The following is a 115,343-nucleotide window of genomic DNA, read 5'->3' as shown; positions in this document are numbered from 1 at the left end:
GCAGGTCATTTACTCGCTTCGCGCCCTTGCGTTCATCCTTCTGTTGGCCCTGTAAGCGGGTCACTTCGGCTTCTTGTTTGATAATTTCGACCTCTGCCTCGGTAAATGCAGTGTTGGCAGTGTCAGCATCTGTTTTGAGACGGGCAACACGGGTCAACTCAGTATCGTAGGTAATGTCTCCGATAAAGGAAGCCACATCGGTAAGTCGAAGAGATTCGCGAGCAGTATTTTTATCTTTTTCTAGTGAACTTGTACGGCTGTTGTTTCTACTGATCAGATTATTGATGTCGCCTACGCATCGCTGAATTGCATTTGAATCGTGAATGTAGACAGGTATGGCAACCTGCTGAAAAATGGTATTCTTTCTCTTATCCAATGCAGCCTTCAGAGTTTTGATATCCTGCATGTAGCTTTTCAGGTATTCAGCAAGTTCTCTCTTGCTGGCTTCAAATAAGATTTTTTCTTCTGCATAGAACTTATCACTAGTCAAAGTCAAGAAGTTAGGAATGGCTTGGATTTCGCTGGCGATGGAAGTCAGGCATGAATCGATACACGACTCCAGATCCGAGGATTCCTTACTGAAGTGAGAGTCTAATACCTGCCAGATGTCATGAGGAAGGTTCTGACGACAGAAGGCGCAAGTGTCCCGCTTATCTTTATGTAGAGGTATGCCTTGCTTCACCCACGTTTGAAGAGCCGCCTCATTCAACAGTTCCTGAATCGCCGTAGTTGGCTTGATCGATCTTGAAAGGAGTTCTTCAGCCACCTCTTTTATTGACTCAATGTTGAGGCTTATCGATACGGTATCAGCAATATCAGGTAAGGCTTCTTGCTTCAATAGGTTGACCTTGGATGCTTGTTCTTCGGTTGTCAGCGGTATGAAGCTAGGTTTTTTGACTGAGTCAATGTCTCTTTTGATGCTGTCTATATTGTAAACAGCAGGGCCGTAGATACGGTTCTGCTTAATCTTACTGTTGGCATGAGAACGAAGTTTGCCTTCCAGAGCATCAGACGCAGTTTTATGATTGCCTTTCGTTCGATCTCGTTCTTTCTTTTTAGCTTCAAGTTCATGTCGGAGGCCTGCCTTCGACTCAACACTGCCTAGCTTAGTTTGGATTGCGATAATGGCATCTTCGATCTCTTTATTCTTTTCACCAACGATAGCAAACGTCTTGATCTCTCCGTCGGTTTGATTGACCAAAAAGCTTAAGTTATCGCTCACAAAGTCCCGATTGTAGACCCGAACATCATAGCCATGACCGGCAAGGCCTACCTGTGTCACATCACCTTTGTCACCACGAATAGTGAAATTTGGATCCACGTAGTTATGTGGAATGCGCCCCGTTTCCAAAGCGCGGAAAATCCGCGAGAGTGTAGTTTTACCAGAGTAGTTCCGTCCGTAGAGGATGTTGAGCCTCTTGAAATTCTGTACGTTGTTACCTGCATCCTTAAGGCTCTTTCTCCAACTGAGGCCCGCAAAACTACCGAAACTATCGATGTCAACCTGACTGAACATGAACACTCCCTTAGCGCTGGCTATTGGCTGCCGATTTGCAAGTGAAACAGATCGTTAGCTAGTTTACTCTGTGCTTAAGGAAGGAGTGAATAGGTTATTGATATAAGAAAGGAATTCTTATATATGAAGCGGAATTCAACACCCATCTAAAGATCCCTTTCAAACGTTCATCGACAGAGTTAGGGTATAAAGCCGCTAAATAGCGGCTGCAAGATAAACTTGATGTAGCCAATAGAACTCAGCTGTACTGGCCCCAATCCCTATCAATTACCCATGCTGGACGCCATGAAACAAAGGAGCTAGGTTCAAAATGATCGCCTGTATCAATCATGTACTCGATACGTTCTTCCCTTAAAGGGAGGGTATGATTAGTTTTATCGCTCTCAAAATCCCAAACCCAATATCGTGGGATCCCATCTTTGATTCTAGTTCCAGCAGCGTGATCCATTGGTGCACATACTCTTTCAATGTAACGCCCATCGTCTTCAGAGTAGAATCGTATTCTTAGTTTCTTTTTGGTATGTATAGCGTCTATGAACACATCATGCTGGTTGTGCATAACCCTTTCCTTACGTAGTCAATTAAAGATAAAACTCCTTAAAATACGATACCTATCTTAGGGTTATCACAATGGTAGAACTGTGGCCAAACGCTCGAAAATGACACGATTCCTTATTTCCATCTCGATAAATTTGTTGGTACAGTATGGCAATCTGGTCGCGCATCAACGTGATGGGTTGTGGTATAGGTAATGATTTACATTATTGACAGTGTCAACATTACTTACTGCACTCCTTTCAGAGCTATAGACCTAACCTCTTGGTATAACTTCTATTCACCCATCCGAACATTTTTTCACCATGAAATATGACTTGAATATACAACCATTGTCTATTCGTAGAGTCAATTACTGCAATTGCTGTATTTTTATTTAAAGTCTCAATCACATCGGCGCTCATCGATGGTTTAGTCCTTATATTTACGTTGTCAGCGGTGATTAGTCGAAACTTATTTAGTTCTTTCCAGTTAATATCTGGGTTGGATGATATTATCTCTTTTTGGGTGATAGGATGCTCATTTAAAAGAGAGGACACATAGCTTTCTGTTTTATTAATTGCAATTAAGATATATTCCTTGCCAGCATCAGCTACGATACTTAATAAAACTTCACAAAGAATCCATGTGATTATTTGTTGAATAAATGGAGGGAGCGCATGGAATTGTTCAAAGATAGTTTTTTTATTACTTATTCTCGAAGAATGGGAGGTAACAACTTCGCTTAATTCTAACGCATCACCAATTACAGAATCATCCACATTCTGAATATTAATAATGCTCGCCATTTCCTTGCCAACAGGTGAATTACTCCAAGCTAATGCGGCTGTTAGGAAAGAATTATCTATAAGCGTCTTGTTTGGTGGGTTATAGCTTGAGAAAGTTACTACTTTTCTAGCCATTTCTTCCATGGTAGAGTTAAGTTTCCAACTTAACAAACTATGGTTGTTTGACGAATTTGATGTGTCAGCAATGGCTTTAGCCATTTTTCCAAGACCAGAATCGACGATAGTGCTGAATAAGTTACCATCTAAAAATGATGTACTTTTCCTTATTTTTAACACATCAGTTATATTCACATTCTGTGATTCTAATGCTGAACTTAGCATGGTACTGATGCTTGGTATAGCAACAGCACTCATTGCATCTGCAATCGTATTTCGTTGTAACTCAAGTGCATAACGAAGGGATTCGTTGATACTGGGCATAGCAACCGCTTTCATGGCCTCAGTTATCGCACTGTGTTGTGCCATATTAGCGCGTAGTGATTCACTTATACTCGGAATAGCAATAGCCTTCATAGCTTCGGTTATCGCACTATGTGATGTTAGAGCAGAACTCAGAGATTCGCTGATACTGGGCATAGCGACAGCCTTCATGGCTTCGGTTATCGCACTATACGATGTCAGACTAGAACGCAATGATTCGCTGATGTTGGGCATAGCAACAGCTTTCATAGCCTCGGTCATTGCACTATGCGATGTCAGACTAGAACGCAATGATTCGCTGATGTTGGGCATAGCAACAGCCTTCATAGCCTCGGTTATTGCACTATGCGATGTCAGACTAGAACGCAATGATTCGCTGATGTTGGGCATAGCAACGGCCTTCATAGTCTCAGTCATCACACGTTGCTTTTTTTCCGTTAGTTCGCGAATTCTGATATTAGATTTATTTTTCATATTATTTTTCATATTATTTTTCCCGTCTTTTTACCCTCCTAATATGCCATATTTTGAACTTAGTCTTCATTCCCTATGTGGGGGTTATCACTGCAATCCTTACAGCCCTTTTGCAACTACCATTTTAATCGTCCCGCAGGCATACATCTCCCTGCTTTATATAGTGCGTTAATAAGTACAGGTTGAGTCCAATTTTAAATTTCATGATAAGCAATTGTTTTGCAATGTATTTTGTTTCTATGCGCATTTGTTATACACGGACTCATCCTGTCCGCTCCTCTGTTGATAATCCATTCCTGCTTCAGCAACCCGGATGCCGGAATGGACCGACACGATAAACTTGAATACCGACTTGGACTGATACTGACACGCCTCAACAATGGTGAGTCACTTACCGTGAGAGGGCTTGCTGACGAATTTAACGTCTGCGAAAAAACAATACGGCGTGATCTGACTGAGCGCCTTGCTTATCTGAATCTGCATCGACAGGGAAAGCAGTACCGCCTGCCTAAAGGGATTCTGGGACAACGCAGCAACACGGATTTGTGCCGTTTTACCCGCATTCTCGGTATCGAAGGGCTGTTCCCACGCTGGGAAGATCGGCTACTGAACGTACTGCTGGGGGGTACAGAAAACAATCCCTTCCTGATCAAGCAACGCCCCTATGAGAATTGCGGTGCTTTCATGTCCACCCTGAATGCTATTTCCGGGGCGATTCAGGCATCCCAGAAGATTGCGTTTACCTATAACAGCGATGACTGAACGCCCCGCCGGAAGAGTCCCGTGCCTCAGTGTGTTATGTGCGTTGGGCAAAAAAGGCATCATTACTATGATTTGGCAATGACGGTTATTGATGGAGTGAATGTTAGCGCCAGAATTCTCCGGTCTGTCTCTGGTCTTCCCGCAACTTACCCGGTGGAATTTCTGAAAACGGGAGGTGAAAAAGCGTTGTGTCATAACGGCCTGGCAAAGTATTTCCCGTTTCCCCGTTATAATGCACTGGGGCGGGCACTGAATAAAATGCAATGGTGGACTGTTTACTATTGATTCTTCAGTGAAGAGGGTAAACTTATTAGATAATAAACAACCCATATGAATAATATATAAATGAATCTGTATGTGGTTTCATTTTGTCAATGGGCATTAATGTTTGAGCGATGCGAGTATGATTTAGTTATGAGCTGTGATTTTTTATGATCAATTAAATTTCTTTAAGATGATTTAATCAATGATGAATTTCCACATTTACCTGCTTCAATAATACTAATCACAGTTAATAAACTATCAAGTTTAGTCATGGTGCAATATGAAAAGGATGCTCTCTCAGTATAGTCTGTTATTAACAATTAGCTTATGGTGTTTATTTAGGACGGATTTACTTTCACTTTTTGAAAGCAACCAGATGATAGGGTAAAGATAAGTGCTGTGTTCGGCGGTAAATTCTCAGTACCACCCATTGAAAATCGAACGGGAAAACGGGGGAGGGGCAGTGAAAGTGTTGGTGCATAAGGAAAGCTAGGTGATTTTGGGCGGGTAAAAGACGGGGGGTATGCGGGGAGATGACGGGGTGAATATCTGTATTAGTATTGGGTAATTTACATCACTTTATTTTCTAAGAACATTACTCCAGTTTCATTATGGGAGTGAGAAACTGAGAGTGGCGACTATGAAAACCTCCCTGGTTTCTCGCGGAGTAATATGCTCTGGAATGTGCAATGCATGCTTCTGGTATGGGCTGACTGAAGGCCAGCTGGGCCAGCTAAGTGTGAACAGCTGGCGTCAATTTCTGTGGTGTTTGGTCAGATCCAAAATTGTGCTTATTGTCGCTGCAATGCGTCTATCACAGTTTCTGTCACTTCTCTGGATATTCGATACAATGATTCATCGGCTATGATGTTATCGCGTAGCTGTTTGTTTGGATGAACAAGGTTGCGAGTATCACGTAGTTCATGGATGTGCTTTTCTATGCTGGAAGGGATTAGCTTTAGCTCGATGGCAACTTTTATGTAGTCTTGTAGTGTCCATGTATCAATAGATTTAACATTACCACTATTTCTGTTTTTAGGGGCTGATGTTGCATTCAGAGCTTTCTTTCCGGAGGCTTCTAACACTGCGAGTAGCACACCTTCTAATAGACTGCCGAGCATTATCACACTTGCAAGCCAGGCCTCAGAAAGGGCGCATTTCTCTGTTTCTGACCATCGACTATTAAGGTTTTCTTTTATGTGGTCGTTTAAGTTAGGCAGATTCATGATCTTATCATTGGTATATTTTTCAGCTACAGGGGTGAGTATCCCTGTATTGGAATCTAAGCCTAATATTTGTCTTACAGTGGAAAGGTAATGTTGTAAACCTAACGCAGTAATTCTGAAACGGTCATTACGAAAAGGTGCTTCAGTTGCCATGAGGTTTTTACTTGACAATATGGTTATGGCGTCGTTAATGCTTTCGGTTGTATGCTGATGTAGGTAGATACCTATTCCTGTGGCAGTAAAGCTTGACTGGCTCCATTCATCAATTTTAATACTTGCGAGTAAAGCAAGGATTAGATCCTCTGGATTGTGGTTGTATTGTTCTTTAAGGGCTGGTTGAAGCTTTTTCTTTTCTGCCAGATGAATTATTCGAGCTATTTTCCCTTTTCTCGTAACGCTGTAGCTATTTCCATCTGCACTTTTTATGATAAATTCATTCATTATGAATTCTTTCAGGCAAGATGAAATATCTTCGAAAGGTAATTCCGCTAGCTCATTGTAGTTTAAAATAAGATATTCAATGCCAAAGCCACTTATCCCGCCACCTTCTGGTTCGAACGGCTCAGTTTCAAGTAATAGTGTATTGACGTTCTTAGTCATCTTACAACTCATTTCAATTTCACTGTTTTGATTGATAGAAACTCTTGTGGTGAAGTCACATAGAGCAAGAGGCCATACTTTACTGGAAAAATTAGTCAAGTGTGAAAAATAGCTATCGCTAATGTTTGCGAGAAATTTCCGATTTTGTGCAAAATGCCACCAGTGTCTTTGCATTTAGTGGCTGACAGAAAGAACATTTCAGGTTACTAATTATACTCAAGATTGAGCTGATGGAACCAGTCTCACTCTAGCCCGACGTTCTCCGGGCGTGATGGTGGATTCGTTGGGATTCCTTGATGGAACTAACTCAACTGAAGGTGTAAAAGGAGCTTGTTGGTATACTATTCTGGGCAATCCGTGGCTGGAAAAACTGGGCGGTGTTGAGAAAAAGGCTCATGGCCTGAAGACGACACCGGAAATCGAGCTATTGCCTCATAGCAGCGGTCTTATCTTCAGACTAAACAAGGGCAGGTGCTACTGGAAATCGAAGACAGACACGGCAAGAAATTCCGCACCTGTTGATCACTACTAGAGAGTGACGATAAGGGTAGTGTGTTCTTTATTCCCGATTAATTCGATGAGGACAGCTGCACATTGCTTGTCTGGGCCATGGTGCAATTTTCTTGAAAATTTAAAGGGTAGATAATGAGAGATTTTAATTCTGGCGACATAGTTGGTGATGTGAACATCATTGATAACTCAAATAATAATCAGTTCAAACTATTGATCCACTGTGATAATGAAGAATTGCTCCAAGAGGAAGTACATCGATGGAATCTGGTTAAAAAAGAAAGAAATCAACGATTTACTGGAGTTTTGTGGGTTTTTGCTTTTTGCGCTGTGCTGTTACTCATTGCTGCTGGTTGGTATTTCATCACGGGCAAAATGGAGTTAATAAACTCACTGATTGGTGGAGCAGGTGTTGTAGTTGGGCTGATGAATCTAGCAAATGCTGATAAACCTACTGAATTTGAAGTGAGGCAGTTGAATACACTGAAGGAAATAAATACGTTGCTCCGGGAGAGAGGGGTACGGTAATGATTCCAGATGAGGCTGTTTGCATATTAGAAGAGAAAATGATCCTTCTCTGGACCGGACAAAGACCGGATGTAGCCTTGCAGTAATGAACCCGTTAGCCAGGTACTGTGTGGAAATGGTGTCTATTGGGAATTTGAATTCTGACAGATAGGGCTACAGCGACCAGAGGGGTTGGTAGCTACTTAAGAGAAAAGTTCATGCTGGATCGCAGAAGCAGGGGGGTAACATCTGCGGCCAGTGCGACCAGAAATCTACCGGAACCCCAGAAAGCAAAAAACCAGCTATTAAGCTGGTTTCTTTAAAAGTGGTGCCCGGACTCGGAATCGAACCAAGGACACGGGGATTTTCAATCCCCTGCTCTACCGACTGAGCTATCCGGGCAACGGGGCGCATTAAACCGTATTGGCCGCTGATCGTCAACGAATTTATCGCCTAAAACCACTAAAACTGTGCTGATCGCTCTCTTTTCAGACAAGATAGGGCGCAATTTACCGACTTCACTCTCGAAATCAGCTTATCAGGACTAACTGAGTGCACCATTTTTCCGGCACTGCGCAACATCCAAAACATCTTCTGCTAGCCGTTTAGCCACTTCAACATCCTGCAATTGGCGCTTAACCAGCAGCTTACTCAAGCAACCTTCCAGAATCAGCTCCATCTGCTGTGCCACCATACTGGCATCATCAGCATCCATCTCACGCAACAGCGCTTGCGTATAGTGCAATGATGCTTGCTTTTGCTGTTCCGCTAATTGATGAATGGGGTGCTCATCATCAGGGTAAAAACTGCACGCGGCGATAAACAAACAACCGGGGAAACGCTGATTTTGAACTTGCTCACTGAGCGTTTGGTAACGAGCCAAAAGCTTTTGTTTGGGTGATAACGTCTCATCTAACTGCAATTGCCGCCGCCAAGTATCAATCTGCTGACCATGATAGCGCAGGCAGTCATACAATAAGGCCTCGCGATCTGGCCAAAAACGAGTCAAGTCACTGACGGTGACTGAAACCTCTTTTGCTAGCATCTCTAGCGTGGTATTTGCCAGCCCTTGTTGCTCTAACAGATTGAGCGCACTGCTTAATACTTGTTCACGTTGCACGTTGCTCTCCTCCAGCTTCATCTCTGGCAAGTGTGGTTGACCGCCACTGATAATACAAACCGCTCAACAAGGTAGAGCGTTCAACACAGATTAGCCTATCTATCAGGTGGCGTACTTCCCCAGTCGATGCTTTACCTTATCATTACTGTGGCGTGATTGGGCGAACTCTTTAGCTTGCTTATTGTGAGCCTCCGTATTTGCACCTTACCCTAGTCTGTGAAGCAGTACGCATTATATTGTGCATCTGCCTATAACCATTCGTTAATAAATCATTATTCCTGTTCTTTTGCCTGATGGCTTATTGGAACGCGGTTTCTATAATGGCTATCGTGAAGTCAAGCGATATCCAATCGTACAGAAACAGGCGCAAGATTAAGCGACAGAATGCTTGCCGTATGCGCTGGCAACCTGAATTGCATAACGTCCTGCATCGAGCCTTCGTTCAGACCGGGCGTTCTATCATAAGGATCGAAAATGAGTCTCCAAAATTATCCAAATCAGTTCCGCCGCAACCTACTGCAAGGGCAAACCCTGATCGGCTGCTGGAGCGCGTTGGCAAATCATATTTCAGCAGAAGTCTTGGGTCTGGCGGGTTTTGATTGGTTGGTATTGGACGGTGAACATGCCCCGAACGATGTCACAACATTCATTCCACAGTTAATGGCGCTGAAAGGCAGCAACAGCGCGCCAGTGGTGCGAGCGCCGTGTAATGAACCCATTATTATCAAACGTTTATTGGATATCGGCTTCTACAACTTCTTGATTCCTTTTGTAGAAAGCGAAGAAGAAGCGATCCGTGCCGTTGCCTCAACCCGCTATCCGCCAGCCGGTATACGCGGCGTCTCGGTCTCTCATCGTGGCAACAATTACGGCACCGTGCCGGATTACTTCGCCACCATTAACGACAACATTACCGTGTTAGTCCAAATCGAAAGCCAGCAAGGGGTCGATAACATTGATGCGATTGCTGCGGTGGATGGCGTGGATGGCATTTTTGTCGGGCCTGGAGATCTCTCGGCAGCGCTGGGTTATTTGGGGCAACCGAATCACCCAGAAGTACAAAAAGTCATTCGCCACATTTTTGAGCGTGCGAAAGCCCATGGTAAGCCAAGCGGCATTCTGGCACCGGTTGACGCTGATGCCCGCCGCTATCTGGAATGGGGAGCTACCTTCGTTGCCGTCGGCAGTGATTTGGGTGTGTTTCGCAGTGCAACGCAGGCGTTGTGCGACAAATTTAAGAAATAATCATCATTCAATTTCAAACATTTAGCGCTACCGTGTTGACGGTTGGGCGAGTTAATTGAGGAGTTACAAATGAAAATCGGCTTTATTGGTTTAGGGATAATGGGAAAGCCAATGAGTAAAAATCTGCTGAAAGCAGGCTACTCATTAATCGTCCTTGATCGGAACACGGCGGCACTGGATGAATTGCTCAGTGCCGGTGCCACCGCGGCGGCAACGCCAAAAGCGTTGGCAGCAGAATGCGATATTATTATCACCATGCTCCCGAACTCCCCTCACGTCAAAGAGGTGGTATTAGGTGAGAATGGCGTGATTGAAGGCGCTAAAGCGGGCACGGTCGTGATTGATATGAGTTCGATTGCACCGCTGGTCAGCCGTGAAATCAGCGAAGCGTTGGCATTAAAACAGGTCGACATGCTAGATGCACCCGTCAGTGGTGGCGAACCGAAAGCCATTGATGGCACGTTGTCAGTGATGGTAGGCGGGGATAAAGCCGTATTCGACAAGTGCTACGACATCATGAAAGCGATGGGCGGCTCGGTTGTCCACACGGGTGATATCGGTGCGGGTAATGTGACCAAACTGGCTAATCAGGTCGTTGTTGCGCTGAATATTGCCGCGATGTCTGAAGCGCTGGTGCTGGCGACCAAAGCGGGCGTGAACCCTGATTTAGTTTTCCAAGCCATTCGCGGCGGATTGGCGGGCAGTACTGTATTAGAAGCTAAAGCGCCGATGGTGATGGATCGCAACTTCAAACCGGGCTTCCGCATTGATTTACACATCAAAGACTTGGCTAACGCTTTGGACACCTCCCACGGTGTCGGCGCACAATTGCCATTGACGGCTGCCGTCATGGAAATGATGCAAGCATTGAAAGCCGATGGATTGGGGACTGCCGACCACAGCGCATTGGCCTGCTATTACGAGAAATTGGCCAAAGTTGAAGTGACACGTTAATCCGTGGTGCCGGCACTTGCGAGTGCCGGTCATTGGGTCGCATAGCGATACGGATAAGCATTCCGAGCGGCGGTGGATCAAGTCGGCGCTTGCGTGACGTCGGATAGCTCATGAGATTGAATCATTTATGAAAATTGTCATCGCCCCGGACTCTTATAAAGAAAGTTTATCCGCGCTAGACGTTGCGGTGCAGATTGAAGCGGGTTTTCGTACTCAGTTTCCTGATGCGCAATATATCAAGTTGCCCGTTGCTGATGGTGGCGAAGGCACGGTAGAAGCCATGGTTGCAGCGACTGCCGGTAAAATTATCAAGGTGGATGTGACCGGCCCGTTAGGTGATAACGTGGATGCCTTTTACGGGATATCCGGTGATGAGAAGTGCGCTTTTATTGAGATGGCCGCCGCCAGCGGGCTAGAACTGGTGCCATTGGCACAGCGCAACCCATTGAAAACCACCTCCTACGGCACCGGCGAACTGATTTTACATGCGCTGAATAAAGGCGTGAAACACATCATCATTGGGATCGGTGGCAGTGCCACCAATGATGGTGGGGCCGGTATGGTACAGGCGCTGGGGGTCAAACTGCTGGATAAGCAAGGCCAACAAATTGGGTTCGGTGGCGCTAAGCTGACTGAACTGGCGACCATTGATATCACCGCGCTCGACCCACGGATTGAGCAGTGCCAAATTGATGTGGCCTGTGACGTCACCAATCCGCTGACGGGCAGTGAAGGGGCTTCGGCTATTTTCGGCCCGCAAAAAGGCGCGACGCCTGACATGATCACACAACTGGATGAAGGGCTGTTGCACTACGCCAGTGTCATCAACCGTTATTTGGATATTGACGTTGATCAGGTCGAAGGAGCAGGGGCTGCTGGTGGATTGGGCGCGGCGCTACTGGCGTTCTGTGGGGCGACGTTGAGCCCTGGCATCGATATTGTGACGGATGCGCTCGGTCTAGACGCCTTGGTTCGTGATGCCACTTTTGTGATTACCGGCGAAGGGCGTATCGACAGCCAAACCATTCATGGCAAAGTGCCGATTGGCGTCGCGAGAGTCGCCAAACGTTATAACAAACCGGTGATTGGCATTGCGGGTAGCCTGACAGATGATGTCGATGTGGTTTATGAGCATGGTTTGGATGCCGTATTTAGCGTGATTTACACCATTTGCACCTTAGAGCAGGCCTTAGATAACGCTGCGGATAATGTGTTTAAAACAGCCCGTAACATCGCGGCCACGCTAGCGATTGGCATGGCGGCAGGCAAAGCATAACGATTCCTCAATCAGGGCTAACTCAGATTGGCCCTGACTGACGCCCAATATTTTCTCGCAACACGTCCTCGTATTCGTCATTTTTGTGACCCTCACCGCAACTCTCTCTTTTTGTGATGTAAGTTGGGCATCTGTCCAATGTAATCCCCTGTCTGACCACCTATGCTGGTGCATCAGCCCAGATTGAGGCCCATTCATGAGTGTATATAATCTTGACCCACGCTTAGCCCAAGATATCGTCACCCGAACCATGAAAATCATTGATACCAATATCAATGTGATGGATGGAAAAGGGCGGATTATTGGTAGTGGCGATGAAGAACGCCTCGGCGAATTGCATGAGGGGGCGCTATTGTCGCTCTCTCATGGCCGGATCGTTGATATAGACGAAGCTGTCGCTCGCCAACTACACGGTGTGCGGCCGGGGATCAACTTACCTTTGCGCCTTGAGGGGGAGATCGTCGGGGTGATTGGCTTAACCGGTAATCCGGGCCAATTGCGCCAATACGGCGAGCTGGTGTGCATGGCCGCTGAAATGATGATGGAGCAAGCGCGATTAGTGCATTTGCTGGCGCAAGATAGCCGCTTGCGTGAAGAGCTGGTGCTGAACTTAATTCGTACGGAAGAGATCTCTCCTGCGCTCATTGAATGGGCGCAACGCCTGGGGGTTGATATCAACGAGCCGCGTGTCGTCGCGGTAGTGGATGTCGACAGCGGTCAACTGAGTGTCGATAGCGCGATGTCTGAATTGCAGGAACTCCAAACCTTGCTGACGACACCGGAGCGCAACAACCTGATTGCGATTGTTTCTCTGACAGAAATGGTGGTGCTCAAACCGGCACTAAACAGCCATGGTCGTTGGGATGCTATCGACCATCGGCGGCGGATGGAGTCACTGCTTTCCCGTATGACCGAGCGGGGCCGCCTTCGGGTACGGCTTTCATTGGGGAATTTCTTCACCGGCCCTGGCAGCATTGCTCGTTCCTATCGTACTGCCCGCACCACGATGGCGGTGGGGAAGCAGCGGATGCCAGAGCAACGCAGCTACTATTATCAGGATTTGGTGCTGCCCGTGCTGCTGGACAGTTTGCGTGGCGGCTGGCAAGCCAATGAGTTAGCACTGCCATTAGCCAAGTTACGGGCGATGGACAGCAATGGCCTGCTACGCAGGACGCTGGCTTGTTGGTTCCGTAATAACGTGCAACCGACGGCCACTGCCAAAGCACTGTTTATTCACCGTAACACCTTGGAATATCGCCTAAATCGTATTTCCGAACTGACGGGGCTGGATTTGGCCAACTTTGACGACCGTCTCTTGCTGTATGTGGCCTTGCAATTGGGTGAGCAGGAATAATTCGTTAAGCGAGAAAGGTGGGCAGAAAAGGTGAACGAATAGGGGGGATAAAAAAATGGCCGGGTGAATGACCCGGCCTGAGCGCGATAGAGAAGGTCCTAGGTCACTGGCGCAGGGTTAAACACCGCCAAGGCGTTACGTAGCCCCCATTGATCTGACCAAGTGCGTTTACGGTCACTGGCAATATCTAGAATGAATTCAAATAATTGCTGGCCGACTTCTTCGATTGTCGCATCACCGGTAGCAATGGTGCCGGCATCAATATCCATCAAATCATGCCAACGGTTCGCCAAATCAGTGCGAGTGGCCATTTTGATCACTGGAACAGCGGCCAGCCCATAGGGAGTGCCACGGCCAGTGGTAAAGACCTGTACGGTAATACCTGAAGCCAGTTGTTGCGTGCCGCAGACGAAATCACTCGCAGGTGTGGCGGCAAAAATCAGGCCGCGTTTCGTCGGGCGCTGGCCGGGCGAGAGCACTTCAGAAATGGCGCTACGACCCGATTTCGCAATCGATCCCAGTGCTTTTTCAACCACGTTAGCCAGCCCACCTTTCTTGTTACCGGGGGAAGGGTTAGCGCTACGGTCAGTTTTGCCGGTTTCGAGGTAATCGTCGTACCATTTCATCTCTTCAAGCAATCTTCTGCCGACATCCTCGTTAATGGCCCGTGGCGTTAACAAATGGATGGCATCACGGACTTCGGTCACTTCGGAGAACATGACGGTTGCACCGCAACGTACCAGTAAGTCAGAGGCATAACCGACCGCAGGGTTCGCTGTCACACCTGAGAAGGCATCGCTGCCGCCACACTGCATACCCACTACTAACTCAGAGGCAGGGCAGGTTTCCCGTTGGCGCATATTCAGGCGTTGCAGGTGCTTTTCAGCCACTTGCAGAATATCTTCAACCATGGAACGAAAACCAACGTGTTTTTCATCCTGTAAACGCACGATGTTGCTTTCATCCAGTGAGATGACCTGCACATCAGGTGTCCCTTCCAGTAGGCGCTCGGGTTGCAGTTTTTCACATCCCAAACCGACCACCATGACTTCGCCACCAAAATTCGGATTCAGCGCTAGATTGTGAATGGTGCGGATGGGCACCACTGCTGCCGGCGCATTGATGGCGACACCACAACCGTAGAGGTGATTTAGCGCGACCACGCCATCAACATTGGGGTATTTCGGCAATAGTGTGCGTTCAATGATATTGACCACATAATCCACCACGCCCGCTACACAATGGACGCTGGTGGTGATGGCGAGCAGATTCTTGGTGCCGACACTGCCGTCTGCATTGCGATAGCCCTCAAAGGTGTAACCCTCCAGTGGCGGCAATGGCGCGGGTACGGCGGTTGCCAGAGGTAGGGTGTCCAGTGCAGGTGCAGCAGGTAACTCGACCAGTGATTCGTCTATCCAGCCGCCGCGAGCAATATCGCGCACCGCTAAACCGATGACTTCGGCATAGCGAATAATTTCTCCGCCTTTAGGGATATCCACCAAGGCGACTTTATGGCCCTGTGGGACATGCTCAATCAGTTCAAGACCACATTTAAACCGGGTGCCAGCACAAAGCCCATTGTTATTAACGACAATGGCAACATTATCCGCGTCCTGTACTTTAATATAAAGCGGGTTGCTTACAGGACTATTACAAATGCTCATAATATTATCCTTATAATATTTATATCGATAACATAACTGTTATTTTTTTAATTGCAGTCGTTATTTATCTAAAACATAACGGTCATCAACTTGTAAATCAGTATACGCCGGTATAAAGCCTAAGGCATTGTGCGGATGACCGAGATACTAACGGCTTTAGTCCCTATTTTTGTTCGCCAGCCCAAAAGTAGGTGAGCATTATCACGAAAAGAGTATTTATCCTTAAACGTGTTTAATCGCCATAAATCGTCATAAAAAAAGCCCTTCGACAAAGGGCTATGTTAAAAGTAAAACACTGCTTTTTTTATTATGTTGAGGCGTTAATCTCTAATGAATAAATGCCCATATTAATCACAGAAGCAATATTCCGAGAGGCAGACCTAATATTATCAGCGGCTTGTGTCAGCGCATCTTCAAGGGTACAAATGCGGTCAATAATACTGAAAATAGCATCAACACCGTGCTGATGAACAAGATTGGCATCGGGGGTCAGGCTGCCCGCAATACCGATCACCGGCTTATTATACTTTTTAGCCAGTCGCGCAACGCCCACCGGCACTTTGCCATGAATACTTTGGCTGTCTATTCGGCCCTCGCCCGTTAGGACGAAATGGCAGTCTTTGATATAGGTTTCAAGGCCGAGAGCCTCGGTGACAATTTCTATCCCTTTACCCAGTTCGGCCCCACAAAAGGCCAGTAATGCAGCCCCCATTCCCCCTGCGGCACCCGCACCGGGTATGTTATCGACCTCAATCCCCATCTGCTGCTTAATCACCTGCGCGTAATGGGCCAAGTTGTTATCCAAGGTGGTGACCATCGACGCCGTTGCCCCTTTTTGCGGTCCAAAAATGGCCGAAGCACCTTGTGGACCGGTTAAGGGATTGGTGACATCGCACGCCACTTCAATGCGGCATTCTTTCAGGCGTGGGTCCAGATGACGAATATCAATGGTGGCAATCTCATGTAAACAACCGCCGCCAAAACCAATTTCCTCGCCAGATGACTGACGTAATTTTGCCCCCAGCGCCTGCATCATGCCGGCACCGCCATCATTGGTGGCACTGCCACCGATGCCGATAATCATATGGCGTACGCCTTTTTCCAGCGCTGAGCGGATTAACTCGCCGGTGCCATAGGAGGTGGTTTTTAGTGGGTTGCGTTGCGCCAATGGCACCAGCTCTAATCCACTGGCGGCGGCCATTTCGATGAACGCAGATTTTCCATCGCCCGATAATCCCCAGAATGCCTGAACACTCTCTCCCAATGGGCCCGTGACTTCCGTTATGACTCTTTGGCCGCCTGTGGCACTGATCATCGCTTCCACAGTACCTTCACCGCCATCGGCGACAGGGATTTTGATATATTCAGCATAGGGGAAGACTTCGCGGAAACCCTGTTCAATTGCCTGGGCCACTTCTATCGCAGATAAACTTTCTTTATAGGAGTCCGGTGCGATGACTATTTTCATGAGATATCCTGTCGCTGAATGCTCAATAACAAGTGCCTCCGAAGAGGCACCTGATTTTTATTCCATTAAGATGTTTTCAATTCCAGTCGTTTGATATCACCGACAACAAATAAGTAGCAGAACATCGCCATAATGGCAGAGCAACCCACAAAGATTAATGCGGCATTAAAGGAATGTAATTCTTTCACCAAATAACCGATAACCAACGGGGTGACGATTGAAGCGACGTTACCAAATACGTTAAACAAGCCACCACACAGACCGACAATTTCTTTTGGTGCAGTATCGGCAATCACTGGCCAGCCCAGCGCACCGAAGCCTTTGCCGAAGAAGGCTAATGCCATCAATGCGACAACCACGAAATCACTATCAACGTAGTTACACATAATAATACTCGATGCCAATAACATCCCGACGACGATAGGGAGTTTACGGGCAAAGGTTAGCGAATGGCCGCGCTTAATTAATGAATCTGAGAATACGCCGCCTAATACCCCGCCAGCAAAACCACATAATGCTGGAATTGAGGCTACCATCCCGACTTTTAGAATTGACATCCCTTTATCTTGGACCAGATAAATAGGGAACCACGTTAAGAAGAACCAAGTGATGGTGTTAATAAAGTATTGGCCAAAAAATACGCCCAGCATCATGCGACTGGATAACAACTGCTTAATATAATGTAATTTAGGACCGCTTTTATGGCCGTCTGATTTCTTGTGATCCATATCAACAACCGCACCGCCTTGTTTTATGTACTCAAGCTCAGATGCAGACATACCAGGGTGATCTGTTGGGTTATGAATAAATTTAACCCAGACGATAGTTAATACAAATCCTAACCCGCCCATGACGGTAAATACGTGCTGCCAGCCCCAAGCAAAGGTTAAATAACCTAACAGTGGGGAGAAGATAGCCAGTGAGAAATATTGTGCCGAGTTAAAGATGGCTGAGGCGGTCCCTCTTTCTTTGGTGGGGAACCAAGCGGCGACAATTCTGGCGTTAGCAGGGAAGGACGGCGCTTCGGAGAAACCTAACATAAAGCGCATGATAAACATGGAGATAGCGGCATAGGCTATCGGGAACATGTCGACAAAACCTTGCGTAAAGGTAAAGAGCGACCAGAAGAACAAACTGTAGGTGTAGACACGTTTGGAGCCGTAGCGGTCAAGCAGCCAGCCGCCCGGTATTTGCATCAGCAGGTAAGCCCAGCCAAAAGCCGAGAAAATATACCCCATGGCAACCGCATCTAATTGCAGCTCTTTGGCAACTTCGGTACCGGCAATAGATAATGTGGCTCGGTCAGCATAGTTAATTGCCGTCACAATAAAGATAATGAATAATATTATATATCGGACGTGGGTCCGTTTTTCAGGTACAGCGGCTTCCAGACTCATTTTTATACCCTCTATCAATCATTTTTCAGGTTGCCGCATTTAAATTCACGATGAACAAGATGCAATAACCTATTTTTTATTTGGTGTTATATAAATACAAAGTTTAATTATCAAAGTGTCTTTGTTAGCGCTGTCAACATTATAAGGAGGCCGATATTAAATCGCATTGTGCATCGGCCCAAAGATATGTGGGTAAATGATTTAATTGTTGTGTGGCTGTACAGCTCAATGGGGCTAACATCACAATTCATCAGGGTTTCTATAGGCTGAGTTCACTATCTGGTATTAGAGTGATCTAGATCACTATTTCCCCGAATAAATATTGAGATTAATTAAGTCACCAATCTGTGCTTAACAAATGAATACGCTTAATAAAAATGATTATTCGACCTAATGCCCTATTTTGATGCTTGTTTACCCGACTTTAATACTTTTTTACTTTGTGCATCTGCCAATTTAATTCGTCAAAAATAGCGACAACAGCACGATTCTTTTGCATCAAAAATTAATTGTAATAATACCAAATCATAGCCACTATGTTTGTAAGGTTAATGAATTGATAGAGTTGTAACGAGTTGTTGAAAATAATAATTATTTATCCGGCAATGGCATGACTTCTGGGAAGAAATAAGATGAATCCATTTATTGTTGCTGACGCCGAAAGCTGTATTGGTTGTCGGAGCTGTGAAGTTGCTTGTGTCGTGGCACATCATGAGGGCAAATTCCCTGATAAGCCTGAATATTTCACGCCACGAGTCAAAGTCTTTAAAGGTTTCCAAGACGCAACTGATCGCCAAGGTGCGACGGCGGTTTTTTGCCATCATTGCGAAGATGCCCCTTGCGCCAGCACTTGCCCTAATGGGGCCATTGTTGAAATGAATAACAGTGTTCAGGTGATTCAGGAAAAATGCATCGGCTGTAAAACCTGCATGATTGCTTGCCCGTTCGGCATGATGACGGTGGTGACGGAGACGGTTCAACCTGCGAGTCATCGCCTTGCCGATGCTTATCAACGTACTGAAGCACAAAAATGCGACCTTTGTATCGACCAGCCCGATGGCCCTGCTTGCATCAAAACTTGCCCTACTCAGGCACTTACCTTAGTCGACCAACATTATTTGCTGAATCAACAACGGCTCAAACGCCAACGCACGGCACTGAATGAGCATAATGGCCGCCTATTTAGCAGTGCCACTTCTGCGGGTGCGACTCACTCTTTCAGCCCATTAAGCAAAAATATCCGTGATGCTGCGCCAGTCAATTTGTTGCAACGCCCACGAACACCACGCTTGGAGCCGAAAAAGATCCCGCTGGCTGAGCGTAAGAGTAGTTTTGCTGAAATCTATCTGCCGTTTACCGAGAGGCAGATTAATGAACAAGCTGAGCGTTGCCTCAATTGTGGCGATAAAACCATTTGCCAATGGACTTGCCCACTGCATAACGCTATCCCTAAATGGATTGCATTGGCTCATCAGGGCCGCATTCATGAAGCAGCCGAATTATCTCATCAAACCAGTAGCTTGCCGGAAATATGTGGGCGCGTATGTCCACAAGATCGCCTTTGCGAACAGGCTTGTACGCTAAACGATCATGACGGTGCGGTTACCATCGGTCAAATTGAGCGGCATATCACCGAAACCGCATTGGCAACCGGCTGGCGGCCGGATATGACGCAGGTTAAACCCACCGGCAAACGCGTCGCGATTATCGGCGCAGGGCCAGCGGGCTTAGGTTGCGCAGATATTTTAGTGCGCAATGGCATCACGCCAGTGGTGTTCGATCGCTACCCTGAAATCGGCGGCTTACTGACCTTTGGTATTCCCGCGTTCAAATTGGAAAAAGGGGTCATGACGCGCCGGCGCGAGATCTTTAGTGAGATGGGCGTCGAATTTTGCCTGAACACTGAAATTGGCCGCGATATCACCATGGAGAGTTTGCTCACTGATTTTGATGCGCTCTTCCTCGGGGTGGGAACCTACCGTTCCATGCGTTCAGGCTTGGAAAACGAAGATGCCTTAGGGGTTTACGATGCTTTGCCTTTCCTGATTGGTAACACTCAGCATTTGATGGGCTATACCGCCAGCAGTGCTCACCCTTATGTCAGCATGGAAAATCAACGAGTAGTGGTTCTCGGGGGTGGGGATACCGCGATGGATTGCGTGCGTACCTCATTGCGTCATGGTGCGGCTAACGTCATTTGTGCTTATCGTCGTGATGAAAAGAACATGCCTGGCTCCAAACGCGAGGTTAAAAATGCGCGCGAGGAAGGGGCTGAGTTTATGTTCAATCTCCAGCCGCAACGCATTGAAGTGGATGAGCAGGGACAGGTGACGGGCATCAAAATGGTACGAACCGAAATGGGCCAGGCGGATGCGAAAGGGCGGCGGCAAGCACGGCCTATCGCTGGCTCGGAACATATTATCCCTGCGGATGCGGTCATTATGGCCTTTGGTTTCAGCCCACACCGGATGTCTTGGTTGGCGGAGCACAATGTGGTGCTGGATAAACAAGGGCGCGTGGTTGCACCGACCATTTCGGGTTATCCGTATCAAACCAGTAATCCCAAAATATTTGCGGGTGGTGACATTGTGCGCGGCGCAGACCTGATTGTGACGGCCATTGCCGAAGGGCGCAAAGCCGCCGAAAGCATTTCTTACTATCTGAATGTGTTGTAGTAGGTAGCTGCGTTGTGGCGGGTAACTGCTTGTAGCAGAAAACTATTTTGTAGCAAACAGCTATTTTGTTGCGGTGGGCTGGAGAAAAGATGAACCGATTTGTGATTGCTGATATGACCCAATGCATTGGCTGCCGTACTTGTGAAATTGCCTGCGTGGTGGCTCACAGCACGGAAAATAAGGCCAGTAGCATTACGCCTGAACAGTTCCACCCTCGTTTGAGCGTGATGAAAAGTTTTGCCGTCAGTACGCCCATTCTTTGCCATCAATGTGAAGATGCACCATGTGAAAACTCTTGTCCGAACGGGGCAATTCTCACCGGTGAACATGGCGTACAAGTGTTGGCATCACGCTGTATTGGCTGCAAAACCTGCATGTTGGTCTGCCCTTTTGGGGCCATGAATATTATCGAACAGGCGAGTCAAAATACCGCCGTGCGGGCGCAGGCGCACAAATGTGATTTGTGCCACACGCGAGAAACCGGCCCAGCCTGTATTGAGGTTTGCCCCACCAACGCGCTGAAGCTGGTGACGCCGATGGCGCTGGAAACGCTACAGCGGGACCGACAATTGCGGGCCGCGCGTGGCACGACATCGGGTATCACTCGCTAATCTCTGTGGTCATAAGGATAAGAAAATGGACAAGATCCTCACGGTCTGCCCCTATTGTGGCTCCGGATGTAAATTGAATTTATTGGTTGAAGACGGCGAAATTGTCGGCGCGCAACCGGCCAATGGCGTCACAAATCAGGGCGAGTTGTGCCTTAAAGGGTATTACGGTTGGGATTTTCTCAACGATACCCGCTTGTTGACGCCACGGTTAACCGCGCCTTTATTGCGCCGCCAACGGAATGAGGCGTTTCAGCGCGTGAGCTGGCAAGAAGCCATTACCTTCATTACCGACAAACTCAGTGCCATTAAAAAAGCCCATGGGCCTGATGCCATCATGATGACGGGTTCTTCCCGTGGGCCGGGCAATGAAGCTAATTATGTGATGCAAAAGTTTGCCCGTGCCGTCATTGGTACTAACAATATTGATTGCTGCGCACGCCTGTGCCACGGCCCTTCTGTGGCGGGGTTGCAGCAAACATTGGGCAATGGCGCGATGAGTAACTCCATCGGTGAAATTGAAAATACCGATTGTATATTGGTCTTTGGTTATAACGCCGCAGACTCTCACCCGATCGTGGCTCGTCGGATCCTCAAGGCCAAAAGCAAGGGTGCGAAGCTGATCGTTTGCGATCCACGGCACATTGAAACCGCGCGCATTGCGGATCAATGGTTACCACTGAAGAATGGCGCGAATATGGCGTTAGTAAACGCATTCATATATGTGCTGATTGAAGAAAAGCTATACGACGAAAATTATGTTCGCGCCCATACCCGAGGTTTTGATGAGCTGAAAGTCGGCGTCGCTGATTATCGCCCCGAGGACGTAGAACAGATCACGGGCTTACCTGCGCAAGTGGTTCGTTTAGCGATGCGCACCTATGCTGCGGCCCCTGCCGCCACCATTTTATGGGGCATGGGCGTGACTCAATGGGGGCAGGCGGTAGATGTGGTGAAAGGGCTGTCCTCGCTAGCATTACTCACCGGTAACCTTGGGCGGCCCAATGTGGGTGTCGGGCCAGTGCGCGGACAGAATAATGTGCAAGGCGCCTGCGACATGGGGGTTTTGCCTAATACCTTCCCCGGCTATGAAAAGGTTACTGACGAAGCGGCTAGAGGCCGTTTTGCTGCGGCTTGGGGTGTGCCAGAACTGCCCGCTCATATCGGTTATTCAATCACTGACGTCCCCCATAAAGTGGCGGAAGGCAAGCTGAAAGCCTATTACGTTTTTGGCGAAGATCCGATCCAAACAGAGCCAGATTTAGCCGCCATGCGTGCCGCATTTGCCGCTCTGGATCTGGTGGTCGTGCAGGACATTTTCATGACCAAAACCGCCGAACTGGCGGATGTCGTTCTGCCTGCTACCTCTTGGGGAGAGCATGAAGGGGTGTATACCAGCGCAGATCGCGGCTTCCAGCATTTCAATAAAGCCATTGAGCCGAAAGGGGATGTGAAACCGGATTGGGAGATCATTAGCCTGATCGCCACGGCCATGGGCTATCCGATGGCCTACCAGAATACCCAGCAAATCTGGGATGAAATGCGCGCGTTATGCCCGCCGTTTTATGGTGCGACTTACGAAAAAATGGCCGGTCTAGGCTATGTACAGTGGCCTTGTCCGAGTGAAGACCATGCAGGTACGCCTTATCTCTATACTGATAGCCAGTTCGCTACGGCTGATGGCAAAGGTTTATTGAGCTGCGCACCTTGGCAGCCCCCACATGAGCAGACGAATAGCGATTATCCGCTGGCGTTATGTACCGTGCGTGAAGTGGGGCATTACAGTTGCCGTTCAATGACCGGTAACTGTGCCACGTTGAAAATCTTGGCGGATGAACCCGGTTACATACAGATTCATCCTGATGATGCTAGCGAGCTAGGGGTGGTTGATCAGGCGCTGATGTGGATCGCGTCACGACGTGGCAAAGTGATTGCGCGTGCCAGTGTGACTGACCGAGCCAATCGCGGTGCGGTGTATATGACTTATCAATGGTGGATTGGTGCTTGTAATGAGCTGACGGTGGATCATGTCGATCCGGTGTCAAAAACACCGGAATTTAAGCACTGCGCGGTTAAGGTGGAAGCCATTAGCGATCAGAATGCGGCAGAACAATATGTTGAGCAGCAATACCATCTGCTGAAAAAACGGTTGTTAGAGGCAGCGACAGTACAGTAGTGGCATATGCACTGTCGCGGCTAAACGTATTCCCATCAATATGTTGAACGAGATTACTGCTGCTGGTTTTGCAAATGCTGCAAAAACTCTGTGGCGTTCATAAAACCGGTCACTCTGGCGGCGGTTATCTCGTTTCCTTGAGCATCGAAAAACAAGATTGTCGGCAAGCCCAACACGTTCAGTTTTTTCAACATCGCTGCATGTTCGGCACTGTTGGTGGTCACATCAGCTTGAATGAGTACGGTATCGGCTAATTCACGCTGCACCTGAGCATCGCTAAAGGTGTATTTCTCAAACTCTTTACAAGCGACGCACCAATCGGCGTACAGATCCAGCATCACCGGCTTACCATGCGCTTGGGCTAATGCCGCTTGGAGCTGAGGTAAATCGTTGACCGGTTTAAACGCCAAATGGTTGATCTGATTTTGCGTGGTATTACCGTTAAATGCCCAATCTTGCAGCGGGCGGGCGGCGACTAATAAGGCCGCCAGCAGCAATAGCTGGCAAGCACGCGCCCAGCCAGAGTGCGCTTTTAGGCTCAGAACAAAGGCCCAGCCAAAGAAGGCGACAGCCAGTAGGCTCCAGAGGCGTAAGCCCCAAACATCGCCCAGCACCCTTTCTAATAAGAAGACGGGTAGCGCCAAAATCACGAAACCGAACGCCTCTTTGACATACTGCATCCATGGGCCACTGCGCGGGATGAGTTTGTTGCCGAACAGCGTCACAATCACCAGCGGAATACCCATCCCTAATGCATACAGATATAGCGTGCCGCCACCGGCCAGCATATTACCGCTTTGCGCGATATACAGCAGGATGGCGCTGAGTGGTGCCGTGGTACAAGGTGAGCAAATCAGGCCCGCTAATGCCCCCATGGCAAATACACCCGCCAGCGAGCCACCGCGCTGGCTGCTGCTCCACTGCACCAGTCGGGTTTGCAGTGAAGAGGGCAATTGCAGTGAATAAAGGCCAAACATCGATAACGCCAGCAACACGAACAGTGCCGATAACCCGATCAGCACATAAGGGTGCTGTAGTGCGGCTTGGAACTGTAAACCTGCCGCGGCAACCACTAAACCGAGCAAGGTGTAAGTCAATGCCATCCCTTGCACATACACCACCGCCAGTAGCAAGATCCGCCGTTGGCTATGAGGCTTCTCACGACCCAGAATGATAGCGGAAATCAGCGGATACATCGGTAATACGCAGGGCGTAAAGGCAATGCCAATACCGATCAGCAGCGCCCATAATGGCGAGAAGGGCAGTTCAGCGGGCGCTGGTGTTGCATCATTGTTGACTGGCGTTGCGGCATCACTGGTTGGCGCCGCAGTGGCATTCTTGATGACGGCTGCGAGGGGCACCACTCGCGTTTCTGGCGGATAGCAGAATCCGGCTTCGGCGCAACCTTGGTAGGTCACACTGACACTCGCACCATCACCCGCCTGTGTAATGGGGATTTTCAGCGTGAGTTGCTGCTTGAAAATCGCCACTTCACCGTAGAATTCATCATGATGTGCTTTACCTTCCGGCAGGGTAAACGCGCCGAGTGTCGCATTCTGCGGCACAATTTTGATTTGCTCACGATACAAGTAGTATTCGGGATTAATCTGCCAACTCAGCGTGAGTTGGTCGCCTTGTTGGCGAAAATCAAAGGCAAACGCTTGATCGACCGGTATAAACCGATTCTGGCTGCTTTTTTGGCCAAAAGATCCATTTTCACCAAATAGCGAAGCTTGTGCGCTGTACGGCGTGAGTAAAACGCTGCACAGCAGCAGAATCAGAGTAAGGAAGCGTTGAGCCATGACAGGTAATCTTTATCTCCGTCCCGTACCGGTAACACCAGCAATTCTGGTGTTTCGTAGGGGTGATGCTGTTTGATATAACTCAGCAGGGCGTGCTGATGGACAGTATTGCTCTTGAACAAGAGTTGGACTTCATACTCTTGCTGGAGTTTCCCTTCCCAGTAATAAATCGAGGTCGCACCTGGCAATAAGGTGGCGCAGGCGGCCAGTTTTTCACCCAATACCTGCGCGGCTAAATCCTGCGCACTGGCTTCATCAGGGGCGGTGCACAATACCACAATTGCATCACAGATTGTCGTATTGCCATTCATCGTTTCACTAGCAGACATGTTCGCCTCGTAAGTTGCACAACGTGCTTGAACTATAACGCGAAGCTATGGAAGGGCAGAAGATGATTTATGTAACAGTGGGATATGAGAGGGAAAGCGGGGCGCGAAATGCGCCCCATCAAGCAGATTACAGGACCAAACCGCCCATCACGAAGCCGAAACAAACGGCCAGTGCCACCCCGATAGTGCCTGGGATGAAGAACGGATGGTTAAACACGAAGCGACCAATACGAGTGGTGCCGGTGTCATCCATTTGTACTGCCGCAACCAGTGTTGGGTAGGTCGGCAGAATGAACAGGCCAGAAACAGCGGCGAAAGAAGCAATGGCCGCCAGTGGAGAAACGTTCAGGGCCATCGCCATTGGCATCAATGCCTTGGCAGTGGCTGCTTGAGAGTAAAGCAGTGCTGAGCAGAAGAAGAAGATAACGGCCAGCAACCATGAGTGAGTCTGAATCAGACTACCTGCCGTTTCTTTAATCCATTCCAAGTTATGCTGTACGAAGGTATCGCCCAACCAAGCTACACCCAGAATACAGATACAAGCACTCATACCGGCTTTGAAGGTACTGGAGTTCAGGATTGAATCCGTATCAACCGAGCACACGATGGTGGTGATAGTGGCCACACTCAGCATGATGATCAGGATAGCATTGGTGGTGTTCATCAGTGGTGTTGCTACCAGACCGACGCTTGGGCTGTTGATGATGGCATAAGCCACAACACACAGTACGCCCGCTAAGAACAGCAACACAGAGGTCTTAGCCCGTGGTTTGATGACTTTAACGGTATCGCCACGTAAGGTGACTAACCCTTCTTCCAAACGTTTCAGATAGATAGGGTCATCTGACAGTTTGGAGTTAAAGCACCAAGAAACGATTAACGACATCACAAACACGGCAAGCAGCGTAGAAGGGATAACGATCATCAGCAGATGTAAGTAACTGACGCCGTGACCTTCCATGACAGAAGACATGTAAACCACTGCCGCAGAAATAGGAGATGCGGTGATGGCGATTTGCGCGGAAACCACAGCGGTAGAAAGCGGACGGCAAGGTTTGATGCCTTGTTCTTTTGCCACTTCTGCAATGACCGGCAATGCGGAAAGTGAAATGTTACCTGTCCCAGCAAAAATGGTCAGAAAATAGGTGACCAGTGGTGCGAGGATAGTGATGTGTTTTGGGTTCTTGCGCAGTAACTTTTCAGTTTGTTGCACCAGATAGTCCATACCGCCAGCAACCTGCATCGCAGAGATAGCAGCAATAACGGCCATGATAATTGAAATAACGTCAAAGGGAATGCTGCCAGGTTTGACGCCAATGATCGCCAATACCAAAACACCAATCCCACCCGCAAAGCCGATACCGATACCGCCTAACCTGGCCCCTAAAAAAATGGCCAGCAGAACGATGACTAATTCTACGGCTATCATAGTGTTTACTCCTTGATCCAAATGAAAAATAAAAGTTAAAAGAATGTATTCGTCAGAAAGTAAAAAGGCACGCTGTCCAGAGGAGCATGCGTGCCTTACAGGGCTACCGGATGATTATTTTATTGTTCATTTTCATCGGTATAGCGTTTCGCTTTATAAGCGGGGTGCATCAGGTTCTCAACAGAGAAAATGTCGTCTAGCTCAGCTTCCGTTAATAGGCCGCGTTCCAGAACCACTTCCCGCACATTTTTACCAGTTTCCGCACAGATTTTACCCACGATGTCACCGTTATGGTGGCCAATGAATGGGTTCAGATAAGTGACGATACCGATAGAGTTAAAGACGTAACGCTCGCAAACTTCTTTGTTGGCAGTAATACCGTTAATGCATTTTTCCAACAGGTTGTAACAAGCATTTGTCAGGATGTGGATAGACTCAAACATCGCTTGGCCAATCACTGGCTCCATGACGTTCAACTGGAGCTGACCTGCTTCGGCCGCCATAGTAATGCAAGTGTCGTTACCAATCACCTTAAAACAAACCTGGTTAACAACTTCTGGGATCACCGGATTCACTTTCGCTGGCATGATAGAAGACCCTGCTTGCAACTCTGGCAGGTTAATTTCATTCAGACCAGTACGTGGACCTGATGACAGCAGACGCAAGTCATTACAGATTTTTGACATCTTAACGGCCAGACGTTTCAGGGCACTATGTACCATCACGTAAGCACCGCAGTCAGAGGTTGCTTCAATCAAATCTTCCGCCGGAACACATGCCAAGCCGCTGATTTCAGCCAGTTTTTGTACCGCCAGTTGTTGGTAACCTTCTGGTGTGTTCAAGGCTGTACCGATAGCCGTTGCACCCAAGTTAACTTCCAGCAGCAGCTCTGCGGTACGTTGCAGGTTTTTTGTTTCTTCGTTCAATAACACTTGGAAAGCACGGAATTCCTGACCCAGTGTCATAGGTACTGCATCCTGTAATTGGGTACGCCCCATTTTCAGAATTTTCTCGAATTCTTTCGATTTTCTACCGAAACCTTCGCCTAATTCATTGATAGCATCGATCAACTTCATAATAGAGGCGTAGACCGCAATGCGGAAACCGGTTGGGTAGGCATCGTTGGTGGACTGACATTTGTTCAGATGGTCGTTAGGGTTAAGGTATTGATACTCCCCTTTTTGGTGACCCATCAGTTCCAGACCGATATTGGCCAGAACTTCGTTGGTATTCATGTTGAGAGACGTACCCGCGCCGCCTTGGAACACGTCGACTGGGAACTGATCCATGCACTTGCCTTTATCCAGAACTTCATCACAAGCCTGGATAATGATGTCAGCAATTTTGCGAGGGATAGTGTGCAGCTCTTTGTTCGCCATTGCCGCTGCTTTTTTTACCATCACCATGCCGCGGACAAATTCCGGAACATCACTGATTTTACTGTTACTGATATAGAAGTTTTCAATCGCACGCAGGGTATGAACACCGTAGTAAGCCTCTGCGGGGACTTCTCGTGTACCTAACAGGTCTTCTTCAATACGAATGTTATTTGACATGAGAACCTTCTCTAATGTGCTGTCTTGTTTTGTATTTGTTAACTAAATTATGCCGCCGTGGACGCAATTTGATGCCGTGATGAACCTTTCGTGCGGAAAGATTAACCATTCATCCAATTGCTAACAGGATCATATGCTGCTTAACAATAAAAAGCCTTGAACTAGGATCACTATATTGCCGTTATTAATCGACATGATCTGATATCTGTGATTTCACTCACAGATAGACTAATTAGTAATAAAAGTATCTCGCCAACTTGAAAAACCTGTCAATAACCTCCATTTAATGGGGGTCGACTCAGGTTGAAGGTGGTGCTGACGGCCAAATCCGCGCATTTGGGGGATAAGAGCAGAGCGAGCACCGATTGGGTCAAGGTTTTCATGGTATCTGTCAGGCAGGTTTACCTGATGAGGGGTGCTGAATGATTGGAATAAGGAGAATGCGGTGCGTTGGTTACCGTTAGCGCTGATATTTTTATTGGCATACATCGAAATCTCGATATTTATCAAGGTCGCCGCTGTACTCGGTGTCTTTGTTACCCTACTGCTGGTGATCCTGAGCTCCTGCGTGGGGATTTCTCTGGTGCGTAACCAAGGGATAAAAACCTTTATCCAGATGCAACAAAAACTGGCGGCAGGAGAAAGCCCTGCGGCTGAAATGGTGAAGAGTGTTTCACTGATATTAGCCGGCTTCTTACTGTTGATCCCTGGCTTCTTTACTGACTTCCTGGGGTTATTGTTGCTTTTACCACCGATTCAAAAATCACTGACGCTAAAGTTGATGCCGCATTTGAACATTTATCGTGGCGGTCATTTTGGTGGTGGTAGCGGCCCAATGGGCGGTGGAAATACCTTTGATGGCGAGTTTCAGCGTAAAGCAGATGATCGCTATACCGTAGAGCATCATCCGGATGAGGATGATAAACCTACAGATAATCGTTTTAAAGATGATAAATAAGCGGCGATATTAAATTAATAGCTTGTTTATTAACCAAAAAATAATTATGTAAATGACCGGTTTTTTCTTTGGGTAGGGCGGAGAAAAGGGGGGAATCACCTCACTTTCAGGCGAGAAAAAAATGAAATTTTTTTTGTCACCTCCCTTGAAGCGATACGACATCGTCCCCATTAAGAAAGCCACGGTATCGGTTATGAAGGCAGACCGATATTAATCCTAAATCTGATACGGACCTTCTCATAGGAGAGCTATCAATGAAAATTCGTCCATTGCATGACCGCGTTATCGTCAAGCGCAAAGAAGTTGAATCCAAATCTGCTGGCGGCATCGTTCTGACTGGCACTGCAGCGGGTAAATCTACCCGTGGTGAAGTACTGGCAGTCGGCAATGGTCGCATCCTAGATAACGGTGAGATTAAGCCGCTGGATGTGAAAGTAGGCGACATCGTTATTTTCAACGATGGTTATGGCGTGAAGTCAGAGAAGATCGACCACGAAGAAGTGTTGATCATGTCCGAAAGCGACATCCTGGCAATTGTTGAAGCGTAATCACGCTCTCTAATCTTCTGAACTGAACGAGTTAAGGGAAATACCAATGGCAGCTAAAGACGTAAAATTCGGTAACGACGCACGCATCAAAATGCTACGCGGCGTAAACATCCTTGCTGATGCAGTGAAAGTGACCCTGGGCCCGAAAGGCCGTAACGTAGTTCTGGACAAGTCTTTCGGCTCTCCAACAATCACCAAAGACGGTGTATCTGTTGCACGTGAGATCGAACTGGAAGACAAGTTTGAGAACATGGGTGCACAGATGGTTAAAGAAGTTGCCTCTAAAGCGAATGACGCGGCAGGTGACGGTACTACTACTGCAACTGTTCTGGCTCAATCAATCATCACTGAAGGTCTGAAAGCCGTTGCGGCGGGCATGAACCCAATGGATCTGAAGCGCGGTATCGACAAAGCGGTTGTTGCTGCGGTTGAAGAGCTGAAGAAACTGTCTGTACCTTGCTCTGATTCTAAAGCTATCGCACAGGTTGGTACTATTTCTGCGAACTCCGATTCAACTGTGGGTGAGCTGATCGCGCAAGCGATGGCAAAAGTAGGCAAAGAAGGCGTTATCACCGTTGAAGAAGGCTCTGGCCTGCAAGACGAGCTGGACGTAGTAGAAGGTATGCAGTTCGACCGTGGCTACCTGTCTCCTTACTTCATCAATAAACCAGAAACAGGTTCTATTGAGCTTGAAAGCCCGTTCATCCTGCTGGCTGACAAGAAAATCTCTAACATCCGTGAAATGCTGCCAGTGCTGGAAGCCGTTGCGAAAGCCGGTAAGCCACTGCTGATCATTGCAGAAGATGTTGAAGGTGAAGCCTTGGCAACATTGGTGGTTAACACCATGCGCGGCATTGTGAAAGTGGCTGCTGTTAAAGCACCTGGTTTCGGTGACCGTCGTAAAGCTATGTTGCAAGACATCGCTACCCTGACTGGTGGTACTGTTATCTCTGAAGAGATCGGTCTGGAACTGGAAAAAACCACTCTGGAAGATCTGGGTCAGGCTAAACGTGTTGTTATCAACAAAGACACTACTATCATCATCGATGGCGTAGGTAACGAACCGGCGATTCAAGGCCGTGTGACTCAGATCCGTCAGCAAATTGAAGACGCGACTTCTGACTACGACAAAGAAAAACTGCAAGAGCGTGTTGCTAAACTGGCTGGCGGCGTTGCCGTTATCAAAGTGGGCGCCGCAACTGAAGTTGAAATGAAAGAGAAGAAAGCTCGCGTTGAAGATGCGTTGCACGCTACCCGCGCTGCGGTAGAAGAAGGCGTGGTTGCTGGTGGTGGTGTTGCACTGATTCGTGCTGCATCTGCTATCACAGCTTCTGGCCTGAAAGGCGACAACGAAGACCAGAACGTGGGTATCAAAGTAGCTCTGCGTGCAATGGAATCGCCACTGCGTCAGATCGTGGTTAACGCCGGTGAAGAAGCCTCTGTTATCGCGAACAACGTTAAAGCGGGTTCAGGTAGCTACGGTTACAACGCTTACAGCGAAGAATACGGTGACATGATCGCGATGGGTATCTTGGATCCAACTAAAGTGACTCGTTCTGCTCTGCAGTACGCAGCCTCTATTGCTGGCCTGATGATCACCACCGAGTGCATGATCACTGACCTGCCACGTGATGACAAAGGTGCTGATATGGGCGCTGGCGGCATGGGTGGTATGGGCGGCATGGGCGGCATGATGTAATGCCCCTTATCTTTCTGCTGCCATTTAGATAAAGGCAGCGAAGGGTAAATTGTCGAAGAAAGCGAGTAGGGAGACCTGCTCGCTTTTTTTATTTCATTCAGTGTGATGATTGCAGGACTTTTTTTAGCTGCTTTGCTGATTTAATGTGTAAACTAACATTTCCTGCATACTTGACATTGCATTGGACAATTTCGGCAACGGATGCCTAAGCGGCGGCGGTGCTTTCTGGTAATCTTTAGCGTGATTCTCAACTTCGAATGGGGAAAAAAATGCGGATTAAAGTGTTACTCGGTCTTTCAGCCGCAGTATTGCTGGCTGGCTGTAGCTCCACTAACCAACTGAGTTCAGCAGGCGAGCAAGTGAAGTTTGCTGATACCAAACCGGGGAGTGAATGTCAGTTAGTCGGTCAGGTGACTGGGGTTCAGAGCAACTGGTTCTCAGGTGGCGGCGGTGAAAGCAGTTCTATGCGCGGTGCGGCAAATGACTTGCGTAATAAAGCTGCGGCAATGGGTGGCAACGTGATCTATGGTGCAACTAGCCCGAGCGAAACCTTCCTATCAAGCTTTGCACCACTAGACAGCAAAATGATTGGCGAAGTCTATAAGTGCCCTTGATAGCGGCTGTAGTGTGAATCTTGATCAATCAGGGGACGCATAGCATCCCCTGATTTTTAACTATGTCATTATTTAACTCTGTCACTATTTAAAACTGTCATTATTTAAAACGGTGGCTCGACTGGCCGTTATCATTCGCTTTGCATTAAGCGCAAATCCAGCGGCGTTTTACTTGGCTGCCCACCGATCTCTCTCGCCAAACGTGGAACCAGATAACCGGACACGCGGCTGAGCAAGCCTTTCATTAATTGTCTCGCTTCATCATCATCAACCATAAAGTGAGCGGCACCTTGCACTTTATCTAATACGTGGATGTAGTAAGGCAAAATCCCTGCATCAAACAAAGCATTGCTTAATGCTGCTAGTACGTCGGCATCATTATTGATCCCACGTAGCAGCACACTCTGGTTTAACAGCGTCACTCCCGCCTGTTTTAGCTGTGCCATACTGTCTCGCAAGGACTGGTCGATTTCATTGGCATGGTTGATGTGTGTGACCATTAATACCTGCAACCGTGAATCAGCTAACCGCTGGCAGAGTGTTGGTGTAATACGATCAGGAATCACCACCGGCAACCGTGTATGAATACGCAGCCGTTTGATGTGGCTAATACTTTCTAGCTCATCTAATAGCCAACTGAGTTCGCTATCTTTTGCCATCAACGGGTCACCTCCCGAAAAGATGATTTCATCCAATTCGGGATGTTGGCGGATATAGGTTAATGCCTGACGCCAATTAGCCTTATTACCTTGGTTGTCTTGATAAGGAAAATGGCGGCGGAAACAATAGCGGCAATTGACAGCACAACCGCCTTTAACCAGTAATAGTGCGCGGTTGCGGTATTTGTGCAACAGACCGGGTACCACGCTACGTTGTTCATCAAGCGGATCGTTGGTAAAACCGGGCGCAGCGATAAACTCTTCACGTGCAGTCAGCACCTGAAGCAGTAAAGGGTCAGAAGGATCGCCTGGTTGCATGCGCGCAACAAACGCACGCGGCACCCTGAGCGGGAATAAACGCCGCGCCGCAGTGCCTTGTTGCAGGTTAGGGTGTTCATTTAAGAACAGAATTCTTAGCAATTCGTCCGGATCAGTAATTACATCGGCGAGTTGTTGCAACCAATCTTCTCTAATTGGCATGTTTCGGGTTACAATACTTGCCATTTTTTAGGCTTACTACCAGTTTCTTGAGGACCATTATGGCCACTTATTATAGCAACGATTTTCGTCCCGGTCTTAAAATCATGTTTGAGGGCGAGCCTTATGCAGTTGAGGCCAGCGAGTTCGTAAAACCAGGCAAAGGACAAGCTTTTGCTCGCGTTAAAATGCGTCGCCTGCTGACTGGCGGTCGCGTTGAGAAAACCTTCAAATCTACTGACTCAGCCGAAGGCGCAGACGTTAACGATCTGAACCTGACTTACCTGTACAACGACGGTGAGTTCTGGCACTTCATGAATAACGAGACTTACGAACAGTTGCAAGCTGATGCTAAAGCGATTGGCGACAATGCTAAGTGGCTGATTGACCAAGCCGAATGTATCGTAACTCTGTGGAATGGTCAGCCAATTGCTGTCACTCCGCCAAACTTTATTGAGCTTGAAATTACTGATACAGACCCAGGTCTGAAAGGTGATACAGCAGGTACAGGTGGTAAACCTGCAACGCTGAGCACCGGTGCAGTCGTTAAGGTGCCATTATTCGTACAGGTTGGCGAAATCATCAAAGTTGATACTCGCTCTGGCGAATACGTTTCTCGCGTTAAGTAAGCTTAAGAGAAGACTAAGCTCAGCCAATAACGAGTCTGGTCAATAAGCTGCGTTGAGAATAAAAGAAAACCGCCCAAAGGCGGTTTTCTGCTTTCTAGGCCAGATTCATCTCAGTCGAACAGAATTGCCAATGAAGTGCGAAAAAGCGTAATACAGTTTTTATGACTATCCTTATAAAGCGATTATGCCAAAGCCCTATAAGGAATTTTGATCATGTTGAAGAAAAGCATCGCTATTATTTTCTCACTGTTGGTTATCTCTTCATTGAGCGCCTGTAACACAACGAAAGGTGTGGGCAAAGATGTACAAAGTGCCGGCAGCGCGATTGAACGAAGCGCTGAATAAACCTCGATTATGTTGCTATCGGCGGCAACTTCCGCCGAGTTTCCGTTCTTACCTTGAAGATATTGCTGCTTATTATTAGGCGTGATAACTTATCCCTCTGATCTTTTGGCTGTTCGGGACGACCTGAACACGCATCTATTTTCTGGGGACGACCCCGCCTAAGCGAGGTAGTTACCATGGCTTGGATTATTCTGGTTATTGCGGGTTTATTAGAAGTCATTTGGGCGATTGGCCTGAAATATTCCCACGGTTTTACGCGTCTGAATCCCAGTATTATTACCATCGTGGCGATGGCGGCGAGTGTTTTCTTGCTGGCCTATGCCATGAAAACATTACCTGCGGGTACGGCGTATGCTGTTTGGACCGGTATTGGTGCAGTAGGGACGGCGATTTTAGGTATCGCGTTGCTAGGGGAGTCAGCGAGTTTGGCACGGGTGTTGAGTTTGGGGTTGATTTTGGCCGGGATTATTGGGTTGAAGTTGGCGTCATAGGGGGGCTCACCTTGCTTCTGATGTTTTAACTGCTGACCGGATCTGGTTTCGGTTGGTGTTCGGTGAATGGTTCGGTTGTTATTGCTTCAGTGCTCATTCTGGCTCTAATGCCTCAACCGCCAAAGGGGCCATGAGCGTGGCCCCTTTGGATACCCGCGCTTGCGCACGCATCGGCTGTCTGCTTCGCAGGTGGATCCGGTTGCTTGGTTTGGTTTGGTTTGGTGATCGGTTCGGTTGACATGAGATCGGCGATCACCTTGGCTCCGATGCCTCAACCGCCAAATGGGCCATGAGCGTGGCCCCTTTGGATACCCGCGCTTGCGCACGCATCGCTTGCCTGCTTCACAGGTTCCCTCACTCATCGTTTCGGCTGACGGACCGGGCCGATTCACTCCTGTTCAAGCGGCCCTCGCTCGGCATCCATGCCTCGCGTCCTACCTTCACTCTTCATTCGGCAGCTCAAATGTGCTTTCAAACTTCAAGGTCAACACCATGATTTTTAGGTCTTGGGTCTTGGGTCTTGGGTCTTGGGTCTTGGGTCTTGGGTCTTGACGTTGAGCGCAATCAGAAAAATTGCCGACAAAGATTGCAGGCCGAATGAGCCGCATGGACGCGGCGAAAGGGGCTGTCGAGCTGGGAGCGAGTCAGCGCCGGTTCGATAAGCCTGCGAGCTGCCGGAGGGGATGGCGAAGCCACAATATTTCGCGCAAAGGCGCGGGTGTTGGGCCGCCGCCCTGCGGCCCGACTCGGTTGAGGCGGCGGAGTCAAAGTGAGCACCGATCTCATTTCAACCGAAACCAGATCCGGTCATCTGTTGGGGTATAGGAGATGAGGTGATCACCGATCTCATATCAACCGAAACCAGATCCAGTCCTCAACCGAACCGCTCATCTGAACGAATATCAACCGAAACCAGATCCGGTCAGCTATCAAGCCATCACTGATAAAGTAAGAGCTGATCTTACCTCTCCCCCTGCTCAACCCAAATCAACTCCTCCACCGGAAAACCATACTGCTTCGCGACCGCGACCAAACGATCACGAGTCTGGTTATCAATGGTTGGCGTGCGGGATAAAATCCACAGGTAATCTCGGTTAGGACCGGCAATCAAGGCATGCTGATACTCATCATCTAAATCAATCACGTTATAGCCGCCATAGAATGGCCCGAAGAATGACACCTTCAGTGAGGCTTGTTGTGGGGAGCCAATAAAATAGGCTTTCCCAATACTCTCCTGCCACTGCTGTTTCTTGGCGTTATAACCCCGATTAGTCACTTTTACGCCGCCATCATCGCGGAGTGTGTAATTTGCGGTGACATGATCGAGCCCGCGCTCAAACGAATGATCCAGACGCGCAATCTCATACCATGTCCCAAGATAACGGGGTAATTGGAAGTTATCGACGACCTTCACGTCTTTTGGCGGCGTGACACTACAGGCGACAGAGAGCAGAGTCGCCGCTAACACAGAGAGTTTTGACCACAAACGCATTAGCATTCTTTCCTATTTCAGCCAGTGAACTGTTACTGAGAATAGCTATCATCTATCGGGGGTGCAAATGGATGAATCTGAGTTATAAGCGATAGGGATAAAAAAACGGCCCAGCAGAAGTGCGGGCCGTTGATAAGTATTGATTAGGTTTAGGCGATTACAGTGTTAAAACACCAATAATAGCGACGACACTCAGAATTGCAGCTAAACCATAGAAGACCCATTTCCCTGCGGGGACGTGGATTTTCAAATCATGCATGGCGTGATGGATGCGGTGCAAACCACACCACAGTGGCAGAATAATCATCAGCAGCAAGAATACGCGGCCAATAAAACTCTGACAAAACGCCAAAATGCGCTCATAGCTCAATGCATCACCAGGGAAAGCACCCAATGGCAGCAAAATCGCCACCAACAAGATAACTGCAGGTGCGATAATGGCACTCCACATGCCGCCCGCACCAAACAGACCCCAGAAGATAGGTTCATCGGAGCGCTTAGGAACTTGATTCATCTTATTTTCCTCCGAATTAGAGTAATGCAACGGCTAAAATAATCGCGGTAGCCACGACCGTTACCACCCACAGCGCTTTGATAATTGGCCCTGGACCCATTTTTTCGCTATCTACGATAACAATTGCCGCTTTAGGCGCCAGTTCAAACCATGTTTTGGTATGTAACACGGCCGCAAATAACGTGATGATATTGATCAGGAGCACCAGCGGATTTTGTAGGAAGCCAACGAAGCTTTCCCATCCTGCAGGGCCACTTTTCAACGCGAATACGCCGTAAATCATCAGGATACTGAACCACACAGTGGGAACTGATGTCCCTTCACGCAACATGTAAAAACGGTAGAAACCAAGGCTTTGCCACCAGTTAGGGGCCATGGTGCGGACATAAGCTTTACGTTTAGTCGTCATTTTTGTCTCCCCTCCCTTATTGTGGTTTCAGCATGGCGATCATGAAGTCTTTGGCACTCTCAACCTTGCCCTGCTGGATCGCAGCGGCCGGATCAACGTGTTTCGGACACACTTCAGAGCAGTAACCGACGAAGGTACAGCTCCAGACACCATTTTTACCGTTAAGCTGAGGCATACGCTCTTTCTTGCCGTGGTCACGGTTATCCAGATTGTAACGGTGCGCTAACGTAATCGCGGCTGGGCCAATAAATTCTGGATTTAAGCCAAACTGCGGGCAAGCGGCATAGCACAAACCACAGTTAATACAGCCGGAGAACTGATGGTATTTCGCCATCTGTGCTGGGGTCTGCTTATTCGGGCCATCTTGAGGTTTGCGGTCATTACCAATGATGTAGGGCTTGATGGCTTCCAGACTTTCGATAAAGTGAGTCATATCAACCACTAAATCACGCTCAATCGGGAAGTTACCCAGCGCCTCTACTTTCATCCCTGCGGTATATTCACGTAGGAAGGTTTTACACGCGAGTTTCGGCACTTTGTTGACCATCATGCCGCACGAACCGCAAATCGCCATCCGGCAAGACCAGCGATAAGACAAGTCTGGCGCAAGGTTATCTTTGATATAGCCCAACGCATCTAGCAGCGAGGTTTGCTCATCGTAAGGGACTTCAAAGGTTTCGAAGTGAGGTTCGCTATCACGTTCTGGGTTATAGCGCATGACCTCCATTTTCAGGAGTTTCATATCAGTCATTCGCCTGCTCCTTATCCTTCAAATCTTTTGCATCTTGAGCGGTGGCTTCACCACCATAAACACGTTTAGCCGGTGCCAGCTTGGTAATTTTCACGTCACTGTATTCAAGACGTGGCGCGCCACCTGGAGTATGGAAGGCCAAAGTATGCTTCAGGAAGTTAACGTCATCACGTTCAGTACAGCCTTCATCCAGACGTTGATGGGCACCACGAGATTCACGACGATTCAGTGCTGAGTGAGCCATACATTCAGCGACATCCAAGCCATAGCCTAGCTCAATGGTGTACAACAGGTCGGTGTTGAAAACGCTGGAGTTATCGGTAATTTTCACGCGTTTAAAGCGCTCTTTCAACTCAGCCAGCTTATCGACGGTTTTTTGCATCAATTCAGGCGTACGGTAAATACCGCAACCTTCTTCCATCGACAGACCCATTTCATCGCGGATTTTGGACCAATTCTCGGTCCCTTCCTGCTTCATCAAATCACTCAGACGGGTTTCAACATCGCGGGTTTGGGCATCTAATGCACTGCCGTTTGCAGGGCCAGTTTCCATGGCGCGCAGGGCAGCTTGTTCACCCGCCACACGGCCAAAGACCACTAATTCTGCCAGTGAGTTGGAACCCAAACGGTTTGCGCCATGCAGACCAACAGAAGAACATTCGCCGACGGCAAATAGCCCTTTGATGCGGGTTTCACACTGTTGGTTAGTTTCGATACCGCCCATAGTGTAATGCGCGGTCGGGCGTACTGGGATCGGTTCTTTGACCGGATCAACACCCACATAAGCTTTTGCTAATTCACAGATGAACGGCAAGCGTTCAAGCAGTTTTTTCTCGCCCAAATGGCGCAGATCCAGATACACCACATCACCACGCGGTGTCGGGATAGTGCGACCAGCTCGCCATTCATGCCAGAAGGCTTGCGAAACTTTATCGCGCGGGCCTAACTCCATGTATTTGTTTTTAGGTTCGCCAAGTGGTGTTTCTGGCCCCATACCGTAATCTTGCAAATAACGGTAACCGTCTTTATTGACCAGAATACCGCCTTCGCCACGACAACCTTCGGTCATCAGGATGCCAGAACCAGGTAGGCCGGTGGGGTGATATTGCACAAATTCCATATCCCGCAGCGGAACGCCGTGGTGGAACGCCATCCCCATACCATCACCGGTAACAATACCGCCGTTGGTATTATAGCGATAAACGCGACCTGCACCGCCTGTCGCCATTACCACGGCATTCGCGCGGATTTGGACTCGGGTGCCTTCCATCATATTCATGGCGACAACGCCACGTGCTTGACCTTCATCAACCAGAATATCGAGGACGAAATGCTCATCAAAACGCTGAATTTGCGGGTATTTCAATGAGGTTTGGAACAGGGTGTGCAACATGTGGAAGCCGGTTTTATCAGCGGCGAACCACGTACGTTCAATTTTCATCCCACCAAAGCGACGCACGTTAACTGAGCCATCTGGTTTGCGGCTCCACGGGCAGCCCCAGATTTCCAACTGTGCCATCTCTTCTGGGCAACTGTGAACAAAATGGTCAACAACATCTTGTTCGCATAACCAGTCACCACCGGCGACAGTGTCATGGAAATGATAGTCAAAGGTATCGTGGTCCTGCGTGACGGCGGCTGATCCCCCTTCTGCGGCCACGGTATGGCTACGCATCGGGTATACTTTCGAGATCAGAGCAATCTTCAGTTGAGGGTTGGCTTCCGCTGCGGCTATTGCTGCACGTAAACCAGCGCCTCCGGCCCCGATAATGGCAAGATCGGCGTTAAAGGTTTGCACTGCGCTTCTCCATTGTTCAAGTGAAAAACTTATATCCTTCGCTCTTGGTATTGCTGCGGTGTGAGCCTGCTACCCTGCTGCTACACCAATGACGTTGGGTATATAAAGTGAATCTCTATTCTTAATCGGTTTTTTAATATTATTATCTGACTAACTTATTAGCCGGTAACGAGAATACTGGTATTAAGGATAGCTATTTCTTACTTTTTGTATGGGCATAATTATACCCAATGCTAAGTAGTAGAAATTTGATGTGATCGATTGTTTTGTTTTATTTGAACCGCCTCAAAGGCATTACTGACAAAAACGTGATCCCAAACAGGATCTACTAGGCTTAACTCTTTTTCACAGAGTGAAATGCTGAATTCGGCATAAAAAGCGCCCTGAGGGGAGGGAGATTTGTCTGAATGAGGAGATGCGAGTAGACTGCATCCCCTGTTTGATTTCGGAGTTAACCACCATGAGCGAAACGGCAAGCTGGCAGCCGAGTGCACCCATCGCCAATTTGTTGAAGCGCGCAGCAATAATGGCAGAGATCCGGCGCTTTTTTGCCGATCGTGGCGTATTAGAAGTTGAAACGCCTACCATGAGCCAAGCGACAGTGACGGACATTCATTTAGTCCCATTCGAAACCCGGTTTGTTGGCCCGGGCGCTGCCGATGGTTTGACGCTGTACATGATGACCAGTCCGGAATACCACATGAAGCGGCTGTTGGCGGCAGGCAGTGGCTCTATCTATCAGTTGGGGCGCAGTTTCCGCAATGAAGAAGCGGGGCGTCATCACAATCCTGAATTCACCATGCTTGAATGGTATCGCCCACATTATGATATGTATCGCTTAATGAATGAGGTTGATGACCTGTTGCAGCAAATTTTGGACTGCAATAGCGCTGAGACACTCTCTTATCAGCAAGCGTTTCAGCGTCATTTGGGTATCGATCCATTATCGGCAGATAAAGCGCAACTACGTGAAGTTGCAGCAAAACTGGATTTAAGCAATATCGCTGATACCGAAGAGGATCGCGACACGCTACTGCAACTGCTGTTTACCGTGGGCGTTGAGCCACACATTGGCCGTGATAAGCCTGCTTTTGTTTATCATTTCCCTGCATCACAGGCGTCACTTGCCGTGATCAGCACCGAAGATCACCGTGTCGCTGAGCGTTTTGAGGTTTACTTCAAAGGCATTGAGTTGGCGAATGGCTTCCATGAGCTGACAGACGGCGATGAGCAGCTGCAACGTTTTGAACAAGACAATCGCAGTCGGGCTAAACGCGGCTTACCGCAGAATCCCATCGACATGAATCTGATCGCGGCACTAAAGCACGGTTTGCCGGATTGTTCTGGTGTGGCGCTCGGTGTTGATCGTTTAGTGATGTTAGCGCTGAATGCGGAAAGATTGAGTGATGTGATTGCATTCCCAGTCAATATTGCCTAGTCCCTTCTGCGCTCGGTGATACTCTCATCGCCGGCTAGGATTAGCCAAAAAAATGGCCTGACACTTTATTGCGTCAGGCCATTTTTCTATTTATTAATGCCTCTATCCATCAATATCTTCTATCGATCAAGGTATCCCTTTAGAGACTACCCGGCGAACGGCTGCGGCCCGAGGTAATGGTGCGCCCAGCGCCACGGCCCAATGTTTCCAGACGAGCTTGGAAAGGTGGGAATGGCAGAGTGATACCGTGCTCACGATAACCGGCCAGAATTAGTTGGTGGATCTCATGGCGCAGTGGCATACGGTGGCCCATTTCAGCGGCATAGATACGCAGCTCGAAAATCTGAATGCCTTGTTGAAGGTCGACCAAATACACCTCGGGTGGTGGATTCTCCAGTACTAACGTACAGCGTTGTGCGGCAGTCAGTAACACGTCAGTCACTTCTTCGCTGCTGGTTTCAGCCGGCGCAGGCACCGTTAGCACCACACGGGTAATCGAATCAGACAGTGACCAGTTAATGAATTGCTCAGTAATAAACGCTTTGTTTGGCACAATTATTTCTTTGCGATCCCAATCTGAGATGGTGGTCGCACGAGTGTTAATTTTGGTCACGCTGCCAGTGAGATCGCGGATCGTCACGGTATCACCGATACGGATCGGCTTTTCAAACAAAATGATCAGGCCAGAGACGAAGTTGGCAAAAATTTCCTGCAAACCAAAGCCCAAACCTAAGCCTAATGCAGCAACTAGCCACTGGAATTTCGCCCATTCAATCCCCAGCATTGAGAAGCCGATCAGCCCGCCAAACAGGATCAACAGATATTTGGTGATCGTGGAGATGGCATAACCCGTTCCTGGCGTCAGATCCAAATGCTGTAACAGCGCCAACTCCAGCAAAGCCGGTAAGTTACGGACGAGCTGAGTGGTGACAATCATCACTAAGATGGCGATCAGCAATGATCCCATGGTGATCGCTTGCACAGACTCAATGCCGTTAACCGTCGATGAGACATCCCACAGACGAATATTTTCGAGGAAACCAAAAGCGGAGTGAATCTCAGACCACAGGGCGATCACGGACACCAACGCGATCATGGTGAGAATCGATCGCACCAGTCGTAGTGACTGGGCGCTGATCACATCCAGATCAATGACCGGCTCTTCTACATCAATAGATCCTTCGGTGCTGTTATTGTGTGGCGTGTCTTCTTCACCTCGCGCGCGTTGCGCCAGAATATCGGCCCGACGCTGTTTCGCACGATCAAAGGCAATACGGCGGCGCTGGATTAACATCCAACGGCGGACAATGTGATAAATCACTAACAGGAAGAACCAGATGGCGACCGATGTCTCCAATCGTGCCAATAACGCCTGTGAGGTGGTGAGGTAACCGAGAGCTGATGCCAGCGCTGCGATTAAGGGCGCTGAGAGCAGTAGCCCCCACAGCGCGGTGTTAATGATATTTTCCCCTGACCCTTTTTTATCTAAATAGAGGGGGATGCCTGCCCGCTTCAAGCTGTTGGTGACCAAACTTAAGGCGATACACAGCAAAATAAAGCACAATCGGCCGAGAGTACCGGCGAATTCACGGTCGTTATAATTCTCAAAAGTAATCAGGGCCATCATTAATGGGATAATGAGCCATACGGACATGCGATAAAAACGCATTGCACGCCCAACTTGCGTGGGTGACCAGCGGAAATGCGTGATAAACAGGCCATGTGGATGGGCAAACGAGGCACTTATCATAAACACCCACAGCACCGGTACAGTGGCAGTAACGGCATTCCCAATGGCGATAGCCATCGGGTAGGACCAAGCACTTTGTAGACCATAACCGAGTGCGGCCCATAAGACCGGCAGTGGTAGTGCCACCAGAATCGACCAAAACACAGTCCGGAGCGTCAGAGAAAAGTGGTCTTGAGTGACTTTACCGACTCGGCTGCTGGCACGTTCAAGGAAGGCGTGATAGTGGCGGCGTGAACTGATACTGAAACCCACAAACAGTATGGCACCAATAATTGGCAATAATGTTTCTTGGCTGGTCATCATCATGACAAAGGCGCTGCTGAGCTGTGACAGGGTGTCCAGTGACAGCAGGCGGGTCAGGTCTTGTGCGACGCTAATCGGGTATGAGAGCGATATTGGACTGACATCTGCGACCCAAAATAGGTAGCGATGCGTGGCTTCGCGCACTTCACTCAGTGCATCTACCAATTGGCTATTCGCCACTTTTAGCTTCGTTAGCTCAAGAATCTGAGTGTCATAACCCGAGAGCAGAGAATTCAGCAATTCACGCTGCGTCCGCCATTGGGCATCCAAAATACGTTGCTGCTCAGTGGTTAGCGGTGTGCCATCATCTTGTTTTAATTTAACATCCTGTTGTTGCAGCTTATCCAACATATCTTCATATTGCAGGCGCTGAACCCGCAATTGAGCCATATCACGATCCAACTGCTGAGATTTTGGCACATCAGGTAACCTGGCAACCTGTGCACGTAGCGTTTCCCCCAGTGCGGTTGAAACGCCTAACCATTGGGCCTGCTCACGAATGGTACTGAGCGCCTGCCGAACTTGCTGTGTTTGTGCCACCGCTTGGCGCTGCTGCGAAGAAATAAGGTCAATACGTTGTGCTTGTTGATTCAGCGCTTGTGATAGCTCACGGTTAATTTGCAACTGCTGGGTGATAGACTCAGGCAGGTCACCGCCTTGTTCAGCCAATTGCTCAGTGCGCTCTAAGGCTTTTTCAGCTGCCTGTTGGCGTTGATTGTTCAGATTGTTACGCAACGTTTGTAGCTGGGCATCCACCCGTTCTTGCCGCTTTTTGTATAACTCCGCACGTAGCCGTGACAGCTCTTGCCGGTTATTGGCCGAGAGCTGAGAAAGCTCCAATTCATTGACTTTTGCTTTGCGCGCGACCATTTCAGCTTGCAATAGCGTCAAATGTGCCTGTGCGACAGGGTTTGCGGGGTTACTTTGCGCCTGAAGCCGCGCGCCGATTTCGGTCAGAATACGCCGTGCTTCTGATTGTTGCTGAGGCAGTTGGTTGAGAGACTCGCTGATTTCCCGCGCTCTGTCTTGCTCTTGCTGCGACAGACGGCTTAATTCCAGCAATTGACTGCTGATTTGCAGCACTTGCTGCTCTAGCTCTGACGTAGACAGATTATTGGGGACCGGCAGGGGCTTATCCCCTTCCTGTGCCAGTTCTTGCCGCAGTTCACGGGTCAGTTTAGGGAAGTCATCAATCGCTTTTTGATATTGCTGAGCGCGAATGTCAGCTTCTTTGGCATCCGCTAACCAGCTAAGGGCCCCTTGCAGCGCCTGAATAATCTCTGCCTGATTGGTCATCCCTTTGTTAGCTTCAACTTGTTTCAGCTCTTGCCGCAGTTGTTCTTCATTGGGTTGAGTTGCCGCATGAAGCGGCAAGGAGAACAACATGGCAAATGACAACAAGAGGCCAGCCGCCATTGACTGACTAAATGATAAGAGCGAGCCAAAAAAGCGAGAAATTATTGGGCGCAAATCAGGGTTCCTCAACATCGGTTACGTCGTCAGCAGCAAGCTAGCACGGCGGGGGGGTAGGGACGATTTCGGCCAACACTTCACCCATACGAGTGATAGAACCGCTGTTTAACTGTGGTGCTAAGTGTACTTTGCCTTCGGCGAACAGATTAATCACCGTTGAGCCTAATTTAAAGCGGCCCATTTCTTGCCCTTTTTCCAGCACGACCGCGCCGTCAGTGCCAGCTTGCGGGTATGTCCAGCGGCGAATAACACCTTCGCGTGGTGGGGTGATGGTCCCTGCCCAAACTGTTTCGATGCTGCCAACAATCGTAGCGCCCACCAAAATTTGCGCCATCGGGCCAAATTCGGTATCGAAGATACAAATAACACGCTCATTACGAGCAAACAAATTCGGGACATTCGCTGCGGTTAATGGGTTAACCGAGAATAAATCACCGGGCACATAAATCATTTCACGTAAGACACCGTGACACGGCATATGCACGCGATGGTAGTCACTCGGCGCCAAATAGGTGGTGACAAACTGGCCATTCTGGAATTCAGCAGCAAGCAGGTAATTACCGGCTAATAGCGCTTCTAAACTGTAGTGGTGGCCTTTAGCTTGCAATATTTGCCCATCATGAATCGTACCTAACTGGCTGATAGCACCATCTGCAGGTTGGGCCAAACAGCTTTCTTCAGCCGTGATAGGGCGCACACCATCACGCAGTGGCCGCACAAAGAATTCGTTAAAGGTGCGATAAGCCGAGAACTCAGGATCCTGAGCTTCTTTCATATCGACTTTATAAAAGCGAGCAAAAGCCTTGATCACCAGTTGAGTCAACCAGCCGCCTTGCTTATCCGCGCCCCAACCCGCCAAACGGGTCAAACCCTGCTTTGGGAGCAAATATTGTAATCTGATTTTAATACTGTCTAGCACGTAGACCTCTTCGGTAAACGATAAAAATAAAGGGACGCAGTATTTTTCCCTGCACCCGTTATGGAGTATCGGCGATAAAAACCGCGCTTAAAGCATCACTTCTCGTCGCTATCTGCTGTCTTGCGAGGTTTCACTTGCTCCATACTTTCTAAAATTCGATGGTAATTATCAAAACGTTCTTCTGCAATTTTGCCTTGCTCTACAGCTTCACGCAGTGCGCAACCGGGATCGGTGGTATGGCTGCAATCGCGGAATTTACAATGACCGAGATAGTCACGGAATTCGACAAATCCCTGCGTGATTTGTTCCGGCGCCAAATGCCAGAGGCCAAATTCACGCACTCCCGGTGAATCAATCACGTCGCCGCCATGCTGGAAATGATACAAACGAGCGGCAGTGGTGGTGTGTTGGCCTAGACCTGAGTTATCCGAGACGGTATTCACCAGAATTTCGTTATCAGTCGGTGGTAACAGCGCATTCAGTAAGCTGGATTTGCCCACACCGGATTGACCCGCAAAGATACTGATTCGCCCCGCAAGTGCTTGCTCGAAAGCCTCCATTCCCTCACGGGTCTGGCTAGAGACTTCCAGCACGTTGTAGCCAATACGGCGATAAATATCCATCATGCCATCAACGAACTTACGGCCATCGGCATCCAGTAAATCGATCTTGTTCAGCACGATCAACGGCTCAACATCCAGCGTTTCACACGCCACCAGATAGCGATCGATAATATTAAGAGAAAGCTCTGGCAATATCGCCGATACGATCACGATCTGATCGATATTGGCGGCGATCGGTTTCACGCCGTCATAAAGATCAGGACGCGTTAAAACTGAGGTGCGCTCATGAACAGCCTCAACGATACCTTTCACCCGCACGCCTTCCTGCGCTTGCAGGCCAGGACGCCAGACCACACGGTCGCCCGTCACCAATGACTTAATGGTGCGGCGGATATTACAACGGTGTTGTACACCATCAGTGGCTTCGACATCAGCATGCTGACCGAAACGGCTGATGACGATACCTTCTTGCGCATCGCCAAGCTGAGAGTCATCTAACTCAGGTTTTCTATCAGTGCGTAGCCGACGCTGATGGTTCGCCTGTACACGGCGTTGTTGACCTTTGGACAGTTTATTCTTACTCACTGTGCCTCACTTGAATTTGCATTAATGCCCTTTGTCTTCGACGCCGCAGGGACCTATTTGCTGCTCACCTAAAACGCCAATTTCTTTGGGTATATCGCTGGTAGCGACCAAAAGGGCTATGATACACATAATTTTATCAATTAACCTTTTGTTCGCTCGACTCATCCGCAACAGGCAGGAAATAAAATGGCAGAGAACCAAAATAATTTAATCTGGATCGATCTGGAAATGACTGGCCTTGATCCAGAACGGGATCGGATCATCGAGATCGCGACACTGGTCACCGATGCTAACCTTAATATTTTAGCCGAAGGCCCAGTCCTTGCCGTCCATCAATCAGATGAGCAGCTTGGACTAATGGATGAATGGAATGTGCGTACTCACACCGGCAGCGGTTTGGTTGAGCGAGTAAAAGCCAGCCCATTTACTGACCATGATGCCCAATTACAAACCATTGAGTTCCTGAAACAGTGGGTGCCAGCCGGAACGTCGCCCATTTGTGGCAACAGCGTGGGTCAAGATCGCCGTTTCCTATTCCGTTATATGCCTGAGCTGGAAGCCTATTTCCACTATCGCTATCTGGATGTCAGTACCTTAAAAGAGCTGGCGCGCCGCTGGAAACCTGAAATTCTGGCTGGATTCAAGAAACAAAACACTCACCAAGCGCTGGATGATATCCGCGAGTCTGTGGCTGAGTTGGCTTATTATCGCGAGCATTTTATTCAATCATAGTTCTCCTTCGCCCTTGCAGCGGCAGGGGGAACTGCCTTCCTGCCACTCCAATAGCTTTGGATATATAATGTGTTTTGTTCCATCGATTAGCCTTGGTGATGCTTTATTCATCACTCGGTGCTGGCAAATGAAACATATTGCTGCTTTAATCAGCACTTGCGTCGAAAAATGATTTTTTTGCTTTCAGGGGCTTGCGGCAAAACGGATTTCTCGTATAATGCGCACCCCGTACCGATGAAGAATTCGCAAGTCTGCGTGAACGGATTCAGTACAGAGAAAACAGCCGCATTTAGGCTGAAAACAGTATTCAGGGCGGGAATAGCTCAGTTGGTAGAGCACGACCTTGCCAAGGTCGGGGTCGCGAGTTCGAGTCTCGTTTCCCGCTCCAACTTCTTCCAATAGCGGAGAAGTTTGTAACAAAAGAATTAGCACCAAAAGAATAAATATATAAAAGCAATGCGTTAGTTTTTATGTGACGCGGGAATAGCTCAGTTGGTAGAGCACGACCTTGCCAAGGTCGGGGTCGCGAGTTCGAGTCTCGTTTCCCGCTCCAATTTTTATCTCTTTTTACGTGCAGTTTTTGTAGTAAAAGTCATTTGTAGTGAAAGCCAAATGCTGCCATAGCAGCAGGGTGTAATAGCCTCTCAATGCGGGAATAGCTCAGTTGGTAGAGCACGACCTTGCCAAGGTCGGGGTCGCGAGTTCGAGTCTCGTTTCCCGCTCCAAATTTTTATCCAATCCGAATTTAATTATCCACAGCCATGTCATGCGCTGTAACCTGCCTTACATACAATGTATTAACTTCTTCAACAGAGTTATCCACAGTTTCTGTTCGTTTTATATTCAGGTGATAATTTGAGCGGTTTTATTCTATGCTTTCTATCTTTCTGATTTTATGAACTATATTTTTATGTCAAAACGTTACGCCGATCACTTGTGCTTTTTTTTGCGTTTGATTGCCAAGGCGTTTTTATTTTTATGCACAGGATTACTCTGAGTGCATTCGTGACACGAATAATAAAAAAAAGATACCTAACCTCATTAAGACTCTGGTCATTAACGGCGTGTCAGGCATCGCGGGGGAGACCTTTTTCGATGGCCCTCACCAGTCGTTTTTTCTGCGGTGATTGCACATCCACAATCAGTGTAGACCGTCTTTCCAATTGTTGTGATATTGCCCAATTAATATGTTCATCCAACATCGGGTGAATACCCCTTCGTGCTTCCAACGCCAAGACAATACTGTCGAGGTAGGGCGCATTGCCAAGCGCTACCGAGATATTGCGCAGCCAACGCAGATGGCCGATGCGACGAATAGCAGAACCTTCTGTAACACGTAAAAATTTCTCTTCATTCCAAGCAAAGAGATCCAGCAAATCAGGGGTGTGCAATACTTTACGCGGGCTAAAATCTTCTTCGTCGGTGAGCTGGGAAAAACGATTCCAAGGGCAAATTAGCTGGCAATCATCACAACCATAAATGCGATTACCCATTAACGGACGAAATTCTTCTGGTATCGCGCCTTCTAACTCAATGGTGAGATATGAAATGCAGCGACGCGCATCAACGGTGTAAGGGGCGACAATAGCGCCTGTCGGGCAGGTGGTGATACAGGCCACGCAACGGCCACATTGCTCTTCTTGTGGCTTGTCTACTGGCAGTGGTAGGTCAATGAGCAGCTCACCCAAAAAGAACCAAGAGCCTGCATCACGATTTAAAATCAGTGAGTGCTTACCAACCCATCCAATCCCGGCCTTAGCAGCTAATGAGCGCTCCATTATCGGGGCGGAATCGACGAACGGACGGAAATTAATTGCTTGCTGCTCTAAGCAGTAATTCTGGATTTGATCGCCCAACTTTTTCAGGCGCTGGCGCAATAATTTATGATAGTCGCGGCCCAATGCGTAACGGCTCACATAACCTAACGATGAATCTTTCAATGTGCTGGCAAATGCAGCTTTAGCGGGCAGATAATTCATCCGCACGCTGATCACCCGTAGCGTACCCGGCAATAATTCATGGGGTCGCGCGCGCAACATACCGTGGCGTGCCATCCAAGCCATTTCGCCATGATATTGTTTATCAAGCCAAGCCTGCAAACGCGGCTCTTCTGCAGACAAATCCGTATCACAGATACCAACTTGCTGGAAACCTAGCGATTGCCCCCATTGCTTGATATGTTGGGCTAATTGATTCAAATCGAGGGGGTGTGCCATGACGGACCATAGTAAGAAACAAATCGGGCTTAGTTTACCACACTCTGTTTTTTCTGCGGACTGGGTGCGTCAGAACGAGGCTATCGCTGCGGCGCACTTCTCTCTAACGCTATTCGATTTGATGGTCAGAGCGGGCGATGCCGCGTTTGAATTGGCGAGAAAACAATACCCTGCAGCACGACATTGGTTGATTTTATGCGGTCATGGCAATAATGGTGGTGACGGTTATATCGTGGCGAGTCGGGCATTGGCGGCGGGATTAAATGTCACGCTCATCGCCTGTTCTGGCAATCGCCCACTGCCTGTCGAAGCCCATCAGGCGCAATCCCAGTGGCTGGCTGCTGGGGGAGTGATTAATCAGCCCGATACACCATGGCCACCCCATGTCGATTTGATTATCGATGGTTTGCTGGGAATTGGCCTGCGCGCCGCGCCACAAGGTGCCTATGCCACCCTCATTGATACCGCGAACCGCCATCGAGCGGCGAAAATTGCTTTGGATATCCCCTCTGGACTCAGTGCCGATAGCGGTGCTGCTCTGGGTTCTGTCATTCGTACAGACCATACTTTAACGTTTATTGCGCTCAAGCCGGGTTTGCTGACTGGGCAGGCTCGAGATTGGGTTGGCCATTTACATTGTCATGAGTTAGGGCTGACGTCATGGTTAGCCACTCAACCGGTGCAAATTGAACGTTTAACGCCGACTCAGTTGCCTCAATGGCTTAAACCGCGCCGCCCCTGCGCCCACAAGGGAGAACATGGTCGATTGCTGCTGGTGGGGGGCGATAAAGGGCTTGGCGGGGCCATTCGTATGGCTGGGGAAGCCGCTTTACGTAGCGGTGCTGGGTTAGTGCGAGTACTCACTCACATAGAGCATGTGGCACCTATTTTAGCCGCGCGTCCGGAACTGATGGTGCAGGAATTAACGACCGAAACCCTCGAACAAGGTATCCGTTGGGCGGATGTACTCGTTGTTGGGCCTGGGCTAGGCCAATCCGAATGGGGTAAGAATGCGCTGAATTTATTGCAACAAAGTGATAAACCAGCATTATGGGACGCAGATGCACTTAACTTACTGGCATTAAATCCATTGAAGCGTCAGAATCGGGTACTGACCCCTCATCCAGGGGAAGCTGCTCGTTTGTTGAGTTGCCGCGTCGCTGATATTGAAAGTGACCGCTTACTTTCTGCCCGTAACATCGTTAAACAATATGGTGGTGTGGTGGTATTGAAAGGAGCTGGTACGCTTATTGCCAGTGAGCAGGGTGAAATGGCGATTGCTGACGTGGGTAATGCAGGGATGGCCTCCGGCGGCATGGGAGATATTCTGTCCGGCATTATTGGGAGTTTGATAGCACAAAAGCTAGTGCTGTATGATGCTGCCTGCGCAGGTTGTGTTGTGCACGGCGTTGCCGCAGACCAACTGGCTGAAGTTCAAGGCACCCGGGGTTTACTGGCCACAGATCTGCTGCCGGTTATTCCGAAGTACGTTAATCCTGAGTTAGTAAGATAGATATCATAGAATGAAAGAACTCGTTTTACCTCTGCCTGATGAGGCAGCGACCGTTGCATTAGGCGCCACATTGGCTCATGCCTTTAATGGTGCCAGCGTCATTTATCTCTTCGGTGACTTAGGTGCCGGGAAAACGACTTTTAGCCGTGGCTTTCTTCAGGCGCTTGGCCACGTTGGGCATGTGAAAAGCCCAACTTATACTTTGGTTGAGCCCTATGCATTAACGCCAAGGCCTGTTTACCATTTTGACCTTTATCGCTTAGCCGACCCAGAAGAATTAGAATTCATGGGGATTCGCGATTATTTCGATACTCAGGCAATTTGTCTGGTGGAGTGGCCGCAACAAGGGGCAGGGTTCTTGCCTCAGGCGGATGTAGAATTACATTTGGCTTATCAAGACGAAGGCCGTGAAGCGCGTCTGATAGCTATTTCTGATGCGGGTGCAGAGGTATTGCGCCGTTTAGCTGCTGTGCAAGGATAATTCGATAATGATGCATAGCATGACGCGAATTAATCGCTGGAAACATGCCTTGACCGCTGTTCTGCTGGTTTTGGTGGGGCTATTTACGCTGCCGTCAGCGTTGGCGATGAAGCTGACGGATATTAAAGTCAACAATGGCTCGACAGAAAGCCGAGTAACACTCAGCTTTGATGGTAAGCCCATCTACGCCTTTTTCTCGTTAAGTGGGCCAGAGCGTGTGGTGTTGGATGTTCGTCAAAGCGGCAATCTTTCTGGTTTACCGCTTGAGTTCAGTGGGCAAAATTTACTGAAAAGAATCCGTTCGAGCACACCGAAAGATGAACAAAGCACGCGCTTAGTGCTGGAACTGACGCAAAAAGTCAAAACGCGCGCCGTCACCCAACAGTCAGGGAACAATTACACGGTTGTCATTATGATGACCGCCGCTGAAAGTGCACCTGTTCGCCAAGCTCAGGTTTTAAATCAAACGAATACACCTAGCCCTAACGCAGGGCGATTGACGTCTCAGGCAGCCAATACCAATACGCCTAGCCCCAATGCAGGGCGATTGACATCGCAGGCGGCAAATACCAATACCGCAGCGCGAGTGACCAATTCAAATCCCCCTACTGCGGCTAAAAATCCGTTTAATAATAAGCCAACGGTGGTCGTGAGTAGCGCCACCACGACGACCAATACGGCTCGCCCGATTAAGACGGCCAGTGTTGCGAACAGCAGTCGCGTGGTCGTTGCTATTGATGCGGGTCATGGTGGTCAAGACCCCGGTGCTATCGGGCAAAATGGCCTGAAAGAGAAGAATGTCACTATGGCCATCTCCCGTCGGCTTGAAGCGCTGCTCAATAACGATCCGATGTTTAAACCGGTTTTAACCCGTAACGGTGATTACTTTATTTCAGTGATGGGTCGTTCAGACGTGGCGCGCAAACAGAGTGCTAACGTGCTGGTATCTATTCACGCCGATGCGGCACCTAACCGTAGCGCCACGGGAGCTTCTGTTTGGGTGTTGTCGAACCGCCGCGCCAACAGTGAAATGGGTAACTGGCTGGAGCAGCATGAGAAACAATCTGAGCTGCTTGGCGGTGCAGGTGATGTATTGGCTAATACCGCTTCAGACCCCTATTTAAGTCAGGCGGTGCTGGACCTGCAATTTGGTCATTCACAGCGGGTCGGCTATGACGTGGCGACCAAAGTGCTACGAGAACTGGAAACGGTCGGCGATATTCATAAACGCCGCCCTGAACATGCGAGTTTAGGGGTGCTGCGTTCACCGGATATTCCATCGTTACTCGTGGAAACTGGTTTTATCAGTAATAGTACGGAGGAGCGGCTGCTAGGCAGTAGCGCGTATCAGGAGAAGATTGCTCAGGCCATTTATAAAGGCTTGCGCAGTTATTTCCTCGCGCATCCGCTACAAGCCGACCCAAAGGTCGAAAACCGCCCGCTAATTGAAACGGCGGCGGTTGATTCATCTTCAAGACGTTCAAGTGCTAATCAGCCAGAACCGATCGTCAGTAATGCGCAAAGCGGCAGGGTATCTGCCGCCAAGCCAGTTGTGACGGGGAAAAGCCAGATCCACAAAGTGCAGCGTGGTGAAACCTTATCCGGTATTGCCAGTCAATACGGTGTCAGCATGGCCGTATTACGACAAAATAATACGCTGAAAAATGATGTGGTCTGGGTTGGGCAACGCTTGAAAATTCCTGCGTCTGGCAGCACGGCTTCAGTCGCAGCCCCCAAGACGGTCACTAAAGCTAAGACGAGCAAAAGTCAGCCGATTAAGCATCAGGTAAAACGTGGCGACACGCTGTCTGCCATTGCCGCCAGATACGGGGTGTCGATGAGTGAGATTGAGCGGACGAATAAGATAAAGTCAGGTAACGTCCAGCTCGGGCAGACCCTCACTATTCCACAATCGTAAGCAAAAGGAACCGCTATGCCGATTCAGATTCTACCACCACAGCTCGCTAACCAAATTGCCGCCGGTGAAGTGGTAGAACGTCCTGCATCGGTGGTGAAAGAATTGGTAGAAAATAGTCTGGATGCGGGTGCCACGCGGATTGATATCGATATTGAGCGTGGTGGCGCGAAACTTATTCGGATCCGTGATAACGGATGCGGGATAAACAAAGACGATTTAGCGCTGGCTTTGGCGCGCCATGCTACCAGCAAAATTCGTTCGCTGGAGGATTTGGAAGCCATCTTGAGTATGGGGTTTCGTGGTGAGGCACTCGCCAGTATCAGCTCTGTCTCTCGTTTGATTTTGACCTCACGAACGGCTGAACAAAATGAGGCATGGCAAGCTTATGCTGAAGGCCGCGACATGGCGGTCACCATCAAACCTGCCGCGCATCCTGTCGGTAGCACGCTTGAAGTGTTGGATCTGTTTTACAATACGCCGGCTCGCCGCAAATTTATGCGCACAGAAAAAACCGAGTTTGGTCATATTGATGAAGTTGTACGCCGTATTGCGTTGGCGCGCTTCGATGTGGCTATCAACTTGAGCCATAATGGCAAACTGATGCGTCAATATCGCGCGGCAACCGATCCTTCGCACCATGAGCGGCGACTGGCCAGTATTTGTGGGCCAGCTTTTTTACAGCATGCGCTGGCAATCTCTTGGCAGCACGGAGATTTGACGATTCGTGGCTGGGTGGCTGATCCGGCGGCCAGCCGTACACTCAGTGAAATGCAATATTGCTACGTTAACAACCGCATGATGCGTGACCGGTTGATCAACCATGCGATCCGCCAGGCTTATCAGGATTTACTCAAAGACGACCAACAACCCGCCTATGTCCTTTATCTGGATATCGATCCTCATCAGGTGGATGTCAATGTGCATCCGGCTAAACATGAGGTGCGTTTCCATCAGGCGCGTCTGGTCCATGATTTTATTTATCAGGCAGTGACGACGGTTTTACAGCAAACCGCCACCCCGACGTTGGCTATCAATGACGATGGTGAAGTGCTAGAAGCTCCGCGCTGGCAGCCAGAAAATCGTGTGGCTGCTGGGGTAAATAAGTATGCGCAACCTGAACCGACGAAAAAACCGCCAGTGGTGCGAAGTTCTGGTTCGGAAAGAGACACTTCGGCCCGTGAGCATATCGCTCCCACTTATCGCGCAGACCCGCCTTATCAAAAGCAACAAGGTGAGTTGTATCGCCAACTGGTACAACCGGAAACGGTCGCTACAGCCACGCCATCCGCGATAGGCAGTGAGTCAGTCATAGTTAATAAGTCAGTCATCGCTAATAAGCCAGTAGATGTGGCGATGACCATGCCAGTATCACGGAAGCTGTCCGCTGACGAACCGTTGCAAGGTGATAGCTACAGTTTTGGCCGTGTATTAACGGTGTTTCCACCTTGTTATGCTCTGATTGAATATAAGCACGGTATAGCATTACTCGCGCTGAACGTTGCGGAGCGTTGGTTGAAGCAAGCGCAGTTGAACCCACCACCGGAGGGGCTGCGCGCTCAGCCACTTTTAATCCCTTTGAAGCTGCCGTTAGAGAAAAATGAAGCGGCAGCCTGTCAGCGCTATCAGCAATTATTGGCTACGATGGGGATAGAAATGACCGTTGAACAGGGTAGGGCGACTTTACGTGCCGTTTCTTTACCATTACGCCAACAAAATTTACAAAAACTGATACCGGAACTGTTAGGCTATCTGTCGCAGCATGAAGAGATATCGCCAGATGCTTTGGCCACATGGTTAGCCCGCCACCTCGGCAGCGAACATGAGGTATGGAATGTGTCTCAAGCGATACAATTATTGACGGACGTTGAACGTCTTTGTCCACAGTTGGTGCATTCACCTCCTGTTGGGCTATTACAACCTATTGATATAAAGGCTGCATTGGCAACTTTGACTCATGAATAATATTGAAAATACAGCCCGGCCACCGGCAATTTTTATGATGGGACCAACCGCTTCAGGCAAAACAGCACTTTCAATTGCGCTGAGACAACGCCTACCCGTCGAGTTGGTCAGTGTTGATTCCGCGTTAATCTATCGTGGTATGGATATCGGCACGGCGAAGCCCAGTGCAGAAGAACTCGCGCTAGCGCCGCATCGCCTCATTGATATTCGCGATCCGGCTGAAGCCTATTCAGCCGCTGACTTTCGTCGAGATGCTTTAAAAGAGATGGCCGACATCACCGCTGCGGGGCGAATTCCGCTGCTGGTGGGGGGAACGATGCTGTATTTTAAGGCACTATTGGACGGGCTATCGCCATTGCCCTCTGCCGATCCACTCGTGCGACAACGCATTGAACAGCAAGCAGCAGAGCTGGGGTGGGAGGCATTGCACCAGCAGTTGGCCGAGATAGACCCTGTTGCTGCGGCAAGAATTCATCCTAATGATCCCCAACGGCTCTCTAGAGCACTGGAAGTTTTTTTTATTCAGGTAAAACTTTAACGGAACTGACTAAAATTTCGGGTGAAACCTTACCATATCAGGTTCACCAATTTGCGATTGCGCCTGTTAGCCGGGAGCTTATGCACCAGCGGATTGAGTTACGTTTTCACCAAATGCTGGAAGCAGGGTTTGAAACAGAGGCTAGGGCGCTTTTTGACCGCGGTGATTTGCATACGGATTTGCCTGCCATTCGTTGTGTGGGATACCGGCAGATGTGGTCTTATCTGTCTGGTGAGATTGATTACAACGAAATGGTTTACCGCGGAGTTTGTGCGACACGTCAACTGGCAAAGCGCCAAATGACCTGGTTACGAGGCTGGAGTTCAGTTCAGTGGCTCGACAGTGACAAGCCGGGAGAGGCTTTAGACTCTGTAATACAGGTTGTTAGTGCATAGGTTGAATGATTGTGTACAATTGATTAGTACTCAACGCGCGGATTTTTTTTTACGCAGTTTATTTTTGAGCCGATAGGTTCTTAGTTAAAAACAACAAGCAAATAAGGAAAACATAGAATGGCTAAGGGGCAATCTTTGCAAGATCCGTTCCTGAACGCATTGCGTCGTGAACGTGTTCCGGTTTCTATTTATTTAGTGAATGGCATTAAACTGCAGGGCCAAGTTGAGTCTTTTGATCAGTTTGTCATTCTGTTAAAGAATACAGTCAGCCAGATGGTTTATAAGCACGCCATCTCTACTGTCGTGCCTTCCCGCCCGGTTTCGCATCACAGCAATAACCCAGGTGGTAGCACCAATAATTATCATGGTAGTAATCCGTCTGCGCCTCAACAGCCGCAGCAGGATAGCGATGACGCTGAATAAAGCGTATCGCAGTTCGACCATGACGGAGAGCATAAGCAACGGATTCGGGCTTATGTTCTCCGCACTAGCGGTATTGATCCGTTTGAGAGGTTGCACGTTTGTTTGACCGCTATGAAGCCGGTGAGCAGGCCGTACTGGTCCATATCTATTTCTCGCAAGACAAAAACTCAGAAGATCTGCGTGAGTTCGAAGCGCTAGTCTCTTCTGCGGGCGTTGAGGCTTTGCAAATTGTGACGGGGAGTCGCAAAGCACCACACCCTAAGTTCTTTGTTGGCGAAGGAAAGGCCGTAGAAATTGCTGACGCAGTAAAAGCCAGTGGTGCGACTGTCGTCTTGTTTGATCATGCCCTATCCCCTGCTCAAGAGCGAAATCTTGAGCGTTTGTGCGAGTGCCGGGTTATTGACCGTACAGGGCTGATTTTAGATATTTTTGCCCAACGAGCTCGTACCCATGAAGGTAAATTACAAGTCGAATTAGCGCAATTGCGCCATATCGCGACCCGCTTAGTACGAGGTTGGACGCATCTTGAGCGTCAAAAAGGGGGGATTGGCCTAAGAGGGCCAGGTGAAACCCAGTTGGAGACGGACCGCCGTCTGTTACGTGACCGTATCTCCTTGATTCTGAGCCGGTTAGAACGCGTAGCTAAGCAGCGTGAGCAAGGTCGCCGTGCGCGTACACGAGCAGATATTCCGACAGTCTCTTTGGTGGGATATACCAACGCCGGTAAATCCAGCCTGTTTAACAAAATTACGGCGGCTGATGTTTACGCAGCTGACCAATTATTTGCCACACTGGATCCAACGTTACGCCGCATCAATGTGGCTGATGTCGGGGATACGGTATTGGCGGATACGGTAGGTTTCATTCGGCATCTGCCGCACGATTTGGTTGCTGCTTTTAAAGCAACATTACAAGAAACGCGGCAGGCCTCATTACTGTTACACATTATCGATGCAGCTGATCCTCGGGTAACTGAGAATATGGCCGCGGTCGATTCTGTCTTGGCAGAAATCGAGGCCGATGAAATACCTACATTATTAGTGATGAATAAAATCGATTTGTTGGATGATTTTGTCCCGCGAATTGACCGCAACGAAGACAATCTGCCAGTCAGAGTTTGGCTTTCAGCTCAAACCGGCGCAGGGATCCCGTTGCTATTTCAAGCGTTGACGGAGCGTCTTTCAGGTGAGATCGCACACTATGAATTACGTTTGCCGCCTCAGGCAGGTCGTCTACGTAGCCGTTTTTACCAGCTTCAGGCAATTGAAAAAGAGTGGATAGATGAGGACGGGAACGTCGGTATGGTGGTGAGAATGCCTATCGTGGATTGGCGTCGTCTCTGTAAACAAGAGCAAGAATTGAACAGTTATATTCAAACACATTGATTAACTAATCTTTCTTGCGAGATTGAGAGCCAGCTTCTTTGGCATGTGCTCTTGGCCTGAAGAAAACCAATCATAGAAGAATGGAGCTAAAACATGGCGTGGAATCAGCCCGGTAATAACGGACAGGACCGCGATCCGTGGGGGAGCAGCAATAATAATGGCGGCAACTCTGGCGGAAATAACAATAATAAAGGTGGCCGTGACCAAGGGCCGCCTGATCTGGATGATATCTTCCGTAAACTGAGCAAAAAACTGAGTAGCCTCGGTGGCAAAGGTGGCGGAAGCGGTAATGGCAACAATGGCGCGACACAAGGCCCTGCTATCAGTGGTCGTATTGTGGGCATCGCCGTCGTTGCGGTTGTGGTTATCTGGGCGGCAAGTGGTTTCTATACAATTAAAGAAGCTGAGCGCGGTGTTGTGACTCGCTTGGGTAAATTAAGCCACATCGTACAGCCTGGTTTGAACTGGAAACCGACCTTTATTGATGAAGTGACCCCAGTTAACGTTGAATCTGTACGTGAATTGGCCGCTTCTGGTGTCATGCTGACCTCCGATGAGAACGTGGTTCGCATCGAAATGAACGTTCAGTATCGTGTGACCGACCCGGCCGCATACCTGTTTAGCGTGACTAATCCTGATGACAGTCTGCGTCAGGCAACAGACAGCGCAGTGCGTGGTGTTATTGGTAAATACACCATGGACAAAATTCTCACCGAAGGCCGTACCATCGTTCGTAGCGATACTCAGCGTGTACTGGAAGAAACGATTCGTCCGTACAACATGGGGATAACGCTGCTGGACGTTAACTTCCAGGCTGCACGTCCGCCGGAAGAAGTTAAAGCCGCATTTGATGATGCGATTGCTGCCCGTGAAAACGAACAACAGTATATTCGTGAAGCGGAAGCCTACACCAACGAAGTCCAACCTCGTGCTAATGGTCAGGCGCAGCGTCTGTTAGAAGATGCTCGTGCATATGCCGCACGTAAAGTATTGGAAGCGCAAGGTGAGGTTGCCGGTTTTGCCAAGTTGCTGCCTGAGTATAAGGCTGCACCAGAAATTACCCGTGAGCGTTTGTATATCGAAACCATGGAGAAAGTTCTGGGTAAAACCCACAAAGTGCTGGCTAATGATAAAGGCAATAGTTTGATGGTGTTGCCATTGGATCAAATGATGCGCGGTCAAAGCGCAGATAAAGCGGACGGTAACAAAGACACCAGCCTGCTTCGTTTGAATCCGCCTTCCTCTGCTAATAGCAGCCAAGAGTCTGGTGCAAGTAGTTCAAGCTCAACCAGTGGCTCTATCATGGATCAGCGCCGAGCGAATGTTCAGCGTGATACTTCCACTCGCGTAGGGAGAGAATAACCAATGCGTAAGTCTATTTTACTTATCGTCGTTGTGGTGTTAGTTGCACTCTACGCTTCGTTGTTTGTGGTACAAGAAGGTCAGCGCGGGATTGTGCTGCGCTTTGGTAAGGTATTGCGTGATAGTGATAACAAGCCACTGGTGTATTCACCGGGTTTGCACTTCAAAATACCCTTTATCGAAACAGTGAAGATGTTAGATGCTCGTATCCAGACCATGGATAACCAAGCTGACCGTTTCGTTACCAAAGAGAAGAAAGACCTGATTGTTGACTCATACTTGAAGTGGCGTATCAGCGATTTCAGCCGTTACTATCTGGCAACAGGTGGTGGTGATATTTCTCAGGCAGAAGTCCTGCTGAAACGTAAATTTAGTGACCGTTTACGTTCTGAAATTGGTCGTTTGGATGTGCGCGATATCGTAACTGACTCCCGTGGTCGATTGACGACAGAAGTTCGTAACGCACTGAATACCGGCACAACAGATGATGAAACTGTCACGACAGAAGCTGATGATGCCATCGCCTCTGCTGCTGCCCGTGTTGAGCAGGAAACCAAAGGTAAACAACCTGCGGTTAACCCGAACAGTATGGCGGCATTGGGGATTGAGGTGGTTGACGTGCGAATCAAGCAAATCAACTTACCGGCTGAAGTCTCTGATGCTATCTTCCAGCGTATGCGTGCTGAACGTGAAGCGGTAGCCCGTCGTCACCGTTCACAAGGTCAGGAAGAAGCAGAAAAGTTACGTGCAACGGCTGACTATGAAGTGACACGTACACTGGCAGAAGCAGAACGTCAGGCGCGTATTACTCGCGGCGGCGGTGATGCAGAAGCGGCTCGTCTGTTTGCCGATGCATTCAGCAAGGATCCAGACTTCTATGCCTTCATCCGTAGCTTGCGTGCGTATGAGAACAGCTTCAACAGCGGCAAAGATGTGATGGTGTTGAGCCCAGACAGCGATTTCTTCCGCTACATGCGTTCACCCGATAACTCGAACAAGCGTCCATAACGGCTGTTGTAACAGCGTGTTTTGACCGTAATAGCAAGGCCCGTTTACACGGGCCTTTTCTTTTTGAAACCGTTTTGACCTGTTGAGACAGACCATGAATTCAACCATTTTGTTAGCATTGGCACTGGTTTTGGTGCTTGAAGGACTGGGTCCGATGCTTTACCCCAACACTTGGCGCAAAATGATTCAGTCGATGACCCAATTACCCGATACGACTTTGCGCCGTTTTGGTGGAGGATTAGTGGTTGCTGGAGTCGTTATCTACTACATGTTGCGTAGCCGCATGGGTGGCTAAAGGTAAGCACAAATATTGTTCAATTATGTGTTAAAAAGTACTGAAAGCCACCGTATGAGATGTTAGAATCCTTTTTTAAGCAACCTGGTGATTTTTGAGATGGGTAAGAACGTCGTCGTACTGGGCACCCAATGGGGTGACGAAGGTAAGGGCAAGGTCGTTGACCTGCTGACTGAACGGGCTAAATATGTTGTGCGCTATCAAGGTGGTCACAACGCTGGCCATACTTTGGTTATCAACGGTGAGAAAACCGTTCTTCATTTAATTCCCTCAGGTATTCTGCGTGAAAACGTAATCAGCATCATCGGCAACGGTGTTGTACTGGCGCCTGACGCTTTAATGAAAGAGATGACAGAACTTGAAGCGCGCGGTGTGCCTGTTCGTGAGCGACTGTTACTCTCCGAAGCATGCCCATTAATCCTGCCTTATCATGTGGCTCTGGATAATGCGCGTGAAAAAGCACGTGGTGCAAAAGCTATCGGTACTACTGGTCGTGGTATCGGTCCTGCCTATGAAGATAAAGTTGCTCGTCGTGGTCTGCGCGTCGGTGACTTGTTCAACAAAGAAACCTTCGCAATCAAACTGAAAGAAATTGTGGATTACCACAACTTCCAGTTAGTGCATTACTACAAAGAAGACGCGGTAGACTACCAAACAGTGCTAGATGAAGTGTTGGCTATTGCCGATATTTTGACTGCGATGGTTGTTGACGTTTCTGAATTGCTGGACAGTGCCCGTAAGCAAGGTGCATTGATCATGTTCGAAGGCGCACAAGGCACCTTACTGGACATCGACCACGGTACTTATCCATACGTGACCTCTTCTAACACCACCGCTGGTGGCGTTGCGACAGGTTCAGGCCTTGGTCCACGTTATGTTGATTATGTGCTGGGTATCGTTAAAGCGTATTCTACTCGTGTTGGCGCAGGTCCATTCCCGACTGAGCTGAACGACGAGACAGGCGAATTCCTGCGTAAGCAAGGTAACGAATATGGCGCGACCACTGGCCGTAGTCGTCGTACTGGCTGGTTGGATATCGTTGCGGTACGCCGTGCTGTACAGATCAACTCCTTATCTGGCTTCTGCATGACCAAATTGGACGTGTTGGATGGCTTGAAAGAAGTGAAACTGTGTGTCGGTTACCGTATGCCAGATGGCCGCGAAGTGGAGACTACCCCACTGGCTGCAGAAGGTTGGGAAGGTATTGAGCCAATCTACGAAACCATGCCAGGCTGGTCAGAAACCACCTTTGGCGTGAAAGAACACAGCAAGTTGCCACAGGCTGCTCTGAACTACATTGCACGTGTAGAAGAGTTGACGGGTGTTCCGGTTGATATCATCTCTACCGGCCCTGATCGTGAAGAAACCATGATCCTGCGCGACCCATTTGATGCGTAATTGATGATTTGTTGGCTAACCGCCAAAAATCAGCATTAGATGTGTGCTTTAAGTAATAGCCGGGCTTACGTCCGGCTTTATTGTTTATGCTTTCCCTGCATTAGCGATTTACCTGTAACGTCAAACTTGTCTACAACGTCAATAAAACCGGGGAAGGAAGGTATGCTGAAACTGCCCCAACATGCCGTTTTACATCAAAAACTCACCCATCACCTAAATGATTAGTCGCAAGCTTTATGGCTGGTTTATCATTCAAACTATATATCAGTCATACTGCAAGTTGCGTGGGCGTTCACTGTCTTCGTTCCCCCTAATCACTTACTGATGGTAAGCTCTTGGGGATCCAATCAGTTGCTGCCTTTCTGTAACTCGAATGATTTAGGATATAAATTTTCTAAATAACACTTAGAATTGCACTTCTGACAGATTAAATATGTGTCATCTTAGATGTGATTAAGCCGAGTAAACTGATACTCAGGGGTATATGTGCAGTTAACAAGTTTTACTGATTATGGTTTGCGGGCGCTGACTTACATGGCCTCGCTGCCGGAAGGCGAAATGACCAGCATTTCTCAGGTAACTGAGGTCTATGGCGTGTCTCGTAATCATATGGTTAAAATAATCAATCAGTTGAGCCGTGTCGGGTTGGTCACCGCGGTGCGGGGCAAGAACGGTGGAATACGGTTGGGTAAACCCGCCGATCAGATTCGAATTGGTGATGTTGTTCGCCAACTTGAACCACTCTCACTGGTGAACTGTAGCAGTGATTTTTGCCATATCACCCCCGCTTGCCGCTTGAAACAAGTGCTAAATCAGGCGGTGCAGAGTTTCCTAAACGAGCTGGATAACTATACTTTGGCTGACATGGTCCAAGATAATACCCCGCTCTATAAGCTATTACTTGTTGAGTAGTTTTTATAATAAAACATGTGTATACCCCATAAAATGAGAGGTGTAGGACGGCGGTAAGCAAGATAATCCCGAGAGGCCCAATAAGTGAGGGCTGCTGCAAGTTAGTGATTCGGGAGAGTGAGCGCCGTTAATACGCCTACAATTCTGGGAGTACAGCCTGCTGCTGACAACGGAGGAACCGCAATGTCACAAGATCCATTCTTGGAACGAGAAGCAGAAAAATATGAGTCGCCGATCCCTAGCCGGGAATTCATTTTGACTCATCTCGCCAAGCGCGAAACACCTGCCAGCCGTGAAGAGCTGGCTAATGAACTGAATTTAACCGGTGAAGAGGCTTTAGAAGCGCTGCGCCGCCGCCTACGCGCGATGGAGCGTGATGGGCAATTGGTCTTCACTCGTCGCCAGTGCTACGCCTTGCCGGAGCGCTTAGACTTATTACGCGGCACGGTTATTGGCCACCGTGATGGTTTTGGCTTTTTGCGTGTTGAAGGTAGCAAAGATGATTTGTATCTCTCCGCAGAACAGATGAAAACAGCGATTCATGGTGATGTGGTCTTGGCTCAAGCAATGGGCGCAGATCGCAAAGGTCGCCGTGAAGCACGTATCGTGCGGGTATTGGTACCGAAAACCAGCCAAATCGTTGGCCGCTATTTTACCGATGCGGGTATTGGCTTTGTGGTGCCAGATGATGGTCGCCTGAGTTTCGATATCCTGATCCCACCGGAGGCAATCAACGGTGCGCGGATGGGGTATATGGTGGTGGTTGAGTTAACCCAGCGCCCGACTCGTCGTACTAAAGCTGTGGGCAAAATCGTTGAAATCCTTGGCGAGAACATGGGCACGAGCATGGCGGTAGACATTGCTTTACGCACCCATGAAATCCCGCATACCTGGCCACCTCAGGTAGAAAAGCAGGTTGCAGACCTCAAAGAAGAAGTGCCAGAAGCGGCGAAAAAAGGGCGCGTAGACTTACGCAACCTACCATTGGTTACGATTGATGGCGAAGATGCTCGTGACTTCGATGATGCTGTGTATTGCGAGAAAAAACGAGGGGGTGGCTGGCGTTTGTGGGTTGCCATTGCGGATGTCAGCTATTACGTGCGCCCACGCACGGCGCTAGACGATGAAGCGCGTAGCCGTGGTACTTCAGTCTACTTCCCATCACAAGTCGTCCCGATGCTGCCGGAAGTGCTGTCGAACGGTCTTTGTTCATTGAACCCGCAAGTCGATCGTTTGTGTATGGTGTGCGAGATGACTATCTCCTCGCAGGGCAAGCTTTCGTCTTATAAGTTCTATGAAGCGGTAATGAGCTCCCATGCGCGTCTGACTTATACCAAAGTGTGGCGCATCATTGATGGTGAAGAGTCGCTGCGTGAACAATATAAGCCGCTGGTGCCGCACTTATTAGAGCTGCATACCATGTACAAGGCGCTGGATAAGGCCCGTGCTGAACGAGGCGGTATCGCGTTCGAGACCGAAGAGGCTAAGTTCATTTTCAACGCTGAACGGCGTATCGAGCGTATCGAATCGACGGTACGCAATGATGCGCACAAGCTGATTGAAGAGTGCATGATTTTGGCGAATATCGCCGCTGCACGGTTTGTCGAGAAACATAACGAACCTGCCCTGTTCCGCGTCCATGACCGCCCAAGTGATGACCATATTTCCGCGCTGCGTAGTGTGCTGAGTGAATTGGGTCTGACACTTGGTGGTGGCTTGAAACCTGAGCCAAAAGATTATGCGGTGCTGATGGATGAAGTCGCTGATCGTCCAGATCATGAAATGCTGCAAACGATGTTGCTGCGTTCGATGAAGCAGGCGATTTACGATCCGGAAAATCGGGGTCACTTTGGTTTGGCATTGGCTTCTTATGGTCACTTTACCTCACCCATCCGTCGCTACCCTGATTTGGCGATGCATCGTGCTATCAAGTACCAGCTTGCGAAAGAGCAAGGCAATGTGAAAGAACGTTGGACGCCTACCGGCGGCTGGCACAGTGAATTCGAAGAGATGCTGCAATTGGGTGAACACTGCTCAATGACTGAGCGCCGCGCGGATGAAGCCACCCGTAATGTGGCGGATTGGCTGAAGTGCGACTTCATGCAGGATCAAGTTGGTAAAGAGTTCACCGGTATTATTGCCAGCGTGACTGGATTTGGCTTCTTCGTGCGCCTGGACGATCTGTTTATCGATGGTTTGGTGCATGTTTCTAGTCTGGATAACGACTACTACCGCTATGATAGCATCGGCCAGCGCTTGATCGGCGAGTCTTCTGGTCAAGTTTACCGGTTAGGCGATACCGTCGAGATTCGGGTGGAAGCGGTCCATATGGATGAGCGCAAAATTGATTTTGCATTGGTCTCCAGTACTCGCAAGCCACGTGGTGAAGGTAAGACTGCTCGTGATAAAGCGAAGAAAGCAGATGGTCAACGTACTATGCGAGATACGTCCTCGAGCCGTGGTGGTCGTGGTAGCTCTTCGGGTGCGCCGCGTCGCGATCAGGCACCCGCAGGGGCAGGTCAAAAACGGCCTCGTCGCGCGAAGAAACCGGTTAATTTCGAGCCAGATAGCGCTTTTCGTCCAGCAGATGCAGCCGCTAAGCTAGACGACAAAGTGAAAGCTGAGAAAAAAGCTAAAGCAAAAGCGAAAAGAGTCTCTGCAAAAACGAAAAAAATTGCCGCTGCCACCAAGGCCAAGCGCGCGAAGAAAAAAACCAGTAGCGACGAGTAATGGCGTTGTTGTCGGGTGGCTTCGGTCACCCGCATTAATTTAATCATTGGCTGACAAATTATGTTGTCTGCTAACACATGTAAAAGAGCATCATGAGCGAAATTATTTACGGCATTCACGCCGTCAAAGCCCTGTTAGAAAACGATCCACAGCGTTTCCTTGAAGTTTTTATACTGAAAGGCCGTGATGATCGTCGCCTACAGCCACTCGTCGCTGAACTGGAAGCGGCGGGTTTAGTGATTCAGGTTGCCAGCCGTCAGTGGTTGGACGGGCAAGTTGAAGGCGGTGTCCATCAGGGTATCGTGGCGCGGGTGCGTGAAGGGCGTCAGTATCAAGAAAATGATCTGCCCGCCTTATTGGAAAGCCTAGAGACGCCTTTCCTGTTGGTGCTCGATGGCGTCACTGATCCTCATAATCTGGGGGCATGTTTGCGTAGCGCGGATGCCGCAGGCGTCCATGCGGTTATCGTGCCACGGGATCGCTCCGCACAGCTCAATGCGATTGCTAAGAAAGTGGCCAGTGGTGCAGCAGAAAACGTGCCTTTGATTAAGGTAACGAATCTGGCGCGTACCTTGCGTGTGCTGCAAGATCACAATGTCTGGATTGTGGGAACGGCTGGCGAAGCCGATCACACTCTGTATCAGAGCAAGATGACTGGCCCGATGGCGCTGGTAATGGGCGCAGAAGGTGAAGGTATGCGCCGTTTAACCCGCGAACACTGTGATGAATTGATCAGTATTCCGATGGCAGGAACGGTTTCTTCGTTGAATGTGTCAGTGGCCACCGGTGTCTGCTTATTTGAAGCTGTGCGCCAGAGAGCGCTGAAAGGTTAATTTTTTTCTCTTTATGCTTCGTCAAAAGCCAACATTTATCGATGTTGGCTTTTTTATTTGCGATGTGGCGGGGCCATCGCAATTATCTGCGTTAAACAGGGGTTTGATCCCTGTTTGTGATGAGTCTGTCAGCAAAAACTCCCACCTACACCATACTTAATCCTGATTTATGAATGCCGGTTGTACATTCATACCCTGAGTCATTGGCATAACAGGTCGATTAAGCCCCCTGTCACGGCTAATCTGAAGGGTAAGTACCGAAATGGAGGAAGGTATGGAGTGGCAGACCCACTTGGTTTTCAATCAGCCAGAGCCATTATCGAACAGTAATTTATTCTTATCTGATATGGCATTGCGAGAAGCCGTGATGCGGGAGCATGCGGGTTGGGATGGGGAGGAACTCTCTCTGATTGGGTTACAACTTGGTTCGCAGGAGTCACTGGAATTAGGGCGATTGGCAAACAATAACCCGCCCGAACTATTACGCTACGATGCCGCCGGTCAACGACTGGATCAGGTGCGATTTCACCCCGCGTGGTATGTGTTGATGCAGGAATTGGTTAAGCATCGGGTGCATAACCTACCTTGGCAGGAAGATGCCCGTATCGGCTCTTTTGTGGCTCGCGCGGCACGTTTTATCCTGCATGCTCAAGTTGAGGCCGGATCGTTATGCCCCATCACGATGACATTTGGTGCTATTCCTTTGTTGCAACAATCACTTCCACCGCTTTTTCAAAATTGGCTGCCGCCATTGCTTTCTGATCGCTATGACTCTCATCAGGTCGTTGGTAGCCAGAAGCGGGGCTTGCTGATTGGGATGGGCATGACGGAGAAACAGGGAGGCTCTGATGTACTCAGTAATACCACGCGAGCAGAACCGTTGGGCTCACGTGGTCACGGTGAAGCTTATCGCCTGGTGGGTCACAAGTGGTTTTTCTCTGTGCCGCAGAGTGATGCTCATCTGGTACTGGCGCAGGCCGAAGGCGGCTTATCTTGTTTCTTCCTGCCTAAAATATTGCCTGACGGCACCCATAACGCCATCCGATTAGAACGGCTGAAAGATAAACTGGGTAACCGTTCTAATGCCAGCAGTGAAGTGGAATTTGAAAATGCTAGCGCCTGGCTATTGGGTGATGAAGGGGATGGTATTCGCCAAATTTTGAAGATGGGCGGATATACCCGTTTCGATTGCGCCTTGGGTAGCCATGGTCTGATGCGACGTGCCTTTTCTGTCGCGCTCTACCATGCTTGGCAGCGACAAGCGTTTGGCAAGGCATTGGTTGAACAACCTTTAATGCGTCAAGAACTCAGCCGCATGGCATTGCGCCTTGAAGGGCATACTGCCTTGCTGATGCGTTTAGCTCGATCATGGGAGAAGCCAAAAGAGGCTCACGAACAGGTATTCAGTCGCTTACTGACACCGGCGGCAAAATATCGAGTCTGTGGGCTGGGCAGTGCCTTTGTTGCTGAAGCGATGGAAGTACTTGGCGGGATCGGCTACTGCGAACAGAGTGAACTGCCACGGCTTTATCGTGAAATGCCGGTCAACAGCATTTGGGAGGGGTCCGGCAATATTATGTGCCTTGATGTGTTGCGCACATTCCGCAAGCTGCCGGCAACCATCGACATGCTACAACAAGAGTTTTATCCCGTACGTGGACAGAATCGTTTGTTTGATCGCGCATGGCGGCAATTGCAGCAGCGGTTGAAAGCCCCCAAGGAAGAGCAGGGGCGAGCACTGACTCAACAGCTCTTTGACCTGTGCTGTGCGGCACAATTAATGCGTTTCTCATCGCCTCCACTGGCTGATGCTTGGTGCCGCATGACACTCGATCATCGTGACCAATATATGCTGCCGGAAGCTGTCTGCGCATCGCTATTGAGCCGTGCAACGGGATTATCGGTTTAGCCATTTTGATGAAGGGTTTATTGATATAACAGCGCATTGGCGTACCAAATGCCTGGATAAATACTGTCGGACATCATGATAATCAAATAGTAGGGCGCGCCGCTGGCGTTAGCCCTACGCTTTATTTCGGCTTCAACATCCATTGGACTACCAAATACCTGAGCAGAAACAGTGCCTATTTTTTGTAAATTGAGGCTCTGGGCGCGAGTGATTTCTTGCGCATAAGGCTGGATTGCGGGTGGGGGAACAGGCGTGACATGAAAAGCACTGCAAGCCGACAGGCCGAAAGTCATCAGTAAAAATAGCATCGCGCGTTTGATGGTCATATTTGCCTCTTTGTCAGCACGGTGGCACGGTCATGCTTGTGATTTCTCAAGTGTAACGCCGCCAGCTCAAATAGGCGGGGAATATCTTGGAAGAATTTGATTTAAGACTTTAACTCTTCATTTTGGCAGACTGAATATGGGTATATAAAGGGTTTACGCTGCTCGATAAATAAAGGGTTTTCGTCATGATTGAGATGTCGCTAGAAAATATTAACGGTATTGAGGTGATTCACGCTGCACCGGCAGGCAAACGCCAGCAACCACTACCGACCATTTTTTTCTATCATGGCTATACCTCGTCAAAGGAGGTTTATTCTTATTTCGCCTATGCTTTCGCACAAGCAGGCTTTCGCACCATCGCCCCCGATGCTGATATGCACGGGGCGCGGTTTAACGGCGATGAAACTCATCGGCTATCCCATTTCTGGGAAATTTTAAAATCAAATATCGATGAGCTGCCAGCATTGAAGCAGCATTATCAACAGGCTGGATTGATTGAGGGTCATCGTATCGGTGTGGCGGGGGCATCCATGGGGGGAATGACCACCTTAGGGGCTTTCGCCCGTTATCCATGGGTGAGTGCTGCGGCCGATTTTATGGGGTCCGGCTACTTTACTTCACTGGCTCACCGCTTATTTCCCCCTTTAGACTCCGGCAGGGAGGTGAGCCAAGCGGTATTTGAACAGCGTTTGGCTCCACTGGCAGATTATGATTTGACTCATCAGTTGGAAGCCATCGCTGAGCGGCCATTGTTGGTTTGGCACGGAGAAGCTGACGATGTCGTGCCTGCGATAGAGAGTGAGCGTTTGGTTCGTGCTTTGGCAGCCAGCGGGCGTGATAAGCATTTAACCTATCTGACTGAAGCGGGGATTGGCCATAAAATTACCCCGACAGCCCTCAGCGCAGGGGTAAGATTCTTCACTGAGCATTTATAAATCTGCCAAAGTCATTGGCGTTGCAGGTAGGCAGCAAGTGATTCGGGTGACAGAGCGAAGCTAACAGCCCTGCAACGTCAAGTACGAAGGGGATAAAAGAACCCCCAGTAAACTGGGGGGAAGGGCATATCACGGACTTCTGTTTTTTTATTGGTCGTCTGATTCGCTGGTGTTGTCTTTGTTGTTGGGTCTAACGATAAATCTCTGCATTCACCCGAATCGAAGTATTGCTCCCTGGTTCATGCATCTGGGTAATGTGGTAGGCGGTTGCGCCGCGTTCATCCGCCATTTTACTGATTTGTGCGACGGCATCATCGGGTGAAACTACATTATGATTCAGTGAAATTTCGCCAATGCTGACACGTTGCTGTTGCATAGCTTCCTGACGGCTGATTTCTGTCGCAGCAAAACTGTTAGCGGAGAGAAGTAAACTCAATGTGGTTGCGATGAAGAATATACGTTTCATAGGTGACTCCAATATCTTATTTACTTATTTTGTATGACTTTCAGCTCGCTGTACCGCTGATTACGCGGTGGATATCAATAAGTCTAGTCGCTTTTGGTTATTTAAAAACAGGTGAATACTGATACTCTTAATCAAAAAAAATGAATAAAATTCATGCTGAGTTAATGATTTAATTGAAAGATTTAGCAGACTAATGGATCGATAACCATTGGTTAATTAATGAGCAAAAAGTGCGATTTTTACCGAGTAGTGGCTAGAATAAGAATAAATCCCCGTCTGTCCTTGAGTTTCCTGCCGCTGGCAAGTATAGTGACGCGTCATTTTTCAGCCGCACACAAACACGTTCCTTGCCTCCATGGGCCGCGGTTGACCCTATCAGGAGGCTGAATAATCCGTAAGGAGCAATAATCGATGCGTCATTACGAAATCGTTTTTATGGTCCATCCTGACCAAAGCGAACAGGTTCCGGGCATGATCGAGCGCTATAGTGCAACTATCACTAATGCTGCTGGTACGATCCACCGTCTGGAAGACTGGGGCCGCCGTCAACTGGCTTACCCGATCAATAAACTGCACAAAGCTCACTACGTTCTGCTGAACGTTGAAGCACCGCAGGAAGCGATCGATGAGCTGGAAACAAACTTCCGCTTCAACGACGCCGTTATCCGTAGCATGGTTATGCGCGTTAAGCACGCGGTAACTGAAGCATCACCAATGGTTAAAGCGAAAGACGAACGCCGTGAGCGTCACGACTTCGCGTCAGAAGCCAATGATGATTCCGAAGCTGGGGATTCTGAAGAGTAATTGCCGTGGTGACTACTAATCGTCTGGTACTCTCTGGCACAGTGTGCAAGACCCCAGTTCGAAAAGTCAGTCCTTCTGGTATCCCGCATTGTCAATTTGTGCTTGAGCATCGATCAACACAGCAGGAAGCCGGATTTAGCCGACAAACATGGTGCAGAATGCCCATCGTTGTTAGCGGGCAAACGTCACAAGCATTAACTCACAGTATAACGGTCGGCAGTCAGTTAACCGTTGAAGGCTTCATTAGCTGCCATCAAGGTCGCAATGGGCTAAATAAACTGGTTCTGCATGCCGAGCAGATTGAATTTATAGATTCTGGAGACTAGCCTAATGGCACGTTATTTCCGTCGTCGCAAGTTCTGCCGTTTCACCGCGGAAGGCGTTGTAGAGATTGATTATAAAGACATCGCTACGCTGAAAAACTATATCACTGAAAGTGGTAAAATTGTCCCGAGCCGTATTACCGGTACTCGTGCAAAATTCCAGCGTCAGCTCGCTCGTTGTATCAAGCGCGCTCGCTACCTGTCTTTGTTGCCGTACACTGATCGTCATCAGTAATCGGCCACTGTCCATTAACGACTTTGAGAGGATAAGGTAATGCAAGTTATTCTGCTTGATAAAGTAGCAAACCTGGGCAGCCTGGGTGACCAAGTGAACGTTAAAGCGGGCTACGCTCGTAACTTCTTGGTTCCACAAGGTAAAGCTGTTCCGGCAACTAAGAAAAACGTTGAGTTCTTTGAAGCACGCCGTGCAGAATTAGAAGCCAAATTGGCTGCGGTTCTGGCTGCTGCTGAAGCTCGCGCAACCAAAATTAACGAACTGGGCAGCGTCACTATCGCTTCTAAATCTGGCGATGAAGGCAAACTGTTCGGCTCTATTGGTACTCGTGACATCGCTGACGCTGTAACTGCAGCTGGCGTTGAAGTGAGCAAGAGCGAAGTTCGTCTGCCGAATGGCGTTCTGCGTACTACTGGTGATCATGAAGTTGATTTCCAAGTACACAGCGACGTATTCGCAAAACTGAACGTGATTGTGGTTGCAGAAGCGTAAGTTACGTTGCTGTTAACCTGTTAAAACGCCAGCCTCGTGCTGGCGTTTTGCTTTCAGGCAAACAGGAATTTATCGTTAATTAACGGTTCACTCAGAAGCGTTAGGAATCAGAATCCTGTGGTAGCATTTCAAACGTGCATTCTTCGGCAGCCACATCTGCACAAATGTAAATCTCAAACAACGGCGTTTGGTGGTACTTCCAGTGCGGTTTCCCACTGATAGAAACCAGCCATTCTTTATTCTTATAGTACATGTCTATCTGCTTATCTTGGGCCTCCAAGTTATAAGTGCATTTCTGAAAATTCCCCTGATCAATGAGATTACCTTTATCCCTATCGCTATCAAGTATCAAAAACGCCTCACTGAAATCTTGAATATCGGCCAGTTGGGGAATGGGGCCTTGCAGCATACCAATCCATTCACCACCTTCCGTGCTTGTCGCCAAATAGGTTCCCCCTATTCGTGAGATAGTATCAATCGCGGGACAATGCAACGTCGCAAATACACTCAATGGTGTCAGTAGTAATGCAAAGGATAACTTATATTTCATATCATAATTACTCCCTTTATTTATGAATACGGCAGTGTCTATGGATGGCGTTAACCATCCAGAAGACAACCTAATTCGGGAGTGACTGAGTGACAATATCAAAGAAAATAAGGGGCGAGATAGAAGTGACTATCGGCAACGGTTAACGGTCACGGCGATAGCTGCCATCACTTTGCCGAGTAAACAACACTTCTGTATTGGCAGTCGTCTCAATGGCCAGTGCAGCGACAGTGCCTTGAGCATCTAACATGATTTTGACTTCTTGGCCTGCTTTCAGATTACTCAGTGGCTTATCGCTACCTTCAACCTGTGCCATCGCAAAAACTTCATTGACTGGCAGATTATTGTCACGGAATAACTGCGCCAGCGTTGTTCCTGACTGAATCTGATAACTCTGCCAGTTCCCTTGCAGAGTATCAGGCACGACTTGAGGAGCCACTGTTGGCGGTGGCGGGGCATCAAGATTATCCTGTAGCTGGGCCTGTAACGGTACGTCAGTGGACGGTGCGTTAACAGGGAAGGAACGATTGGTATTATCGCGTGATACGGGCCACAGCAACGCTAATAACAATATGGCGGTGACGATAATGAGCCAGCGACGGTGGAAGAACGGCAATGGCTCCATCCACTGAAAACCGTCCGGCAAATGCCAGATTTTCACTAGTAACCCTTTGATGCCGCTTACTGGCGTGGCAGCTGCCACGGCCTCAGGGGAAACTGGATTATTCGCCGCCGCATCCTCAACCGAGGACATGTGTTCGGATGCACTGGTTTCGGACATCAAGGATTGCTCATCGGCCTCTTTAGGGTCCGGCAAGATCTTCTGCCTAAACGTTAGCCAAGTGTGCAGCAATGGCTGATAAATCCGATTACTCTTCCTTCTCCTGGGCGCGATTCTGCCCATGGTGACCTCTCTTCAACAACGTAAAACAAGATAAAATAAAAATGATGGAGGATAAGTCCATAGGTTTCTAAGTATAGTTGCTAACTGCGAATATAGTGGCTAACTGCCTGATGCCAAAAGGCAGACGATTATCATACCTAAACTGAGTATTTCCCGTTAGCCTGCTGTCATTGTTTCTTTTTCTACGACAAAAGTCATCATTCACGACGCAAGATTTTACCGCGCTCCCCTGCTGCTGTTATGCTTGCGGCTTCGACATGAAAAAGCCACTAAAGGAAAACCCATGACAACCCCTTCTTTTGATAGCGTTGAAGCGCAAGCGAGCTACGGGATTGGTTTACAAATCGGGCAGCAATTGCAAGAGTCCGGGCTGGAAGGTTTATTGCCAGAAGCACTGTTGGCAGGTTTGCGTGATGCGATGGAAGGGAATACACCGACCGTCCCCGTTGACGTCGTGCATCGTGCACTGCGTGAAGTTCATGAGCGCGCCGATCAAGTCCGTGTTGAGCGCCAGCAAGCATTGGTCGAAGAAGGGAAAACCTTCTTGGAAGACAATGCGAAACGTGATGACGTGACCACCACGGAATCTGGTTTGCAGTTCTCTGTGTTGCAAGCGGGTGATGGCCCAATTCCATCCCGTCAGGACCGTGTGCGTGTTCACTATACCGGTCGTTTGGTCGATGGTACGGTATTTGATAGCTCAGTTGAGCGTGGTCAGCCAGCAGAGTTCCCCGTCAGTGGTGTTATCCCTGGTTGGATCGAAGCATTGTCTATGATGCCAGTCGGCTCTAAATGGAAGTTATATATCCCACATAATCTGGCTTATGGCGAGCGTGGCGCAGGTGCAACTATTCCACCATTTAGTACGCTGATGTTTGAAGTGGAACTGCTGGAAATTCTGTAATTTCTATCTTCTGTAATTGCTATCTTTTGACATTTCCATCCGCAGTGTTAAGACAAAGGGCGACATCATGTCGCCCTTTTGCATTGAATACGAAGTCGCCAAGGCTGGTAGTGAAATCATTCACCTTTTAATGCGCGGGGAAACAGTAAATTGTTTTCCAGATGAATATGTTCCATGAGGTCAGTGATGAATTCATTGATGCCGGTGTAAAGTGCGCGCCAAGTATTACAAGCAGCCTCTGGTGGCGTCATATTTTGCGTCAGTTGCTTTACCACCTCTAACTGCTGTCCAACGGCATCATGCTCTGCTTCCATCACGAAGATAGGGCCACCCGCTTGAGCCCCCATACCACGTTGAATCATTGGGAACAAAATCTGTTCCTCTTTGTACATATGTTGGGTCAGTTCTTCCAAGATTGCAGTGAGCTCAGCGGCTAACCCGCGTGGACATGCTGGTTTTTCGCCATGGACGCGTTCAACTTTTTCAGCCATCAGAATCAATTCCGGCAACTGCTCACGATGGCGGTTATGGTAGCGGCTGATAATAAAATCAATGAGATTCGTGAGTGGCTGTTGCTGCCAATCTTCAGATGAATGTGGTTCATCTTGCAATGCGCTCAACTGGGCTTCCAGCTCATCAATATCCAGTGCCAGCTTATTGGCGGCCCGTAAAAGGGTTTGCTTACCACCACAGCAAAAATCGAGCTGATAATGGCGAAATAGTTTTGTAGCCCGTGGAATGGCAATAGCTAACGCACCCAGAGATTGATTGCGGTAATCCATGATGACACCTCAGTGAGTAATTAAAAACCTATAACATGTATAATAAATACATGTTATAGATTGCGATATAACCACGACGAGGTATTAGCGTCCACCACAGCGCCCCGAAAAGCACTGTGGTGAACCGATTACTTAGGTGACAAAATTACTTCTGTTGCAAATCGAGGCGATAGATCTCAAAACCAATCTCATCAGCCCCTTGCGCTGTCATCGGGTACTGTGCTTTTTGTTTAATAAATTCAGCAGCTTTGGCACTTGGTGAGGTTTCAAAACGGATATCCAGTGGCTGCTTGCTCTCAAGTGTCGCTAAACGCCAGTTGTTATCGGCTTGCGGGGTCACTTGCCCATGCTTTTTGGTTTCAGCACTAATATAAGCGGACAGCACAGAACGGTTTTCATCTGGTGATGCGAAAGCGATATGGCTATCGCCTGTCCCTGCAAATTTACCGCTATAAGCGCGATAGTTATTGGTCGCAACCAAGAACATGGCTTTCGGATCGATAGGTTTGCCATTAAACGTCAGGTTTTTAATACGCTCCGCTTTATCATTGATCAGTGCGCATTCACCGTCATAACGTGCTGGCTGGCTGACATCAATTTCATAATTTACACCATCGATGACATCGAAATTATAAGTGCGGAAGCCATCCCAGTTGATCAGTGACTGTGGCTTACTGCTGTTGATATCAATTTGATTAAATTGCGCCGCAGAGCACTCCAGCCACTGCTTCACTTCGGCCCCACTGGCTTTCACCACCACTAACGTGTTCGGATAGAGGTATAAATCAGCGGCATTACGGAAGGTTAACTCACCTTTTTCAACTTCAACAAAACTGGCAGGGTCATTTTTACGGCCACCGGCTTTAAAGGGGGCAGCGGCAGAGAGCACCGGCAGTTCAGCCAAATCAGGATCGCCTTGAATAAAGTGTTCGGTATAGGCGCGTTGTGCATTATTCACGATTTGTACGGTGGGATCGTCTTGGATCAGCGCCAGATAGCTATACATATTGTCTGATGCTTTCCCGATCGGTTTGCTCACAAAATCACGCGTACCTTGATGGTCTGCCGCTAGCACTTTAACCAAATTTGCATCTTCTGCCGCCAGCGATTTTTGTGCCGCTTTATCGTAAATAGGACGAGCTTCCGCTTTAGCCTGAGTGACCTGCCATGGGCCTTGGTCGTTATTCAGCACAAAATCGACCACACCCAGATGGTCGCCCCACTGGCCCGGCATGACGGCAGGAATACCGTTTAATGTGCCTTGAGCAATATCTGCGCCTTTAATCGCGGCAAAATCTTTACTTGGGAAAACAGCGTGAGCATGACCGAACATGATGGCATCAATGCCCGGCACTTGGCTGAGGTAATAAACGGAGTTTTCAGCCATAGTTTTATATGGGTCACTGGATAGCCCTGAATGCGGAATGGCAACGACCAAATCAGCACCTTGTTTACGCATCTCCGGCACCCATTTTTTAGCCGTTTCGGTGATGTCGTTAACCGTGACTTTGCCGCTCAGATTGGCTTTATCCCAAATCATCACTTGTGGAGGCACAAAACCGATATAGCCGATGCGTAAGTTATGGGTTTTCCCTTCACGATCTTTTACTGGCGTATCGACAATCAAATAAGGTTGGAACAGCGGTTTACCGGTCTTAACATCGATCACGTTGGCATTCACATAAGGGAATTTTGCGCCCGCGAGTGATTTCTTCAGATAATCTAGCCCATAGTTGAACTCGTGATTACCGATATTACCGACGGCATAATCCAGTGTGTTCATGGCCTTGTAGACAGGATGAATATCACCCGCTTTTAATCCCTTTGCGGCCATATAGTCGCCAAGCGGGCTGCCTTGAATCAAATCACCGTTATCCACTAGCACGCTATTCGTTGCTTGCTGGCGGGCTGCTTCAATCAGACTTGCAGTACGTACCAGACCGAACTTCTCAGTCGGCTTATCTTTGTAGTAATCGAAATCCATCATGTTGCTATGCAAGTCAGTGGTTTCCAGAACGCGCAAGTCAACGGTGGCAGCCTGTGCTGTCGTCATCGACACTGATGTTGCGACTGCAATTAGGCTGGCAAGGAGGGATAACGTCAGCGGACGCTTGATCATGGCTTTCTCCATTAAAAACTATTAGACATGTATCGCAAAAGAATATGTAAATTTAAATAATTGCTAAAACAAAGTGTGAAGTTTGGCAGATATCAGCGTCAGATACCGCGCATAAGTTCACAGTTGTTGCAGGTTAATGCCGCTGATTTTATTGAATGTTCTTCGAAAGTCATGGTAGTTGGGTGGGATGTTTGTTTGTCCGTGGGTCAATCGCGGCAAAAGAGGATTCAATATTTTTTTAGTATGGCGTTCTAAACTGTAAGTAACGCGATATTCTTCGGATTTGAGGCTGCTTAACCGCAACATTCATGTCTTGGATATGCCGATTTAAATAATCATTATCATCTGGTGTATTCTGACTATCAATATTCGACATAATGCAAAATACCAAGGGGGGAATAATGTTAGAGCAAATTTGCCAGCTAGCCCGCGAAGCAGGCGTGGCGATTATGGCGGTCTATCAGGGTGAAATACCCCTTGATGTGGCCCATAAAAAAGATGATTCACCCGTGACTGCCGCTGATCTTGCTGCTCACCAGATTATTAAGGCGAGATTAGCCGTGCTGACACCGGATATTCCGTTGTTATCAGAGGAAGATCCGCCAGTTTGGGCGGAACGTCAGTATTGGCAGCGTTATTGGCTGGTTGACCCGCTAGATGGCACGAAAGAGTTTTTGAATCGCAATGGTGAATTCACCGTGAATATTGCGTTGATCGATAAAGGCGAACCAGTGCTGGGCGTGGTATATGCGCCAGTGACCGATGTGATGTACAGCGCAGAAAACGATCGAGCATGGAAAGAGGAGGGGGGGCGTCGTATGGAGATTCAGGTACGTGACGCACTTCCACCGTTAGTGGTTGTGAGCCGCTCACACAGTGACGCCGAACTGGAAGATTATCTGGCGCAACTGGGTGAACACCAGACAGTGGCAGTCGGCTCATCACTTAAATTCTGTTTGGTGGCTGAAGGGAAGGCTCAACTGTATCCCCGTTTTGGGCCAACCAATGTGTGGGATACCGCCGCTGGGCATGCCGTTGCTATTGCGGCTGGGGCTCAGGTTCACGATTGGCAGGGTAAACCACTATCTTATACCCCACGTGAATCATTCCTGAACCCCGGCTTTAGAGTGTCGTTATTCTAGACGCATACCTAAGTTCTAGACGAATACCTAAGTGCGAAAAGAAAATTACTGCTTAACAAGTTGGTGCAGTTGGTCGATAACCTGCTGCACCTCTTCTGGTGTCAGTGCGCCATCTTTGACGAAATTCACATTCCCTTGTTGATCCAACACCACAACGGTAGAGCCTTTATCCGCTAAGCCCCATGCCTTTTTGACATTCCCGTTGCTGTCGACCACAAACTGTGACCAAGGGAACTCACGCTTACTGTCTTCAATGCTGTTGCGTACAAACATAGCTGTACCAATGATTGCGTCATCGGTATTGACGATTGTCGTCGTTTGGTAATGTTCGTGTGGCAGATTAGCGCGCTTGATGGCTTCCACGAGGGGCGCATTCAACTCTTTTGCAGAAGTTCGTCCAGCGATGTGTTGAATCACTCGTACTTTGCCGGGCAATTGCGAGCTATTCCAGTTTTTATAGCTAAACTGATTAGTAGCTTTATCGTAATCCAGTTCGCCTTTATCGCTGACGCCAACGGGCGGCACTCGTTGGTTATTCTGAATGGAGTGGGCGCTGACAAGCAATGGTGTTAGCAGTAGGGACAATATAAGCAGGCTATTTTTTAACATGTGATGTCCTTGTGGATCTTATGGGTAGAGTCGCCTTATCCCTGAAAACAGTACAGGTTAGCTTCCCAATCATAGGTGCAGATCAGTGGTCTGTCCTGTCAGTTGAAAAAAAATATTTCCGACAGTAACTAGATGGTTATTCTGTTTCTAGGTCTAAATTAATCAGTCTAATACTGTAATTTTGTGTAAATCCAGCAGCAATCACTGAGTTAGGGGGAACTTAACCCCATACTCTAGGTCTATTACTCTGCAATTATCTTACGCTACCTGTGATCTTGGTCGCTAAGGCGCCAAAGGGTGTGTATTGGTGTTATGGAGGAAAGTAAAATAATGAGGATCTTCCAACGTTACAATCCGGCAAAAGTCGCGATGTATGTTAAAACGTTATTCCGTGGCCGTCTGTATATCAAAGATATGGGGGCTTTTGAGTTTGATAAAGGCAAGATTTTAATCCCGAAAGTTAAGGATAAACGCCATTTTGAGGTGATGTCTGAAGTGAATCGGCAAGTGATGCGTCTGCAAGCTGAAATGGGCTAATTCCCTTCTCTCATTGCAGTAGGCCGCATGTTCGCAGCTCTTGCTGCTTGCTGGTTACTCTGACTGCTTAGAGAATAGATGGCTCAGCCAAATTGAATTGCGGCCCCTTTATTGGGGCCGCTAATGTTTTAACGGTGGCGTATTAGCTAACTTAACTTACGCATCACTGCTTTCGTGTGGGGCTTTAGGCAGAATGGGGGCGGGTTGGTCACTCAGCTTGGTGACCAGTAGCTGATCGATTTTGTAGCTATCGATATCCACAACTTCAAATTTGTAGCCTGCATATTTGACGAAATCAGTGCGTTTCGGGATCTTACGCAGCATATACATCATAAAACCGCCAATGGTTTCATAATTGCCTGATTGCGGGAATTCATCGATATGCAGCACGCGCATCACATCTTCAATCGGGGTTCCCCCCTCAATCAACCATGAGCTTTCATCGCGGGCAACAATTTGTTCTTCTTGCCCCTGACCGACTAAATCTCCCATCAGTGTGGTCATCACGTCATTTAGGGTAATGATACCCACCACCAATGCATATTCATTGAGAATGACAGCAAAATCCTCACCCGCTGTTTTAAAACTCTCTAGCGCCTCAGAAAGCGTCAAGGTGTCAGGAACAATCAAGGCTGAGCGTATTTGTACGCCGCTACTTAGCACTAAGCTCTGGTTACCCAATACGCGATTCAGCAGGTCTTTGGAGTCAACATAGCCCACCACTTGATCAATATGGCCGTCACAGACTAAGAATTTTGAGTGGGGATGGGTCGAAATTTTCTCTTTTATGCTGTCTTCACTTTCCCGCAGATCGAAATAGATCACGCTTTCACGGGAGGTCATTGAGGATGGAACGGTACGAGACTCTAGCTCAAAGACATTTTCAATCAGTTCATGCTCTTGTTTTCGTAGTACTCCCGCCAAAGCCCCTGCCTCCACCACGGCATAGATATCATCAGAGGTGATGTCATCATTACGAACCATTGGTAGTTTGAACAAGCGGAAGATCAAGTTTGCCATTCCATTGAAGAACCAAACTAATGGACGACAAATCAGCAGGCAGAAACGCATTGGGTTGACGATCCGAACAGCGACTGCTTCGGGTGAAATCATGCCGATACGTTTCGGGGTTAAGTCAGCAAAGAGAATAAATAAGCTGGTTACCAGTACGAACGAACAAACAAAGCTGACTTGATCGGCAAGTTCAGGCGACATAAAACGTTCAAACACGATTTTAAACGTAGGCGAGAATGCAGCATCGCCCACGATACCCCCGAGAATAGCGACGGCATTCAAACCAATCTGCACGACAGTGAAGAAAATCCCCGGCGTTTCTTGTAATTTTAGAACCCGCGCGGCATTAACATCACCGTCGTCGGCCAGAAGTTTTAATTTAATTTTGCGAGAGGCTGCTAACGAAATCTCTGATAACGAGAAAAAGGCGCTCACCGCAATTAAAAAAAGAATCAGTAAAATACTGTTTAACATAATCTATCCGTGTCGTACCGACGATGCGCCGGCGATCGTAAGGAAGGGCCATACTGTTTAATTGGATTCATTCAATTGGTGCAATGTTGAATTCTAGATAACGGCAAAAAACCGTTTTCGGGCTGCGTTAACAGCCCGAAAAGAGTATAGCAGCAGCGATGAATGCGCCGCTAGCTCTACTCATTGGGCGGCATGCAAACGCCAATTCCCCCCAAGCCACAATATCCATGTGGATTCTTGTACAGATATTGCTGGTGGTCGTCCTCGGCATAGTAAAACGGCAAGGCCGCTGTAATCTCAGTGGTGATCGCACGGTGATCACCTGCTTGTGCCATCGCCTGCTGGAACTGAGCTTTGCTCTCTTGGGCCTGCGCTTCCTGCTCAGGTGTCAGAGCATAGATCGCTGAACGATATTGGGTGCCAACATCACCCCCTTGGCGCATTCCTTGAGCAGGGTCGTGATTTTCCCAAAAGATCTGCAAGAGTTGCTGATAGCTGATGATAGTGGGATCAAAGACGACGCGAACGACCTCGGCATGGGCGGTACGACCGCTGCAAACCTCATGATAGGTCGGATTGGGGGTATAACCTCCGCTGTAGCCAGCCGCCGTGCTATAGACACCCGGTTGTTGCCAAAACAGCCGCTCGACACCCCAGAAGCATCCCATGGCGAAGATGGCAACTTCCATCCCATCAGGGACATGCGTCATTGAGTGACCATTGACCACATGGAGAGTGGCGACCGGCATTGGTGTCAGTCGGCCTGACAAAGCATTCTCCGCGTCGATGACGGCGGATTTATCAAAATTTTGCACCAAAGTAGTCTCCGATGTGTACATTGAATCTTAAGTTTACAGTAAATTGCTAACAAGATGTTTACAGTGAATGGCGATAGACAGTTGTATCTGACTACGAGTTTGCACACAATAAGAACCATCCTGCGTTAATGTAGCGGTTTAAGGGAGAATTTTAGGCGGAACATGCCTAAATCGTGCTTTAAGTGCGGGATGATTGTGTCAGTGATGAAACGTCCGTGAGATGGTTTTTTACAGGAATGTATACCCAATAGATTTCAAGATGCTGGGCAGTGCTGATGGTACTGTCAACACACCTGCAACACGAAAGTTGAAGGGGATAAATTAATTAGGAGCGCGCGTGCCACGATACCCAATCCTGTGTTTTTTGTGTGTATTGCTCGCCACACCTCTCGCCTATGCTGCCAATATACGGTTGCAGGTGGAAGGTCTTAGCGGGGACTTAGAGAGAAACGTCAGGGCACGTTTATCCACGATTGGTACTGATGAAGTGACGGCAGATGGCCGTTTCCGCTCGCGGGTGGATGAGGCTATACGCCAAGGTTTGCGCGCTTTAGGCTATTACGACCCCACTATTACCTTTGATTTACAAACGCGTCCAGCGCCTGCTCGCTCTGTTTTAATTGCCAAAGTGGTGCCAGGTGAGCCGGTCTTGATTGCCGGTGTCGATATCGTTTTACAAGGCGGGGCGAAAACAGACCCTGACTATCTAGCTTTGGTACGTCGCGATACCCCCAAAATAGGCTCCATCCTGAATCACGGCGATTATGACAATTTCAAAAGTTCGCTGACAGGCTTGGCGCTGCGCCGCGGTTACTTTGACGCCAATATGATCAAAAGCCAGTTAGGCGTGGCAGCAGAACTGCGTAAGGCATTCTGGGATATCGATTTTGACAGTGGTGAGCGTTACCGTTTCGGTAAAGTCATTTTCCAAGGCTCACAAATCCGCGAGGATTTCCTGCAAAATTTAGTGCCCTTTCATGAAGGTGAATATTACACCTCTGATGAATTGGCTGAACTAAACCGCCGTTTAGCGGCGACGAACTGGTTTAACTCCGTGGTGGTTTCGCCCGATTTTCGTGATGCGAGAAAAACCAAAGTCCTGCCATTGGATGCGGTCGTCACCCCAAGAACAGAAAACACCATCGAATTGGGGGGCGGTTATGCGACCGACGTTGGCCCGCGCCTAACCGCCAGTTGGCGTAAGCCGTGGGTAAACTCCTATGGGCACAGTCTAACGACCAGCACTACGCTTTCAGCTCCTGAACAGACGCTGGATTTTAGCTATCGTATTCCGCTGTTAAAAAATCCCCTTGAGCAATATTACTTGCTGCAAGGGGGCTTTAAGCGCACTGACCTTAATGACACCAATTCAGATACCACCACTCTCAACGTGGCTCGATTCTGGGATCTATCCAGTGGTTGGAAGCGCTCAGTTAACCTGCGTTGGAGTCTCGATCACTTTACCCAAGGTAGCGTGACGGACACCACCATGTTGCTGTATCCGGGGGTGAATATTAGCCGTACTCGCCAGCGAGGTGGTGCGATGCCAGTTTGGGGTGATAGCCAAAACTATTCTATTGACTGGTCTGATACCACATGGGGTTCTGATGTTGATTTCGGCATATTCCAAGCGCAAAACGTGTGGATTCGTACTTTGGGTGAGAAAAACCGCTTTGTCGTGCGCGGTAATTTAGGCTGGATCGAAACCAATAACTTTGACCGCGTACCGCCATCGCTGCGCTTCTTTGCTGGGGGGGATCGCAGTATTCGCGGTTATAAGTTCCGTGATATTTCACCACGCGATAGCGAAGGTAAGCTGACCGGTGCTTCTAAGCTGGCCACAGGGACACTGGAGTATCAATACAATGTGACCGGCCGGTGGTGGGGAGCGGTATTCGTCGATTCAGGTGAAGCTGTTAACGATATTCGTAAGAGTGATTTCAAAACAGGTGCCGGTGTCGGCGTGCGCTGGGCTTCCCCTGTTGGTCCGATCAAGCTGGATATCGCCAAACCTATTGGCGACAACACCGCACATGGCGTGCAATTTTACATCGGTTTGGGGCCTGAACTATGAGGTGGGTAAAGAGACTCAGTATCGCATTTTTGCTCATTATCCTACTGCTGGTGGGGACGTTGGCGGGTCTGCTTGGTACCACCAGTGGCTTGCACTTCTTGATCAACAGCGCCGTACGTTGGGTGCCTGGGTTGGATATTGCCAGTGTCACTGGTGGGTGGCGTGACCTGACTTTGAAGGGTATTCAGTACCAAATGCCGGGCGTTACCGTGAAAGCAGGCCAATTTCATCTGTCATTACAGCTTTCTTGCCTTAAGCGCAGTGAGTTATGTGTCAATGCGTTGACCGCACAAGATGTGGATGTGGTGGTGGATACTAAAGCCTTGCCGCCTGCGGCAGAAACACCCGCCAGTACCGAGCCGATGGGGGAGTTGAGTACCCCATACCCCATCACGTTACGTATGCTGACGCTGAATAATGTCAAAGTCACCATTGATGATACTGCGATTTCGTTAGACGAATTCCGTACGGGCGCACATTGGCAGCAACGTGCATTGAATTTAATGCCAACGAAAATCAATGGGTTATTAATTGCATTACCCAAAACTGTACCTGCTATTGTCCCTGATGCTGCCAAACCAGCAGTTGAAACAGCCATCGCTGTAAAAGAAGCGGTTGAGCAGCAAGCTGTGGCTCCCACTCCCATAGCGCCGGAACTCCCGCTCGGTGAGCGTTTAAAAGCGCTGTTTGCCGAACCTTTACTGCCTGAATTACCGGATTTTCGCTTACCACTGGATTTGCAGATTAATTCTATCTCAGGGCAACAGCTTAGGCTGACAGGCGATACTGATGTGCTGATCAGTAGCCTCTTGTTGCAAGCTAGCACTCAAGATCAACGCATCACACTGGACACGCTGGAGATTAAATCACCGCAGGGCGGGTTGTCGGCTCAGGGTGAGGCGACATTGAATGAGACATGGCCGCTGAGTCTGCTCGTCAACAGCACATTGAATGTGGAGCCGCTAAAAGGCGAGAAAGTGAAGCTCACCGTGGGTGGCGCACTACGTGAGCAGCTCAAGGTGGCACTGAACTTATCTGGCCCTGTCAGTGCGCAATTGGATGCAGAAACCTCACTGGCACAAGCCGGTTTACCTTTGGCCTTAACCTTACAAAGCAAGCAGCTACGTTGGCCGCTGGCGGGTGAGCCCGCATACCAAATCGACAATCTTAGAATGCGCCTAAACGGGCAAGCGACCGATTATGCACTCTCCCTTCGCTCTGATGTGAAAGGCACAGATTTACCGCCAGCGGTAGTGATGCTGGATGGTAAAGGCAATGTTGAGCAGTTCAATCTCACTCGTTTACGTCTGGCAGCGTTGCAAGGTAATACGGACTTAACTGGAGTGGTGGATTGGCGTCAGGCCATCAGTTGGAATTCGGTATTAACCCTGTCAGGGATTAACACGGCGAAGCAGTGGCCGGAGTGGCCGGCAAAACTGGATGGCAAGATTGTTACCCGAGGCAGTATCCACGGGGGAAGCTGGCAGTTACAGGTGCCAGAGTTGACGCTGGATGGCAACGTTAAACAAAATCGCGTGACAGCCCGTGGTTCATTGACAGGGAATGCCGCAGGTCAGTGGCATATTCCGGGCATCAATCTGGCATTAGGTCGTAACAAGCTGGATGTAAAAGGTGACCTTAACGAGCAATGGCAGCTTGATGCCAATGTTGATGCACCACAGCTTGATGGGGCGTTACCGGGGCTTGCCGGTGTTGTGAACGGCACACTGAGATTGCGCGGCAACCTTCAGGCACCACAACTGCTGGCAGACCTCACCGCCAACCGCCTGCAATGGCAAGAATTAAGCATTAATCGGGTCAGAATTGAGGGCGATGTTCGCTCAACGGATCAAATTCAGGGCCAGCTTGCTATTCGGGTAGAACAACTCAAGCAAGCCGATTTAGTGGTCAGTTTACTGACGTTGGATGCTCGTGGCAGTGAAAAACAGCATCAGTTGCGCCTGAATATGCAGGGTGAACCAGTGTCTGGTCAGTTGGCGCTGGAAGGGAGTTTTGATCGGCAGCAAGAGCGTTGGCGTGGCACGCTCAATAATACCCGCTTCGACACCCCTGTTGGTGAATGGCGCTTAAGTCGTGCAATAGCGTTGGATTACCAAAATACGTTAGAGCGCGTCACGATTGGGCCACATTGCTGGCTTAATCCGAATGCGGAGCTTTGTGTTCCTAGGGCGATTGAAGCAGGCCCGAGCGGGCAGGCGAGTGTCGTGCTCAATCGTTTTGATTTAGCAATGATAAAGCCGTTTCTTGGTCCAGAGACAACCTTGGATGGTGTGTTCACTGGTCGAGCCGACGTGAGTTGGAAAGCCGGGGGCAGCTTGCCAGATGTGCGGGTATCCCTCAGTGGTAATGGCGTTAAGGTGCAACAAGTCGTGCAAGGTAATACGTTACCCATTGCATTCGAAACGTTGAACCTCAATGGTGGCCTCACCAACGGACAAGTACGTGCCGATTGGCTCATCAAACTGGTGAATAACGGCCAATTCTCAGGGCAGGTACAGGTTGCAGACCCAGAAGGGCGGCGCAATTTATCCGGTAACATCGCTATCAATAATATCTCGTTAGCGATGATTAACCCGATTCTCAGCGATGGCGAAAAAGCCGCGGGCCTATTAAATGCCAATCTACGCTTGGGCGGTAATGCCAAAAGTCCATTAGTGTTCGGTCGATTAGCGCTGGATAATGTGGATGTTGATGGCAGTTGGATGCCATTTGATATCACCGAAGGTCGGCTGGTGATGAATTTCGATGGCATGACCTCAACGCTGGATGGGTTAATTAGGACGTCTCAAGGGCAGCTCAATTTGTCTGGGGATGCTGATTGGCGTGATATCAATGCTTGGCGCGCTCGAATCGCAGCAAAAGGCAACAAGTTGCGTGTCACTGTTCCGCCGATGGTGCGAATTGATGTTTCGCCAGACATTGTGTTTGAAGCCACGCCGCAGTTGTTCACTCTTAACGGCTCAGTGGATATCCCTTGGGCGCGTATCACCGTGCAGGAAGTGCCGGAAAGCGCGGTCGGTGTATCTTCCGACGAAGTGATGCTCAATAATGACCTAAAACCGATTTCACCACGGTCAAACAGTATTCCTATCAACAGTAATCTGGTGATCCGAGTCGGTAACGATGTTCGCCTCAATGCATTTGGCCTGAAAGCCCGTTTGCAGGGCGATTTGAAAATGGTTCAAGATCAGCGTGGATTGGGCCTGAACGGGCAGATTAATATCCCATCTGGTAGCTTCCGAGCTTATGGGCAGGATTTGATCGTCAATAAAGGGGTACTACTGTTCTCTGGACCACCAGATCAGCCGTTACTCAATATTGAAGCAATACGTAATCCTGATGCCACCGCTGACGGCGTGACTGCGGGTGTACGAGTGACGGGAATGGCCGATGCACCACGGCTGGAAATATTCTCGGATCCGTCGATGTCGCAGCAAGAGGCGCTGTCTTACTTGTTACGTGGGCAGGGGTTAGGCAATTCAGGAGCAGACAGCGGCCTGATGACCTCAATGCTTGTCGGAATGGGGGTTGCACAAAGTGGCAAACTTGTGGGTAAAATTGGCGAGGCATTTGGTGTCAGTAACCTAGCACTGGATACGCAAGGGGTTGGCGATAGCTCGCAAGTGGTTGTGAGTGGCTATGTCACCAAAGATCTGCAAGTAAAATACGGAGTAGGTATATTTGACTCGCTGGCAACGTTAACATTACGTTATCGGTTGATGCCAAGGTTGTATCTAGAAGCGGTGTCTGGTATTGATCAGGCATTAGATGTGCTTTATCAGTTTGAGTTCTAACAATGCGAATTATTGTCTACGGCAGTTTACGGCGCAAGCAAGGTAATAGTCACTGGATGACGGACGCTCAGATGCTGGGCGAACATGATCTGGAAGGCTATGAAATGTACAATTTAGGTCATTATCCGGCGGTCATTCCCGGAGACGGCACTGTGCATTGTGAAGTGTATCGGATTAACTCTTCTATTATGAATGAGTTAGATGAGCTGAAAAGTAATACTAAAGATTATCGACGCGAATTGATTCAAACACCTTACGGTAGTGCGTGGATATATCTTTATCGTTTACCGATCGAAGGGGTGCCACGTATTTACAGTGGCGATTGGCTCAAACGCCATGAAGAAAATGATAAGCCGCTACCTTAGATTGCGATAAATTTGAAATTGTCATGAGTAAAAAAAACACCGCTCAATGAGCGGTGTTTTTTTATCGGCAGAACAAAGAATTATTTCTTCGCACGCTCGAAAGAAGACAGGATCTCAGCTTTGGCCGCTGCGGCATCTTCCCAACCGTCAACTTTCACCCATTTGCCCGTTTCCAGATCTTTATAATGCTCAAAGAAGTGTTTGATCTGTGCTTTCAACAATTCAGGCAGATCTTGCACGTCTTTAACATGATCATATTCTTTGGTTAGTTTGCTGTGTGGAACAGCCACTAACTTAGCATCTTCGCCTGCTTCATCCGTCATTTTCAACACGCCAACTGGGCGGCAACGAATAACAGCACCAGGCTGCAACGGATACGGTGTTGGTACCAGCACATCAACCGGGTCCCCGTCTAACGACAAGGTGTTGTTGATGTAACCGTAGTTGCAAGGGTAAAACATCGCGGTAGACATGAAACGGTCTACAAACAGAGAACCAGTCTCTTTATCGATTTCATATTTGATCGGGTCAGCGTTAGCAGGGATTTCGATCACAACATAAATATCTTCTGGCAGGTCTTTACCTGCAGGTACGTCGTTCAAGCTCATGTCGGTTTCCTTTTATCAAACCAGAAATGGAGTGCTGGCTATTATAGCCAAGTCTTAGGTGAATTCCCGCCCTTTTCACTGCTTGATAGCGGTGAGATTGCCTGAATCAGGGCCATTCCATTGAGATAAAATCCCGTCATTAGCTAAATGTATCTATTTTAAGCTGTTTTCTCTGTGATGGTTCAAGCCGACTTATGTAGCGCCGATAACTAAATCAAATAATAAGATCGTCCGCTGTACTGCTAACACTTTGTAATCTTAACCATTTGCACACAACCGGAAAAAACCGATGTTAAAAAAGATTACCATTAAGAATGGGCTTATTGCTCAGCTAAGCCTTATGTCATTGATTTTATTAATTGTCAGTGTGATCGGAATCAATTCGATTCAGGAAAGCTCACGCTCATTACAAGTCATTAATCAGATCCAAGGGGAGGAACTGGGATCTTTATCGAATAGTTTCAATGCAACTTTGAGTGCTCGAACAGAAGCCGCATTGGCAATCCATCAACTAGAGATTGGTCTGATTGATGAGTCGTTGCAAACGGCAAAGCAGGCTGAAGGATCTTTGGCATTATCACAAAAAGAGATGGCACGTTTTGTTAGCGCAGTATCTGCTCGGGGAGACGGGCAGGCATTGGCAGAAAATATTCAAAAAAGTTATAAAAATTATGTGGATAAAGGTGTTATTCCGATGCTTGCCGCTATCAAAGCGGGTTACGCAGATGAGTATTATGATGTGCTAGAAAAGAGTATCACGGAGATTAGCAAAGCCTTCAACGATGACGTTGCCACTTTTCGCAGTTATGCATTGGATGCTGGTCAACAACAAATTGATAGGGCGAACAATGCCGCCAAAATTAAGTTAGCGATCATTGTCGCTGCGGGCGTGATCACTTTGATCTCTGCTGTGTTGGCATGGTTTGCGCTCAAATACATTATCTTGCAGCCTTTGGAACAATCAATTCATCAATTGGAATATATCGCCTCTGGTGATTTAACCCGCAATATTAATAGTGAGGGAAATACAGAGCTGGCTCGGTTGGCAAAAGCACTGCAGGTCATGCAGCAATCGCTGGTGGAATCAGTGAGCAACGTACGTGAAGTCGGCGGGCAGATTGGTGTCGGCTCGCGGGAGTTAGCGGCGGGTAACCATCATTTGGCAGAACGTACAGAGGAATCGGCGTCTTCACTGGAACAAACGGCCGCCAGCATGGAACAACTGACTTCAACGGTAAAAATGAACGCCGAAAACTCCGATCAAGCCAATCGTCTGGCGATGAGTGTTTCGGACATTGCCAATAAGGGCAGTGAGGTTGTCAGCCACGTTGTCGATAAAATGCAGGCTATTACCACCAGTTCGCGGCGAATCTCCGATATCATTACCGTGATTGACGGTATTGCATTCCAAACTAATATTCTGGCACTCAATGCGGCGGTTGAAGCTGCCCGAGCGGGTGAGCAAGGGCGAGGTTTTGCGGTTGTCGCCGGTGAAGTCCGTAATCTGGCCCAGCGTAGTGCACAATCAGCTAAAGAGATTAAAGATCTGATCGTTGAATCACAGAGTCGTGTACGAGAAGGCGCAGATATGGCTGAATCTGCGGGGCAAACCATGCATGAGATCGCCAATGAGGTGAGTCGAGTCACCGCGTTAATGCGTGAAATATCGGCTGCAACCTATGAGCAAAGCAGTGGTATTGAGCAAGTCAATGTGGCTATTGCTCAGATGGATCAGGTTGCCCAGCAGAATGCGACATTGGTTGAGCAGGCTGCGGCAGCAACGCGTTCATTAGAAGAGCAAGCGAGCGCATTGTCAGCCAGTGTGGCGGTCTTCAAATTGCAGGGAGATAAGCTGTCGCTAGAAGCATAAAAAAACAGCGGCGCAATGGCCGCTGTTTTCAGTCGAAATCCGCTAATTACTTAGCCTCTTCGTCGGGGAACCTAGCAATAAAGCCTTCAGCGTCTTCAACCATAGACTTGGTACCCACGAAGAACGGTGCGCGTTGATGCAGTTTCTCCGGCACGATATCCAGAATGCGGTTAACCCCATCCGTTGCTTTACCACCGGCTTGTTCTGCCAAGAAAGCCATTGGATTGCATTCATAGAGTAAACGTAGTTTTCCCTGTGGATGGCTAGCAGTACTTGGATAGATATAAATACCACCTTTCAACAGATTACGATGGAAGTCGGCAACCAGCGAGCCAATATAGCGTGACGTATAAGGGCGCTTAGTCGCTTCATCCTGCTCTTGGCAATACTTAATGTATTTCTTTACGCCTAATGGGAATTTAATGTAATTCCCTTCGTTGATGGAATACATGCAACCGGTTGCGGGATAGCGAACCTTTTCGTGGGACAAACAGAAAACACCCAGCGAAGGATCATAGGTAAAAGCATGCACACCGTAACCTGTGGTATAGACCAGCATGGTTGAAGAACCATAGACTACATAGCCTGCTGCAACTTGCTTGGTGCCCGGTTGCAAAAAGTCAGCTTCAGTAATAGGCACCCCAAATGGGGTAATACGACGATAAATAGAGAAAATTGTACCGACGGACACATTCACGTCAATATTTGAAGAACCATCCAATGGATCCATCAGAACGACATATTTGGCATTTTCTGCCCGTCCACCGTCAAAGATAACGATGTCATCTTCTTCTTCTGACGCGATGCCGGCAACTTCACCACGTGCTTTCAGGGCTGCTTTCAATTTCTCATTGGCAAACAGGTCCAGTTTCATCTGGTCCTCGCCTTGAATATTGGAAACACCACTGGCACCCAAAATATCAACCAAACCTGCTTTGTTGATATCTCGGTGAATAATTTTTGCGCCGAGTTTGATTGCTGAAAGTAATGCAGTTAATTCGCCGGTGGCGTGAGAGAAGTCTAGCTGTTTCTCAACGATGAATTCGCCTAACGTTTTCATGACACAATCCCTGAATCTACGGTTAAAAATCGATTTATTAACGAACAACTCATCTGATGGCAGCAGTGTAGCCCAAAGATAAGAATGATTCATAGGCAATTCCATTTCTTCTCTTTGATTCTGAGCGGTAGAATGGTGACAAATTCGAAGCTGATTAATACGGAAAATTTATGCGCATTCACATATTAGGTATCTGCGGCACTTTTATGGGCGGCTTAGCGATGCTGGCACGTTCATTAGGTCATGAAGTGACGGGAGCGGATGCTAACGTGTATCCGCCGATGAGCACACAGTTGGAAAATCAAGGGATCGACTTGATCCAAGGATATGACCCAGCTCAACTGGATCCAGCACCGGATCTGGTCATCATCGGCAATGCCATGACCCGTGGTAATCCTTGCGTCGAAGCTGTATTAGAACAAGGCATCCCTTATGTTTCAGGGCCGCAATGGCTGCATGACCATGTATTGCCGGAGCGCTGGGTATTAGCGATAGCCGGTACGCATGGCAAGACAACCACCGCGGGTATGGTCGCTTGGATATTGGAATCTTGCGGCTACGAGCCCGGTTTTGTGATTGGTGGTCTACCGGGTAATTTCGATGTTTCAGCCCGTTTAGGTAACAGCCCATTTTTTGTGATTGAAGCTGATGAATATGATTGTGCTTTCTTTGATAAACGCTCTAAATTTGTTCATTACAGCCCAAGAACGCTAGTGATGAATAATCTTGAATTTGATCATGCGGATATCTTTGATGATCTGAAAGCCATTCAAAAGCAATTCCACCATCTGGTACGTTTAGTGCCAGGTACCGGTAAAATCATCCTGCCGGACAATGATAATCATCTGAAGCAGGTGATGGCGATGGGGTGCTGGAGCGAGCAAGAGCTTGTCGGTGAAACGGGGAGCTGGCTTGCGCGTAAAGTATCAACTGATGCTAGCGTCTACGAAGTGCTTCTCGATAATGAATTAGTCGGTGAGGTTAGCTGGTCACTGGTGGGTGAGCATAATATGCACAATGGGCTGATGGCCATCGCTGCTGCTCGCCATGTTGGGGTGCAACCTGCGGATGCTTGTCGCGTATTAGGTGGTTTTATTAATGCTCGTCGCCGGTTGGAATTACGTGGTGAAGCCCATGGTGTCACGGTTTATGATGATTTTGCGCACCACCCAACGGCAATTCTTGCGACCTTAGCGGCATTGCGCAGTAAAGTCGGTGGAACCGCGCGTATTTTAGCTGTTTTAGAGCCACGTTCTAACACCATGAAATTGGGGTTATCCAAGAATGAGTTGGCGCCTTCATTAGGCCGTGCAGATGAAGTATTCCTGTTCCAGCCTCAGCACATCCCTTGGCAAGTTGTCGAAGTCGCAGATGCTTGTATTCAACCCACGCATTGGAGCGCTGATATCGATACGTTAGTCGATATGGTTGTGAAAACGGCTCAACCCGGTGATCACATCTTGGTCATGAGTAATGGTGGCTTTGGCGGGATTCATGATAAGTTGCTGAGCTCACTAAGTAAAAAATCAACCTTAGAAGCGCAATCTCAAGATTAAGCCAGATAAAAAAAGCCCCCGCAGAGCGGGGGTAAAAGGAGTCGTCGGATAGACGACGAGGGATTATTCTGCTGCGGGCTCGACTGACTTAGCTCACCACATCAATTCATACTCTATTCAATAAGCTGAAAAAGTTTTTTTATGTCTAATTTCAACTGATTGAATAAACCATCAAGTTCGAAAGTATGCCCCTTAGATCGGGGGCATATACTTTCATTTCTAGCAAAAAACCTTATTTATAGGCTTTCGCTGTGGCGTGCCAGTTATTCTCTTCACGTACTTCAATGACTTTAAACGCTTTAGCGCCCATAGCATCGGCCTTATCAGACAGTGCCTGACGAATATCAGAAGGTGCACCGTTAAGACCACTCACTGTAATTGTACCTACTGCTTGCATATTGGCAGCTTGATTATCATTGATGGAATCTGCTGCAAAAACACCGAAAGACAGTGCAGATAGAACGCTCAGCGTTGCGATAGTTGTTTTAATTTTCATTTTATTGCCTCTATTTGTTCTTCTATTACTGGGGAATAAGTGTGATTTGCATCACGAAAATGAGTATACATCTAGTAACTCAGAATATTAATAGCTGGCTAATAATATTTAAGGTCACTTTCGCGGTGGTGACTAATTTTTAATAACGAAAAGGAATAAAAAATGATTAAAAAACAACACATCTTAGCTAAAGTTTAATATTTTCAATTGGATGAGTTTTTTTGACTAAAAGTGCGAAATGGATTGGTGATTTTGACCGCTAATGGAGTCATGTAAGAGATATATTATTGTTTTGGATGTAAGGGGTAGTTAAATTCACTGTAGGATAGTGTCAGTATAAAGAATGATAAAAGAGAACAAAGGCGCCAAAAGAAATAATGCGGCACAGAGAGGGCCGCATGATATACGCAGAGACTAGCGGAGGGATTAAAGCTCTTGTTCAAATAACCCGAGGATGGCTTCATGCAGTTGTTTAGCAGTAAATCCTCTGGCAGGCGTCGTAAATATTGTATCATCGCCAGCAATACTCCCTAGAATGCCTTCAGCCTTGCCTAATGAATCCAGCAGACGAGCAATCAATTGGGCTGCACCAGGGCTCGTATTAATCACCACCACTGAGTCATTGTAATCAACATCTAAGACCAAGTTCTTTAATGGGCTGCTGGTTGTTGGTACACCAAGCTCAGCAGGCAAGCAATAAACCATCTCCATTTTTGCATTACGCGTTCTGACGGCACCAAATTTAGTCAACATACGCGAAACTTTGGATTGGTTTATGTTTTCAAACCCTTCTTCCTGCAAGGCCAAAACGATCTCACCTTGAGAACTGAATTTCTCTTCTTTCAATAACGCTTTGAACGCCTTGATAAGATCTTCTTGTTTTGCGGGATTACGCATTTGTTATGCCCTGAGTAGTCAATAGTGAATAGGATTATTATGCATATAAATGAATTTTTATTCAACACGACTCTGTGGTATTGGCGATAAAAGCATTGATATCAAAGTATGGCGAAATTTTAACTCCATCATACTGTTACAGTTATGCTAAATCGGCATTTATTGAGATTCTTCTTGAGTAACCAAAATGTTATTAAAATGATGTTGTTTTGGTGTTGCGGAAGGGTGTAATGTAACCGCGGATTAACCTGTCATGAATATGCCAGTAAATTTTAGAAGAATGTGCGCTATATCATTAACGAATAAGCGATTTAATCTAAAATACATAAGCCCTATGCGCCTTTTTAATGCGTGATATCTCAATCTGACTGTTAATAGATTGTGTTTAAAATTACAATAAATTAAGGTGCGTAACTAGATGAATTCACGGCAAATTTAAATTAAATATAATAAGGAGTATAGGATGAAAGTTGCAGTTCTCGGTGCCGCTGGTGGTATCGGCCAGGCCCTCGCTCTTCTACTCAAGACCCAGCTTCCTTCAGGTTCAGACCTTTCTTTATATGATATCGCGCCAGTGACGCCTGGTGTTGCGGTTGATCTGAGCCATATCCCGACCGCCGTTAATATCAAAGGCTTTAGCGGCGAAGATGCTACCCCAGCGCTGCAAGGGGCCGATATTGTTCTGATATCTGCTGGTGTAGCTCGTAAACCAGGCATGGATCGTTCTGATTTGTTCAATGTTAATGCCGGTATTGTTCGTAATCTGGTTGAACAAATCGCACGTACTTGCCCTAACGCCTTAATTGGTATCATTACCAATCCAGTTAACACGACTGTTGCGATCGCGGCAGAAGTGCTGAAAAAAGCGGGCGTATACGACAAGAATAAATTATTTGGTATTACTACACTGGATACCATTCGCTCGAACACTTTCGTTGCTGAATTGAAAGGTAAACAGCCTCAGGATATCGAAGTCCCTGTTATCGGTGGCCACTCTGGCGTCACTATCTTGCCATTACTATCACAAATTCCAGGCATTAGCTTTACAGAGCAGGAAGTTGCATCTCTGACTAAGCGTATCCAAAATGCAGGGACTGAAGTTGTTGAAGCAAAAGCCGGTGGCGGATCAGCAACACTGTCGATGGGTCAAGCTGCGGCACGTTTTGGCCTTTCCTTAGTTCGCGCTCTGCAAGGCGAAAGCAATGTTATTGAATGTTCTTACGTTGAGGGTGATGGCAAATATGCCCGCTTCTTTGCTCAACCAATTTTGTTGGGTAAAAACGGCGTTGCTGAGCGTAAAGACATTGGCAAACTAAGTGCATTTGAGCAACAAGCGTTGGAAAGCATGCTTGATGTTCTGCACCAAGATATTGAGTTGGGCGAGAAATTCGTTAACAACTAATTCGTTAACAACTAAGATACTACGATAATCGCGTTGCAACCGCCGTGGTGGCTTTCTATTTGGCGGGCTTGTTTGAGTCAGTTGGCTGGGAATCTGTTTTTATTACTGGCAGCAACGTCGATGGTTCTAGGTATGCGTAGTACGATGTAGAAATAGGGGAGTACAACGCTCCCCTTAGAATGACATGATCAACCGCCGAAGCTATTCATCGGCGGTTTTTTTATGCAGAGACATTGACCTGTCTTATCCTCACTTTTCGATCAAGAAGTGCGCCTGTTTTAGAATCAAAATAGCGTGTTGGCCAGATTTCGGAAGGATGAATGCTCAGGCATTCTGCAATTAGCCATTCCCCTTTTGGCCAGGGACGAGTCAATGCATTCGCAAGTGTGGATGAGCTTAATCCCGCTTTACGTGAAAGTGCCGCCAGGGTCGTCCCCTCCTTCCGTAGTGCAGCGATGATGTCCGCTGGGTGCCAATCCGATTTCCTTAAAATCATCTTTAATCCTTTTTTTTTCTAAGCAGCTGACGCGTTAGTGATATAAATAACGGTACATTGTTAATTGGAACGTGAACACAAAGTGAACATTTAGAAAGATCATAGCATTTATTTTCTTAAAAATTTCAAATGTTTTCTAAATATTCTTTTTTTGTGTCACAACGCATATTAGGAAGCAACGCCATGAAAAAAGAATGGTTTGCCGCTAAGGAATTGGCAGGTCTTGAGGGGTTACCGTCATCGCCACAGGGAATAAACCTCATGGCTAAACGTGAGGGATGGGAACAGCGTCGCCGTCGAGGAGTACAAGGGAAGGCTGTCGAATATCATGTTGAAAGCTTACCTAACAATATCGTGAATTCCTTACAGTTACGGGAAGAACCAGCACAATATATGCCGACACGACAGGATCCCGTAAACATATGGATTGAAGCCTATTATCAACTTACTGAGGCTGAACGTGCACAAGTCATCGCATTCTTGTTGCGTGAAGGTGTGGGTACGCTGATGAAGCGTTTGGTTTGATGCCGGAAAGTGAATGAGAAAGGGAAGAAGAAAGGGAAGAAGAAACTCGGGCAAGAAAGCCCGTAGTTTCTTTATAATTTCCTAAAATGAGCGTTGTACGGCAATATGCGCCAATCCTTCAAGTGCCAAACGATACTTACTTTCAGGTAGAACTTGCAGTGCAGCGATAGCTTTATCCGCCTCTTCTTCAGCACGTTGACGGGTGTATTCCAGTGAGCCACATTGCTGCATTGCAGCTAATACGGGCTCAAGTAAGTGACGGCCATTACCCTGTTCGATCGCTTGCCGAATCATTGCTTCTTGCTCTGGTGTACCATTACGCATTGCGTGCAGCAAAGGTAACGTCGGTTTGCCCTCATTTAGGTCATCACCGGTATTTTTGCCCAGAGTGGTGCCATCGGAACTGTAATCCAGTAAATCATCGATGAGCTGGAAAGCCGTCCCCAGATAGCGCCCATAATTTTGCAGGGCAAGTTCTTGTTCTTCATTGGCGTTCGCCAACACGGCAGATGATTGTGACGCTGCTTCAAACAAGCGGGCTGTTTTGCTGTAAATCACCTGCATGTAGTTCTCTTCAGTGATATCAGGGTTGTTGCAGTTCATTAACTGCAATACTTCCCCTTCAGCAATGACATTTGTCGCTTCTGACATCAATGTCAGAACGCGTAGTGATTCTAGGCCCGTCATCATCTGGAATGAGCGCGTATAGATATAATCGCCCACTAATACGCTGGCCGCGTTACCAAATGCTGCATTTGCCGTTGCCTTCCCACGGCGCATATCTGATTCATCAACCACATCATCATGCAACAGTGTTGCGGTATGGATAAATTCAATCAACGCTGCAACGGTGATATGCTTGTTGCCAGAGTATTGTAGTGCTCGAGCGACCAACACGGCTATCATGGGGCGGATGCGTTTCCCGCCGCCACTGATAATGTAGTGGCCCAATTGATTGATGAGAACAACATCAGAGTTCAATTGCTCGAGAATTGTTGTGTTTACTGCTGCCATATCCGACGCGGTTAACGCGATAATCTTTTCTAGGTTCATTGTTATATTCAGCTGTTTTTCTCTTTAACTGCGATGAGATTACCGCCCACATTATTACATGACGTTCCCTGAGACCATGATTGTACTTGAAAAATCTAGCAAATAAACGAGATGTAAGAAACTGTGCTTTTTTTCTTCTCTTGTGCTGATTATATACTTGTCATTCACTACGTTTTTGCGTAGAATTCGCGCCCTATTGTGAATATTTATAGTGCGCTCTGGACTACAAAAGTGGAGTGCGCGGAAAGCGGAGTTTTATATGTACGCGGTTTTCCAAAGTGGTGGTAAACAACACCGAGTAAGCGAAGGTCAAACCATTCGCCTGGAAAAGCTGGACATCGCAACTGGTGAAACTGTTGAGTTTGACCAAGTTCTGATGATTGCTAACGGTGAAGAAATCAATATCGGCGCTCCTTTAGTCGATGGCGGCAAGATCAAGGCTGAAGTCGTTGCTCACGGTCGTGGCGAGAAGATTAAGATTGTTAAATTCCGTCGTCGTAAGCATTACCGTAAGCAGCAAGGTCATCGTCAGTGGTTCACTGATGTTAAAATTACCGGCATCAGCGCTTAAGATTTAGGAGAGCGGACAAATGGCACATAAAAAGGCTGGTGGCTCGACTCGTAACGGTCGTGACTCCGAAAGTAAACGTCTTGGCGTAAAACGTTTTGGCGGCGAATCAGTATTGGCAGGCAGCATCATTGTTCGTCAGCGTGGCACTAAGTTCCATGCAGGCAGCAACGTAGGTTGTGGCAAAGACCATACTCTGTTTGCTTTGTCAGACGGTAAAGTCAAGTTCGAAGTTAAAGGCCCGAATAACCGTAAGTTTATCAGCATCGAAGCTGAATAAGTTTTCGCGTCTTGTAAAAGATACAAGCCCTGCAATTTTGTTGCGGGGCTTTTTACATTTCAGGCTCCCCACTCGGTAAAAAATGGAAACAAAACAGCAGGCTGGTTTGGGTATTTTTCTGGCACTAACCACTGCCGTATTCTGGGGTGCGTTGCCAATTGCAATGAAACAAGTGCTTGAAATTATGGAGCCTTTTACCATCGTCTGGTATCGCTTTACGATGGCGGCTGTTGGACTGGGAATTATCCTGGCCTCTCGTCGTCAATTACCTTCGCTGAAACTTTTTCGTCAACGTCGCTGGCTGGTATTACTGATTATTGCGACTTGTGGCCTACTGGGGAACTTCATCTTCTTCAGCTCATCATTACAGTACCTTAGTCCGACGACGTCTCAGGTCATTGGCCAGCTTTCACCTGTTGGGATGATGGTGGCAAGCGTGCTGATTTTAAAAGAGCGGATGCGCGTTACCCAGGTTATTGGGGCAATCATGTTAATTTGTGGTCTGTTGTTATTTTTTAATACCAGTCTGCATGAAATTTTTACCCGATTGACTGATTATACCCTTGGCGTGGTACTCGGTGTCTGTGCCGCCGCGGTCTGGGTCAGTTATGGTGTCGCTCAGAAGGTATTATTAAGACGTATGGCATCACAGCAGATATTATTATTGCTGTATGTTCTGTGTGCGATCTTGTTATTCCCTATGGCGAAACCGGCTGTCATTTTTCAGCTAAATGGATGGCAGTTTGGCTGCTTACTGTTCTGCGGAGTGAATACTCTGGTCGGCTATGGCGCTTTAGCTGAAGCTATGGCACGGTGGCAGGCTGCACAGGTGAGTGCACTTGTTACATTGACGCCTTTGTTTACCTTATTTTTTTCTATTTTACTGTCGCTGGCATGGCCAGATTATTTTGCCGCGCCGCCCCTCAATTTTGTGGGCTATGTCGGCGCATTTGTCGTCGTGGCAGGTGCTATGTTCTCAGCTATTGGGCACCGTTGGTGGCCACGTCGGGCTGAGGCAAACTTAGCGACTCCGCAAAAGTAACCGCCTAATAACGGCGTAGTGCTTAGCCGTCATTTCATCCAAGGGACGCTTTTTTCGGATTGATTGTCTATTTTTAATACAGATGAAATTTCCCCAAGAAGCGAGTATAATATGCGCCCTTGTTCGTGCCGGTTCTGGTGCGTTCGTGTTTTTTCGATATGCTGAATACGCTTGGTGTATCACGAGAGCTAGAAAATACGCCGAAAAGAACCGATAAAGTTAATGTAAAACAAGTAGATAAAATCTATTGGTTTTTTACGGAGAAAGTAAATGAAGTTTGTAGATGAAGCTACGATATTGGTTGTAGCCGGTGACGGCGGTAACGGTTGTGTGAGCTTCCGCCGTGAAAAATACATTCCTAACGGTGGCCCTGATGGTGGCGACGGTGGCGACGGTGGCGACATCTATTTGGTGGCGGATGAAAACCTCAATACGCTAATTGATTACCGTTTTGTGAAGTCTTTCCGTGCCGAACGTGGTGAGAATGGTCAGAGCCGTGATTGTACTGGCAAGCGTGGCAAAGATATCACTATCAAAGTTCCGGTCGGTACACGCGTGCTAGATCAAGGTACGGGCGAGGTGGTGGGCGATATGACTCGCCATGGCCAAGTTTTGATGGTGGCTAAAGGTGGTTTCCACGGATTGGGCAACACGCGTTTCAAATCTTCAGTTAACCGAGCACCACGCCAGAAAACCATGGGGACTGAAGGTGAAACCCGTGAGTTAATGCTGGAACTGTTGCTGTTAGCTGATGTTGGTATGCTGGGCTTACCAAATGCGGGTAAATCTACCTTTATCCGTGCTGTATCTGCGGCTAAACCTAAAGTTGCTGATTATCCATTTACCACTCTGATCCCAAGCTTAGGTGTCGTGAGAATGGACCATGAGCAGAGCTTTGTGGTCGCCGACATCCCAGGTTTGATTGAAGGGGCTTCAGATGGTGCTGGACTGGGTATTCGTTTCCTAAAACATCTGGAACGCTGCCGTGTATTGCTGCATTTGGTCGATTTGGCACCCATTGATGAATCAGATCCGATTGAAAATGCCAAAATCATTATTAATGAGTTACAGCAATACAGCGAGAATCTTGCTGAGAAGCCACGCTGGCTTGTTTTCAACAAGATTGACCTAGTAGATCCTGAAGAGGCAGAGACCCGTGCTAAAGCCATTGTAGAGGCGTTAGGATGGGAAGATAAGTATTACATGATCTCCGCCGCGAATCGTGAAAACGTGAATGCGCTCTGCTGGGATGTGATGAACTTCCTTAACTCACAGCCAAAAGCGATGGCCATCGCTGAAAGTGCACCAGAAAAAGTTGAATTCATGTGGGACGATTACCATCGTGAGCAACTGGCCGAAGTGGAAGCAGAAGCGGAAGCTGAGGACGATGACGATTGGGATGAAGAAGATGATGACGGCGTAGAGTTTATCTACGAACGTTAATCATCTCTTGGTGATTCGTTAATCAATCAACTTAAAGTCAGGGCTACCATTTTGTGGTGGCCCTTTTGTTTGAGTCAATATGGGTTTGAATCAATCATAGGTTTTAGTCGGTATGTATTTGGGGCAAAATCAGTTTGAGTAGAGGTCAGTGCGATTGAGCTAAGACGGTACCGTGTGTGGTCGTAGGGATCCAGCATTGCGCTTTTAGCCCAGAACGATCAGTACGATTCTCCAGCGTCAGTTTACCTTGGTGCAATTGAACCGTACGAATAACGATATTCAACCCTAAGCCGCTGCCGCCATAACGTTGATCCATCCTGCGGAACGCTTGGGTTAGCTCACCTGCTTGCTCTTGCTTTATTCCCGGCCCTTCATCCACAATTTGCAATAATACACCCTGAGCTTCAACTGAAAGTTTGACCAAGATTTGGCTCTCTACAGGGCTATAGCGATGCGCATTTTCAACCAAGTTACGCACCATTAAACGCAATAATGTGGCATCCCCCTGAGTTTGAGCTTTCGGCGGCAACACCCACACAATAGATTGTTGACGGAGTTCGCACATTTCCTCTAACTCTTCTTGCAGCGGATGCACGACATTTTCAACCCAATCTAAGGTCTGATACAGACCGCTAGCAAAATTTTGCCCCGCTCTGGATAACATCAGCAGTTGCTCAATGGTATGCATTAGCAAGTCGATACGATTAATGAGTGACTTACTCTCTGTGATGCCTTGTTGCTCCATTAACTCGAGGTGCAGGCGTATTCCGGCAAGCGGTGTGCGCAATTCGTGAGCAGCATCCGCAGTAAATAACCTTTCTTGTTGAATCGTGTTCGCGAGCCGTGACAACAGTTGATTGAGCGTCGATGTGACGGAGACAATCTCCTGCATATCACTGTGAACAACGACTGGGGTGAGATTGTCCGCTGAACGTTCTGCTAATTTCTGCTGTAACTGATCGAGTGGACGGATAATCCAACTGATTGCCCAGAAAGAGAGTAATAGACTAATCGCCATCATTACCAGTGAAGGGGCCAGCAGGGAAGCGATCGCTTCAGCGATTTCGGTATTAACTCGCTCATTACGTACTTTGGCGCTCAGCGTTTCATCGACTAGGAAACTAATTTGCTCCTGGCTTTCATGCCAAAGCCAAAATGCGCTGATTAACTGGGTCACTAGTAATATTAACGCCAGCAGCAAGATGAGACGGCGGCGCATACTGATCATGCTTGCGCTTCCAAGCGATAACCGATACCTCGCACAGTCCGGATACGGTCTTTCCCTAACTTGCGACGTAGATTATGAATATGAACCTCTAATGTATTGGAGCCGAGATCATCATTCCATGTATAGAGATCCTGTTGTAACAATTCGCGATTGACAGTTTGTCCTGCTCGCATAATTAAGCGTGACAATATTGCAAATTCTTTAGGCGTGATTTCTAGAGGCTGGTCCTGCAAATACACTTGCTGAGTCGACAAATTAAGACTCAAGTCATCTTGTTGTACCAAATTGTCACTTTGCCCTTGATAGCGGCGGATCAACGCGCGAACACGGGCCAATAATTCAGCCAGTGCGAAAGGTTTGATTAGGTAATCGTCCGCACCTGCATCTAGCCCGTCAACTCGGTCTTCGAGGGCATCACGCGCGGTAAGTATCAGCACGGGCAAGGTAACATTCTGACGACGCCATTGGCGTAGCAAAAGAGTACCATCTTGATCCGGTAAGCCGAGGTCGAGAATGACCATGCTGTACTGACTGCTGAGTAACAAACCCTGTGCTTGTGCTGCTGTTCCGGCGCAGTCGCACGCGTAGCCCTCGCTGGTCAGTGCCATCGCGATGCCTCGTTGCAGCAGTTCATCATCTTCAACAATCAGTAGCTTCATAGTTTTCAGTTATTCTGATAAATGTCTTTATACAGGCGACTTTCGAAACGAACTAATGGTGCCCGACGATTTTTTTGATCTTCAGGTGGAACAGCGTAGCCAGACAAAAATTGCACAAACGCCATACGTTGCCCGCTGGCGGTGGTGATAAATCCGGCCAAATTATATACGCCTTGCAGTGCACCCGTTTTCGCTGAAACCTTACCATTAACGCCCGCTTCATGCAGCCCACCACGATAGCGTAATGTACCGTCATAGCCAGCCAGCGGTAGCATCGAAATAAAGTCAAGTTCCTGATCATGCTGAGCAATATATTGCAAAGCCTGCATCATGGTAGCCGGTGAAATCAGATTATGGCGTGATAAACCCGACCCATCTACGACAATACTGTTCCCGAGATCGACTCCGGCTTTTTGACGTAAAACCTGACGGACAGCATCAGCACCTGCGCGCCAAGTACCCGGTACGCCAAAACGCTGATGCCCAATCGTTCTGAAAACGGTATCGGCAATCATATTGTCAGATTTTTTTAGCATAATTTTCAGCAAATCATGCAATGGTGCTGATTGAGTTTGCGCCAATACATTTCCCGCTGGACTCGGCGTTGATTGACGACGTAGGCTGCCATCAATCTGAATATCGGCCTTTTTTAACTCATCTTTCAAAATGGCTCCAGCATAACTGGCTCCATTTTGTACGGCGAAGGCTAATGGCAGAGGTTCACTCCGCTGGGTAAGGCAACCAGTAAGTGTGAACCGATTTAACTCGCCAGGCACGACGTCTAATTCACAATATTGCGCATCAGGTGAACCTTTAGCTAAGGTTCGGACCTCGCTAAACATCTGCACTGGATAATAGGATGCGACTCGGATAAATGCCATGTCGCCAGGATTTGGCGCGCTATACAGCGAAACAGAAAAACAATTACGATCGACGATAGCTGCCGCTGGCGGTGCACTAAAGCATTGTGTCATATCGTTCCATGGCCAGCCCGGCGCTTTATCATGACTGGCAAATACGGAAGTATCGATGATCAAATCACCAGATACTTGCTTGATACCTGCTTTTCTTAGTGTGGCGACCATATTACGCAACTGCTGGCGAGTTAATGTTGGGTCACCATCAAAACGGGCGATGAGGTTACCCTGTAAAATACCATTACTCACAGTGCCGTGGCTTTCTAACGTTGTTATGAAGCGAAAGTCTGGGCCAAGTTGCAATAATGCGGCCAAGGCTGTCAGTACTTTTTGCGTACTGGCAGGTAACGCCATCTGCTGGGCGTGATAGTCTATCGTCGGCGTTGGAGCTCCGATTTTTTGTACGACTAACGCAAGATTTGCCCCATCAGGCAGATACTGGGTGTAATTTTCGACCTGAGCCGCATTGGCGTGAGATATGCTGACATTAAGGGCAATCGCACAGGCCAATCCACTGACAATTCGTGAAAAATGCATAATTTCGGTATAACTGCTGGATAATGTGTTGCCATACTACGGTGCAACGAGGGCGAAAGTAAACGATGACCCTAAAGGAACTCTACGTTAAAATGCATATCAAAATGCAAAATTGATCCTGTCTTGGGTTTTTTGCTCCAAGGGTGGTTTTTTGTTTATTTATCACCTGGAGGCGGGAAGGATATCAAGCTAACCGTATTTTCATTCGATGACGTTAGGATGACGGTTTTTAAACAGGATAGATTTAGAGGTATTTAAAAGATGAAACAGATTCCGATGACGGTACGTGGCGCAGACAAATTGCGTGAAGAACTGGATTATTTAAAAGGCGTGCGTCGCCCTAAAATTATTTCTGATATCGCCACGGCTCGTGAACATGGTGATTTGAAAGAAAACGCAGAATATCATGCAGCCCGTGAGCAACAAGGGTTCTGTGAAGGCCGTATCCAGGAGATTGAAGCAAAGCTCTCTAATGCGCAGGTAATTGATATTACCAAAATGCCAAATAATGGGCGCGTTATCTTTGGTGCCACGGTTCGCATATTAAATGTGGATGTCGAAGAAGAGCAGCAATACCGAATTGTGGGTGATGATGAAGCAGATTTTAAACAAAATCTTATTTCAGTTAACTCCCCCATTGCTCGTGGCCTGATTGGTAAGGAAGTCGATGATGTGGTCGTTATTCGAACTCCAGGCGGCGAAGTAGAATATGAAATTCTTAGCGTAGATTATGTGTAAAATTTGTTCATTCAAGCTGTTATTACGTATAATTTCTCAAAAATGTAGTTGTAAAGAAAAGTAAAAGGCCGCATGCGGCCTTTTATCAGAACAAAGTGCATGGCACCTTTTCTCTAAAACAAGCGTCATTAACGCGGTAAAATAATTTTTCGCTCTTTCGCTGGACGATAAAGCACTAAAATATTACCGATGATTTGGACGTTAACGGCACCGGTTTCGCGCACGATGGCATCAGCAATTAGGGCTTTGGTTTCACGCTCTTCAGCAGTGATCTTTACCTTGATAAGCTCATGATGTTCCAGAGTTTGTTCGATTTCAGCCAGCACCCCTTCGGTTAATCCGTTATTACCCAGCATGACTACTGGTTTTAATGGATGGGCCAAACTTTTTAGGTGCTGTTTTTGTTTGTTATTCAGATTCATCGTCTTTTTTGCTTAAGTTGGGATTGAAAACGGTTCATTCTACCGCCATCTCATGTGTATCACCAAATCGGTCTACATCGATGGGGGAGTTTACGCGAGCTAAGCAACAGATGCGCGGGCTCTTAATTAAGATAGTTGGAAAAAGAGATGTCTAATAAAAAGCGTTCGGCTAGCTCAAGTCGCTGGCTACAAGAACACTTTAGCGATAAATATGTCATTCAGGCGCAGAAAAAGGGGCTACGCTCGCGCGCCTGGTTTAAACTTGATGAAATACAACAGAGCGATAAACTTTTTAAGCCCGGTATGACTGTCGTCGATTTAGGTGCAGCGCCCGGTGGTTGGTCTCAATATGTTGTAACCCAGATCGGCGGTAAAGGACGAATTATTGCATGTGATCTTCTACCAATGGATCCTATCGTTGGTGTCGATTTCCTTCAGGGCGATTTTCGTGATGAACTGGTCTTGAAAGCTTTACTTGAGCGAGTTGGGGATAAAAAAGTTCAGGTGGTCATGTCTGACATGGCCCCGAATATGAGTGGTACTCCGGCAGTCGATATACCTAAATCAATGTATCTGGTTGAATTAGCTTTAGATATGTGTCGAGATGTACTTGCACCAGGCGGAAGTTTCTTGGTGAAGGTGTTCCAGGGAGATGGCTTTGATGAATACCTACGGGAAATTCGCTCCCTGTTTACGAAAGTTAAGATTCGTAAGCCAGACGCTTCTCGTGCGCGATCGCGTGAAGTGTACATTGTAGCGACAGGGCGGAAACTGTAGTACCCTAACGCTGTTTGTTAACACAGTTGTAATATGAGGTTAATCCCTTGAGTGACATGGCGAAAAACCTAATTCTCTGGTTAGTTATTGCAGTCGTACTGATGTCTGTATTCCAGAGCTTTGGACCCAGCGAATCGAATGGCCGTAAAGTGGATTACTCTACTTTCATGTCCGACGTAACCCAAGAACAGGTTCGTGAAGCACGTATCAATGGACGCGAAATTAACGTCAGTAAAAAAGATAACAGCAAATACACGACTTTTATTCCGGTCAACGATCCAAAGCTGTTAGATACCTTATTGACTAAAAATGTGAAAGTTGTTGGTGAGCCACCGGAAGAGCCGAGCTTGCTGGCCTCTATCTTTATATCTTGGTTCCCAATGCTGTTGTTGATTGGGGTCTGGATCTTCTTTATGCGTCAAATGCAGGGCGGCGGCGGCAAAGGTGCAATGTCCTTTGGTAAGAGCAAAGCCCGAATGCTGACAGAAGATCAGATAAAAACCTCTTTTGCCGATGTTGCAGGTTGTGACGAAGCAAAAGAAGAAGTCAGTGAATTGGTCGAATACCTGCGTGAACCAAGCCGTTTCCAGAAATTGGGCGGTAAGATTCCGAAGGGCGTGTTGATGGTCGGTCCTCCAGGGACAGGTAAAACCTTGCTGGCGAAAGCCATTGCAGGTGAAGCTAAAGTGCCATTCTTCACTATTTCCGGTTCTGATTTCGTTGAAATGTTTGTTGGTGTGGGTGCATCCCGTGTCCGTGACATGTTTGAACAGGCTAAAAAAGCCGCGCCTTGTATCATCTTTATCGATGAAATCGATGCGGTAGGCCGTCAACGTGGTGCAGGTTTGGGGGGGGCCATGACGAGCGTGAACAGACTCTGAACCAGATGCTGGTTGAGATGGATGGCTTTGAAGGTAACGAAGGCATCATCGTCATCGCGGCAACAAACCGTCCAGACGTTCTTGACCCAGCCTTGCTGCGCCCAGGTCGTTTTGACCGTCAGGTCGTCGTTGGTTTACCGGATGTCCGTGGCCGTGAACAGATTCTGAAAGTTCATATGCGTCGTGTGCCATTAGATATCGATATTGATGCATCTGTTATCGCTCGTGGTACGCCAGGCTTCTCCGGTGCTGATTTGGCGAACTTAGTCAATGAGGCCGCGCTGTTTGCCGCACGTGGTAATAAGCGCGTTGTTTCGATGGTTGAGTTTGAGAAAGCGAAAGACAAAATTATGATGGGTGCGGAACGTCGCTCCATGGTAATGACTGAAGCTCAGAAAGAATCGACGGCATATCATGAAGCAGGTCATGCGATCATTGGTCGTCTTGTTCCTGAACATGACCCAGTCCACAAAGTGACTATTATTCCTCGTGGCCGTGCACTGGGTGTGACGTTCTTCTTACCAGAAGGCGATGCTATTAGTGCGAGTCGTCAGAAACTAGAAAGCCAGATTTCTACCTTATACGGTGGTCGTCTTGCTGAAGAAATCATTTATGGCCCGGAAAAAGTCTCTACCGGCGCATCGAATGATATCAAAGTTGCTACGTCAATCGCGCGTAACATGGTGACACAGTGGGGCTTCTCTGAAAAATTAGGGCCGTTACTGTATGCTGAAGAAGAGGGCGAGGTCTTCCTTGGCCGTTCAGTTGCAAAAGCCAAGCATATGTCCGATGAAACAGCGCGTATTATTGATCAAGAAGTTAAGTTACTCATCGAGCGTAACTATCAGCGTGCACGTAAGCTGCTGTTAGAAAATATGGATGTTCTGCATTCTATGAAAGATGCGTTGATGAAGTATGAGACGATTGATGCACCACAGATTGATGACTTGATGAATCGCAAAGATGTTCGACCGCCAGCCGGTTGGGACAATGCGACTAAAGCGAAATCATCTGATAGTGACAATACGCCGAAAGCACCGACTGCGACTGATGAACCGCATACGCCAACATCGGGTAATACGACGTCGGGCAACACCAATAGCATGCCAGAGCAGTTGAGTGATAAGTAAGTCAACAGTTGGCATCTAAAAGCGTTGTGATTAATATAAACCCTGGGCTTGCTCGGGGTTTTTCTTTTTCTAACAATCCGAGCGACTTCTTTCCTTTCGATATAGCATCAAAATATCGATACAGCATCAAAGTGAATTGCCACTTTTAAGGCGTGATTGCATGCGTTTAACTGCCAGAGATCGAGTTTTGGATCTCTCTCACCCACAAGTGATGGGTATCTTGAATGTCACACCGGACTCGTTTTCCGATGGTGGACACCACAATAATCTCGATAAAGCATTGCAACATGCGCAACTGATGTTATCAGCAGGTGCTACGCTGATTGATATAGGCGGTGAGTCTACTCGCCCCGGTGCAGCGGAAGTCAGTGAGCAAGAAGAACTTGACCGAGTTGTCCCTGTTGTTGAAGCATTGGCAAACCGCTTTGATATTTGGCTTTCTGTTGATACTTCTAAAGCTAGCGTCATAGCGGAGTCTGCTCGCGTCGGCGCTCATTTGATCAATGATATTCGCTCGTTACAAGAACCCGGTGCACTTGATGCTGCGGCAAAGACAGGGTTACCGGTGTGCCTTATGCATATGCAAGGGCAACCACAAAGCATGCAACAAGCACCGCATTACGATGACTTACTGGCCGATGTTAACCAGTTCTTCGAGCATCACATCGAACGTTGTGTTGCGGCTGGTATCGCAAAAAACAAATTGTTACTCGACCCAGGCTTCGGTTTCGGTAAAAATCTGGCGCATAATTACCAGCTCTTGGCTCGTTTGGCCGAACTTCATCATTTTGAGTTGCCACTGTTGGTCGGGATGTCACGGAAATCGATGGTGGGGCAGCTATTGAATGTTCCGCCGCAACAGCGTGTCATCGGGAGCGTCGCCTGCGCCGTCATTGCAGCTATGCAAGGTGCGCAGATTATCAGAGTGCATGATGTCAAAGAAACCGTCGAGGCGATGCGAATCGTCGAGGCAACACTTTCAGCGAAGGAATAGAGATAAATTATGAGCGACCGTAAATACTTTGGTACAGATGGCATTCGCGGCAAAGTGGGTGAGAGCCCGATTACGCCTGATTTTGTATTAAAGCTAGGTTGGGCCGCTGGTAAGGTTCTGGCTCGACATGGTTCTCGTAAGATTATTATCGGCAAAGATACCCGTATTTCAGGCTATATGTTGGAGTCTGCACTCGAAGCTGGCCTGGCCGCCGCAGGGCTTTCCGCATCTTTCACCGGCCCAATGCCGACGCCAGCCGTTGCCTATCTGACGCGTACTTTCCGTGCAGAGGCAGGGATCGTCATTTCCGCATCCCATAATCCTTTCTATGACAATGGCATCAAGTTCTTTTCAATCGATGGCACTAAACTGCCTGATGATGTCGAAGAAGCCATTGAAGCAGAAATGGAGAAACCACTCACCTGCGTAGAATCCGCTGAACTGGGTAAAGCAAACCGTATCGTCGATGCTGCGGGTCGCTATATTGAGTTTTGCAAGGGGACTTTCCCAAGCGAACTTAGCTTGAATGAACTGAAAATAGTGGTCGATTGTGCGAATGGCGCAACTTACCATATTGCACCAAGTGTATTACGTGAACTTGGCGCAACAGTGATTACCATCGGCTGTGAACCAGATGGTATGAACATCAATGAAGAATGTGGTGCTACAGATGTTCGCTTGTTGCAAGAGCGAGTGCTTGCTGAAGGTGCAGATGTTGGTCTGGCATTTGACGGTGACGGTGACCGGTTGATGATGGTCGATCACTTGGGTAATAAAGTCGATGGTGACCAAATCCTTTATATCATCGCGCGTGAAGGGCTACGTCAAGGCCAACTCAAAGGCGGGGCTGTTGGTACCCTGATGAGCAACATGGGCTTGCAGTTGGCATTGAAAGAACTGGGCATTCCTTTTGTTCGAGCCAAAGTGGGTGACCGCTATGTGCTGGAAGCGATGCAAGAAAAAGGCTGGCGTATTGGGGCTGAAAACTCAGGGCATGTGATTTTACTGGATAAAACCACGACCGGTGACGGCATTGTGGCTGGTTTGCAGGTGCTAACTGCGATGGTCCGAAATCACATGAGCTTGCATGATCTGTGCAGTGGCATGAAGCTATTGCCGCAAATTTTAGTGAATGTTCGCTTCTCTGGTGACCACAACCCGCTAAAATCAGACAGTGTCGAAGAGGTGACTCGCCAAGTTGAAAAAGAGCTGGGTGATAGAGGGCGGGTTCTTTTACGCAAATCGGGTACTGAGCCACTCATTCGAGTCATGGTTGAAGGTGATGCTGAAGAATCACTGATTGCAGAAATGGCGAACCGAATTGCAGATGCGGTGAAAGCAGCAGGCTAGCCAATTTTCGAGGGGGAGGATTGCTTCCCCTCGATAAATGACGTCAAGATAGAAAGATTGACGCTTTTTTCTGCAAATAGAACGGTGTAATGAAATTGCCCTTGCGTGTATTAGACGCTTTGGTTAGTATTCACACCCGCTTAAGTGGGTGAATAAGTCCCCCGCTGATGGGTGAGAAGCATTTAGCATGCGGTGAACCCGCAAGGATACAGGTACAACTTATGTACGAAGCTCTTCTGGTATTATTCTTGCTGATTTCGATTGGGCTGGTAGCTCTGATCATGTTGCAGCAAGGTAAAGGCGCGGATATGGGAGCCTCATTCGGTGCAGGTGCATCTGCAACTCTGTTCGGTTCGAATGGTTCCGGTAACTTTATGACTCGCATGACGGCTGTATTGGCGGCGTTATTCTTCGTCATCAGCTTGATTTTGGGCAATATGAGCACCAACCAGGGCCATCAAGGCAGCGAGTGGGAAAACCTGGGTCAGCCAGCAAAAACTGAGCAGACTACAGCGCCGGTAGCACCAATTACGCCGAGCAGCGATATCCCGAAATAAAGTTTTAAAAGTAGTTAGCAGTAAAAGACAAAAAGAAAGTTTTAAAATGGTTGTGATGATTTAAGCAGTAAATGCAACCATTTGAATCAGTGCCGGGGTGGTGGAATTGGTAGACACGCTACCTTGAGGTGGTAGTGCCCGATTGGGCTTACGGGTTCAAGTCCCGTCCTCGGTACCAAATAAGTCAGATAACTTGCTTTTTTGTCATGACCAACGTAATATTTGCCACGTTTTCGGACGCGGGGTGGAGCAGCCTGGTAGCTCGTCGGGCTCATAACCCGAAGGTCGTCGGTTCAAATCCGGCCCCCGCAACCACTTTCCTGAAGTGTTTTTTTTCAAATGTTGTATTCGGTAGACCTCAAATACTTTCGATTCCAATTTGAAAAAAATACTTGTCAGAAAGTTGTACCGAAGCCGCTTTGCGGCAAACAGGGTCCAGTTGCTTAAAGCCCCGAATTTCGGGGTTTTTTGTTATTTGACAGCAGAATCACTGGGCTATTAGGCCCTTTTTTTATGTCTTGGGGGTGGGCTTGTCCACATTAGAACAAAAGTTAACAGAGATAATTTCAGCACCGGTAGAAGCCTTAGGCTACGAATTAGTCGGCATCGAATTCATCCGGGGGCGCCAATCGACGCTACGAATCTATATTGATAGTGACGACGGAATCACTGTTGATGCTTGTGCTGATGTCAGCCACCAGGTCAGTGCTGTATTGGACGTAGAAGATCCCATTACAGTAGCTTACAACTTAGAAGTTTCCTCTCCTGGCCTTGATCGCCCAATGTTCACCGCTGAACACTATACTCGTTACCTCGGTGAAGAAGTCACTCTGGTTTTGCGTATGGCGATGCAGAACCGCCGTAAATGGCAGGGCATTATCAAAGCCGTTGATGGTGAAATGATCACGGTTACTGTGGATGGAAAAGATGAAGTGTTCGCGCTGAGCAACATCCAGAAAGCGAATCTGGTACCCCACTTTTAAAGTTTGGATGAGGCAACTAGGATGAACAAAGAGATTCTGGCTGTTGTAGAAGCAGTTTCCAATGAGAAATCCCTTCCGCGCGAGAAGATTTTTGAAGCGTTGGAAACCGCTCTAGCGACAGCGACCAAGAAAAAATACGAACAAGAAATTGAAGTTCGCGTCAGCATTGACCGTAAAACTGGTGACTTCGACACTTTCCGTCGTTGGGCTATCGTTAACGAAGTCACAATGCCAACACGCGAAATTACGTTAGAAGCAGCTCAGTACGAAGATCCTGCCCTCGATTTGGGCGATTATGTTGAAGATCAGATTGAGTCTGTCACTTTTGACCGTATTACGACGCAAACAGCCAAGCAAGTCATCGTACAAAAAGTACGTGAAGCTGAACGCGCTATGGTTGTTGAGCAGTTCCGTCAATACTTGGGTGAGATTGTCACGGGTATCGTGAAAAAGGTTAACCGTGACAGTATTGCGCTGGATCTTGGCAACAATGCTGAAGCTGTCATTGGCCGTGAAGACATGTTGCCACGTGAAAACTTCCGTCCAGGCGACCGTATTCGTGGTGTTCTGTACGATGTGCGTCCAGAAGCGCGTGGTGCTCAGCTGTTCGTCAGCCGTTCACGCCCTGAGATGTTGGTTGAATTGTTCCGTATTGAAGTGCCAGAAATTGGCGAAGAATTAATCGAAATTAAGGCGGCTGCCCGTGATCCGGGTTCTCGTGCTAAGATTGCGGTTAAAACCAACGACAAACGTATCGACCCGGTCGGTGCTTGTGTTGGGATGCGTGGTGCCCGTGTTCAGGCTGTATCCAGCGAGCTGGGTGGCGAGCGCATTGATATTATATTGTGGGATGATAATCCTGCTCAGTTTGTTATTAACGCTATGGCGCCAGCTGATGTTGCGTCTATTGTCGTTGATGAAGACAAACACACAATGGATGTTGCCGTTGAAGCCAGTAATTTGGCACAGGCAATTGGCCGTAATGGTCAGAACGTACGTTTAGCAGCGCAACTAAGTGGCTGGGAACTGAACGTAATGACGGCGGACGATCTTCAGGCGAAGCATCAGGCCGAAGCTCATGCCGCTATTGATACCTTCACCAAATATCTTGATATCGATGAGGACTTTGCCACTGTATTGGTAGAGGAAGGTTTCTCTTCTCTGGAAGAATTGGCTTATGTGCCAATGAAAGAACTTCTGGAAATCGATGGTCTCGACGAAGATACGGTTGAAGCGCTGCGTGATCGCGCCAAAGCTGCATTGACCACGCTGGCCCTGGCACAAGAAGAAAGTCTTGGCGACCAAAAACCCGCTGACGATCTGCTGAATCTAGCGGGTCTGGAACGTAGCATGGCATTCAAATTAGCTGCGCGCGGTGTGTGTACGCTGGAAGATCTTGCCGAGCAGGGTATCGATGATCTGGCAGATATTGAAGGGCTTAGCGATGAGCAAGCCGGTGAGCTGATTATGGCCGCACGTAATATCTGTTGGTTTGGCGATAACGCGTAATAAACTGTAGCAGGAAGGAACAGCATGACAGATGTAACCGTAAAATCACTGGCCGCTGAGATTCAGACACCAGTTGATCGCCTGGTACAGCAATTTGCTGATGCAGGGATCAACAAATCTGAAGTAGACTCAGTTACCCAGCAAGAAAAAGAAACATTACTGGCGCATTTAAATCGTGAACACGGTAGTGCGCCTAATAAACTCACGCTGCAACGCAAAACGCGTAGCACCTTGAATATTCCGAGCACCGGCGGAAAAAGTAAATCGGTGCAAATCGAGGTCCGCAAGAAACGCACTTATGTAAATACGCCGGAAGCTGAACAAGCGAAAGCGGAAGAGCAGGCACAGCGTGAAGCGGAAGAGCAGGCACAACGTGAAGCGGAAGCAGCAGCGCAGAAAATCGCTGAAGAAAAAGCTAAACGTGCGGCCGAAGAACAAGCCAAACGTGAGGCCGCTGAAAAAGCTAAACGCCAAGCAGCGGAAAAAGAAAAAGTGACGAATCAACAAACCGACGAAAAAACCAAGCCAGCTCAGACTGATAAAGCACGCCGTGAAGCGGAAGCTGCCGAGCTGAAAC

100 protein-coding genes, 6 tRNA genes and 3 pseudogenes (2 of these 109 running past the window's edge) are annotated in these 115,343 nt (G+C 48.1%); 67 read left to right on the top strand and 42 right to left on the bottom strand.

The genetic code is table 11. The annotated features are described in order from the left end of the window. The 3 genes from BN68_RS11925 to BN68_RS22930 form a co-directional block, all read right to left on the bottom strand. Window positions 1-1,516, bottom strand: partial view of an AAA family ATPase gene (locus tag BN68_RS11925; RefSeq protein ID WP_019211387.1) — the 5' portion only. Its footprint begins 881 nt before the window's first position; the window shows 1,516 of its 2,397 coding nt (coding positions 1-1,516); the start codon lies at window positions 1,514-1,516; the stop codon falls past the left edge of the window. 238 nt (window positions 1,517-1,754) lie between these two features. Then, window positions 1,755-2,075: a hypothetical protein gene (locus tag BN68_RS11920; RefSeq protein ID WP_019211386.1), complete on the bottom strand. Its 321-nt coding sequence runs from the start codon at window positions 2,073-2,075 to the stop codon at window positions 1,755-1,757. Window positions 2,076-2,319: 244 nt separating this feature from the next. Further along, window positions 2,320-3,765, bottom strand: a complete 1,446-nt coding sequence (locus BN68_RS22930; RefSeq protein WP_019211385.1) for an SH3 domain-containing protein — start codon at window positions 3,763-3,765, stop codon at window positions 2,320-2,322. Between the two features lie 309 nt (window positions 3,766-4,074). Here BN68_RS22930 and BN68_RS11910 point away from each other — a divergent pair, with 309 nt between their 5' ends. Further along, window positions 4,075-4,515: a DeoR family transcriptional regulator gene (locus BN68_RS11910; protein WP_019211384.1), complete on the top strand. Its 441-nt coding sequence runs from the start codon at window positions 4,075-4,077 to the stop codon at window positions 4,513-4,515. A gap of 1,055 nt (window positions 4,516-5,570) precedes the next feature. On the opposite strand, the gene BN68_RS22925 is transcribed toward BN68_RS11910, so the two are convergent. Beyond that, on the bottom strand, window positions 5,571-6,605 hold the full coding sequence (locus BN68_RS22925; protein WP_019211383.1) for a hypothetical protein: 1,035 nt from the start codon (window positions 6,603-6,605) through the stop codon (window positions 5,571-5,573). A gap of 247 nt (window positions 6,606-6,852) precedes the next feature. On the opposite strand from BN68_RS22925, the pseudogene BN68_RS11900 reads away from it, so the two are divergent. After that, window positions 6,853-7,062 (top strand): annotated as a pseudogene (locus tag BN68_RS11900) (type VI immunity family protein); the annotation flags it as partial. Between the two features lie 188 nt (window positions 7,063-7,250). Next, window positions 7,251-7,643 carry a hypothetical protein gene (locus BN68_RS11895; protein ID WP_019211382.1) on the top strand — a complete coding sequence of 131 codons (393 nt, stop codon included), beginning with the start codon at window positions 7,251-7,253 and terminating at the stop codon, window positions 7,641-7,643. A gap of 305 nt (window positions 7,644-7,948) precedes the next feature. Here BN68_RS11895 and BN68_RS11890 read toward each other — a convergent pair. Together BN68_RS11890 and BN68_RS11885 are read right to left on the bottom strand one after the other, a co-directional pair. Further along, window positions 7,949-8,024: transfer RNA gene (locus tag BN68_RS11890), tRNA-Phe, on the bottom strand. A 142-nt stretch (window positions 8,025-8,166) separates the two neighbouring features. Next, on the bottom strand, window positions 8,167-8,742 hold the full coding sequence (locus BN68_RS11885) for a transcriptional regulator (protein ID WP_042806655.1): 576 nt from the start codon (window positions 8,740-8,742) through the stop codon (window positions 8,167-8,169). A gap of 474 nt (window positions 8,743-9,216) precedes the next feature. Here BN68_RS11885 and garL point away from each other — a divergent pair, with 474 nt between their 5' ends. The 4 genes from garL (at window position 9,217) to BN68_RS11865 (ending at window position 13,571) form a co-directional block, all read left to right on the top strand. Then, entirely contained in the window at window positions 9,217-9,987 is a 771-nt protein-coding gene (garL, locus tag BN68_RS11880; RefSeq protein ID WP_019211380.1) for a 2-dehydro-3-deoxyglucarate aldolase, read from the top strand. 69 nt (window positions 9,988-10,056) lie between these two features. Continuing rightward, window positions 10,057-10,941, top strand: a complete 885-nt coding sequence (gene garR, locus BN68_RS11875) for a 2-hydroxy-3-oxopropionate reductase (RefSeq protein ID WP_019211379.1) — start codon at window positions 10,057-10,059, stop codon at window positions 10,939-10,941. A gap of 127 nt (window positions 10,942-11,068) precedes the next feature. Continuing rightward, entirely contained in the window at window positions 11,069-12,217 is a 1,149-nt protein-coding gene (locus BN68_RS11870) for a glycerate kinase (RefSeq protein ID WP_019211378.1), read from the top strand. 196 nt (window positions 12,218-12,413) lie between these two features. After that, window positions 12,414-13,571, top strand: coding sequence for a CdaR family transcriptional regulator (locus BN68_RS11865; protein ID WP_019211377.1), 1,158 nt, complete (start codon window positions 12,414-12,416; stop codon window positions 13,569-13,571). Between the two features lie 98 nt (window positions 13,572-13,669). On the opposite strand, the gene garD is transcribed toward BN68_RS11865, so the two are convergent. The 3 genes from garD to BN68_RS11850 form a co-directional block, all read right to left on the bottom strand. Beyond that, the gene (gene garD, locus BN68_RS11860; protein ID WP_019211376.1) at window positions 13,670-15,235 is read right to left on the bottom strand and encodes a galactarate dehydratase; all 1,566 of its coding nucleotides are present in this window, start codon (window positions 15,233-15,235) and stop codon (window positions 13,670-13,672) included. A gap of 307 nt (window positions 15,236-15,542) precedes the next feature. After that, on the bottom strand, window positions 15,543-16,703 hold the full coding sequence (locus BN68_RS11855; protein ID WP_019211375.1) for a glycerate kinase: 1,161 nt from the start codon (window positions 16,701-16,703) through the stop codon (window positions 15,543-15,545). 65 nt (window positions 16,704-16,768) lie between these two features. Beyond that, window positions 16,769-18,100 carry an MFS transporter gene (locus BN68_RS11850; RefSeq protein WP_019211374.1) on the bottom strand — a complete coding sequence of 444 codons (1,332 nt, stop codon included), beginning with the start codon at window positions 18,098-18,100 and terminating at the stop codon, window positions 16,769-16,771. Between the two features lie 632 nt (window positions 18,101-18,732). Between BN68_RS11850 and aegA the strand changes: the two genes are divergently transcribed. From aegA to fdhF, 3 genes are all read left to right on the top strand, one after another. Beyond that, on the top strand, window positions 18,733-20,775 hold the full coding sequence (gene aegA, locus BN68_RS11845) for a formate-dependent uric acid utilization protein AegA (RefSeq protein WP_042806654.1): 2,043 nt from the start codon (window positions 18,733-18,735) through the stop codon (window positions 20,773-20,775). Window positions 20,776-20,864: 89 nt separating this feature from the next. Continuing rightward, on the top strand, window positions 20,865-21,386 hold the full coding sequence (locus tag BN68_RS11840) for a 4Fe-4S dicluster domain-containing protein (RefSeq protein ID WP_019211373.1): 522 nt from the start codon (window positions 20,865-20,867) through the stop codon (window positions 21,384-21,386). A gap of 25 nt (window positions 21,387-21,411) precedes the next feature. Continuing rightward, window positions 21,412-23,559 (top strand): formate dehydrogenase subunit alpha, encoded by a 2,148-nt coding sequence (gene fdhF / locus BN68_RS11835; RefSeq protein WP_019211372.1) that lies wholly within the window; start codon window positions 21,412-21,414, stop codon window positions 23,557-23,559. Window positions 23,560-23,612: 53 nt separating this feature from the next. Here fdhF and BN68_RS11830 read toward each other — a convergent pair whose 3' ends face one another. The 4 genes from BN68_RS11830 to aspA all read right to left on the bottom strand — a co-directional run bounded on the left by BN68_RS11830 (window position 23,613) and on the right by aspA (window position 28,675). Next, entirely contained in the window at window positions 23,613-25,361 is a 1,749-nt protein-coding gene (locus BN68_RS11830; protein WP_019211371.1) for a protein-disulfide reductase DsbD, read from the bottom strand. Continuing rightward, the gene (cutA, locus tag BN68_RS11825; RefSeq protein ID WP_019211370.1) at window positions 25,337-25,690 is read right to left on the bottom strand and encodes a divalent cation tolerance protein CutA; all 354 of its coding nucleotides are present in this window, start codon (window positions 25,688-25,690) and stop codon (window positions 25,337-25,339) included. The genes BN68_RS11830 and cutA overlap by 25 nt, the downstream gene beginning before the upstream one ends. Before the next feature lie 127 nt (window positions 25,691-25,817). After that, window positions 25,818-27,119 (bottom strand): anaerobic C4-dicarboxylate transporter, encoded by a 1,302-nt coding sequence (locus tag BN68_RS11820; RefSeq protein WP_019211369.1) that lies wholly within the window; start codon window positions 27,117-27,119, stop codon window positions 25,818-25,820. A gap of 119 nt (window positions 27,120-27,238) precedes the next feature. Beyond that, a complete protein-coding gene (gene aspA / locus BN68_RS11815) occupies window positions 27,239-28,675 on the bottom strand; it encodes an aspartate ammonia-lyase (protein ID WP_004706985.1) in 1,437 nt (478 codons plus the stop codon). Between the two features lie 445 nt (window positions 28,676-29,120). Here aspA and BN68_RS11810 point away from each other — a divergent pair, with 445 nt between their 5' ends. From BN68_RS11810 to BN68_RS11795, 4 genes are all read left to right on the top strand, one after another. Then, complete coding sequence (locus BN68_RS11810) at window positions 29,121-29,633, top strand: FxsA family protein (protein WP_019211368.1); 513 nt, start codon at window positions 29,121-29,123, stop codon at window positions 29,631-29,633. 254 nt (window positions 29,634-29,887) lie between these two features. Further along, the gene (locus tag BN68_RS11805; RefSeq protein ID WP_004391824.1) at window positions 29,888-30,181 is read left to right on the top strand and encodes a co-chaperone GroES; all 294 of its coding nucleotides are present in this window, start codon (window positions 29,888-29,890) and stop codon (window positions 30,179-30,181) included. A 46-nt stretch (window positions 30,182-30,227) separates the two neighbouring features. Next, a complete protein-coding gene (gene groL, locus BN68_RS11800) occupies window positions 30,228-31,880 on the top strand; it encodes a chaperonin GroEL (RefSeq protein ID WP_019211367.1) in 1,653 nt (550 codons plus the stop codon). A gap of 269 nt (window positions 31,881-32,149) precedes the next feature. After that, complete coding sequence (locus BN68_RS11795) at window positions 32,150-32,494, top strand: DUF4156 domain-containing protein (RefSeq protein WP_019211366.1); 345 nt, start codon at window positions 32,150-32,152, stop codon at window positions 32,492-32,494. Window positions 32,495-32,625: 131 nt separating this feature from the next. Here BN68_RS11795 and epmB read toward each other — a convergent pair whose 3' ends face one another. After that, complete coding sequence (epmB, locus tag BN68_RS11790; RefSeq protein ID WP_019211365.1) at window positions 32,626-33,657, bottom strand: EF-P beta-lysylation protein EpmB; 1,032 nt, start codon at window positions 33,655-33,657, stop codon at window positions 32,626-32,628. Window positions 33,658-33,692: 35 nt separating this feature from the next. On the opposite strand from epmB, the gene efp reads away from it, so the two are divergent. From efp to sugE, 3 genes are all read left to right on the top strand, one after another. Continuing rightward, on the top strand, window positions 33,693-34,259 hold the full coding sequence (gene efp, locus BN68_RS11785) for an elongation factor P (protein ID WP_019211364.1): 567 nt from the start codon (window positions 33,693-33,695) through the stop codon (window positions 34,257-34,259). A 213-nt stretch (window positions 34,260-34,472) separates the two neighbouring features. After that, on the top strand, window positions 34,473-34,604 hold the full coding sequence (locus BN68_RS11780) for an entericidin A/B family lipoprotein (protein WP_004392446.1): 132 nt from the start codon (window positions 34,473-34,475) through the stop codon (window positions 34,602-34,604). 176 nt (window positions 34,605-34,780) lie between these two features. Further along, on the top strand, window positions 34,781-35,095 hold the full coding sequence (gene sugE / locus BN68_RS11775; RefSeq protein WP_019211363.1) for a quaternary ammonium compound efflux SMR transporter SugE: 315 nt from the start codon (window positions 34,781-34,783) through the stop codon (window positions 35,093-35,095). Between the two features lie 961 nt (window positions 35,096-36,056). On the opposite strand, the gene blc is transcribed toward sugE, so the two are convergent. From blc to frdA, 5 genes are all read right to left on the bottom strand, one after another. Beyond that, entirely contained in the window at window positions 36,057-36,587 is a 531-nt protein-coding gene (gene blc, locus BN68_RS11770) for an outer membrane lipoprotein Blc (protein WP_019211361.1), read from the bottom strand. A gap of 157 nt (window positions 36,588-36,744) precedes the next feature. Then, window positions 36,745-37,101: a fumarate reductase subunit FrdD gene (frdD, locus tag BN68_RS11765; RefSeq protein ID WP_019211360.1), complete on the bottom strand. Its 357-nt coding sequence runs from the start codon at window positions 37,099-37,101 to the stop codon at window positions 36,745-36,747. 16 nt (window positions 37,102-37,117) lie between these two features. After that, complete coding sequence (gene frdC, locus BN68_RS11760) at window positions 37,118-37,510, bottom strand: fumarate reductase subunit FrdC (RefSeq protein ID WP_019211359.1); 393 nt, start codon at window positions 37,508-37,510, stop codon at window positions 37,118-37,120. A 16-nt stretch (window positions 37,511-37,526) separates the two neighbouring features. Next, a complete protein-coding gene (locus tag BN68_RS11755) occupies window positions 37,527-38,261 on the bottom strand; it encodes a succinate dehydrogenase/fumarate reductase iron-sulfur subunit (RefSeq protein ID WP_019211358.1) in 735 nt (244 codons plus the stop codon). Beyond that, on the bottom strand, window positions 38,254-40,059 hold the full coding sequence (gene frdA / locus BN68_RS11750; RefSeq protein WP_019211357.1) for a fumarate reductase (quinol) flavoprotein subunit: 1,806 nt from the start codon (window positions 40,057-40,059) through the stop codon (window positions 38,254-38,256). The genes BN68_RS11755 and frdA overlap by 8 nt, the downstream gene beginning before the upstream one ends. Before the next feature lie 460 nt (window positions 40,060-40,519). Between frdA and epmA the strand changes: the two genes are divergently transcribed. Next, window positions 40,520-41,497 carry an elongation factor P--(R)-beta-lysine ligase gene (gene epmA, locus BN68_RS11745; RefSeq protein ID WP_019211356.1) on the top strand — a complete coding sequence of 326 codons (978 nt, stop codon included), beginning with the start codon at window positions 40,520-40,522 and terminating at the stop codon, window positions 41,495-41,497. 139 nt (window positions 41,498-41,636) lie between these two features. On the opposite strand, the gene mscM is transcribed toward epmA, so the two are convergent. The 3 genes from mscM to rsgA form a co-directional block, all read right to left on the bottom strand. Beyond that, window positions 41,637-45,020 (bottom strand): miniconductance mechanosensitive channel MscM, encoded by a 3,384-nt coding sequence (mscM, locus tag BN68_RS11740; protein ID WP_019211355.1) that lies wholly within the window; start codon window positions 45,018-45,020, stop codon window positions 41,637-41,639. A 40-nt stretch (window positions 45,021-45,060) separates the two neighbouring features. Continuing rightward, on the bottom strand, window positions 45,061-45,942 hold the full coding sequence (asd, locus tag BN68_RS11735; protein WP_019211354.1) for an archaetidylserine decarboxylase: 882 nt from the start codon (window positions 45,940-45,942) through the stop codon (window positions 45,061-45,063). A 95-nt stretch (window positions 45,943-46,037) separates the two neighbouring features. Next, a complete protein-coding gene (gene rsgA / locus BN68_RS11730; protein ID WP_019211353.1) occupies window positions 46,038-47,090 on the bottom strand; it encodes a small ribosomal subunit biogenesis GTPase RsgA in 1,053 nt (350 codons plus the stop codon). A gap of 186 nt (window positions 47,091-47,276) precedes the next feature. Between rsgA and orn the strand changes: the two genes are divergently transcribed. The 4 genes from orn to BN68_RS11710 all read left to right on the top strand — a co-directional run bounded on the left by orn (window position 47,277) and on the right by BN68_RS11710 (window position 48,547). Next, complete coding sequence (gene orn / locus BN68_RS11725; protein ID WP_019211352.1) at window positions 47,277-47,822, top strand: oligoribonuclease; 546 nt, start codon at window positions 47,277-47,279, stop codon at window positions 47,820-47,822. Between the two features lie 312 nt (window positions 47,823-48,134). Continuing rightward, a tRNA-Gly gene (locus BN68_RS11720) sits at window positions 48,135-48,210 on the top strand. A gap of 89 nt (window positions 48,211-48,299) precedes the next feature. Beyond that, window positions 48,300-48,375, top strand: a tRNA-Gly gene (locus BN68_RS11715). Between the two features lie 96 nt (window positions 48,376-48,471). Then, window positions 48,472-48,547 (top strand) — tRNA-Gly (locus tag BN68_RS11710). A 342-nt stretch (window positions 48,548-48,889) separates the two neighbouring features. On the opposite strand, the gene queG is transcribed toward BN68_RS11710, so the two are convergent. Then, window positions 48,890-50,038: a tRNA epoxyqueuosine(34) reductase QueG gene (gene queG, locus BN68_RS11705; protein WP_019211351.1), complete on the bottom strand. Its 1,149-nt coding sequence runs from the start codon at window positions 50,036-50,038 to the stop codon at window positions 48,890-48,892. Here queG and nnr point away from each other — a divergent pair. From nnr to BN68_RS11630, 15 genes and pseudogenes are all read left to right on the top strand, one after another. Next, complete coding sequence (nnr, locus tag BN68_RS11700; protein ID WP_019211350.1) at window positions 50,037-51,551, top strand: bifunctional ADP-dependent NAD(P)H-hydrate dehydratase/NAD(P)H-hydrate epimerase; 1,515 nt, start codon at window positions 50,037-50,039, stop codon at window positions 51,549-51,551. The genes queG and nnr overlap by 2 nt on opposite strands. 10 nt (window positions 51,552-51,561) lie before the next feature. Continuing rightward, entirely contained in the window at window positions 51,562-52,032 is a 471-nt protein-coding gene (gene tsaE / locus BN68_RS11695) for a tRNA (adenosine(37)-N6)-threonylcarbamoyltransferase complex ATPase subunit type 1 TsaE (protein ID WP_019211349.1), read from the top strand. 61 nt (window positions 52,033-52,093) lie between these two features. Then, window positions 52,094-53,950, top strand: coding sequence for an N-acetylmuramoyl-L-alanine amidase (locus tag BN68_RS11690; RefSeq protein ID WP_042806717.1), 1,857 nt, complete (start codon window positions 52,094-52,096; stop codon window positions 53,948-53,950). Between the two features lie 15 nt (window positions 53,951-53,965). Continuing rightward, the gene (mutL, locus tag BN68_RS11685) at window positions 53,966-55,912 is read left to right on the top strand and encodes a DNA mismatch repair endonuclease MutL (RefSeq protein WP_019211347.1); all 1,947 of its coding nucleotides are present in this window, start codon (window positions 53,966-53,968) and stop codon (window positions 55,910-55,912) included. Then, window positions 55,905-56,845, top strand: a pseudogene (miaA, locus tag BN68_RS11680) (tRNA (adenosine(37)-N6)-dimethylallyltransferase MiaA). Before mutL ends, miaA begins: the two are co-directional and overlap by 8 nt. A gap of 117 nt (window positions 56,846-56,962) precedes the next feature. Beyond that, on the top strand, window positions 56,963-57,268 hold the full coding sequence (hfq, locus tag BN68_RS11675; protein ID WP_019211346.1) for an RNA chaperone Hfq: 306 nt from the start codon (window positions 56,963-56,965) through the stop codon (window positions 57,266-57,268). A 98-nt stretch (window positions 57,269-57,366) separates the two neighbouring features. Then, a complete protein-coding gene (gene hflX, locus BN68_RS11670) occupies window positions 57,367-58,653 on the top strand; it encodes a ribosome rescue GTPase HflX (protein WP_042806653.1) in 1,287 nt (428 codons plus the stop codon). 93 nt (window positions 58,654-58,746) lie between these two features. After that, window positions 58,747-60,015, top strand: coding sequence for an FtsH protease activity modulator HflK (hflK, locus tag BN68_RS11665; protein WP_019211345.1), 1,269 nt, complete (start codon window positions 58,747-58,749; stop codon window positions 60,013-60,015). 3 nt (window positions 60,016-60,018) lie between these two features. Next, window positions 60,019-61,023, top strand: coding sequence for a protease modulator HflC (gene hflC / locus BN68_RS11660; protein ID WP_019211344.1), 1,005 nt, complete (start codon window positions 60,019-60,021; stop codon window positions 61,021-61,023). A 94-nt stretch (window positions 61,024-61,117) separates the two neighbouring features. Continuing rightward, a complete protein-coding gene (locus BN68_RS11655) occupies window positions 61,118-61,318 on the top strand; it encodes a DUF2065 domain-containing protein (protein ID WP_019211343.1) in 201 nt (66 codons plus the stop codon). A 99-nt stretch (window positions 61,319-61,417) separates the two neighbouring features. Beyond that, the gene (locus BN68_RS11650; RefSeq protein ID WP_019211342.1) at window positions 61,418-62,716 is read left to right on the top strand and encodes an adenylosuccinate synthase; all 1,299 of its coding nucleotides are present in this window, start codon (window positions 61,418-61,420) and stop codon (window positions 62,714-62,716) included. Window positions 62,717-63,202: 486 nt separating this feature from the next. Further along, window positions 63,203-63,628: a nitric oxide-sensing transcriptional repressor NsrR gene (gene nsrR, locus BN68_RS11645; RefSeq protein WP_019211341.1), complete on the top strand. Its 426-nt coding sequence runs from the start codon at window positions 63,203-63,205 to the stop codon at window positions 63,626-63,628. A 183-nt stretch (window positions 63,629-63,811) separates the two neighbouring features. Further along, on the top strand, window positions 63,812-66,358 hold the full coding sequence (rnr, locus tag BN68_RS11640) for a ribonuclease R (protein WP_019211340.1): 2,547 nt from the start codon (window positions 63,812-63,814) through the stop codon (window positions 66,356-66,358). A gap of 92 nt (window positions 66,359-66,450) precedes the next feature. After that, window positions 66,451-67,191: a 23S rRNA (guanosine(2251)-2'-O)-methyltransferase RlmB gene (rlmB, locus tag BN68_RS11635; protein WP_019211339.1), complete on the top strand. Its 741-nt coding sequence runs from the start codon at window positions 66,451-66,453 to the stop codon at window positions 67,189-67,191. Between the two features lie 262 nt (window positions 67,192-67,453). After that, on the top strand, window positions 67,454-69,100 hold the full coding sequence (locus BN68_RS11630; RefSeq protein WP_042806652.1) for an isovaleryl-CoA dehydrogenase: 1,647 nt from the start codon (window positions 67,454-67,456) through the stop codon (window positions 69,098-69,100). A gap of 17 nt (window positions 69,101-69,117) precedes the next feature. Here the strand turns inward: BN68_RS11630 and bsmA are convergent, their stop codons facing one another. Beyond that, on the bottom strand, window positions 69,118-69,426 hold the full coding sequence (bsmA, locus tag BN68_RS11625) for a biofilm peroxide resistance protein BsmA (protein ID WP_019211337.1): 309 nt from the start codon (window positions 69,424-69,426) through the stop codon (window positions 69,118-69,120). Window positions 69,427-69,611: 185 nt separating this feature from the next. Here bsmA and yjfP point away from each other — a divergent pair, with 185 nt between their 5' ends. Beyond that, complete coding sequence (gene yjfP, locus BN68_RS11620) at window positions 69,612-70,361, top strand: esterase (protein ID WP_019211336.1); 750 nt, start codon at window positions 69,612-69,614, stop codon at window positions 70,359-70,361. 190 nt (window positions 70,362-70,551) lie between these two features. On the opposite strand, the gene BN68_RS11615 is transcribed toward yjfP, so the two are convergent. Continuing rightward, window positions 70,552-70,827, bottom strand: coding sequence for a YdgH/BhsA/McbA family protein (locus BN68_RS11615; RefSeq protein ID WP_019211335.1), 276 nt, complete (start codon window positions 70,825-70,827; stop codon window positions 70,552-70,554). Window positions 70,828-71,238: 411 nt separating this feature from the next. Between BN68_RS11615 and rpsF the strand changes: the two genes are divergently transcribed. Genes rpsF through rplI form a run of 4 tightly spaced genes read left to right on the top strand, consistent with a single transcriptional unit; the run spans window position 71,239 to window position 72,681 of the window. Beyond that, on the top strand, window positions 71,239-71,631 hold the full coding sequence (rpsF, locus tag BN68_RS11610; RefSeq protein WP_002210153.1) for a 30S ribosomal protein S6: 393 nt from the start codon (window positions 71,239-71,241) through the stop codon (window positions 71,629-71,631). 5 nt (window positions 71,632-71,636) lie between these two features. After that, entirely contained in the window at window positions 71,637-71,957 is a 321-nt protein-coding gene (priB, locus tag BN68_RS11605; protein ID WP_048619007.1) for a primosomal replication protein N, read from the top strand. A 4-nt stretch (window positions 71,958-71,961) separates the two neighbouring features. Then, window positions 71,962-72,189, top strand: a complete 228-nt coding sequence (gene rpsR, locus BN68_RS11600) for a 30S ribosomal protein S18 (RefSeq protein WP_005272652.1) — start codon at window positions 71,962-71,964, stop codon at window positions 72,187-72,189. A gap of 39 nt (window positions 72,190-72,228) precedes the next feature. Continuing rightward, window positions 72,229-72,681, top strand: coding sequence for a 50S ribosomal protein L9 (gene rplI / locus BN68_RS11595; protein WP_019211334.1), 453 nt, complete (start codon window positions 72,229-72,231; stop codon window positions 72,679-72,681). Between the two features lie 100 nt (window positions 72,682-72,781). Here the strand turns inward: rplI and BN68_RS11590 are convergent, their stop codons facing one another. Together BN68_RS11590 and BN68_RS11585 are read right to left on the bottom strand one after the other, a co-directional pair. After that, entirely contained in the window at window positions 72,782-73,231 is a 450-nt protein-coding gene (locus tag BN68_RS11590; protein WP_019211333.1) for a DUF3757 domain-containing protein, read from the bottom strand. A 142-nt stretch (window positions 73,232-73,373) separates the two neighbouring features. Beyond that, window positions 73,374-74,135 (bottom strand): OapA family protein, encoded by a 762-nt coding sequence (locus BN68_RS11585; RefSeq protein ID WP_042806651.1) that lies wholly within the window; start codon window positions 74,133-74,135, stop codon window positions 73,374-73,376. 283 nt (window positions 74,136-74,418) lie between these two features. Here BN68_RS11585 and BN68_RS11580 point away from each other — a divergent pair, with 283 nt between their 5' ends. Then, the gene (locus BN68_RS11580; RefSeq protein ID WP_019211331.1) at window positions 74,419-75,039 is read left to right on the top strand and encodes a peptidylprolyl isomerase; all 621 of its coding nucleotides are present in this window, start codon (window positions 74,419-74,421) and stop codon (window positions 75,037-75,039) included. Between the two features lie 116 nt (window positions 75,040-75,155). Here BN68_RS11580 and ytfE read toward each other — a convergent pair whose 3' ends face one another. Together ytfE and BN68_RS11570 are read right to left on the bottom strand one after the other, a co-directional pair. Continuing rightward, window positions 75,156-75,821 (bottom strand): iron-sulfur cluster repair protein YtfE, encoded by a 666-nt coding sequence (gene ytfE, locus BN68_RS11575; protein ID WP_019211330.1) that lies wholly within the window; start codon window positions 75,819-75,821, stop codon window positions 75,156-75,158. Between the two features lie 145 nt (window positions 75,822-75,966). Next, a complete protein-coding gene (locus BN68_RS11570) occupies window positions 75,967-77,952 on the bottom strand; it encodes a bifunctional 2',3'-cyclic-nucleotide 2'-phosphodiesterase/3'-nucleotidase (RefSeq protein ID WP_042806650.1) in 1,986 nt (661 codons plus the stop codon). Window positions 77,953-78,341: 389 nt separating this feature from the next. Between BN68_RS11570 and cysQ the strand changes: the two genes are divergently transcribed. Then, the gene (gene cysQ / locus BN68_RS11565; protein WP_019211328.1) at window positions 78,342-79,082 is read left to right on the top strand and encodes a 3'(2'),5'-bisphosphate nucleotidase CysQ; all 741 of its coding nucleotides are present in this window, start codon (window positions 78,342-78,344) and stop codon (window positions 79,080-79,082) included. A 45-nt stretch (window positions 79,083-79,127) separates the two neighbouring features. On the opposite strand, the gene BN68_RS11560 is transcribed toward cysQ, so the two are convergent. Beyond that, window positions 79,128-79,691 carry a YtfJ family protein gene (locus BN68_RS11560; protein ID WP_019211327.1) on the bottom strand — a complete coding sequence of 188 codons (564 nt, stop codon included), beginning with the start codon at window positions 79,689-79,691 and terminating at the stop codon, window positions 79,128-79,130. A 330-nt stretch (window positions 79,692-80,021) separates the two neighbouring features. Here BN68_RS11560 and BN68_RS11555 point away from each other — a divergent pair, with 330 nt between their 5' ends. Continuing rightward, window positions 80,022-80,228 (top strand): DUF1107 domain-containing protein, encoded by a 207-nt coding sequence (locus BN68_RS11555; RefSeq protein WP_019211326.1) that lies wholly within the window; start codon window positions 80,022-80,024, stop codon window positions 80,226-80,228. Between the two features lie 156 nt (window positions 80,229-80,384). On the opposite strand, the gene BN68_RS11550 is transcribed toward BN68_RS11555, so the two are convergent. Further along, complete coding sequence (locus BN68_RS11550) at window positions 80,385-81,716, bottom strand: hemolysin family protein (RefSeq protein WP_019211325.1); 1,332 nt, start codon at window positions 81,714-81,716, stop codon at window positions 80,385-80,387. Between the two features lie 176 nt (window positions 81,717-81,892). After that, complete coding sequence (gene msrA, locus BN68_RS11545; protein WP_081578818.1) at window positions 81,893-82,531, bottom strand: peptide-methionine (S)-S-oxide reductase MsrA; 639 nt, start codon at window positions 82,529-82,531, stop codon at window positions 81,893-81,895. Window positions 82,532-82,871: 340 nt separating this feature from the next. Between msrA and tamA the strand changes: the two genes are divergently transcribed. From tamA to BN68_RS11530, 3 genes are read left to right on the top strand one after another with little or no spacing between them, the layout of a single operon-like run. Beyond that, window positions 82,872-84,608 carry an autotransporter assembly complex protein TamA gene (gene tamA / locus BN68_RS11540; RefSeq protein WP_019211323.1) on the top strand — a complete coding sequence of 579 codons (1,737 nt, stop codon included), beginning with the start codon at window positions 82,872-82,874 and terminating at the stop codon, window positions 84,606-84,608. Then, the gene (tamB, locus tag BN68_RS11535) at window positions 84,605-88,423 is read left to right on the top strand and encodes an autotransporter assembly complex protein TamB (protein ID WP_019211322.1); all 3,819 of its coding nucleotides are present in this window, start codon (window positions 84,605-84,607) and stop codon (window positions 88,421-88,423) included. The genes tamA and tamB overlap by 4 nt, the downstream gene beginning before the upstream one ends. Window positions 88,424-88,425: 2 nt before the next feature. Next, window positions 88,426-88,788, top strand: a complete 363-nt coding sequence (locus tag BN68_RS11530; RefSeq protein ID WP_019211321.1) for a gamma-glutamylcyclotransferase family protein — start codon at window positions 88,426-88,428, stop codon at window positions 88,786-88,788. Window positions 88,789-88,868: 80 nt separating this feature from the next. Here the strand turns inward: BN68_RS11530 and ppa are convergent, their stop codons facing one another. Continuing rightward, on the bottom strand, window positions 88,869-89,396 hold the full coding sequence (gene ppa / locus BN68_RS11525; protein WP_004875436.1) for an inorganic diphosphatase: 528 nt from the start codon (window positions 89,394-89,396) through the stop codon (window positions 88,869-88,871). A 289-nt stretch (window positions 89,397-89,685) separates the two neighbouring features. Here ppa and BN68_RS11520 point away from each other — a divergent pair, with 289 nt between their 5' ends. Further along, a complete protein-coding gene (locus BN68_RS11520; RefSeq protein ID WP_019211320.1) occupies window positions 89,686-91,266 on the top strand; it encodes a methyl-accepting chemotaxis protein in 1,581 nt (526 codons plus the stop codon). Window positions 91,267-91,312: 46 nt separating this feature from the next. Here the strand turns inward: BN68_RS11520 and fbp are convergent, their stop codons facing one another. Continuing rightward, window positions 91,313-92,326, bottom strand: a complete 1,014-nt coding sequence (gene fbp / locus BN68_RS11515; RefSeq protein WP_042806716.1) for a class 1 fructose-bisphosphatase — start codon at window positions 92,324-92,326, stop codon at window positions 91,313-91,315. Window positions 92,327-92,496: 170 nt separating this feature from the next. Between fbp and mpl the strand changes: the two genes are divergently transcribed. Next, complete coding sequence (mpl, locus tag BN68_RS11510) at window positions 92,497-93,882, top strand: UDP-N-acetylmuramate:L-alanyl-gamma-D-glutamyl-meso-diaminopimelate ligase (protein ID WP_019211318.1); 1,386 nt, start codon at window positions 92,497-92,499, stop codon at window positions 93,880-93,882. A 232-nt stretch (window positions 93,883-94,114) separates the two neighbouring features. Here the strand turns inward: mpl and yhcN are convergent, their stop codons facing one another. Together yhcN and argR are read right to left on the bottom strand one after the other, a co-directional pair. Further along, entirely contained in the window at window positions 94,115-94,378 is a 264-nt protein-coding gene (yhcN, locus tag BN68_RS11505) for a peroxide/acid stress response protein YhcN (RefSeq protein WP_019211317.1), read from the bottom strand. Between the two features lie 426 nt (window positions 94,379-94,804). Continuing rightward, on the bottom strand, window positions 94,805-95,275 hold the full coding sequence (argR, locus tag BN68_RS11500; RefSeq protein WP_019211316.1) for a transcriptional regulator ArgR: 471 nt from the start codon (window positions 95,273-95,275) through the stop codon (window positions 94,805-94,807). A 463-nt stretch (window positions 95,276-95,738) separates the two neighbouring features. On the opposite strand from argR, the gene mdh reads away from it, so the two are divergent. Continuing rightward, window positions 95,739-96,677, top strand: a complete 939-nt coding sequence (mdh, locus tag BN68_RS11495; RefSeq protein WP_019211315.1) for a malate dehydrogenase — start codon at window positions 95,739-95,741, stop codon at window positions 96,675-96,677. Between the two features lie 220 nt (window positions 96,678-96,897). Here mdh and BN68_RS11490 read toward each other — a convergent pair whose 3' ends face one another. Beyond that, entirely contained in the window at window positions 96,898-97,173 is a 276-nt protein-coding gene (locus tag BN68_RS11490) for a helix-turn-helix domain-containing protein (RefSeq protein ID WP_019211314.1), read from the bottom strand. A gap of 183 nt (window positions 97,174-97,356) precedes the next feature. On the opposite strand from BN68_RS11490, the gene BN68_RS11485 reads away from it, so the two are divergent. After that, on the top strand, window positions 97,357-97,698 hold the full coding sequence (locus tag BN68_RS11485) for a DNA-binding protein (protein ID WP_019211313.1): 342 nt from the start codon (window positions 97,357-97,359) through the stop codon (window positions 97,696-97,698). 81 nt (window positions 97,699-97,779) lie between these two features. Here BN68_RS11485 and ispB read toward each other — a convergent pair whose 3' ends face one another. Continuing rightward, a complete protein-coding gene (gene ispB, locus BN68_RS11480) occupies window positions 97,780-98,751 on the bottom strand; it encodes an octaprenyl diphosphate synthase (RefSeq protein WP_019211312.1) in 972 nt (323 codons plus the stop codon). A gap of 259 nt (window positions 98,752-99,010) precedes the next feature. On the opposite strand from ispB, the gene rplU reads away from it, so the two are divergent. From rplU to cgtA, 4 genes are all read left to right on the top strand, one after another. Further along, window positions 99,011-99,322: a 50S ribosomal protein L21 gene (gene rplU / locus BN68_RS11475; protein WP_004707048.1), complete on the top strand. Its 312-nt coding sequence runs from the start codon at window positions 99,011-99,013 to the stop codon at window positions 99,320-99,322. 19 nt (window positions 99,323-99,341) lie between these two features. Beyond that, on the top strand, window positions 99,342-99,599 hold the full coding sequence (rpmA, locus tag BN68_RS11470; RefSeq protein WP_019211311.1) for a 50S ribosomal protein L27: 258 nt from the start codon (window positions 99,342-99,344) through the stop codon (window positions 99,597-99,599). An 82-nt stretch (window positions 99,600-99,681) separates the two neighbouring features. Beyond that, complete coding sequence (locus BN68_RS11465; RefSeq protein WP_019211310.1) at window positions 99,682-100,641, top strand: DMT family transporter; 960 nt, start codon at window positions 99,682-99,684, stop codon at window positions 100,639-100,641. A gap of 270 nt (window positions 100,642-100,911) precedes the next feature. Next, on the top strand, window positions 100,912-102,084 hold the full coding sequence (cgtA, locus tag BN68_RS11460) for an Obg family GTPase CgtA (protein WP_019211309.1): 1,173 nt from the start codon (window positions 100,912-100,914) through the stop codon (window positions 102,082-102,084). Between the two features lie 145 nt (window positions 102,085-102,229). Here the strand turns inward: cgtA and pmrB are convergent, their stop codons facing one another. Genes pmrB through dacB form a run of 3 tightly spaced genes read right to left on the bottom strand, consistent with a single transcriptional unit; the run spans window position 102,230 to window position 105,425 of the window. Next, window positions 102,230-103,312 (bottom strand): two-component system sensor histidine kinase PmrB, encoded by a 1,083-nt coding sequence (gene pmrB, locus BN68_RS11455; RefSeq protein ID WP_019211308.1) that lies wholly within the window; start codon window positions 103,310-103,312, stop codon window positions 102,230-102,232. After that, window positions 103,309-103,971 (bottom strand): two-component system response regulator PmrA, encoded by a 663-nt coding sequence (pmrA, locus tag BN68_RS11450; RefSeq protein WP_019211307.1) that lies wholly within the window; start codon window positions 103,969-103,971, stop codon window positions 103,309-103,311. The genes pmrB and pmrA overlap by 4 nt, the downstream gene beginning before the upstream one ends. A gap of 5 nt (window positions 103,972-103,976) precedes the next feature. Continuing rightward, the gene (gene dacB, locus BN68_RS11445) at window positions 103,977-105,425 is read right to left on the bottom strand and encodes a serine-type D-Ala-D-Ala carboxypeptidase (protein WP_019211306.1); all 1,449 of its coding nucleotides are present in this window, start codon (window positions 105,423-105,425) and stop codon (window positions 103,977-103,979) included. Between the two features lie 261 nt (window positions 105,426-105,686). Here dacB and greA point away from each other — a divergent pair, with 261 nt between their 5' ends. After that, complete coding sequence (gene greA, locus BN68_RS11440; protein ID WP_019211305.1) at window positions 105,687-106,163, top strand: transcription elongation factor GreA; 477 nt, start codon at window positions 105,687-105,689, stop codon at window positions 106,161-106,163. 128 nt (window positions 106,164-106,291) lie between these two features. On the opposite strand, the gene yhbY is transcribed toward greA, so the two are convergent. Further along, window positions 106,292-106,585: a ribosome assembly RNA-binding protein YhbY gene (gene yhbY / locus BN68_RS11435; protein ID WP_004389225.1), complete on the bottom strand. Its 294-nt coding sequence runs from the start codon at window positions 106,583-106,585 to the stop codon at window positions 106,292-106,294. Between the two features lie 147 nt (window positions 106,586-106,732). Here yhbY and rlmE point away from each other — a divergent pair, with 147 nt between their 5' ends. From rlmE to infB, 10 genes and pseudogenes are all read left to right on the top strand, one after another. Next, window positions 106,733-107,362, top strand: a complete 630-nt coding sequence (rlmE, locus tag BN68_RS11430) for a 23S rRNA (uridine(2552)-2'-O)-methyltransferase RlmE (RefSeq protein ID WP_019211304.1) — start codon at window positions 106,733-106,735, stop codon at window positions 107,360-107,362. Between the two features lie 56 nt (window positions 107,363-107,418). Next, window positions 107,419-109,373 (top strand): annotated as a pseudogene (gene ftsH, locus BN68_RS11425) (ATP-dependent zinc metalloprotease FtsH). A 160-nt stretch (window positions 109,374-109,533) separates the two neighbouring features. Next, window positions 109,534-110,367 (top strand): dihydropteroate synthase, encoded by an 834-nt coding sequence (gene folP / locus BN68_RS11420; RefSeq protein WP_019211303.1) that lies wholly within the window; start codon window positions 109,534-109,536, stop codon window positions 110,365-110,367. 9 nt (window positions 110,368-110,376) lie between these two features. Next, on the top strand, window positions 110,377-111,717 hold the full coding sequence (gene glmM, locus BN68_RS11415; protein ID WP_019211302.1) for a phosphoglucosamine mutase: 1,341 nt from the start codon (window positions 110,377-110,379) through the stop codon (window positions 111,715-111,717). Window positions 111,718-111,938: 221 nt separating this feature from the next. Continuing rightward, on the top strand, window positions 111,939-112,274 hold the full coding sequence (secG, locus tag BN68_RS11410) for a preprotein translocase subunit SecG (RefSeq protein WP_019211301.1): 336 nt from the start codon (window positions 111,939-111,941) through the stop codon (window positions 112,272-112,274). Between the two features lie 91 nt (window positions 112,275-112,365). After that, window positions 112,366-112,452, top strand: a tRNA-Leu gene (locus BN68_RS11405). A gap of 60 nt (window positions 112,453-112,512) precedes the next feature. Further along, window positions 112,513-112,589: transfer RNA gene (locus BN68_RS11400), tRNA-Met, on the top strand. A gap of 215 nt (window positions 112,590-112,804) precedes the next feature. Then, the gene (gene rimP / locus BN68_RS11395; protein ID WP_002222054.1) at window positions 112,805-113,257 is read left to right on the top strand and encodes a ribosome maturation factor RimP; all 453 of its coding nucleotides are present in this window, start codon (window positions 112,805-112,807) and stop codon (window positions 113,255-113,257) included. A 21-nt stretch (window positions 113,258-113,278) separates the two neighbouring features. After that, entirely contained in the window at window positions 113,279-114,766 is a 1,488-nt protein-coding gene (gene nusA, locus BN68_RS11390; RefSeq protein WP_019211300.1) for a transcription termination factor NusA, read from the top strand. Window positions 114,767-114,790: 24 nt separating this feature from the next. Next, window positions 114,791-115,343 carry the 5' end (the start) of a translation initiation factor IF-2 gene (gene infB / locus BN68_RS11385; protein ID WP_019211299.1) on the top strand. The gene runs 2,126 nt beyond the window's last position, so only the first 553 of its 2,679 coding nucleotides appear in the window; the start codon lies at window positions 114,791-114,793; its stop codon lies off the right edge, out of view.

It is taken from the genome of Yersinia massiliensis CCUG 53443, from assembly GCF_000312485.1.
In the GTDB taxonomy this organism is placed as follows: Bacteria; Pseudomonadota; Gammaproteobacteria; order Enterobacterales; family Enterobacteriaceae; genus Yersinia; species Yersinia massiliensis.
Note: the sequence above shows the minus strand (reverse complement) of the source record. Positions and strands in the feature narration are given on the sequence as shown.

Bases quoted from the DNA above. Each gene is read 5' to 3' on its own strand.
- BN68_RS11920 (WP_019211386.1), bottom strand. From the start codon at position 2,075: ATGCACAACCAGCATGATGTGTTCATAGACGCTATACATACCAAAAAG.
- BN68_RS22930 (WP_019211385.1), bottom strand. From the start codon at position 3,765: ATGAAAAATAATATGAAAAATAAATCTAATATCAGAATTCGCGAACTA.
- BN68_RS11910 (WP_019211384.1), top strand. From the start codon at position 4,075: ATGGACCGACACGATAAACTTGAATACCGACTTGGACTGATACTGACA.
- BN68_RS22925 (WP_019211383.1), bottom strand. From the start codon at position 6,605: ATGACTAAGAACGTCAATACACTATTACTTGAAACTGAGCCGTTCGAA.
- BN68_RS11895 (WP_019211382.1), top strand. From the start codon at position 7,251: ATGAGAGATTTTAATTCTGGCGACATAGTTGGTGATGTGAACATCATT.
- garL (WP_019211380.1), top strand. From the start codon at position 9,217: ATGAGTCTCCAAAATTATCCAAATCAGTTCCGCCGCAACCTACTGCAA.
- garR (WP_019211379.1), top strand. From the start codon at position 10,057: ATGAAAATCGGCTTTATTGGTTTAGGGATAATGGGAAAGCCAATGAGT.
- BN68_RS11870 (WP_019211378.1), top strand. From the start codon at position 11,069: ATGAAAATTGTCATCGCCCCGGACTCTTATAAAGAAAGTTTATCCGCG.
- BN68_RS11865 (WP_019211377.1), top strand. From the start codon at position 12,414: ATGAGTGTATATAATCTTGACCCACGCTTAGCCCAAGATATCGTCACC.
- garD (WP_019211376.1), bottom strand. From the start codon at position 15,235: ATGAGCATTTGTAATAGTCCTGTAAGCAACCCGCTTTATATTAAAGTA.
- BN68_RS11855 (WP_019211375.1), bottom strand. From the start codon at position 16,703: ATGAAAATAGTCATCGCACCGGACTCCTATAAAGAAAGTTTATCTGCG.
- BN68_RS11850 (WP_019211374.1), bottom strand. From the start codon at position 18,100: ATGAGTCTGGAAGCCGCTGTACCTGAAAAACGGACCCACGTCCGATAT.
- aegA (WP_042806654.1), top strand. From the start codon at position 18,733: ATGAATCCATTTATTGTTGCTGACGCCGAAAGCTGTATTGGTTGTCGG.
- BN68_RS11840 (WP_019211373.1), top strand. From the start codon at position 20,865: ATGAACCGATTTGTGATTGCTGATATGACCCAATGCATTGGCTGCCGT.
- fdhF (WP_019211372.1), top strand. From the start codon at position 21,412: ATGGACAAGATCCTCACGGTCTGCCCCTATTGTGGCTCCGGATGTAAA.
- BN68_RS11830 (WP_019211371.1), bottom strand. From the start codon at position 25,361: ATGGCTCAACGCTTCCTTACTCTGATTCTGCTGCTGTGCAGCGTTTTA.
- cutA (WP_019211370.1), bottom strand. From the start codon at position 25,690: ATGTCTGCTAGTGAAACGATGAATGGCAATACGACAATCTGTGATGCA.
- BN68_RS11820 (WP_019211369.1), bottom strand. From the start codon at position 27,119: ATGATAGCCGTAGAATTAGTCATCGTTCTGCTGGCCATTTTTTTAGGG.
- aspA (WP_004706985.1), bottom strand. From the start codon at position 28,675: ATGTCAAATAACATTCGTATTGAAGAAGACCTGTTAGGTACACGAGAA.
- BN68_RS11805 (WP_004391824.1), top strand. From the start codon at position 29,888: ATGAAAATTCGTCCATTGCATGACCGCGTTATCGTCAAGCGCAAAGAA.
- groL (WP_019211367.1), top strand. From the start codon at position 30,228: ATGGCAGCTAAAGACGTAAAATTCGGTAACGACGCACGCATCAAAATG.
- BN68_RS11795 (WP_019211366.1), top strand. From the start codon at position 32,150: ATGCGGATTAAAGTGTTACTCGGTCTTTCAGCCGCAGTATTGCTGGCT.
- epmB (WP_019211365.1), bottom strand. From the start codon at position 33,657: ATGGCAAGTATTGTAACCCGAAACATGCCAATTAGAGAAGATTGGTTG.
- efp (WP_019211364.1), top strand. From the start codon at position 33,693: ATGGCCACTTATTATAGCAACGATTTTCGTCCCGGTCTTAAAATCATG.
- BN68_RS11780 (WP_004392446.1), top strand. From the start codon at position 34,473: ATGTTGAAGAAAAGCATCGCTATTATTTTCTCACTGTTGGTTATCTCT.
- sugE (WP_019211363.1), top strand. From the start codon at position 34,781: ATGGCTTGGATTATTCTGGTTATTGCGGGTTTATTAGAAGTCATTTGG.
- blc (WP_019211361.1), bottom strand. From the start codon at position 36,587: ATGCGTTTGTGGTCAAAACTCTCTGTGTTAGCGGCGACTCTGCTCTCT.
- frdD (WP_019211360.1), bottom strand. From the start codon at position 37,101: ATGAATCAAGTTCCTAAGCGCTCCGATGAACCTATCTTCTGGGGTCTG.
- frdC (WP_019211359.1), bottom strand. From the start codon at position 37,510: ATGACGACTAAACGTAAAGCTTATGTCCGCACCATGGCCCCTAACTGG.
- BN68_RS11755 (WP_019211358.1), bottom strand. From the start codon at position 38,261: ATGACTGATATGAAACTCCTGAAAATGGAGGTCATGCGCTATAACCCA.
- epmA (WP_019211356.1), top strand. From the start codon at position 40,520: ATGAGCGAAACGGCAAGCTGGCAGCCGAGTGCACCCATCGCCAATTTG.
- orn (WP_019211352.1), top strand. From the start codon at position 47,277: ATGGCAGAGAACCAAAATAATTTAATCTGGATCGATCTGGAAATGACT.
- nnr (WP_019211350.1), top strand. From the start codon at position 50,037: ATGACGGACCATAGTAAGAAACAAATCGGGCTTAGTTTACCACACTCT.
- queG (WP_019211351.1), bottom strand. From the start codon at position 50,038: ATGGCACACCCCCTCGATTTGAATCAATTAGCCCAACATATCAAGCAA.
- tsaE (WP_019211349.1), top strand. From the start codon at position 51,562: ATGAAAGAACTCGTTTTACCTCTGCCTGATGAGGCAGCGACCGTTGCA.
- mutL (WP_019211347.1), top strand. From the start codon at position 53,966: ATGCCGATTCAGATTCTACCACCACAGCTCGCTAACCAAATTGCCGCC.
- hfq (WP_019211346.1), top strand. From the start codon at position 56,963: ATGGCTAAGGGGCAATCTTTGCAAGATCCGTTCCTGAACGCATTGCGT.
- hflK (WP_019211345.1), top strand. From the start codon at position 58,747: ATGGCGTGGAATCAGCCCGGTAATAACGGACAGGACCGCGATCCGTGG.
- hflC (WP_019211344.1), top strand. From the start codon at position 60,019: ATGCGTAAGTCTATTTTACTTATCGTCGTTGTGGTGTTAGTTGCACTC.
- BN68_RS11655 (WP_019211343.1), top strand. From the start codon at position 61,118: ATGAATTCAACCATTTTGTTAGCATTGGCACTGGTTTTGGTGCTTGAA.
- BN68_RS11650 (WP_019211342.1), top strand. From the start codon at position 61,418: ATGGGTAAGAACGTCGTCGTACTGGGCACCCAATGGGGTGACGAAGGT.
- rnr (WP_019211340.1), top strand. From the start codon at position 63,812: ATGTCACAAGATCCATTCTTGGAACGAGAAGCAGAAAAATATGAGTCG.
- rlmB (WP_019211339.1), top strand. From the start codon at position 66,451: ATGAGCGAAATTATTTACGGCATTCACGCCGTCAAAGCCCTGTTAGAA.
- BN68_RS11630 (WP_042806652.1), top strand. From the start codon at position 67,454: ATGGAGGAAGGTATGGAGTGGCAGACCCACTTGGTTTTCAATCAGCCA.
- bsmA (WP_019211337.1), bottom strand. From the start codon at position 69,426: ATGACCATCAAACGCGCGATGCTATTTTTACTGATGACTTTCGGCCTG.
- yjfP (WP_019211336.1), top strand. From the start codon at position 69,612: ATGATTGAGATGTCGCTAGAAAATATTAACGGTATTGAGGTGATTCAC.
- BN68_RS11615 (WP_019211335.1), bottom strand. From the start codon at position 70,827: ATGAAACGTATATTCTTCATCGCAACCACATTGAGTTTACTTCTCTCC.
- rpsF (WP_002210153.1), top strand. From the start codon at position 71,239: ATGCGTCATTACGAAATCGTTTTTATGGTCCATCCTGACCAAAGCGAA.
- rpsR (WP_005272652.1), top strand. From the start codon at position 71,962: ATGGCACGTTATTTCCGTCGTCGCAAGTTCTGCCGTTTCACCGCGGAA.
- rplI (WP_019211334.1), top strand. From the start codon at position 72,229: ATGCAAGTTATTCTGCTTGATAAAGTAGCAAACCTGGGCAGCCTGGGT.
- BN68_RS11590 (WP_019211333.1), bottom strand. From the start codon at position 73,231: ATGAAATATAAGTTATCCTTTGCATTACTACTGACACCATTGAGTGTA.
- BN68_RS11585 (WP_042806651.1), bottom strand. From the start codon at position 74,135: ATGGGCAGAATCGCGCCCAGGAGAAGGAAGAGTAATCGGATTTATCAG.
- BN68_RS11580 (WP_019211331.1), top strand. From the start codon at position 74,419: ATGACAACCCCTTCTTTTGATAGCGTTGAAGCGCAAGCGAGCTACGGG.
- ytfE (WP_019211330.1), bottom strand. From the start codon at position 75,821: ATGGATTACCGCAATCAATCTCTGGGTGCGTTAGCTATTGCCATTCCA.
- BN68_RS11570 (WP_042806650.1), bottom strand. From the start codon at position 77,952: ATGGAGAAAGCCATGATCAAGCGTCCGCTGACGTTATCCCTCCTTGCC.
- cysQ (WP_019211328.1), top strand. From the start codon at position 78,342: ATGTTAGAGCAAATTTGCCAGCTAGCCCGCGAAGCAGGCGTGGCGATT.
- BN68_RS11560 (WP_019211327.1), bottom strand. From the start codon at position 79,691: ATGTTAAAAAATAGCCTGCTTATATTGTCCCTACTGCTAACACCATTG.
- BN68_RS11555 (WP_019211326.1), top strand. From the start codon at position 80,022: ATGAGGATCTTCCAACGTTACAATCCGGCAAAAGTCGCGATGTATGTT.
- BN68_RS11550 (WP_019211325.1), bottom strand. From the start codon at position 81,716: ATGTTAAACAGTATTTTACTGATTCTTTTTTTAATTGCGGTGAGCGCC.
- tamB (WP_019211322.1), top strand. From the start codon at position 84,605: ATGAGGTGGGTAAAGAGACTCAGTATCGCATTTTTGCTCATTATCCTA.
- BN68_RS11530 (WP_019211321.1), top strand. From the start codon at position 88,426: ATGCGAATTATTGTCTACGGCAGTTTACGGCGCAAGCAAGGTAATAGT.
- ppa (WP_004875436.1), bottom strand. From the start codon at position 89,396: ATGAGCTTGAACGACGTACCTGCAGGTAAAGACCTGCCAGAAGATATT.
- BN68_RS11520 (WP_019211320.1), top strand. From the start codon at position 89,686: ATGTTAAAAAAGATTACCATTAAGAATGGGCTTATTGCTCAGCTAAGC.
- fbp (WP_042806716.1), bottom strand. From the start codon at position 92,326: ATGAAAACGTTAGGCGAATTCATCGTTGAGAAACAGCTAGACTTCTCT.
- mpl (WP_019211318.1), top strand. From the start codon at position 92,497: ATGCGCATTCACATATTAGGTATCTGCGGCACTTTTATGGGCGGCTTA.
- yhcN (WP_019211317.1), bottom strand. From the start codon at position 94,378: ATGAAAATTAAAACAACTATCGCAACGCTGAGCGTTCTATCTGCACTG.
- argR (WP_019211316.1), bottom strand. From the start codon at position 95,275: ATGCGTAATCCCGCAAAACAAGAAGATCTTATCAAGGCGTTCAAAGCG.
- mdh (WP_019211315.1), top strand. From the start codon at position 95,739: ATGAAAGTTGCAGTTCTCGGTGCCGCTGGTGGTATCGGCCAGGCCCTC.
- BN68_RS11490 (WP_019211314.1), bottom strand. From the start codon at position 97,173: ATGATTTTAAGGAAATCGGATTGGCACCCAGCGGACATCATCGCTGCA.
- BN68_RS11485 (WP_019211313.1), top strand. From the start codon at position 97,357: ATGAAAAAAGAATGGTTTGCCGCTAAGGAATTGGCAGGTCTTGAGGGG.
- ispB (WP_019211312.1), bottom strand. From the start codon at position 98,751: ATGAACCTAGAAAAGATTATCGCGTTAACCGCGTCGGATATGGCAGCA.
- rplU (WP_004707048.1), top strand. From the start codon at position 99,011: ATGTACGCGGTTTTCCAAAGTGGTGGTAAACAACACCGAGTAAGCGAA.
- rpmA (WP_019211311.1), top strand. From the start codon at position 99,342: ATGGCACATAAAAAGGCTGGTGGCTCGACTCGTAACGGTCGTGACTCC.
- BN68_RS11465 (WP_019211310.1), top strand. From the start codon at position 99,682: ATGGAAACAAAACAGCAGGCTGGTTTGGGTATTTTTCTGGCACTAACC.
- cgtA (WP_019211309.1), top strand. From the start codon at position 100,912: ATGAAGTTTGTAGATGAAGCTACGATATTGGTTGTAGCCGGTGACGGC.
- pmrB (WP_019211308.1), bottom strand. From the start codon at position 103,312: ATGATCAGTATGCGCCGCCGTCTCATCTTGCTGCTGGCGTTAATATTA.
- pmrA (WP_019211307.1), bottom strand. From the start codon at position 103,971: ATGAAGCTACTGATTGTTGAAGATGATGAACTGCTGCAACGAGGCATC.
- dacB (WP_019211306.1), bottom strand. From the start codon at position 105,425: ATGCATTTTTCACGAATTGTCAGTGGATTGGCCTGTGCGATTGCCCTT.
- greA (WP_019211305.1), top strand. From the start codon at position 105,687: ATGAAACAGATTCCGATGACGGTACGTGGCGCAGACAAATTGCGTGAA.
- yhbY (WP_004389225.1), bottom strand. From the start codon at position 106,585: ATGAATCTGAATAACAAACAAAAACAGCACCTAAAAAGTTTGGCCCAT.
- rlmE (WP_019211304.1), top strand. From the start codon at position 106,733: ATGTCTAATAAAAAGCGTTCGGCTAGCTCAAGTCGCTGGCTACAAGAA.
- folP (WP_019211303.1), top strand. From the start codon at position 109,534: ATGCGTTTAACTGCCAGAGATCGAGTTTTGGATCTCTCTCACCCACAA.
- glmM (WP_019211302.1), top strand. From the start codon at position 110,377: ATGAGCGACCGTAAATACTTTGGTACAGATGGCATTCGCGGCAAAGTG.
- secG (WP_019211301.1), top strand. From the start codon at position 111,939: ATGTACGAAGCTCTTCTGGTATTATTCTTGCTGATTTCGATTGGGCTG.
- nusA (WP_019211300.1), top strand. From the start codon at position 113,279: ATGAACAAAGAGATTCTGGCTGTTGTAGAAGCAGTTTCCAATGAGAAA.